The organism is Amycolatopsis dendrobii, assembly GCF_014145675.1.
In the GTDB taxonomy this organism is placed as follows: domain Bacteria; phylum Actinomycetota; class Actinomycetes; order Mycobacteriales; family Pseudonocardiaceae; genus Amycolatopsis; species Amycolatopsis dendrobii.
In genome coordinates this window covers 280505-391269 of record NZ_JACGZW010000009.1, presented here as the reverse complement: position 1 = coordinate 391269, position 110765 = coordinate 280505, and the positions used below count along the sequence as shown (strand labels likewise).

The 110765-nt window shown below is 68.7% G+C and carries 114 protein-coding genes and 2 tRNA genes (1 of these 116 cut by a window edge); 55 read left to right on the top strand and 61 right to left on the bottom strand.

Going from position 1 to position 110765, the window contains the following annotated elements; genetic code table 11:
• Positions 1-126: 126 nt before the first annotated feature.
• Positions 127-3237 (bottom strand): ATP-binding protein, encoded by a 3111-nt coding sequence (locus H4281_RS27630; protein WP_182893822.1) that lies wholly within the window; start codon positions 3235-3237, stop codon positions 127-129.
• 123 nt (positions 3238-3360) lie between these two features.
• On the opposite strand from H4281_RS27630, the gene H4281_RS27625 reads away from it, so the two are divergent.
• Both H4281_RS27625 and H4281_RS45230 read left to right on the top strand, forming a co-directional pair.
• A complete protein-coding gene (locus H4281_RS27625; RefSeq protein WP_182893821.1) occupies positions 3361-4842 on the top strand; it encodes an FAD-dependent oxidoreductase in 1482 nt (493 codons plus the stop codon).
• Positions 4824-5012: a hypothetical protein gene (locus H4281_RS45230; protein ID WP_220507875.1), complete on the top strand. Its 189-nt coding sequence runs from the start codon at positions 4824-4826 to the stop codon at positions 5010-5012. Before H4281_RS27625 ends, H4281_RS45230 begins: the two co-directional genes overlap by 19 nt.
• Here H4281_RS45230 and H4281_RS27615 read toward each other — a convergent pair whose 3' ends face one another.
• The 4 genes from H4281_RS27615 to H4281_RS27600 form a co-directional block, all read right to left on the bottom strand.
• Complete coding sequence (locus H4281_RS27615; RefSeq protein ID WP_182893820.1) at positions 5013-5852, bottom strand: SDR family oxidoreductase; 840 nt, start codon at positions 5850-5852, stop codon at positions 5013-5015.
• Positions 5849-6781, bottom strand: a complete 933-nt coding sequence (locus H4281_RS27610) for a patatin-like phospholipase family protein (protein WP_182893819.1) — start codon at positions 6779-6781, stop codon at positions 5849-5851. The genes H4281_RS27615 and H4281_RS27610 overlap by 4 nt, the downstream gene beginning before the upstream one ends.
• Positions 6782-7152: 371 nt before the next feature.
• Complete coding sequence (locus tag H4281_RS27605; RefSeq protein ID WP_182893818.1) at positions 7153-8751, bottom strand: carboxylesterase/lipase family protein; 1599 nt, start codon at positions 8749-8751, stop codon at positions 7153-7155.
• A 230-nt stretch (positions 8752-8981) separates the two neighbouring features.
• Positions 8982-9875, bottom strand: a complete 894-nt coding sequence (locus H4281_RS27600; protein ID WP_182893817.1) for a LysR family transcriptional regulator — start codon at positions 9873-9875, stop codon at positions 8982-8984.
• Between the two features lie 123 nt (positions 9876-9998).
• Here H4281_RS27600 and H4281_RS27595 point away from each other — a divergent pair, with 123 nt between their 5' ends.
• A complete protein-coding gene (locus tag H4281_RS27595) occupies positions 9999-10988 on the top strand; it encodes an NADP-dependent oxidoreductase (protein WP_182893816.1) in 990 nt (329 codons plus the stop codon).
• Between the two features lie 43 nt (positions 10989-11031).
• On the opposite strand, the gene H4281_RS27590 is transcribed toward H4281_RS27595, so the two are convergent.
• From H4281_RS27590 to H4281_RS27560, 7 genes are all read right to left on the bottom strand, one after another.
• Positions 11032-11436, bottom strand: coding sequence for a hypothetical protein (locus H4281_RS27590; RefSeq protein ID WP_182893815.1), 405 nt, complete (start codon positions 11434-11436; stop codon positions 11032-11034).
• A 9-nt stretch (positions 11437-11445) separates the two neighbouring features.
• Positions 11446-14697 (bottom strand): WXG100 family type VII secretion target, encoded by a 3252-nt coding sequence (locus tag H4281_RS27585; RefSeq protein WP_182893814.1) that lies wholly within the window; start codon positions 14695-14697, stop codon positions 11446-11448.
• On the bottom strand, positions 14697-15029 hold the full coding sequence (locus H4281_RS27580; RefSeq protein WP_037807383.1) for a hypothetical protein: 333 nt from the start codon (positions 15027-15029) through the stop codon (positions 14697-14699). The genes H4281_RS27585 and H4281_RS27580 overlap by 1 nt, the downstream gene beginning before the upstream one ends.
• Position 15030: 1 nt before the next feature.
• Entirely contained in the window at positions 15031-15288 is a 258-nt protein-coding gene (locus H4281_RS27575; protein WP_182893813.1) for an acyl carrier protein, read from the bottom strand.
• A complete protein-coding gene (locus H4281_RS27570; RefSeq protein ID WP_182893941.1) occupies positions 15281-16888 on the bottom strand; it encodes a fatty acyl-AMP ligase in 1608 nt (535 codons plus the stop codon). Before H4281_RS27570 ends, H4281_RS27575 begins: the two co-directional genes overlap by 8 nt.
• A gap of 90 nt (positions 16889-16978) precedes the next feature.
• Positions 16979-18178, bottom strand: coding sequence for an RNA polymerase sigma factor (locus H4281_RS27565; RefSeq protein WP_182893812.1), 1200 nt, complete (start codon positions 18176-18178; stop codon positions 16979-16981).
• Complete coding sequence (locus tag H4281_RS27560) at positions 18175-18546, bottom strand: YciI family protein (RefSeq protein ID WP_182893811.1); 372 nt, start codon at positions 18544-18546, stop codon at positions 18175-18177. Before H4281_RS27560 ends, H4281_RS27565 begins: the two co-directional genes overlap by 4 nt.
• Before the next feature lie 117 nt (positions 18547-18663).
• Here H4281_RS27560 and H4281_RS27555 point away from each other — a divergent pair, with 117 nt between their 5' ends.
• Entirely contained in the window at positions 18664-19431 is a 768-nt protein-coding gene (locus H4281_RS27555) for a methyltransferase (RefSeq protein WP_220507874.1), read from the top strand.
• A gap of 6 nt (positions 19432-19437) precedes the next feature.
• Here the strand turns inward: H4281_RS27555 and H4281_RS27550 are convergent, their stop codons facing one another.
• Positions 19438-20184: an alpha/beta fold hydrolase gene (locus H4281_RS27550; RefSeq protein ID WP_182893809.1), complete on the bottom strand. Its 747-nt coding sequence runs from the start codon at positions 20182-20184 to the stop codon at positions 19438-19440.
• A 79-nt stretch (positions 20185-20263) separates the two neighbouring features.
• On the opposite strand from H4281_RS27550, the gene H4281_RS27545 reads away from it, so the two are divergent.
• The 4 genes from H4281_RS27545 to H4281_RS27530 all read left to right on the top strand — a co-directional run bounded on the left by H4281_RS27545 (position 20264) and on the right by H4281_RS27530 (position 23520).
• Complete coding sequence (locus H4281_RS27545) at positions 20264-20860, top strand: TetR/AcrR family transcriptional regulator (RefSeq protein ID WP_182893808.1); 597 nt, start codon at positions 20264-20266, stop codon at positions 20858-20860.
• A 398-nt stretch (positions 20861-21258) separates the two neighbouring features.
• A complete protein-coding gene (locus H4281_RS27540; protein ID WP_182893807.1) occupies positions 21259-21669 on the top strand; it encodes a hypothetical protein in 411 nt (136 codons plus the stop codon).
• Positions 21666-22262, top strand: coding sequence for a DUF3558 domain-containing protein (locus tag H4281_RS27535; protein WP_182893806.1), 597 nt, complete (start codon positions 21666-21668; stop codon positions 22260-22262). The genes H4281_RS27540 and H4281_RS27535 overlap by 4 nt, the downstream gene beginning before the upstream one ends.
• 1 nt (position 22263) lies before the next feature.
• Positions 22264-23520 (top strand): hypothetical protein, encoded by a 1257-nt coding sequence (locus tag H4281_RS27530; protein WP_182893805.1) that lies wholly within the window; start codon positions 22264-22266, stop codon positions 23518-23520.
• Positions 23521-24421: 901 nt separating this feature from the next.
• Here H4281_RS27530 and H4281_RS27525 read toward each other — a convergent pair.
• Positions 24422-24955, bottom strand: a complete 534-nt coding sequence (locus tag H4281_RS27525; protein ID WP_182893804.1) for a hypothetical protein — start codon at positions 24953-24955, stop codon at positions 24422-24424.
• 183 nt (positions 24956-25138) lie between these two features.
• Here H4281_RS27525 and H4281_RS27520 point away from each other — a divergent pair, with 183 nt between their 5' ends.
• Complete coding sequence (locus H4281_RS27520; protein ID WP_182893803.1) at positions 25139-26185, top strand: LysR family transcriptional regulator; 1047 nt, start codon at positions 25139-25141, stop codon at positions 26183-26185.
• Positions 26186-26484: 299 nt separating this feature from the next.
• On the opposite strand, the gene H4281_RS27515 is transcribed toward H4281_RS27520, so the two are convergent.
• From H4281_RS27515 to H4281_RS27500, 4 genes are all read right to left on the bottom strand, one after another.
• Complete coding sequence (locus tag H4281_RS27515) at positions 26485-26850, bottom strand: DUF427 domain-containing protein (RefSeq protein ID WP_182893802.1); 366 nt, start codon at positions 26848-26850, stop codon at positions 26485-26487.
• Between the two features lie 82 nt (positions 26851-26932).
• Entirely contained in the window at positions 26933-27646 is a 714-nt protein-coding gene (locus H4281_RS27510; RefSeq protein ID WP_182893801.1) for a S1 family peptidase, read from the bottom strand.
• 168 nt (positions 27647-27814) lie between these two features.
• The gene (locus H4281_RS27505) at positions 27815-28174 is read right to left on the bottom strand and encodes a hypothetical protein (RefSeq protein WP_304504591.1); all 360 of its coding nucleotides are present in this window, start codon (positions 28172-28174) and stop codon (positions 27815-27817) included.
• A gap of 22 nt (positions 28175-28196) precedes the next feature.
• Complete coding sequence (locus H4281_RS27500; protein ID WP_182893799.1) at positions 28197-28562, bottom strand: hypothetical protein; 366 nt, start codon at positions 28560-28562, stop codon at positions 28197-28199.
• A 318-nt stretch (positions 28563-28880) separates the two neighbouring features.
• Between H4281_RS27500 and H4281_RS27495 the strand changes: the two genes are divergently transcribed.
• The 5 genes from H4281_RS27495 to H4281_RS27475 all read left to right on the top strand — a co-directional run bounded on the left by H4281_RS27495 (position 28881) and on the right by H4281_RS27475 (position 35418).
• A complete protein-coding gene (locus tag H4281_RS27495; RefSeq protein ID WP_182893798.1) occupies positions 28881-31265 on the top strand; it encodes a class III lanthionine synthetase LanKC N-terminal domain-containing protein in 2385 nt (794 codons plus the stop codon).
• Positions 31266-31653: 388 nt separating this feature from the next.
• Positions 31654-34020 carry a sensor histidine kinase gene (locus tag H4281_RS27490; protein ID WP_182893797.1) on the top strand — a complete coding sequence of 789 codons (2367 nt, stop codon included), beginning with the start codon at positions 31654-31656 and terminating at the stop codon, positions 34018-34020.
• A 42-nt stretch (positions 34021-34062) separates the two neighbouring features.
• A complete protein-coding gene (locus H4281_RS27485; protein WP_009071597.1) occupies positions 34063-34488 on the top strand; it encodes a roadblock/LC7 domain-containing protein in 426 nt (141 codons plus the stop codon).
• Positions 34485-34850: a DUF742 domain-containing protein gene (locus tag H4281_RS27480; protein ID WP_037807351.1), complete on the top strand. Its 366-nt coding sequence runs from the start codon at positions 34485-34487 to the stop codon at positions 34848-34850. The genes H4281_RS27485 and H4281_RS27480 overlap by 4 nt, the downstream gene beginning before the upstream one ends.
• On the top strand, positions 34831-35418 hold the full coding sequence (locus H4281_RS27475) for a GTP-binding protein (RefSeq protein WP_051166491.1): 588 nt from the start codon (positions 34831-34833) through the stop codon (positions 35416-35418). Before H4281_RS27480 ends, H4281_RS27475 begins: the two co-directional genes overlap by 20 nt.
• A 78-nt stretch (positions 35419-35496) precedes the next feature.
• On the opposite strand, the gene H4281_RS27470 is transcribed toward H4281_RS27475, so the two are convergent.
• On the bottom strand, positions 35497-36870 hold the full coding sequence (locus H4281_RS27470; protein ID WP_182893796.1) for a tryptophanase: 1374 nt from the start codon (positions 36868-36870) through the stop codon (positions 35497-35499).
• A 45-nt stretch (positions 36871-36915) separates the two neighbouring features.
• A complete protein-coding gene (locus H4281_RS27465) occupies positions 36916-38013 on the bottom strand; it encodes a tryptophan dimethylallyltransferase family protein (protein WP_246412349.1) in 1098 nt (365 codons plus the stop codon).
• A gap of 331 nt (positions 38014-38344) precedes the next feature.
• On the opposite strand from H4281_RS27465, the gene H4281_RS27460 reads away from it, so the two are divergent.
• Complete coding sequence (locus tag H4281_RS27460) at positions 38345-38884, top strand: DinB family protein (protein ID WP_182893795.1); 540 nt, start codon at positions 38345-38347, stop codon at positions 38882-38884.
• Between the two features lie 135 nt (positions 38885-39019).
• Here the strand turns inward: H4281_RS27460 and H4281_RS27455 are convergent, their stop codons facing one another.
• On the bottom strand, positions 39020-39247 hold the full coding sequence (locus tag H4281_RS27455) for a hypothetical protein (RefSeq protein ID WP_182893794.1): 228 nt from the start codon (positions 39245-39247) through the stop codon (positions 39020-39022).
• Positions 39248-39390: 143 nt separating this feature from the next.
• On the opposite strand from H4281_RS27455, the gene pcaB reads away from it, so the two are divergent.
• A complete protein-coding gene (pcaB, locus tag H4281_RS27450) occupies positions 39391-40746 on the top strand; it encodes a 3-carboxy-cis,cis-muconate cycloisomerase (RefSeq protein ID WP_182893793.1) in 1356 nt (451 codons plus the stop codon).
• A 69-nt stretch (positions 40747-40815) separates the two neighbouring features.
• On the opposite strand, the gene H4281_RS27445 is transcribed toward pcaB, so the two are convergent.
• On the bottom strand, positions 40816-41346 hold the full coding sequence (locus H4281_RS27445; protein WP_182893792.1) for a DUF4383 domain-containing protein: 531 nt from the start codon (positions 41344-41346) through the stop codon (positions 40816-40818).
• A 165-nt stretch (positions 41347-41511) separates the two neighbouring features.
• Positions 41512-41958 (bottom strand): anthrone oxygenase family protein, encoded by a 447-nt coding sequence (locus tag H4281_RS27440; RefSeq protein ID WP_182893791.1) that lies wholly within the window; start codon positions 41956-41958, stop codon positions 41512-41514.
• Positions 41959-42048: 90 nt separating this feature from the next.
• On the opposite strand from H4281_RS27440, the gene H4281_RS27435 reads away from it, so the two are divergent.
• Both H4281_RS27435 and H4281_RS27430 read left to right on the top strand, forming a co-directional pair.
• Positions 42049-42627 (top strand): TetR/AcrR family transcriptional regulator, encoded by a 579-nt coding sequence (locus H4281_RS27435; RefSeq protein WP_182893790.1) that lies wholly within the window; start codon positions 42049-42051, stop codon positions 42625-42627.
• A gap of 119 nt (positions 42628-42746) precedes the next feature.
• Positions 42747-43631 (top strand): serine hydrolase, encoded by an 885-nt coding sequence (locus H4281_RS27430; RefSeq protein WP_182893789.1) that lies wholly within the window; start codon positions 42747-42749, stop codon positions 43629-43631.
• 3 nt (positions 43632-43634) lie between these two features.
• Here H4281_RS27430 and H4281_RS27425 read toward each other — a convergent pair whose 3' ends face one another.
• Both H4281_RS27425 and H4281_RS27420 read right to left on the bottom strand, forming a co-directional pair.
• Positions 43635-44852: an alpha/beta hydrolase gene (locus H4281_RS27425; RefSeq protein ID WP_182893788.1), complete on the bottom strand. Its 1218-nt coding sequence runs from the start codon at positions 44850-44852 to the stop codon at positions 43635-43637.
• A 156-nt stretch (positions 44853-45008) separates the two neighbouring features.
• Positions 45009-45971, bottom strand: coding sequence for an alpha/beta hydrolase (locus H4281_RS27420; RefSeq protein ID WP_182893787.1), 963 nt, complete (start codon positions 45969-45971; stop codon positions 45009-45011).
• A 164-nt stretch (positions 45972-46135) separates the two neighbouring features.
• On the opposite strand from H4281_RS27420, the gene H4281_RS27415 reads away from it, so the two are divergent.
• The 3 genes from H4281_RS27415 (at position 46136) to H4281_RS27405 (ending at position 48062) form a co-directional block, all read left to right on the top strand.
• Positions 46136-46609, top strand: coding sequence for a MarR family winged helix-turn-helix transcriptional regulator (locus H4281_RS27415; RefSeq protein WP_182893786.1), 474 nt, complete (start codon positions 46136-46138; stop codon positions 46607-46609).
• Between the two features lie 49 nt (positions 46610-46658).
• Positions 46659-47507: an SAM-dependent methyltransferase gene (locus H4281_RS27410; RefSeq protein ID WP_182893785.1), complete on the top strand. Its 849-nt coding sequence runs from the start codon at positions 46659-46661 to the stop codon at positions 47505-47507.
• Positions 47508-47579: 72 nt separating this feature from the next.
• Positions 47580-48062 (top strand): hypothetical protein, encoded by a 483-nt coding sequence (locus tag H4281_RS27405; RefSeq protein WP_182893784.1) that lies wholly within the window; start codon positions 47580-47582, stop codon positions 48060-48062.
• Here the strand turns inward: H4281_RS27405 and H4281_RS27400 are convergent.
• Positions 48026-48955: a patatin-like phospholipase family protein gene (locus tag H4281_RS27400; protein WP_182893783.1), complete on the bottom strand. Its 930-nt coding sequence runs from the start codon at positions 48953-48955 to the stop codon at positions 48026-48028. The two genes, H4281_RS27405 and H4281_RS27400, sit on opposite strands and share 37 nt — an antisense overlap.
• Positions 48956-49157: 202 nt before the next feature.
• On the opposite strand from H4281_RS27400, the gene H4281_RS27395 reads away from it, so the two are divergent.
• From H4281_RS27395 to H4281_RS27355, 9 genes are all read left to right on the top strand, one after another.
• The gene (locus tag H4281_RS27395) at positions 49158-49637 is read left to right on the top strand and encodes a PE domain-containing protein (protein ID WP_182893782.1); all 480 of its coding nucleotides are present in this window, start codon (positions 49158-49160) and stop codon (positions 49635-49637) included.
• A 12-nt stretch (positions 49638-49649) separates the two neighbouring features.
• Positions 49650-50246, top strand: a complete 597-nt coding sequence (locus H4281_RS27390) for a DUF3558 domain-containing protein (protein WP_182893781.1) — start codon at positions 49650-49652, stop codon at positions 50244-50246.
• Positions 50246-50743 carry a hypothetical protein gene (locus H4281_RS27385; protein WP_182893780.1) on the top strand — a complete coding sequence of 166 codons (498 nt, stop codon included), beginning with the start codon at positions 50246-50248 and terminating at the stop codon, positions 50741-50743. The genes H4281_RS27390 and H4281_RS27385 overlap by 1 nt, the downstream gene beginning before the upstream one ends.
• A gap of 617 nt (positions 50744-51360) precedes the next feature.
• Positions 51361-51513 carry a hypothetical protein gene (locus H4281_RS27380; RefSeq protein ID WP_182893779.1) on the top strand — a complete coding sequence of 51 codons (153 nt, stop codon included), beginning with the start codon at positions 51361-51363 and terminating at the stop codon, positions 51511-51513.
• A gap of 2 nt (positions 51514-51515) precedes the next feature.
• Positions 51516-52238, top strand: a complete 723-nt coding sequence (locus H4281_RS27375) for an ESX secretion-associated protein EspG (RefSeq protein WP_182893778.1) — start codon at positions 51516-51518, stop codon at positions 52236-52238.
• 77 nt (positions 52239-52315) lie between these two features.
• A complete protein-coding gene (locus tag H4281_RS27370) occupies positions 52316-52867 on the top strand; it encodes a PadR family transcriptional regulator (protein WP_182893777.1) in 552 nt (183 codons plus the stop codon).
• A gap of 2 nt (positions 52868-52869) precedes the next feature.
• Positions 52870-54876, top strand: a complete 2007-nt coding sequence (locus H4281_RS27365) for an NADPH-dependent 2,4-dienoyl-CoA reductase (protein WP_182893776.1) — start codon at positions 52870-52872, stop codon at positions 54874-54876.
• Between the two features lie 29 nt (positions 54877-54905).
• Positions 54906-55874: a prephenate dehydrogenase gene (locus H4281_RS27360; RefSeq protein ID WP_182893775.1), complete on the top strand. Its 969-nt coding sequence runs from the start codon at positions 54906-54908 to the stop codon at positions 55872-55874.
• Positions 55875-55939: 65 nt separating this feature from the next.
• The gene (locus H4281_RS27355) at positions 55940-56179 is read left to right on the top strand and encodes an antitoxin (protein ID WP_182893774.1); all 240 of its coding nucleotides are present in this window, start codon (positions 55940-55942) and stop codon (positions 56177-56179) included.
• Between the two features lie 141 nt (positions 56180-56320).
• Here H4281_RS27355 and H4281_RS27350 read toward each other — a convergent pair whose 3' ends face one another.
• Complete coding sequence (locus H4281_RS27350; protein ID WP_182893773.1) at positions 56321-58279, bottom strand: FUSC family protein; 1959 nt, start codon at positions 58277-58279, stop codon at positions 56321-56323.
• A 74-nt stretch (positions 58280-58353) separates the two neighbouring features.
• Between H4281_RS27350 and H4281_RS27345 the strand changes: the two genes are divergently transcribed.
• Positions 58354-58800: an SRPBCC family protein gene (locus H4281_RS27345; RefSeq protein ID WP_182893772.1), complete on the top strand. Its 447-nt coding sequence runs from the start codon at positions 58354-58356 to the stop codon at positions 58798-58800.
• An 84-nt stretch (positions 58801-58884) separates the two neighbouring features.
• Positions 58885-59643: a polysaccharide deacetylase family protein gene (locus H4281_RS27340; protein WP_182893771.1), complete on the top strand. Its 759-nt coding sequence runs from the start codon at positions 58885-58887 to the stop codon at positions 59641-59643.
• Positions 59644-59716: 73 nt separating this feature from the next.
• On the opposite strand, the gene H4281_RS27335 is transcribed toward H4281_RS27340, so the two are convergent.
• The 6 genes from H4281_RS27335 to H4281_RS27310 all read right to left on the bottom strand — a co-directional run bounded on the left by H4281_RS27335 (position 59717) and on the right by H4281_RS27310 (position 67011).
• Positions 59717-62305 (bottom strand): CHAT domain-containing protein, encoded by a 2589-nt coding sequence (locus H4281_RS27335; RefSeq protein WP_182893770.1) that lies wholly within the window; start codon positions 62303-62305, stop codon positions 59717-59719.
• A 53-nt stretch (positions 62306-62358) separates the two neighbouring features.
• Positions 62359-62844: a carboxypeptidase regulatory-like domain-containing protein gene (locus H4281_RS27330; RefSeq protein ID WP_182893769.1), complete on the bottom strand. Its 486-nt coding sequence runs from the start codon at positions 62842-62844 to the stop codon at positions 62359-62361.
• Positions 62841-63446: an RNA polymerase sigma factor gene (locus H4281_RS27325; protein WP_009071544.1), complete on the bottom strand. Its 606-nt coding sequence runs from the start codon at positions 63444-63446 to the stop codon at positions 62841-62843. The genes H4281_RS27330 and H4281_RS27325 overlap by 4 nt, the downstream gene beginning before the upstream one ends.
• Positions 63447-64931: 1485 nt before the next feature.
• The gene (locus H4281_RS27320; RefSeq protein WP_158242475.1) at positions 64932-65072 is read right to left on the bottom strand and encodes a hypothetical protein; all 141 of its coding nucleotides are present in this window, start codon (positions 65070-65072) and stop codon (positions 64932-64934) included.
• A gap of 100 nt (positions 65073-65172) precedes the next feature.
• The gene (locus tag H4281_RS27315) at positions 65173-65922 is read right to left on the bottom strand and encodes an SGNH/GDSL hydrolase family protein (RefSeq protein ID WP_182893768.1); all 750 of its coding nucleotides are present in this window, start codon (positions 65920-65922) and stop codon (positions 65173-65175) included.
• Between the two features lie 459 nt (positions 65923-66381).
• The gene (locus H4281_RS27310) at positions 66382-67011 is read right to left on the bottom strand and encodes an NAD(P)-dependent oxidoreductase (RefSeq protein WP_182893767.1); all 630 of its coding nucleotides are present in this window, start codon (positions 67009-67011) and stop codon (positions 66382-66384) included.
• A 90-nt stretch (positions 67012-67101) separates the two neighbouring features.
• Between H4281_RS27310 and H4281_RS27305 the strand changes: the two genes are divergently transcribed.
• A complete protein-coding gene (locus tag H4281_RS27305; RefSeq protein ID WP_182893766.1) occupies positions 67102-67665 on the top strand; it encodes a TetR/AcrR family transcriptional regulator in 564 nt (187 codons plus the stop codon).
• Here the strand turns inward: H4281_RS27305 and H4281_RS27300 are convergent.
• Entirely contained in the window at positions 67662-68147 is a 486-nt protein-coding gene (locus H4281_RS27300; protein ID WP_182893765.1) for a GbsR/MarR family transcriptional regulator, read from the bottom strand. The genes H4281_RS27305 and H4281_RS27300 overlap by 4 nt on opposite strands.
• A 94-nt stretch (positions 68148-68241) precedes the next feature.
• On the opposite strand from H4281_RS27300, the gene H4281_RS27295 reads away from it, so the two are divergent.
• Together H4281_RS27295 and H4281_RS27290 are read left to right on the top strand one after the other, a co-directional pair.
• On the top strand, positions 68242-69141 hold the full coding sequence (locus H4281_RS27295; RefSeq protein WP_182893764.1) for an ABC transporter ATP-binding protein: 900 nt from the start codon (positions 68242-68244) through the stop codon (positions 69139-69141).
• Entirely contained in the window at positions 69138-70733 is a 1596-nt protein-coding gene (locus H4281_RS27290; protein WP_182893763.1) for an ABC transporter permease, read from the top strand. The genes H4281_RS27295 and H4281_RS27290 overlap by 4 nt, the downstream gene beginning before the upstream one ends.
• A gap of 2 nt (positions 70734-70735) precedes the next feature.
• On the opposite strand, the gene H4281_RS27285 is transcribed toward H4281_RS27290, so the two are convergent.
• Positions 70736-71077, bottom strand: a complete 342-nt coding sequence (locus H4281_RS27285) for a hypothetical protein (protein WP_182893762.1) — start codon at positions 71075-71077, stop codon at positions 70736-70738.
• A 118-nt stretch (positions 71078-71195) separates the two neighbouring features.
• On the opposite strand from H4281_RS27285, the gene H4281_RS27280 reads away from it, so the two are divergent.
• On the top strand, positions 71196-72458 hold the full coding sequence (locus H4281_RS27280) for an MFS transporter (RefSeq protein ID WP_182893761.1): 1263 nt from the start codon (positions 71196-71198) through the stop codon (positions 72456-72458).
• Here H4281_RS27280 and H4281_RS27275 read toward each other — a convergent pair.
• The gene (locus H4281_RS27275; protein ID WP_182893760.1) at positions 72408-73580 is read right to left on the bottom strand and encodes an MFS transporter; all 1173 of its coding nucleotides are present in this window, start codon (positions 73578-73580) and stop codon (positions 72408-72410) included. The genes H4281_RS27280 and H4281_RS27275 overlap by 51 nt on opposite strands.
• Positions 73581-73691: 111 nt before the next feature.
• Here H4281_RS27275 and H4281_RS27270 point away from each other — a divergent pair, with 111 nt between their 5' ends.
• Positions 73692-74270: a helix-turn-helix domain-containing protein gene (locus H4281_RS27270; protein ID WP_182893759.1), complete on the top strand. Its 579-nt coding sequence runs from the start codon at positions 73692-73694 to the stop codon at positions 74268-74270.
• Here the strand turns inward: H4281_RS27270 and H4281_RS27265 are convergent.
• The gene (locus tag H4281_RS27265; protein WP_182893758.1) at positions 74267-74812 is read right to left on the bottom strand and encodes a TetR/AcrR family transcriptional regulator; all 546 of its coding nucleotides are present in this window, start codon (positions 74810-74812) and stop codon (positions 74267-74269) included. The genes H4281_RS27270 and H4281_RS27265 overlap by 4 nt on opposite strands.
• 183 nt (positions 74813-74995) lie before the next feature.
• On the opposite strand from H4281_RS27265, the gene H4281_RS27260 reads away from it, so the two are divergent.
• On the top strand, positions 74996-75754 hold the full coding sequence (locus H4281_RS27260; RefSeq protein ID WP_182893757.1) for a nuclear transport factor 2 family protein: 759 nt from the start codon (positions 74996-74998) through the stop codon (positions 75752-75754).
• A 6-nt stretch (positions 75755-75760) separates the two neighbouring features.
• Here H4281_RS27260 and H4281_RS27255 read toward each other — a convergent pair whose 3' ends face one another.
• A complete protein-coding gene (locus H4281_RS27255) occupies positions 75761-76357 on the bottom strand; it encodes a TetR/AcrR family transcriptional regulator (protein ID WP_182893756.1) in 597 nt (198 codons plus the stop codon).
• A gap of 123 nt (positions 76358-76480) precedes the next feature.
• On the opposite strand from H4281_RS27255, the gene H4281_RS27250 reads away from it, so the two are divergent.
• The gene (locus tag H4281_RS27250) at positions 76481-77821 is read left to right on the top strand and encodes a flavin monoamine oxidase family protein (protein ID WP_182893755.1); all 1341 of its coding nucleotides are present in this window, start codon (positions 76481-76483) and stop codon (positions 77819-77821) included.
• Between the two features lie 7 nt (positions 77822-77828).
• Here the strand turns inward: H4281_RS27250 and H4281_RS27245 are convergent, their stop codons facing one another.
• The 3 genes from H4281_RS27245 to H4281_RS27235 form a co-directional block, all read right to left on the bottom strand.
• The gene (locus tag H4281_RS27245; protein WP_182893939.1) at positions 77829-78614 is read right to left on the bottom strand and encodes a metal-dependent hydrolase; all 786 of its coding nucleotides are present in this window, start codon (positions 78612-78614) and stop codon (positions 77829-77831) included.
• A gap of 54 nt (positions 78615-78668) precedes the next feature.
• On the bottom strand, positions 78669-79022 hold the full coding sequence (locus H4281_RS27240; RefSeq protein ID WP_009086015.1) for an STAS domain-containing protein: 354 nt from the start codon (positions 79020-79022) through the stop codon (positions 78669-78671).
• A gap of 219 nt (positions 79023-79241) precedes the next feature.
• Complete coding sequence (locus tag H4281_RS27235) at positions 79242-79547, bottom strand: WhiB family transcriptional regulator (RefSeq protein WP_009086013.1); 306 nt, start codon at positions 79545-79547, stop codon at positions 79242-79244.
• 151 nt (positions 79548-79698) lie between these two features.
• Between H4281_RS27235 and H4281_RS27230 the strand changes: the two genes are divergently transcribed.
• The 3 genes from H4281_RS27230 to H4281_RS27220 all read left to right on the top strand — a co-directional run bounded on the left by H4281_RS27230 (position 79699) and on the right by H4281_RS27220 (position 81372).
• Positions 79699-80115 (top strand): ATP-binding protein, encoded by a 417-nt coding sequence (locus tag H4281_RS27230; RefSeq protein WP_182893754.1) that lies wholly within the window; start codon positions 79699-79701, stop codon positions 80113-80115.
• Positions 80112-80888, top strand: a complete 777-nt coding sequence (locus H4281_RS27225) for a SigB/SigF/SigG family RNA polymerase sigma factor (protein WP_182893753.1) — start codon at positions 80112-80114, stop codon at positions 80886-80888. The genes H4281_RS27230 and H4281_RS27225 overlap by 4 nt, the downstream gene beginning before the upstream one ends.
• A 64-nt stretch (positions 80889-80952) precedes the next feature.
• The gene (locus H4281_RS27220; protein ID WP_182893752.1) at positions 80953-81372 is read left to right on the top strand and encodes an ATP-binding protein; all 420 of its coding nucleotides are present in this window, start codon (positions 80953-80955) and stop codon (positions 81370-81372) included.
• On the opposite strand, the gene H4281_RS27215 is transcribed toward H4281_RS27220, so the two are convergent.
• A complete protein-coding gene (locus H4281_RS27215) occupies positions 81318-81836 on the bottom strand; it encodes a hypothetical protein (protein ID WP_182893751.1) in 519 nt (172 codons plus the stop codon). The genes H4281_RS27220 and H4281_RS27215 overlap by 55 nt on opposite strands.
• Before the next feature lie 124 nt (positions 81837-81960).
• On the opposite strand from H4281_RS27215, the gene H4281_RS27210 reads away from it, so the two are divergent.
• Positions 81961-82962, top strand: a complete 1002-nt coding sequence (locus H4281_RS27210; protein WP_182893750.1) for a helix-turn-helix transcriptional regulator — start codon at positions 81961-81963, stop codon at positions 82960-82962.
• A gap of 29 nt (positions 82963-82991) precedes the next feature.
• On the opposite strand, the gene H4281_RS27205 is transcribed toward H4281_RS27210, so the two are convergent.
• The 3 genes from H4281_RS27205 to H4281_RS27195 form a co-directional block, all read right to left on the bottom strand.
• A complete protein-coding gene (locus tag H4281_RS27205) occupies positions 82992-86708 on the bottom strand; it encodes a S8 family peptidase (RefSeq protein ID WP_182893749.1) in 3717 nt (1238 codons plus the stop codon).
• An 86-nt stretch (positions 86709-86794) separates the two neighbouring features.
• The gene (locus tag H4281_RS27200; RefSeq protein WP_182893748.1) at positions 86795-87448 is read right to left on the bottom strand and encodes an alpha/beta fold hydrolase; all 654 of its coding nucleotides are present in this window, start codon (positions 87446-87448) and stop codon (positions 86795-86797) included.
• 58 nt (positions 87449-87506) lie between these two features.
• The gene (locus tag H4281_RS27195) at positions 87507-88169 is read right to left on the bottom strand and encodes an HNH endonuclease family protein (RefSeq protein WP_182893747.1); all 663 of its coding nucleotides are present in this window, start codon (positions 88167-88169) and stop codon (positions 87507-87509) included.
• 242 nt (positions 88170-88411) lie between these two features.
• Here H4281_RS27195 and H4281_RS27190 point away from each other — a divergent pair, with 242 nt between their 5' ends.
• The 5 genes from H4281_RS27190 (at position 88412) to H4281_RS27170 (ending at position 92190) form a co-directional block, all read left to right on the top strand.
• Complete coding sequence (locus tag H4281_RS27190) at positions 88412-89449, top strand: tetratricopeptide repeat protein (RefSeq protein WP_182893746.1); 1038 nt, start codon at positions 88412-88414, stop codon at positions 89447-89449.
• 81 nt (positions 89450-89530) lie between these two features.
• Positions 89531-90421, top strand: a complete 891-nt coding sequence (locus H4281_RS27185) for a hypothetical protein (protein WP_312872186.1) — start codon at positions 89531-89533, stop codon at positions 90419-90421.
• A 10-nt stretch (positions 90422-90431) separates the two neighbouring features.
• Positions 90432-90797: a VOC family protein gene (locus tag H4281_RS27180; protein ID WP_182893744.1), complete on the top strand. Its 366-nt coding sequence runs from the start codon at positions 90432-90434 to the stop codon at positions 90795-90797.
• Positions 90798-90815: 18 nt separating this feature from the next.
• The gene (locus tag H4281_RS27175; RefSeq protein ID WP_182893743.1) at positions 90816-91352 is read left to right on the top strand and encodes a helix-turn-helix domain-containing protein; all 537 of its coding nucleotides are present in this window, start codon (positions 90816-90818) and stop codon (positions 91350-91352) included.
• A gap of 58 nt (positions 91353-91410) precedes the next feature.
• The gene (locus H4281_RS27170; RefSeq protein WP_182893742.1) at positions 91411-92190 is read left to right on the top strand and encodes a class II aldolase/adducin family protein; all 780 of its coding nucleotides are present in this window, start codon (positions 91411-91413) and stop codon (positions 92188-92190) included.
• A gap of 6 nt (positions 92191-92196) precedes the next feature.
• Here the strand turns inward: H4281_RS27170 and ppk2 are convergent, their stop codons facing one another.
• The 4 genes from ppk2 to H4281_RS27150 form a co-directional block, all read right to left on the bottom strand.
• A complete protein-coding gene (ppk2, locus tag H4281_RS27165) occupies positions 92197-93087 on the bottom strand; it encodes a polyphosphate kinase 2 (RefSeq protein WP_182893741.1) in 891 nt (296 codons plus the stop codon).
• Between the two features lie 251 nt (positions 93088-93338).
• Positions 93339-94850, bottom strand: a complete 1512-nt coding sequence (locus H4281_RS27160; RefSeq protein ID WP_246412347.1) for a hypothetical protein — start codon at positions 94848-94850, stop codon at positions 93339-93341.
• Between the two features lie 47 nt (positions 94851-94897).
• A complete protein-coding gene (locus H4281_RS27155; RefSeq protein ID WP_182893740.1) occupies positions 94898-95650 on the bottom strand; it encodes a hypothetical protein in 753 nt (250 codons plus the stop codon).
• Positions 95650-96255 (bottom strand): RNA polymerase sigma factor, encoded by a 606-nt coding sequence (locus H4281_RS27150; protein ID WP_182893739.1) that lies wholly within the window; start codon positions 96253-96255, stop codon positions 95650-95652. The genes H4281_RS27155 and H4281_RS27150 overlap by 1 nt, the downstream gene beginning before the upstream one ends.
• Positions 96256-96436: 181 nt before the next feature.
• Between H4281_RS27150 and H4281_RS27145 the strand changes: the two genes are divergently transcribed.
• Positions 96437-97150: a flagellar basal body-associated FliL family protein gene (locus H4281_RS27145; protein WP_182893738.1), complete on the top strand. Its 714-nt coding sequence runs from the start codon at positions 96437-96439 to the stop codon at positions 97148-97150.
• A gap of 6 nt (positions 97151-97156) precedes the next feature.
• A complete protein-coding gene (locus H4281_RS27140; RefSeq protein WP_182893737.1) occupies positions 97157-97936 on the top strand; it encodes a hypothetical protein in 780 nt (259 codons plus the stop codon).
• A gap of 61 nt (positions 97937-97997) precedes the next feature.
• Here H4281_RS27140 and H4281_RS27135 read toward each other — a convergent pair.
• The 7 genes from H4281_RS27135 to H4281_RS27105 form a co-directional block, all read right to left on the bottom strand.
• Positions 97998-98071 (bottom strand) — tRNA-Arg (locus tag H4281_RS27135).
• Positions 98072-98113: 42 nt separating this feature from the next.
• Positions 98114-98203 (bottom strand) — tRNA-Ser (locus tag H4281_RS27130).
• Positions 98204-98269: 66 nt separating this feature from the next.
• A complete protein-coding gene (locus tag H4281_RS27125; RefSeq protein ID WP_182893736.1) occupies positions 98270-99979 on the bottom strand; it encodes a phosphatidylglycerol lysyltransferase domain-containing protein in 1710 nt (569 codons plus the stop codon).
• A 46-nt stretch (positions 99980-100025) separates the two neighbouring features.
• Positions 100026-102005, bottom strand: coding sequence for an acetoacetate--CoA ligase (locus tag H4281_RS27120; RefSeq protein ID WP_182893735.1), 1980 nt, complete (start codon positions 102003-102005; stop codon positions 100026-100028).
• Positions 102002-102610, bottom strand: coding sequence for a TetR/AcrR family transcriptional regulator (locus H4281_RS27115; RefSeq protein WP_182893734.1), 609 nt, complete (start codon positions 102608-102610; stop codon positions 102002-102004). The genes H4281_RS27120 and H4281_RS27115 overlap by 4 nt, the downstream gene beginning before the upstream one ends.
• A gap of 11 nt (positions 102611-102621) precedes the next feature.
• On the bottom strand, positions 102622-103512 hold the full coding sequence (locus tag H4281_RS27110) for a quinone oxidoreductase family protein (RefSeq protein WP_182893733.1): 891 nt from the start codon (positions 103510-103512) through the stop codon (positions 102622-102624).
• 85 nt (positions 103513-103597) lie between these two features.
• On the bottom strand, positions 103598-104230 hold the full coding sequence (locus tag H4281_RS27105; protein ID WP_182893732.1) for a dienelactone hydrolase family protein: 633 nt from the start codon (positions 104228-104230) through the stop codon (positions 103598-103600).
• Positions 104231-104334: 104 nt separating this feature from the next.
• Between H4281_RS27105 and hisC the strand changes: the two genes are divergently transcribed.
• Positions 104335-105393, top strand: coding sequence for a histidinol-phosphate transaminase (gene hisC, locus H4281_RS27100; RefSeq protein WP_182893731.1), 1059 nt, complete (start codon positions 104335-104337; stop codon positions 105391-105393).
• Here the strand turns inward: hisC and H4281_RS27095 are convergent.
• Positions 105386-106147: a sulfite exporter TauE/SafE family protein gene (locus tag H4281_RS27095; RefSeq protein WP_182893730.1), complete on the bottom strand. Its 762-nt coding sequence runs from the start codon at positions 106145-106147 to the stop codon at positions 105386-105388. The two genes, hisC and H4281_RS27095, sit on opposite strands and share 8 nt — an antisense overlap.
• 152 nt (positions 106148-106299) lie before the next feature.
• Here H4281_RS27095 and H4281_RS27090 point away from each other — a divergent pair, with 152 nt between their 5' ends.
• A complete protein-coding gene (locus tag H4281_RS27090) occupies positions 106300-106767 on the top strand; it encodes a hypothetical protein (RefSeq protein WP_220507871.1) in 468 nt (155 codons plus the stop codon).
• Between the two features lie 7 nt (positions 106768-106774).
• On the opposite strand, the gene H4281_RS27085 is transcribed toward H4281_RS27090, so the two are convergent.
• Positions 106775-107185, bottom strand: a complete 411-nt coding sequence (locus tag H4281_RS27085) for a helix-turn-helix domain-containing protein (protein ID WP_182893729.1) — start codon at positions 107183-107185, stop codon at positions 106775-106777.
• Positions 107186-107318: 133 nt separating this feature from the next.
• Entirely contained in the window at positions 107319-107663 is a 345-nt protein-coding gene (locus H4281_RS27080; RefSeq protein ID WP_182893728.1) for a VOC family protein, read from the bottom strand.
• A 77-nt stretch (positions 107664-107740) separates the two neighbouring features.
• On the opposite strand from H4281_RS27080, the gene H4281_RS27075 reads away from it, so the two are divergent.
• Both H4281_RS27075 and H4281_RS27070 read left to right on the top strand, forming a co-directional pair.
• The gene (locus tag H4281_RS27075) at positions 107741-108439 is read left to right on the top strand and encodes a FadR/GntR family transcriptional regulator (RefSeq protein ID WP_182893936.1); all 699 of its coding nucleotides are present in this window, start codon (positions 107741-107743) and stop codon (positions 108437-108439) included.
• Between the two features lie 81 nt (positions 108440-108520).
• Positions 108521-109324: a class I SAM-dependent methyltransferase gene (locus tag H4281_RS27070; RefSeq protein ID WP_182893727.1), complete on the top strand. Its 804-nt coding sequence runs from the start codon at positions 108521-108523 to the stop codon at positions 109322-109324.
• Positions 109325-109337: 13 nt separating this feature from the next.
• Here the strand turns inward: H4281_RS27070 and H4281_RS27065 are convergent, their stop codons facing one another.
• The gene (locus H4281_RS27065) at positions 109338-109760 is read right to left on the bottom strand and encodes an ATP-binding protein (protein WP_312872189.1); all 423 of its coding nucleotides are present in this window, start codon (positions 109758-109760) and stop codon (positions 109338-109340) included.
• A 17-nt stretch (positions 109761-109777) separates the two neighbouring features.
• Positions 109778-110266 (bottom strand): FBP domain-containing protein, encoded by a 489-nt coding sequence (locus tag H4281_RS27060; RefSeq protein WP_182893726.1) that lies wholly within the window; start codon positions 110264-110266, stop codon positions 109778-109780.
• Between the two features lie 89 nt (positions 110267-110355).
• On the opposite strand from H4281_RS27060, the gene H4281_RS27055 reads away from it, so the two are divergent.
• Positions 110356-110765, top strand: the beginning of a protein-coding gene (locus H4281_RS27055) for an adenylate/guanylate cyclase domain-containing protein (RefSeq protein WP_220507948.1). The gene runs 1063 nt beyond the window's last position; only the first 410 of its 1473 coding nucleotides appear in the window; its start codon is at positions 110356-110358; its stop codon lies off the right edge, out of view.

Sequence of the window (110765 nt, the reverse complement as noted above, 5' to 3'; positions counted from 1 at the left end):
CCGCGAAGGGAACGTTTCCCGCAGGCACCGCTGAACCTCCCGGCCTCCGGTCCGGAAGGAATTGGGGTTGTCTCCACCGTGCAGGGCTCGCTGGCGATGGTCTAGCCGCGTAACCGAACAGCTCGGCTATCCGGAAAACGAACCGTTCCGGCGCAGGCGGGCCGGATCGGTCCGGGCTATCGCTTCCGGAGCGGACAGTCGCCAGCCGCTTTCGTACGCCGCCGCGAAACGGGCCTCGCCCATGGCTAGCCGGCCGCGGCTGCTCAGGGTGCGTACTTGCAGGTCAGTCTGGTCGTGGGCGCCGCGCAGCCGGGCTGCCGCGCCGAGGATCACGGCACCGTCCTGGAACCGGTTGTACAGCTCGGCCAGGCCAGCGACCGTCACCGCGACGGTGGCCACGATCGGCAGGTCCTTGCTGTCGACCGCGGCCGCGTACGCCTGGTTCAGCGCGGTCTCGGCGCCGGGGCCGTCGCCGAGTTCCAGGCAGAGTTCGGCTCGTACCCCGCTGACCAGCGCCTGTCCGTGATCGCCGCCGAACGGGAGGTCGGCGGACAGCCCGGCCTCGGCCTCCTCGATCAGCTCGCGGGCCCGGGTCAGATCACCGGTTCGCAGGCGGAAGCTGGCCTCTCGCGCATCCAGCAGCACCACGGTCTCGGGCACGGTCGAGCGCAGCGTGCGGTCCCGGGTCACCTCGATCATCGCCGCGGCCTGGCCGGTTTCGCCCAGCCGGACGTGCAGGTCGATCAGGCGCAGGTCGATGAAGGTCTCGTCGCTGTGGTTGAGCGAGCCGAACTCCCTGGCCAGCCGTTTGGCCTCGGTCAGATCGGCCAGCGCGCCGGCCAGGTCGCCGTCGTATTGCCGCAGCAGGGCGCGCATCGGCAGGGCCATCGCGAGGCCCCAGCTGTCGCCCGCCTCGGTGAAACAGTCCAATGCGACGGCCACATCTTCACCGACCTCGGCTAAATGGCCGTCGTTTTCGGCTAGTTCGGCACGGGCGATCCGGGCCAATCCGGCCAGCCAGCGGTCCGGGCCGTCGGCTGTCCGCTGGATGAGCGGGGACGCGTCGGTTCCGGTGCGGGCGGCCAGTTCGACGGCGGTCAGCACTCCGAAGGCGGGCAGCTCCGGGTAGTTCAGCAGGCGGGAGACAGCCTCGTCCGCCGGGACGTCGGCGTCCAGCAGCAGCGCGGCCGCGGCGATGTCGTGGTTCACGCCCGGCTGGGCGGAGCGGGCGGCTTGGCCGAGCCAGTACGAGGATTCGGCGTGCCGGCCCAGCATGTGCCAGTACCAGGTCAGGTCGAGCGCGAGAGCGAGCCCGGCGTCCGACGTGTCGCAGAGGTGGCGCAGGGCAGCCAGCACGTTGTCGTATTCGGCGGTCACCAGGTGGAGCGCGTCGAGTTGCCTGGGACCGCGCAGAAGCGGGGCGTTGACGGCGGTCAGTTCGGCGAAGTATTCGGCGCTCAGGCTCCGTACGGCGGGCAGAATCCCTTGTTCGGCAAGGCATTCCAGCCCGTATTCGCGGATGGTCTCCAACATCCGGTACCGGCCGGGGACGAGTTGGAGCAGCGAGCGGTCGACGAGGTCGGCGAGCAGTTCCCGGGCTTGCTCGACGGGAAGAGCGCAGACCGCGGCGGCCGAGGCGGGGGTGACGCCGCCGGGCAGGACCGAGATCCGTTCCGCGACCGTCCGCGCGTCCTCGCTGAGCAGGTCCCAGCTCCAGGCGATCACGGCGCGCAGCGTGCGGTGTCTGGGGAAAGCCGTGCGGCTGCCGGTGGTGAGGAGGCGGAATCGGTCGGACAAGCCGGCCGCCAGGTCTGCCAAGGAAAGCGTCCGCAGGCGGGCCGCGGCCAGTTCCAGTGCCAGCGGCATGCCGTCCAGGCCGCGGACGATGCGCAGCACGTCGTCGAGATTGCGCTCATCCACCGTGAAACCGGGGCGCACGGCGGCTGCTCGCTCGCGAAACAGCCGCACGGACGCGGTGTCGCGGGCCTGCTCGACGGTCGCGTCCGGTTCGGGCAGCGGAAGCGGGCCGAGCGGGACCAGCGCCTCGCCGTCGATCGCGAGCGGCTCGCGGCTGGTGGCCAGGACCCGCAGACCGGCGCAGCGAGGCAGCAGCGCGGAAAGGAGGTGGGCTACGGCGTCGATCAGGTGCTCGCAGTTGTCCACCACCAGCAGGGTTTCCTTGCTGCCCAACTGATCCGCCAGCGCGTCCAGGTCGCCGACGGGTTTGGCCGAGGCCTCGAACAGCGCCGCGGCGCGGAGTCCGATCGCGGCCAGCATCGCGGCGGCGACCTTGGCCGGTTCGGCGACCGACGAGAGATCGATCAGCCAGCAGCCGTCGCGGTATTCCCGGCGGCGGGCGGCCTCCAGGGCGATCCGCGTCTTTCCGGCGCCGCCGGGGCCGAGCACGGTGACCAACCGGCCGGCGTCGAGCAAGGTGTCGATCCGGGACAGGTCGTCGACGCGGCCGACGAAGCTGGTCAGCGGCGCGGGCAAGGCGGCTGGTTTGGTCGCCTTGACTGGTTCGGCGCGCAGCAGGTTCAAGTGGCGTTCGCGCAGCGCGGTGCCCGGATCGGTACCGAGATCGTCGGCAAGGGCTTTCCGGATTTGTTCGTACTGGGCCAGGGCTTCCGCCTGACGGCCTTGCGCGGCGAGGGCGTCCATGAGCACTGCGGCAGCGCGTTCGTGGACAGGCTGGTCGGCGAGCAGGGCGGTCAGGCGGGCGATGGCGGAGTCGGGGCGGCCCTGGGAAAGCTCCGCTTCGGCAAGGTCGGTGACGGCTTCGATCGACAGGCGAGCCAACCTAGTCGCGGCGGCGGGATCGATCGCGGCGACCGCGGCGGGCTCGACGCCTGGACGGTCGCCCCACAACCGCACGGCTTCATCCAGAGAAGCCGCGCCGCCAGCGGTCGCGAGTTGTTCGAAGCGCAGTGCGTCCACGTCGGCGGGGTCGATGGTCAGCCGATAACCGCCTCCGACCTGCGTGACTTCGCTGGGCGAGCCGAGCGATCGGCGCAGCCGGGAGACCAGGGCTTGCAGGGCGTGCGCGGGGTCGGAGGGCAGGTCGGAGGCCCAGATCGCGTCGACCAGGGCGCTCTGCCCGACCGGACGTCCCCCGGCCAGCGCCAGCCGCGCGACCAGTCCCCGCAACCGGGCACCGGGCACCGCGAGGGCCTCGGCGCCCCGCGTCACCTGAAACGCCCCGAGCAGCGTGACTCGAAGCCGCGCGCTCCCGTCCATTCGACGATCTTCGCGCGAACACCGGTGGCAGCGCCACGTGCCCCCGCGTGAGCGCCGTGTGCGGGCGGTGTGAGCGGCGGTAGCCAAGGTGGCTTCAGCGAACGAGAACACAGGGGGTTTGCCATGTATGACGCAGTAGTCGTGGGTGCCGGGCCGGTCGGTCTGTTCCTGGCCTGCGAGCTCGGACTCGGCGGCAGTTCGGTCCTGGTGCTCGAACGGGAGCCCGAACCGGGTTCCCAGTGGCGGACGGCGCCGCTCGGCATGCGGGGACTGTCGGCCACGTCGATCGAGGCGTTCCACCGGCGCGGGATGTTGTCTCCGCTGATGGCGACATCGGACATCCACGCCCGGCCCAGCGAAGAGCGGCCGAGCGCAGCGGGCCACTTCGCCGGAATGATGCTCGATCCGGCGATGATCGACGTCGACGCACTGCCGTACTGGCTGCCCAACTCGCTGCCCGGCGGCATGATGACCAACCTCGACGCGATTGAAGCGGTGCTGTCCGAACGAGCGGCCAAGCTCGGCGTCGAAATCCGGCGCGGGGTCGAGGTTTCCGGCGTTGAGCAGCACGAAGACGGCGTGGTGGTGCGAGCGGGCGAGCAGGAGTACGCGGCGCGCTGGGGGGTCGGCTGCGACGGCGGGCGCAGTGTCGTGCGCGGGCTGGCGGGTTTCGAATTCGTCGGTACCGAACCGCAGTTCACCGGCTACACCATGCTCGTCGACCTCGCCGATCCCGAGAAGCTGAGCCCGGGATTCAGCCTGACTCCGAACGGGATGTACGTCCAGATGCCCACGCCGGGACACCTCGGCGTGCTGGACTTCGACCGCGGCGCGTTCGACCGCACACAGAAGCCGAGTCTCGAGCACCTGCAGGCCGTGTTGCGCCGGGTGTCCGGCACCGACGTCACGCTGACCGGCGTCCGTCTCGTTTCGACGTTCACCGATCGCGCGATGCAGACCACGACGTATCGGCGCGGCCGCGTGCTGCTCGCCGGCGACGCCGCGCACATCCACTCCCCGCTGGGCGGCCAGGGACTCAACACCGGTATCAGCGACGCCTTGAACCTCGGGTGGAAGCTCGCGGCGGTGATCCGCGCGGAGGCACCGGAAGCGCTTCTGGACAGCTACACCCGCGAACGCCATCCCGTCGGTGCCTGGGTGCTGGATTGGACGCGTGCGCAGGCGGCGGCGATGCGGCCGGACGCGCACGGTCAGGCAGTGCAGGGTGTGCTCCGCGACCTGCTCACCACTCGCGACGGCACGACCTATGTGTACGGGAAGATGTCTGGCGCGTCGCTCCGCTACGACCTCGGCGACGAGCATCCGCTGATCGGTCGTTACGCCCCGGATTTCCAGCTGGCAAACGGGATTCGCCTCGGGGACCTGATGCAGGACGGCGGTGGCGTCGTCCTCGACTTCACCGCTGACCAGCGTCTGCGCGAGGCAGCGGGCCAGTTGCATTACGCGGCCGGTGCGGCGCAGGAAGACTTCGGACTGGGCGCCGCACTCGTTCGTCCGGACGGCATCGTCGCATGGGCGGGAGACCGCGAATTTTCCCAGGAATCGTTCGCTCAGGCCAAAACTCAGTGGTTCGGTGCAAACTAAGAGCGGGCATACTGTTCACCGGCGATTCGATCACCGATTCCCAGCGAAACGAGCGAGTCGACCTGGACCCGAAAATCCAGGCAGTGCGCGAACATGCCCGCAAATACTACGCACATTTGCTCGCCGCGGACGGCATGTTCGCCGAAGCGTGGCTGCGCCTGGTCGCCTGACTATCGCCGAGTTCCTTGCTGTGCCTCGAGATTCGCCCGGTACGCAGATCGTTCCGGCTGGTCCGAGTGCAACGCGCGATCGTCTCGGACCAGCCGCCGGATGCGGTTGAGGACCGGCTCCGGGGTAACCCCCGCGGCCGCCGCGAGCAGGCCGACATAGCCAGGAACGGCGATTTCGCCGCGGCGGTTGCGCACCGAATCGACGACCGCGCTGGCGACGTCTTCCGGCTGCACCTTCGGGATCGGCCGCATGTCGAGGCCGGAGGCGAGTGCGGTGTCGACCGCCGAGGGCAGCACAGCGGTGAGGCTGACGCCCGCGTCCGCGAACTCCAAGCGGGTCGCGGCCGTCAGCCCCACCACGGCGAATTTGGTCGCGTTGTAGACGGCCAGTCCCTTGACCGGGAATTTGCCCGCCAGCGAAGCGACGTTGACGACGTGGCCGAAACCGCGTTCGACCATGCCGGGCAGCACCAGTTTCATCCCGTTGAGAACGCCGCCGAGGTTGACGTCGATCTGCAGCCGGTCGGTGGCGTCGGCGAGTTCGAGGAATCCGCCGTTCGGCATGAGGCCGGCGTTGTTCACCAGCACGTGCAACGGTCCGTGGGCCTTCTCGGCCGCGGCGACGAAGGACGCGAACGAGTCGCGGTCGGCGACGTCGAGACGGTGCGCGGTGCCGCCGACCAGCTCGGCGGTCTCCTCAGCGGCCGTCTGGTCGAGGTCGCCGATCGCGACGTGCGCGCCCTTGCTCGCGAACAACTTGGCGACCGCGCGGCCGATCCCGGCGCCTCCGCCGGTGATCGCGACCGACGCGCCGTCGAGGGCAATTTTCGGGTAGGTCATCGGATCGCTCCTTGGTCGATGGCGGCGCGCACGCGCGGCGGGGTCAGGGTGCGGCAGGCGCGGAGCACGTCGGCGCGGCGGCGCAGGTCCATGAAATTCGGGCCCATGACGTCGAGTTCGGCCTGGCCGGGTTCGATCCGGAGCACGCGGATTCCGGCGGCGCGGAGCTGCTTGACCTCTGCGTCAACACGCCGGGTCATCGCGCGCCGGGCGAGTCGTTCGACTCGCGCGAAGCCGCGGCCGGGCGCGCCGCCGGACGTGGACATCGGCGGGATCAGCACGACCTCCTCGACCCCGGCCGGGATGACGAGATCGGCGGACGTCGGCGAGACGGTGCCGCCGTCGACGTACGGGCGGCCGTTGACAGCGACCGGCGGGAACCAGCCCGGAATGGCCCAGGACGCGGCAATCGCGGTGCCGAGCTGGATCCGCCGCGAATCCCCGAACGCGACCCGTTCCCCCGTGCGGAGATCGGCTCCGACCAGCCAGGTCCGCGGGTGCTCGACCCAGCCTTCGGCATTGGCCAATGCGGCGCCGAGGTCGCGCAGCCATCCAGCGTCGCCACGTCCTCTCGGCAACGCTCCGGCCAGCCCGGCCAGCAGGTCCACCCGGCCGCGCAATGCCGCGGCGGTGAGTCCGAGACCAGGCCAAACCGGGGTCGGCAACGGCGGCAGCATGCCCGGATGCCGAGCGAGATGGTGCACGACGCGGTCGTCGGCGGGCTCGCCGTGCAGCGCGGCCATGATCTCGCCGACCCCGATGCCGGAGCCGAGGAACGCCGCCATCTCCGCGCCCGCCGAGGTGCCGACCAGGACGTCGGCTTCGCGCGCGTCCCATCCCAGCTGGGCCTCGACCGCAGCGAGGGCAACGGCGGTCCAGGCGAAGCCGAGCGTGCCGCCACATCCGAGCACCAGTGCGCGTTTGGTCATCGATCCACCTCTGCGGAATCGCGTGTCAGTGGCGGAACCGTATGTCATTTCTGCGGGCGGGGCAATACCGGTCAGACGAGGCCGGCGCTGCTGACGACCTTGTTGCGGCCGGTGTTCTTCGCGATGCACTTCCACGCCGAGCCGGGCGACGGATGACGAGCAGCGGCGGCAGGACCCAGAGAGCCAGCTCGGCCATGGTCGTCACGGCGAGCGCGGTCAGGACGCCGAGGCAGCGGGTCGCGGCTTCGAGTGCGAAGGCGAGAAGGTCACAGCCGTCCGCCCACCACTTGCCCGGCCAGCGCGTTTTACCTGACAGCTGTTTCGCCAGGCGATGAAGCTGACGCCGAAACAGCCCGACCGGGCAGGACTTGTCAGTGACTGAAGGGAGTCAACGGATCCCAGAGTTCCGCGCAGTGGTGCTGGCGCGGGATCTCCGTCGTGAGCTGGCTGTCGCCCGCTGCGTTGAGCGCCATCACCACCGGATTGTCCTTTGTGTACGGATCCCACTGCGGTGCACCGTCCACCGTGGGGTTTCCGGTGCGTGCGAAACCTGACCACTGGGTCAGCAGCTGGTCGGCGAGCGCCTGCTGGTTGGGCGTCAGCTGGACGCCGTTCGGGAACATCAGCAGCCATTCGGCGACGTGGTAGGCGCCGTTGGGTTTGGCAGGGTCGACGAAGAATTGCGGCGGGATATCCGTGTCGTCGACCTGGTAGGCGAAGACCGGGAGGCGCCGCGAGAGCCGTTCGTCGTTGATCAGTGCGGGGCAGACCGAGTTGGAGTCGGCGACGGCGGTCCGGTAGGCAAGGAACGGGGCCGGCGCGGGGTATCGTTTCAGCGGATAGGTCTTGCGGACCTCGTCGGCGTGCTTTCCGTACTGCTGCTTCATGAATTTGTCGTAATCGGCGGCGGTCTCAGCGAACGGCAGTTGAGTTTCGTCGCGATCGACGCCGTGCATCAGCGCTACGTGATTGACGTGTCCGGTGTCGAAAGCTTCGGCGGGCGACATCGGCAGCGTGACCCCGTCGACGATCGGTGCGACCGTGCCGTTGTCCGGGTTTCGCCCGTGATCGGCCTGTTTGAGCACAGCCGACGCGGACAGTGCGCGCAGACAAGCAGCGGTGGAACAACCCAGCGCCTTGGCGAATCGCTCGCCCTTGTGCCGCGCTTGTTTCTCGGTGGGCAATTGTGATTTGCAGTCCTGTGTTTGCCAGATGATGTCGGCGCCGAGCAGCGAGTTGTACTCTCCGCTTTGGCTGATCCCGCGCTGGAACAGCCCCGCCGAGCCCGGCGACGCGGTGTGGGCGCAAACGCTCGAACCGCCCGCGGAATCGCCGTAAATCGTGACGTTGTGCGGGTCGCCGCCGAACTTCGCGATGTTGCGTTGCACCCAACGGAGCGCGGCTTGCTGGTCCTGAAGACCGTAGTTCCCGGCGTGCGCACCGAAGGATTCATGCGCGAGGAAGCCGAAAATTCCGAGCCGGTAGTTGAACTCCACGCTGACGACGTGCCCCGCGGTCACGAGACGGCTCGCGTCCGTCGGCTTCCACAACAGGAATCCGCCGCCGTGGATATGCACCATCACCGGAAACGGACCGGGACCCGCGTTGGCCGGCGTGCGCACGGTCAGATTGAGGCAATCCTCGTTGTCCGACCCAGGACCAGTGCCGGGCGGCTGCGGACACTCGCTGCCCTCCGCGGTCGCGGCGAACGGCTCAGTCCAGTGCGCGGGCCGCTGCGGCGGCGCCCAGCGCAACTCGCCGACCGGCGGCGCACCATAGCGAATCCCTTGCCACGACTTGATCTCCGCGTTCGCGACCCCGCACACCGGGCCGTCGTCGGTGGTGACCGTCGTGTCCGGGGAACACGCTGGCGCGCCCACCTTGGCGGCCAGCGCCGCCGATCCGGCCACCGACATCACCACCCCGACGACAGCCGCCAGGACAGCGGGCACCTTCCCGTCGAATCTCATCCGTCCTCCTTCGCTCCCGCCTGGCCGGGGAGGCCGAACGAACGACGAGCAGCAACCACGCACGAACAGGCGGTTTACCGGCATGGGCTCGACCGATGACCGACTGCGGGCCATCGCCGCGGGAACGCGTCCCGGGTGCCTCCAGTCTGGCCGCCGCGCGAGGAGGCACAACCTCCGTTCGGGCGCGCGAAAGGTGTCAAATTCCCGGGGACGATGGTCTTTGTCAGGGATCAAGCCGCCCTGAGGAACTCCGCCTCGGCCACCGCGCGCAACTCCCGTACCAATTCGCGCACCGCAAGGGATTGCGCACCGGCGTAGGTGGCTACGTACCCGATTCGCCGAGTAGGCGGGTCGGAGATCGGGATAACGGCGACGCCCGGCGGAGTGGCGGCGAGGGTGAGTTTCGGCAGGATCGCCATGCCGATCCCTTGCGCCACCATGGAAAGGACCACGCCGTCGTCGGCGACCTCCATTTTCGCTGACGGCAACCAGTCCTGCCGGGCCCACCAGGATCGGGTGTAGGAGGAGCAGTTTTCCGGCCAGTCGAGCAGCGGCAGGCCGCGCGGATCGGGCTGATTGCCCGGGTTGACCAGGAAATACGGCTCCCGGAACAGTTCACCGGCGACCAATCCGGCGGGCGGGGTTTCGTCCTCGCCGAGGGTCGCGACGGCGACGTCCGCGCGTCCGTCGGCGACCTCGCCCGCGGTGCCGCGGCCCAGTTCGGGGACGATCAGCACCTGCGGGTGCAGGCCGGAATGCTTGGCGGTCAAGCGTTCCAGCGCCGCGGGCAAGAGATGTGCTGCGGCACTGCGGAAAGCGGCGATTCGCAGCGGACCGGCGAGGGATCCGGCGGCCGCACCCCGAGCTTCGGCGCGGAGAACGTCGAGTTGGCGCAGGATCAGCCGGGCGTGCACGAGTGCGCGGGCACCGGCCGCGGTGGGACGGGCGCCGGTTCGGCCGCGGTCGAAGAGGACGGCGCCGACCTTGCGTTCGCAGGTCCGGACTGCGTGCGAGACCGCGGACTGAGTCAGGCTCAGCTCGGCGGCAGCGGCGGTGAAGCTGCCGGTGCGCTCCACCGCGAGCAGCAGGCGCAACTCGCCCGGCGTGAGGTCGACAGCATCCATGCGGCCAGCCTAGCCGTAACCATGAGCAGGATTCATGGATTGGCGCGGTCCATCGATCCGGAGGTCTGCCCGAGCGGCTTCGGCGCACTTAAGTTGCTGGTCAGAGCCAACTAAGGAGATCACGTGTCCCTGACCGCCGTCCGCCAGGTCCGCCGCCCCGAGGGTGCGCCGAGCGCCGCCGACTTCGAGTTCGTCACCCAGCCGCTGCCGGACCTCGCCGACGGACAGGTGCTGGTCGAGAACCGCTACCTGTCCGTCGATCCGTACATGCGCGAGTTCATGGAATGGGGTGGCTGGGAACTCGGCGCGGGACTGGAGGGCCGCACGATCGGCGAGGTGGTCGAGTCGAAGGAGCCGAAGCTGCCGGTCGGCACGACGGTGTTCCATCGGCACGGCTGGGCAACCCACGCGGTCGTCACCACCGCCGATGTCCGGACGATCACGCCCGCGGATGGCGTTCCGCTGAGCGCCTACCTCGGCGTTCTTGGCGGGACCGGGCTCACCGCGTACGTCGGGCTCACTCGGATCGCGCAGGTCCGGCCCGGTGACGACGTGTTCATCTCCGCGGCGGCCGGTGCGGTGGGCAGCGCGGCCGGGCAGATCGCGCGACTGCTCGGCGCGGGACGGATCGTGGGCAGCGCCGGGTCAGCGGCGAAGGTCGAGCACCTGACTCGCGACCTCGGTTTCGACGCCGCCTTCAACTACCACGACGGTCCGGTCACCGATCTGCTCGCGAAAGCGGCTCCGGACGGAATCGACGTGTACTTCGACAACGTCGGCGGCGATCACCTGGCCGCCGCGATCGATGTCCTTCGCGAGCGCGGCCGGGTCGCCTGGTGCGGTTCAGTCGCGCAGTACAACAGCCTGCGCACACCGCCGAGCGCGCCGCGCAATCTGTTCGACGTGGTCGGGAAAAGCCTTCGGATCGAAGGGTTTCTGGTGCGCAATCACCTCGACGCGCGCGAAGAGTTCGAGGAGTTCCTGATCCCGCACGTCCGCAGCGGGCGGGTGCTCGTGAACGAGACTGTGGCAGAAGGGTTTTCCAGCATCGTGGACGCGTTCATCGGGATGCTGCGCGGGGCGAACGTCGGGAAAATGCTGGTCCGGATCTGACCGATGGGAGGGGGCTGAATGAGCCCCCTCCCGGGCCAGAATCTCAATCGCGCCAACGGTTGTTGAGGAAGGCGTCGTCGTCCTCGTCGTCTTCCACCGGACGCGGGCGGCGCGCCGGACGACGCGGCGCCTCGCTCCGCAGCGCGGGCTGATTCGGAGTCACCGCGAACGGGGACGCCGAACCGGGCTCGTTGCCGAACTCGTCGGAATCGAACGCCGAGGGCGGTTCGGTGCTCGGCCGGTCCGTGCTCCACCCGGACTTGGTCTTGCGCTTCCCCATCTCCCGCCGGTGCTGGACGTACCGTTCGGCCGCCTGCACCTGCTTGGTCATGTACTCCTGGGACTGCGCCTTGATCTCCTCGGCCTTCTGCTCGCGCAGTGCCCTGCGGTCGGCCTGCTCCCGGACCAGCGCGTCCAGTTCGGCCTTCATCGCGGCGGTTTCGCTCATGCGTGCCTCCTACCTGGTCCGGATGATCGGCGCGTCGTCGTCATCGTCGAGTGAACCAGTGATCCGGCTGGCAGGCTCCGCGAGGTTGTCGAAGACCGCGCCCTCCACGCGGTACGCCGCGCGCCGCTCGGTCTCGCCGCCTCCGCCACCGCCGCCGTGGCCGCCGCCCATCGCGCCCATGCCGGGCATCCCGGAGCCGCCGGACTGACCCGGTTGACCGGAGTGGTCACCCGCGGGCTGCGAGAACCCGCCGCCGGTGTGGGTGCCGGCTACGGGCGTGTTGTCGACGCCGACCATGGGCGCGCCGTGCAGCGGAGCACTCGGAGCGCCGGCGGGCACGCCCGGACCTCCGCTGTGCGACATCTCCGGACCGGGACCGCCCTCAATCGGATGCCCAGGAGCCCCGCTCGGTACGCCGTGGTGCAACGGCTGGGCCGGACCGCCCGCGTGGTGCCCTGGGGCGTCCGAACCCGAGGTCCCGGGGCCGCCTCCGGCCGGATCCCCTGCCGGGTGTCCGCCCAGCGGGTCGCCGGTGTGCGAGATCTCCGGACCCGGGCCGCCCTCGATCGGATGCCCGGGGTGGCTGCTGGGCGAGGCGCCGCCATGCCCGTTGCCGTCGGGTCCCTTGTGATCGCCGCCGGGACCGTCGCCCGCGTGCTGCCTGCCGGTGCCGTCGCCGGGCATCTCCGGACCGTGGTCGATCGGACGCGTGTGCTGCGGCTTGTCTTCCTCGCCGAGCGTGTACGTCGTCGGGTTGCCCTTGCCGTCGTCGACCGTGACGACAGTCGGCCCGTTCGGCCCGTCCGGACGCTCCGCGGTGATCTTCGTGTCGCCGTCGCGGAGGTGGATCTTTCCGTCCGGACCGGGGTGGTGGACCTGGTCGCCGTGCTGGCCGGCTCCGCCGTCGTGCGCGGACTTGTCGTCGGACCAGTCGATCTTGAAGTCCTTGACGTTCCCGGAGCCCTCGCCGATCTTGATGTCCATCTTGCCGTCGTGGTCCGGCTCGGACATTTCGAAGGTCTTGTCGCCCTGCTTGACCTTCAGGACATCGCGGCCGTCCTCGTCGGGCTTGCCGTCGTGGTTCTTGTCTTCACCCGGCTTGCCGTCGTGCCCCTTGCCGTCGTCGTCGGGCTTGCCGTCGTGATTCTTGTCCTCACCCGGCTTGCCGTCGTCGTCCGGCTTGCCGTCGTGGTTTTTGTCCTCGCCGGGCTTGCCGTCTTCGCCGCCGGGACCGCCGTCGGCGGGGTCGGTCTTGATCGGCGGGCCGTCCACCGGACCGCCGCCGCCGGAACCGCCGCCGCCCTTGTCGCCGGGGCTCTTGTCGTCGCCGGGAACCTTGTCGTCAGGGCCCTTCCCGTCCGGACCCTTCCCGTCTGGGCCTTTGCCGTCGCCGGTCGAACCGGGTTCGCCGCCGCCGGGTCCGCCGAGGGAGCCGCCGCCGTGGCTGCCCTGCGAGTCCTTCTTCAGCGCGTCCATCGCGGCCTCGGCCTTTTGCTTGGCCTCCGCCTGCGCCTTCTGCTTGGCCTCTTCCTCGGCCCGCTGCTTGGCCTCTTGCTCGGACTGGCCGTGGTCCCCGCCTCCGGAACCGCCGCCCGACGGGCCACCCGAACCCGACCCTCCGGAACCGGAACCGCCGGGATCGGTCTTGATCGGCGGGCCGTCCACCGGACCGCCGCCGCCAGTCCCGCCGCCGGGACCATCGCCCGAGCCGCCGCCGAGGGGGCCGCCACCAGGCGAATCCGACGGAACGTCGAGGTCGGGAACCTTCCCGCCGCCCCCGCCGGAACCACTGCCGGACCCGCCGCCCGAACCGGAACCGCCGCCGGTGCCGCCCCCAGTGCCGCCGCCGGAACCGCCGGGGTGGTCGCCCTGCGGCGTGTCCGAACCGGATCCGCCACCGGATCCGCCGCCATAACCGCCGCCGGGACCACCCTGGCCCCCGCCGTAGTTGCCGGAACCGCCCTGGCCACCGCCGTAGCCGCCGTTGCCGCCAGGCCCCTGACCGCCACCGCCAGGACCACCGCCGCCGGGCCCGCCAGGACCACCGGTGCCACCAGCCCCGCCGGCCCCGCCGTCCTTGGCGCCCTCGAACTTGTTCTTGATCTTGCCCATTTCCTTGTCAAGGGCGTCGTACGCCTTGTCGACGAGGTCCTTGGCGTCCTTGCAGGCCTTCTCGAACCCCTTGTAGATGGTGTCCCACATGTCGGGGTTGAACTGGTTCATGATCCACTGCTTGGCGAGGTCCTTGCCGTGGCTCTGGATCTCGTCGTCGTTGCAGCAGCCCTGGTCGTTGAGGGTGTCGACCAGGTTGGTGCCGAAGTTGTAGTCCATCCAGCCGGCGATCTGCGCCAGGTCGTCGACACTGCCGTGCTCGCCGTTGGCGACCGCGATGACCTTCTGCGCCATCGTGTAGTCGGCCTTGCCGACCTGGTCGCGGTACAGGGCGATGACCTGGTCGGCCTTCCCCTTGCACAGGTCGAACAGCGTCTTCGTGGTGTGCAGCGTCGCTTCGCTGGCGTGGCTGAGATCCTCGCCCAGCTTCGCGGCCTTCTTCTGGATGCTCTCGTTGTACCGGTCCGACGCCGCGTCGGCTCCCGCGCCGGTCCAGGTCCCGAAGAGGGTGCCCAGTTCGGTTCCGGTGTCGGTCAGCGTCGACTTCACGGTTTCCGAGCCGTGCTTGAAATGCATGGCGTCGTTGATGAAACCCTCGAAGCTGATCCCGCGCTGCTCGTCGAACGGACCGCGGATGTCCTTGTCGAGGTCGAGCTTGCGGGTGTTGCCCTTGCAGTCGTCGGGAAGCTTCTCGAGCAGCCCGCCGAAGGTCTCGAACACCCGCAGCGCGGCCGCCGCGGGGTCGAAGAGTTCATCGGAAGTCTTCGTGCCGGTGGCCGCGGCGTCCTTGCCCTCGCCGGGGGCGGGCGGCTGCTTCTTGTCGAGCTCGCCCTTGCCCTTGTCGACTTCCTTTTTCTTCTCGTCCTGGTTGTAGCTGGCCTGCTGGCCCTTCTGCCGGGCCTCTTCGTAGACCTGCTCGAGCGGCGGGGCGCCGCCCGGAGCCGCGAACGGGTCGTTCGGGATGGTGATGAACGTGCGCCCGTACGACTTGATGTACTTCGCGACGTCCTTGCCCTCGTCGCCCTCTGGATTCGGGTGTTCGTGGACCCACGCCCGAAGCAGGCCGTCCTTCAGCTCCGGCGGCACCGCCGAGTTGTCGAGGAGCTTCTTGACATCCGGCCACGTCTTCGGCTTGTTTTCGTCCGCCATCAGAGGATCCCGTCGACGCCGTTGCCGGTCTTGGTGATGGCGCCGGACTGGTTGTCCTCGTTCGTGCCGTAGGCAGACCCGGCGGTGCTGATGTTCGTGCCGAACGATTCGAGCGCCTTGCTGTAGCCGGAGAGCGCGCCCCACAGCTGTTTGGTTCCTTCGAGGTACTTGTCGGCGTGCGCCTGGTGCACCCGGCCGAACTTCTCCTTGGTCAGCTCGGAGGTTTCGAGGTCCGGATTGTCGTCAAGCAGCTTCTCCGCCAGGTCGCCGATCTTCTTCGACGCCTTCGACAACGCTTCGGTTGTCGCGGTGTACCCGCCCCCACCGCTCATTTCAGTGCTTCTCCTCAGCTCGGCAAGCTGTCAGTGCCTCCGCGAGCACAACCGCCACGGATTCCACGTCGGTAAACCGATCGAGCTCGTCCAGATCGATCGACACGTCGTAGTAGATCTCCAGCGCCGCGAGAAGCCGGATCCGGCCCTTCGAGTCGATGCCGAGCTCCTCCAGCGGAGCGTCGGGCACGACGAGGGCCGGGTCGAGCCGGAAGGTGTCGCTGACGACCTTCGTGACCTCGGCGCAGTGATCACCCACGGACGCCACCGTAACGCGCCTTGGCGGCGGAGCGGGCGACCTTTCCGCTGGAAGTGCGCGGAAGTCCGCCAGAAGGGACCAGGTGTACCGCACGGAGCGTGAGATCGTGCTCCCTCGACACCGCTCGCAGCACGGCCCTGGTCACGTCCTTGACCTCGGCTTCCGCTCCGCGAGCCCATTCCGCGACCACCATCGCGCCCTCGCCCTGTTCGTCGGCGACCCCGAACGCCGCGACCCGGTCACGCCGGATCGCCGGGTGTGCCTCGCCCGCCGCCGCCTCGAGGTCCTGCGGATGGAAGTTGCGGCCGTCGACGACGATCAGGTCCTTGAGCCTTCCGGTGACGTAGAGGTCGCCGCGGTGGAACACGCCGAGGTCGCCGGTGCGCAGCCAGCCGTCGAGCCCGTCGAGGACGCCGCCGAACGAGTCCGCGTCGCCGCGACCCCAGTAGCCGGACGCGACGTTCGGGCCGTGCACCCAGATCTCGCCGACCTCGCCTTCGGGCTGCTCGTGTCCGTCGTGGACGATCCGCACGAGCTGCCCGACCGGCCGTCCCACCGACATGACCGGCTGGCCATCCGGCGTTTCGACGGCGCGGCCCTGGGCAAGGGCTTCCCGGTCGAGCACCGCGCCGCGTGGGCCTTCCTCGCCCGCGCTCGCGACGTAAACCGTGGCCTCGGCCAGCCCGTACGACGGCCGATGCGCCTCGGCGCGGAACCCGCGCGGGCCGAACACCTCGTGGAACCGCTCGACCGTGCGCGGCCGGACCGGCTCGGCTCCGTTGAGCGCGACCCGGACGTCCGACAGGTCGAGGTCGTCCTCCGCGCCGACGTCAGCGGCCAGGTCGTAGGCGAAATTCGGGGCCGCGGTGAAGACGTCCGGATAGTCCGAAAGCTGGCGCAGCCACCGCTGCGGCCGGTGCACGAACTCCGCCGGCGACATGAACACCGACCGCCCGCCGACGTAAACCGGCAGGCACAGCAGCTGGATCAGGCCCATGTCGTGGAAGAACGGGATCCAGCCGGCACAGGTCGTCCGCTCGTCCGAGGCGTAGGCCTGGCTGGCCTGCCAGCAAGCCGCGACGATCGCCCGGTGCGGGATCACCGCGCCCGCCGGTTCGCGCGTCGATCCCGACGTGTACTGCAGGTAGGCGGGGCTTTCCGGATCTACGCGGACCGGGTCGGCGCCCGGTCCGGACAGTTCGTCGACCACCACGAGGTCGCCGGGATCGCTGAACTCGCGCACCTTCGCCGCGACGGCGGACGACGTCGCCCACACCCGCGCGCCGGAATCGGCGAGGACCCCGGAAAGCCGGTCGGACTGCGCGCGATTGCCGGGCAGCATCAGGGGAACGGCGACCATCCCGGCGGCGAGCGCACCGAAAAACGCCAGTGGATAAGCGAGTTCCTGTCCGGCGAGGATCGCGACGCGTTCGCCCGGTTCCGCGACCCGGCGCAATTCCCCGGCCACGATCCGGACCTTGGCGGCGAATTCCGTCCAGGTCAGGGTGTGCTCGACGCCGCGGTGGTGATCTTGGTGGGTGAACAGCGGCCGTTCGTCGTCCGCGCGGGCGAACAGCCGGTCCACGATCGAGTCGCGCATGACCTCGTCAGGCACGCTCGCAGACGTCCGGGACACGCAGCGCAACCTACTCGACTTCGCGACCGGCCCGCGAGCCCGGGCACGGAGAATTCACTCGCGTACCTTGGCGGCTCGGGATTCCAGATAGCGTCGCTCCGCGATACTCGCCGTCGCCTTCGCGGCCAGCCGGTAGTTCTCGTACGCGCCAGGCAGATCCCCGGCTTTCTCCAGCAAATGCGCCCGCACCGACAGCAGCCGGTGATGCCGCGCTATCCGTTCCTCACCGTCCAATGTGGACAACAGCGTGAGCCCGGCCCGCGGCCCCTCCGTTTCGGCGAGCGCGATCGCCCGGTTCAACGTCACCACCGGATTGGGCGCGATCCGTTCCAGGATCAGGTAAAGCGCGTGCACCTGCCGCCAGTTGGTCTCGTCCGCGGTGGCCGCGTCGGCATGCGTCGCGGCAATCGCCGCCTGCAGCTGATACGGGCCGAGCGCCGGACCGGCCAGCGACGCTTTCGCCAGCTCAGTGCCCTCCTCCAGCATCGCGCGATCCCACGTCGTGCGGTCCTGATCGGCCAGCGGAACCAGGTCGCCGGACGGCGTCGTTCGGGCCGTGCGGCGGGCATGGGTCAGCAGCATCAACGCGAGCAGACCGGTCACCTCGCTGTCGTCCGGCAGTCGCGCGTGCACCATCCTGGCCAGCCGAATCGCCTCGTGCGCCAGGTCTGCGCGGTGCAGATCGCTGCCCGACGACGCGGTGTAGCCCTCGTTGAAAATCAGGTAGAGCACCTGCAGCACGACGTTCAGCCGCTCCGGTTCCGCCGAACCCGGGAACGAGCTGCCCGCCGCCTTGATCCGCTGTTTGGCACGGCTGATCCGGGCAGCCATCGTGCCCTCCGGCACCAAAAACGCGCGGGCGATCTCAGCCGTCGTCAGACCGCCGACCGCGCGCAGGGTCAACGCGGTCTGCGACGCCGGGGTCAGCGCCGGATGGCAGCAGAGGAACAGCAAGAGCAGCGTGTCGTCGGTGTCGGGCACCTCGGGCGCGGCCTCGGCGGCGTTCGCCAGCTCGCGCTCGCGGCGCGCCTGGTCGCTGCGCAACTGGTCGACATAGCGCCGGGACGCGACCGTCGACAGCCAGCCGCGCGGATTGTTCGGCACGCCTTCGACCGGCCATTGCCGAGAAGCCGCGAGGACCGCCTCTTGCACGGCGTCCTCGCAGCCCTCGAACTGGCCGTACCGGCGCACCAGCACGCCAAGGACCTGCGGCACGAGCTCGCGCAGCAGGTCCTCGACGGAGGGGGCGGTCACGCGTCCAATTGTCCTTCCGAGAACATCACCTGGCGCACCTCGACGCCGAGCCCCTCGATCGCGGCGTCCGGGACCTGCGCGGCCAGCTCGATCGCCCGTTCCTTGCTCTCGACGTCGATCAGGTAGTAGCCGCCGAGGAACTCCTTGGACTCGAGAAACGGCCCGTCGGTCACCACCGGCTGCCCGTTGCGCACCGACACGACCGCGGCCTGCGACGGGTCAGCGAGCGCCTGTGCGGCGATCAGCTCGCCGGACTTCTTGGTCGACTCCATGAACGCGGTGACGCCGTTGCCGAGGGCTTCCTTCTCCTCGTCGGTCAGCGCGTCGAGAACGGACTGGTTGATGTGCAGGCTGATCAGGAACTTCATCGTCGTGCTCCTCGTGGTTTCGGGGTCTTTCGCGGAGTGGTCGGAGGCGCGGGCGGGTTCTGGACATGGACCTTATGTGACGCGCGTCACCATGATTCCGGGCGCACTATGAACGGCATGGAGACCGACGCCTGGGCCGCGCTGGCGAGTCCGTTCGTGGAAGGCGCGTACGCGACCGTCAAGGGCCGAGTCCGCACGTACGTCCTGCATCAGCAGCTCCTGACGCACCTGCCTCCGCCGCCGGCGACGGTACTCGACGTCGGCGGCGGGGCCGGACATCAGTCGTTTCCGTTGGCACGCCTGGGTTACGACGTCGTGCTGCTGGACTCGTCGGACGCGATGCTGTCGAAGGCGGAACAGCGCCTCGCTTCGGAATCAGCTGAGGTTCGCGAGCGCGTCCAGCTGGTGCGCAGCCGCGGCGAGGACGCGGTCGCGGCGGTCGCGGGCCAGAAATTCGACGCGGTGCTGTGCCACGGCGTGCTGATGTATGTGGACGATCCTGTGCCGATGATCGACGCGTTGTGCGCCTGCTCGGCACCGGGCGGGATCGTCTCGGTGATGGCGCTCAACGCCGAGACCTTGGCCGTCCTCCCCGCGCTGGAAGGGCGGTGGAGCGACGCGCTGACGGCGTTCGACGCGCAGGGCGAGCGAGGCGTCCTCGGCGTGGACACGCGCGCCGACACGGTCGCCGGGTTGTCGCAGCTGCTCATCGGACAGGGAGCCGAACCTCTTGCCTGGTACGGGGTTTGGCTGTTCGCCGACTGGATGGACCTGGATGTAGACGAGAGCCGGATCGGCGAGATCGCGGAGGTCGAACTGGAGGCCGCGCGACGAGATCCGTACCGGCGGCTCAGCCGCGTGTTCCATCTCGTCGCGCGGGCCTGATCTGTCCTATTTGGACGAGTCCCAGAACTCCGCGAGGACGCGCGCGCCCTGGACCGGGTCCTGCGTCATCCACCAGTGCCCGAGCCCCTCCAGCACCGCGACCTTCGCCCCGGCCCGCGCGGCCGCGCGGCGGCGTTGCTCGTCCGTGCCGACGAAGTGGTCCCCGGTCGCCAGCACGACGAGCCCCGGACGCTCGGCCGCGCGTTCGAGATCACGGCCGGCCTCCGCGAGCGCCGGCTGCGCCGCGGACCGGTAGAGCGGCAGCACCGCGCGGGCCATGTCGTCGTTCATTCCTTCGGCGACCTTGGCGGCCACCGCTTCGTGCATTCCGCCGCCGACCAGGCGCGCGGCCCGGGCTTCCACCGGCGCACCGAACATCGCCGCGACGGATTCCTCGCCGACGCCGGGTTGCTGCCACCCCTGGGCGAGGTCGTGCCAGACGTAGTCCTGGTCGAACGCGCCGGCCGCGTCGCTGACCCAGGTGCGCACCAATTCCGGACGGGCCATGACTGCGTTGACCACGTGCGCGCCGCCCCAGTCGTGGCCGACCAGGTCGACCGGTTCGGGGAACTTCTCCAGCTCGGCGATCAGCCAGTCGCGATACTCGACGGCCGTCGCGCCGAACCCCTCCGGCCACGGCGCGCCGAACCCGGGCGGCGACAGGCACACGGTCGGCCGATCGCCCAGCTCGGCAAGCAGGCGCTCCCACACCGCGGCGGTTTCCGGATTGCCGTGAACGAAAACTGCGGTCATCGGACTTCCTCCCTCTCGTCACTCCCACTCTACGCATACTTGCTTGTCAGCTGGCAAGTATGTTGTAGAGTTACTTCCCGTGACCACGCCCCGCCGCACTCAACAGCAACGCCGCGACCAGGCCTCGGCCGCTTTGCTGGAAGCCGCCGCCGAACTGGTCGTCGAGGAAGGCGTACGCGCCGTGACCTTGGCGCGCGTCGGCGAGCGGGCCGGATACAGCCGCGGCCTGGTCACCCACCACTTCGGCGGAAAACAGGCGTTGCTGGAACAACTCGCCCGCACCACGCAGACCGGTTTCGTCCCCGGTCTCGACACCCAGCCACCCGGCCTTGACCGGCTGCTGCGGCTGATCGACGGCTACCTCGCCCGGCTCAGCGAACCCGACGTGCTGAGCCGCGCTTTCCTCGTGCTGTGGGCGGAATCGATGACCGCACCGGAACTCGCCCCGATCTTCCGCGAACGCGACACCGCCTTCCGCGACGACCTGCGTCAGGAGATCGCCGCGGGTATCGCTGAAGGCACCATCCGCGCCGACATCGATCCGGAGCAGATCGCCGTCGCCATCGTCGGGCAACTCCGCGGCATCGCACTGCAATGCCTGCTCGACCCGGCCGCGGTGGAGCCGACCGAGCTGTGCCGCTGCGCCGTTGAAGTGTGGAAACGGGCACTGTCCTAGAGCTGCGTCGCGCCGCCAATTCCGTACCCGTGGTGCAGGTGGCGCCGAAGGCCAGGAACAACATCGCCGCCGCGACCTCCTCCGGCGCACCGAAGCGGGACATCGGATTGTCCGCGGCCATCTGGGCTTTCGTCGATCGCGAACAGGGATCGCCCTTGCCAGATCGTGGTCGCCGGCCGAGCAGGCGACGAGAACCCCTTGCTGCCGGACGTTCACCGGGCAGCGATCCGGCATTTTTCGGCTTGAACTGCGCATTCTTGGGTTTTATAGTAATTGCGTCTAGAGCATTAATGTCTAGTCGGCTTCCGCATTTCGGAGAACGTCACACAGACAGTGAGTGATCAGCTACTTTGTTAGCTGTCTGCATTTGATGACACCGAACATGGGGAGGGCTTCGCGTGTGGGAGGACGTCGAGTTCTCGATCTTTCATCCGTGGGAATCCCAGCCCCGCCAGGGCGGGTTCTCGCTGGATGTCGGCGCGGCGAAGGAGATCCTCCGGGACCTGCTGGAGTACCAGGACCGGCTTCTTTCCATGAAGCGCAAAGTCACCGCCCTGTGCGCGATGAAGCCGCCGTCGAAGGACCCGTCGACCACAGCGATGCACGTGGCGATGGTCGGCGACGGCAGCGGAAAGCTGGGCGCGTTCTCCTATGGAGGCGGGCACATCGACCTGCAATTGCGCTACGTCAAGGAGCTCGCCGACCGGATCCAGAAAGCACTCGCCGCGATCAACCAGAACGAACAGGGCCAGACCAAGTCCATCCAGAACGTCGACCCCGGCGCTCACTCCTCAGGAAAAATCGGATGAACCTGCGCACGACAGTCGCGGTGCTCGGCGTCGCCGTTCTCGCCGCCGGCTGCTCCACCCCCAAGGACGGCACCGCGACAACTTCGCCGCCGTCGACGCAGAGTCTGCCCTACGGCGGTGCACCCAAGGTCGAAAACCCGCTGCCGGACGACGTGCTCTCCGGCGATCCGTGCCAGGCGCTCACCCCGCAGCAGCTGACTGACCAGCTCGGTTCCGCGGTGCCGGGGAAGCCCGACACCTCCCCAGTCCGCGCCTGCGAATGGATCAGTCCCGGTACTCATGGATTCATCGGCCTGTCGTTCTTCGACAAGAACAACGACGGCCTCAGCAACGTCTACGTGAACGTCCGTCCGCAGATGAAGCGCTTCGATGCACTCCAGCCCATCCAAGGCTTCCCCGCCGTCGCCTACAGCACCCAGCCCGGCCCGAATTCCCCCACCTGTGACGTCAACGTCGGTGTCACCGACCGGCTGTCCTTCGCCGTCGAGGTCACCCCGGGTTCCAGCAAATATGGGAATGTCGATCCGTGCCCGCTCGCCGCGGATGTGGCCAACGACGTCATCACCACGTTGAAGCGGAAGTCCGGGCGGTGACATGAAATTCTGGGAGCCGATCAAGCAATATCTCGACCAGCACCAAGAACTGACGGTGCCGATCGAGGTCATCGTCGAGCAAGTGCAGGCGTCCGAACCCAGCGGCTGGGGCGAAGGCGCGACCATGGCGCGTGAACTGGCCACCGAGCAGGAAACGCTGAGCCAGGACCTCTCCGGAACGTTGACGAAGCTCGAATCCTCCTGGACCGGCCAAGGCGCGGATCTCGTCGCCGAACGGCTGCGTAAAGTGCGCGCCTCGGCGGTCGATGCGCAACAAGCCTTCGCGGCCAACGAAAACACGCACGCCACCGGCATCGCCATGCACGAAAACCTGCGGAATCAGCTGACGTCGATCCCGCCCGCGCCCACCGCCAGCCCGACGCCCGCGATCGGGCTGATGAACGCGGACGTCATGTCCAAGCTCATCGAGCACGACAGCGCGCAGCAGAAAAACCTTGACACGTACGAGAAATTCACCTCGGACAGCCAGGGCAACACCCAGCAGCTGAAGGTCGACTACGGCACGATCGGCGCTTACGACGGCGGCGACGTCACCATCCAGCAGCATCCCTCCACCGAGCCGAAGCCCCAGCCCGGACCGGCCGCTCCCGGCGATCAGCCTCACGCACCGGGCGGCGTCGGCACGACATTCAGTCCTGGAACTGCCCACACCAGCACTTCACCGCACAGCAGCTCAGCCGGGAACACACTGCCTGGCAGCGGAAACGACCACACCAGCACCTCCGGCTACACGCCGCCTGCCTCGGGTTCGGACGTGGACACCCCGTGGCGCGGCGGAACAAGAACCCCTCCGGTACCGGGCGCGGGGAACGAATTCGGTGTCACGCCCATCAGCGGACCCGGCGACGGACGTCTCGGCGGCATCTCAGAACGCCTCGGCGGTGGTTCCGGACGGCCTGGCAGCGGCTCCGGACGGTCCGGCGCCGAGGGCGGCCCCGGACGCCAAGGAGCCGGCAAACCCGGCGGCAGTTCGGGACGGCTGGGTGGTGAGGCAGGCCCGCGCTCCGGAGCGGGCGCGAGCGAAGGCGCGGCTTCCCGGGTCGCCGGGGAACGCGGTGCACCCGGCAGAAAGGGCCTGTCCGGCGCGGCGGCGCCCGGGGCCCAACGTGGCAAGAAAGAAGAAGACGAGGAGCATGAACGCAAGTACGTTCTTGATGTAGACCTCTTCGCCGACGAGGGCACCGCCGTCGACCCCGAAACCGGCATGCGTCCGACCCCGCCGACGCTCGGGGCGTAAGGACCGCTGCCACAGCGACCCGTCGGTCAGCCAGATCCCGGCAGCGGTCACCGGGAGCGACGACAGCCGCGGTCCCCGTGCCCCGGTTCCGCCTCGCCGCCGTCGACAAACACGTCCCGGCAAGCGGATTCCGCCTCGCTGCTGTCAACAAACACTTCCCCGCGAGCAGGTTCCACCCCGCAGCCATCAACAAACGCCGTCCCCACGACCCGGATCCACCCCGCAGCCATCAACAAACGCCGACCCCACGACCCGGATCCACCCCGCAGCCATCAACAAACGCCGACCCCACGACCCGGATCCACCCCGCAGCCATCAACAAACGCCGACCCCACGACCCGGATCGGCCCTGCGGCCGTCAGCAAATGCCGTATCCGCGACCCAGCCCGCCCGCGCCGCCAACAGACACCGACCCCACGGACCCGGTTCCGCCCCGCCGCGGTCAAGCGGCGAGGCGGAACTCCCCCTCGCGTGGCACTCCCCTCCCAGCAGCGCTTCCGCAGAAGCGCTGCCCCGACGGCTCGGCCCCTCGAACGTCACCCCTCCAGCGCCGTTCCCCAACGGACCCGCCTCATTCGGCCGCCCTCGCAGGGTGTTGGCCTCAGCCAGGATCCGCGCCCGGCTCAAGCGGCCATTCCTCCGAGGGCGTGACGCACCAGCATCCGTCCCCTCAAACGGATCTGCTGGAGCAACCGGTCATGCACCACCCGCGAAACGCCGCCCCTCCAACGACGCCCTCACAGACGGCCCCTCACCAACACTGCTCTCGAAACAGGGTTACCGCCCTCGACGGCTGCCCCCGACACAGCCGCCCTCCGGCAATCCTTCACACAGCTCGGCTTCCCGAGCGGCACGACCCCTCAGACGTGCCGCCCGCAAATACCGCGTTCACTCAGAAACGTCAGACCGCGTACGCCGCGGCCTTCCGCGCGAGCACCGCGTTCTTGCGCGCCCGAACGGCCCGGTTGGCCCCGGGCAGCCACTGCACCACGAGCACCGCCAGCAGGCTCAGCACCGCGATCACGTCGAAGGCGTTCAGCAAAGCCGGGTTCAGGTCGATCAGGTCACGCAGGCCGAGACCGATGCCGAAGACCGCGAACACCGTCAGCACCACCCGGGCCCAGTTGTGCGCGGCGAGCACCATCGCGGCCGACACCAGCGTCACCAGGCCGATGACCAGCCAGATCGCCGCGCGGCTGGTGAAAGACGGCATGGCGATTCCGGTCAGGTCGTCGACCGTGAGCAGGCCGCGCGAGGCCAGATCGTGGCCTTCGCTCTGCGGGTATTCCTGCACTGCGGGCCGGATCAGGCCCTCGCCCTGCACCAGCACCATCGCACCCCACAGCAGCCCGCTGAGCGCGCCGAGCAACCCCAGCCCCCCGCCGATGGTCAGGGTGCGGGAGCGTCGCGCGCCGGTGGAACTGTACGAACTCACTTCTGTCGAACTCCTTGGATCAGCATATCGAATCAAGCGTCACGGAGTTTCCCGCCGACCGCTTGCGCCGTCCACTGGTTCGGCGATATTATCTTCAGATTTTTTTAACTGGCCGCGAGATCAGGAACGCCGGGTTAGGCTCGCGGGCGTCCGCGAAGAGAATGAGAAGGCGAGTCCTGCCCGATGTCCGCACCCAGCCCGTTCCGGTCGCCGTCGTTCAACGTGCTCAGCAGGCTCCTGCGGTCGTCACCTGCACTGCTCGACACGACGTTCGACCAGTTGCGCACGCTGATCACGGTCGCGGAAACCGGAACCGCCCTCGCCGCGGCCCGTACGCTCGGCCGCGACCAATCCAGTGTGCAAAAACAACTCGACACTCTCAACCGCAATTTCTCGGAATTGTGCGGCGAACCATTGTTGCACCGCCAAGGGCGCGGTCGTGACGTCCTTTTTACCGACACCGGGCGCGCCGTCGCACAGCAAGCTCGCCGCACTCTCACCGAATGGCTGGACACCATTCACGAATGCCGGCGCGAACTCGGCGGAACGCTCACCGTCGGCGCGACTCGCTACACCCTCGGCAGCCTCGCGCACGCCGGCGATCTCGTGGCCGAGCAGTTCCGTGCCCGCGACATCGAGCTCAACGTGGTGCACGTGCGCACCAAAGACCTCATCGACCGGCTGCTGGCCAAGGACGTGGACCTGGTGTGCGGCAGCGTCGTCACGACCAGCGCGCTCGACTCGGTCGACGTGCTCGAATGGCGGCGCAGCGGACTCGGCATCGTGACCAATATGGACACTCCGAAGCCCGGGGAGTCCGTCGCCACCAGCCAATTGCCGACGCTTCCGCTCGTCGTGCCCAGCGGCGGCGTGATCAACGACTTTATGCGCGGCTGGTTCGGCTCCGACTACCGCAACCGGCTCGACATCGTAGCCGAGATCGACTCCGCGCAATACGGATTCGAACTGCTCCGTTCGGGTCTCATCCGCGGCTGCATGCTCGTCACCCAAGGACTCGGCGAGGCCGCGGGAGAAAACCGCCTGCACGCCGCCTCCGGATTGCGCACAATCGGCCTCGTCGACGACATCGAGCCGAAACTCGAACTGCTCGTCGGTGTGTTCGCCCGGCGCGGCGAACGATCCTCGTACCCGGACAGCCATCCGCTCAACCTGCTCTGGAACGCACTGCAGCAAGCAGGAGAGGCGTCCTGGCTCGAAGACGACCGCTGAACCGCACCGAAGCGCCGACCAGGCCCGAACCGCCGAGCCACACCGAGGAGCTGATCGGCACCGAACCACCGAGCCGCACCACACCGCGAGCAACGCCGAGCCCGAACCAGCTCCGAACCGCCTAGCCGCACCACACGCCGAACACCGCCGAGTCCGAATCAGCCTCGAACCGCTGTGCCGCACCACTCCGCGAACACCGCCGATCCCGGATCAACAGCGCACCGGGCAGCAGCACACCGGATCAGCAACGCCCTGAGCCAGCACCGAAGCAGGATCAGCCCGGGCCACAGCAACCGCCCTCAGCCGACCTCCTCGATCTCCACCCGGTCCGGATAAAACGCGACGTGCCCCTTGATCGGAGCCACCGCGTCGTACGGGTCCTCGTACACCCACACCGCGTTCTCGCCGTCCGGCACCGCGGCGAGGCTGTAGTAGGAAGCGTCGCCCTTGTACGGGCAGTGCGTGCGGTGCTCGGTGGGCGACAGCATCGCCAGGTCGACGTCCTCCAGCGGGATGTACTGCACCGGCGGATAGCTGGCCTCGCGCAGCACCTGCGCGCGGGTGGTGTCGGCGATGGTCTTCTCGCCTGCCTTGACCACCACCCGCGCGGGGTTGGGCTCAACGGTGATCGGGTGGTCCGGCCCCGGGATCAGCTTGTCGGGCATGGTTCTCCTCCTCCGCGCAACGGAAGCGGTGCGCACTCCCAACACTAGGCCGGACCACCGACAAAATCAGGCGTCGGCGAGGTCAGACGCCCGCGACCTGCGAGATCCAGCTGCGGTACCGCGTGATGTTGGTGTACGCGGTGCTGCTCTGCCGGTCGCTGGTCGACGCGACGCCGACCTGGCGTCCGGACGCGAACATCGGGCCGCCCGAGTCGCCGCCTGCGGTGATGCCGTCGCCGTAGGTCGCGCACACCGCGACGCCGCCTTCGTAGTCGCTGCACGACGGCGTCGTGACGCGCACGTTGGCCACCTTCAGGTACCGCGACTGGCAGTTGATCTCCGAACCGCATCGGCTCGTCGCGCCCCAGCCGTACACCTGCACCGTCTGCCCGGCGCGGACGTCGGTCGAGGTGCCCAGCGGCGAGTACGTCGCGTTCACCGAGCTGGACAGCCGGACGATGGCCAGGTCAGCCGCGCCCGGGTAGCGCGTGATCGCGGCACCGGTCGCCATCGTGCCGCCGCTGCTCTGGTCGAGGCTGCCGATACGGAAGGTGTAGGTCCCGCTGGAGGCGACGCAGTGCTTCGCGGTGAGGATGTACTGCGGCGCGATGATCGTGGCCGTGCAGTTCTGCTGCCCGTTCACGAACAGCCGCGCGGCCCACGGGGCGTTGGAGGCGTAACCGCCGCCGATGATCGCCGGGGTCGAGGTCGGCCCGCTCGAAGCGGCGGCCTGACCGGCGAATCCGGCTAGGCCAAGCGCGGTAGCGAGCACGAGCAAACAGGTGCGCAAACGCATGGTCTCTCGTTTCTGCGGCTTCGTCGCCGCGGTTCCGGTGGGGACGGGCCCTCGATCATCAAGCCCGCGCCCACGAACCAGAACCGGCGAAAGTAGCCGGGGACCACCTGTTCTTCTGCCGCCACCGCCGCTACGGACAGTTCCGCGTACTGTTCCTCGACCAGCGGCTCAAGCGACCCTGGTCCGGCGCAGCCAGTACAGGCCGATCACCGGAAGCACCAGCGGGATGAACAGGTACCCCTGTCCGTACACCGACCAGACCGTGGCGTCCGGGAACGCCTGCCGGTCGAAAATGCTCAGGGTGCCGACGGTCAGCACGCCCAGCAGCTCGACCGTGCACGCGGCGAGCGCGATCCGCCACCACGTCCGGCCGCCGCGGGCGAGCGCGATCGTGGCCAGGATGTAGACCAGCGCGGCGAAGGCCGACAGCACGTACGCCAGCGGCGCCTCGTGGAATTTCGTGCCGATCTGCACGCCCGCCCGCGACGTCGCGGCGAGCGCGAAGATGGCGTACACCGCGACCAGGATCCGGCCGGGGCCGGTGGCCGTCTTACGCGCTTGCTCCACTCCACACCTCGTTCAGTCGCAGCACCATCACCGGAATGGCCAGGCAGGCGATGCCGAGCACGACCGTGCTCGACCGGCTCTGCTCGGCGAGCGCCCACGCCGCGCCGACCGGCAGCACGACGAGGCAGCCGATCAGATAGGCCAGATAGGTCGCGAGGCTGCCCGGGTGGTGCCCGCCGACGAGCAGCACGATCCCGATCACGAGCTGGGCTACCAGCAGCGCCTCGATCACCGCGAGCGCGACGAGCAGCGGGGTGTCCGGGAGCTTCTTGCGCGCCGCCTGGACGAAACTCCACAGCGCGACGAGCGCGGCGCATCCAGCGACCGCTATCGCGAACCCGACGATCACCCGTTCCTCCTTCTGCCCGCCGGCCTCAACGTACCCGCCTCGCTTGCCGACCCGGACGGGCGAGGGGCCGACGGCGTGGCCGGGGCCACGTTCACCGGAACGGGTCGCTGGCATTCCGTCAATTCCCGAATGCCACGGAAATCCCGCTCGACCGGGCGACGGTAACTCACTCTCGGTTCGCCGGTGCCGGATTTATCCTCGCCCCGCCCGGGTCCGCCGAACGCTGAAATGGCGGATTGGCGCGACGCCGAAGCTGTGCGGGAATGGTTTCCGTCGCCGGAGAACCGGAGAAGCGCACACGCGGAAGGATCCACTTTTATGAACGTCCGGCACGAGGCATTCTGCCTCGCCGATCCGTGGTTCTTCGACCGCCGACGGGAAATATCCGCCGACGACCTGGTCGCGCCACCTTACGGTCCACAGTGGACAGAAGAGGAGCGCGACCATTGGCGCTACCTCCATCCATTCGACACTATATTGCCGGAACAAGGCTGGGCCGTAGAGATTTCCGCTGCCCCCGGCAACGCCGACCGAGTACTGGACCGCGTTCGCGAGTACTGCCGGAGCGCCCGGCTGCACCACCGGCACCTGCGTTCCCGTTCGATTTTCCTCGATCGCAATGCCGAATATCCGACCACCGGCGGAACCGGTGCGCTGGCCACTATTTATCCTCCGGACAATAGCGCGCTCGAGCGGATCCTCGACGATCTTTCCGAACTTCTCACCGGCGAGCCCGGACCGGATATCGACGGCGCGCTCCGCTGCGGAGAATGCCCGATTCACGTGCGTTACGGCGGATTCACGCCACTGTGGACCGAGCACGGCGGCGCCCGCGTACCCGCGCTGCGCAGGCCGAGCAGCGCTCTCGAACCCGCGCCGCCAGGCCCGGACTTCTCGGTGCCGAACTGGGTCCGGATTCCCGACTGCGTCGCGGAGTACACCGATGCGCCGCTGCCGCCGCACCGGGTCGCCGAGGTACTCCGCCAAGCCCACGGCACCGCCGTCTACCTGGCCGAACGCGGTGGCGAGCAGGTGCTCGTCGAAGAAGCCTGGCCCTACACCGGACTGGACAGCGACGGCGTCGACGCGGTCGCGCGACTGGAGCGCAAACACGACCTCCTCAAGCGGCTCGCCGGAATCCCCGGCATCCCGAAGACCCACGCCTACCTCGCCGGACAGCGGCACTACCTGGTGCGGGAGTACCGGCAGGGCCTGCCGCTGGACGTCTGGCTCACCCGGCATTACCCGCTCACCCGCCGCGACTGCCCCGAAGCCGACCTCGCCGCCTACCGCAAACAGGCGCTGTCCGTGCTGGCGCAAGTCGACCGGATCGTCTCCGAAGCCGCCGAACGCGGCGTCGTGCTCGAAAACCCGCACAACATCCTGGTCGACAGCTCCGGCACGGTGTCGCTGACCGGCTTCGACCGCGACGAGACCGCACTGCGGCTGCGCCTCTTCCTGCCGCTGGCCCCGCTTTACCACCTGGTTCCGGAACGCCTCCGCTGGGCCGCGGAGCTCACCGAACGCCGGTTCTCGCTGCCCGCCGGATACGCCGACAGCATCGCGCCGCACACCGAACCCGCGCACACCGAACTCGACGAACCACGTCCCGATTGGGCCCTGGTGCGCAAGCAGATCGCCGAAGCCCTGCTCGCCTGCGCGACCCCGGAGCGCGAGGATCGGCTGTTCCCCGGCGACATCGAGCAGTTCCGCGTCGGCGGCGCGACCTTCGGCACCGGAGCGGCGGGCGTGCTGCACTCGCTGCACGTCGCGGGCGTCGGCCGCTTCCCCGAGCACGAGCAGTGGCTGCTCGACGCGATCGAGGGGGAACAGCCCAGCCGCGCGGGTTTCTACGACGGCAGCCACGGAATCGCTTACGTGCTGGAGGAGTTCGGCTACCGGAAGGCCGCCGCCAATCTCCTCGCCGCCTCGCGCGCGCTGGTGGACCAGACCGTCGGCCACGATCTCGCGAGCGGGCTGGCCGGCATCGGCCTGACCCAGCTGCACTTCGCGGCGACCCGCGGCGACAACGAATTCGGCAGGCAGGCGCTGAACATCGGCATCCGGCTCGCCGAGGCATTGGACACCGCGGAACCGCCGGGAGCGACCGCGCAGGCCGGGCTGTTGTACGGCTGGTCCGGCCCGGCGCTGCTGTTCCTGCGGCTCTACGAACGCACCGGCGAACCGGCCTGGCTGTCGTTCGCCGACCAGGCGCTGGAACGCGATCTGGAGGAATGCGTCCCGGCGCTGGACGGCTCACTGCCGGTCCGCGACGGCAACCGCGGTTCGCGGCGCGGGGCGGGCATCGGCAGCGCCGGAATCCTGATCGTCACCGAACAGCTGGCGCGATACCGCTTCGACGCGAAGGCCGCCCGCAGCCTGCCCGCGCTGCGCGTCGCGTGCCGCGGGGAGTTCGCGCTCCATCCCGGCCTGCTGAACGGACGCTGCGGGCTTGCCGCCGGACTGGCCTTCAGCAGCACGCCGGACCGGCGCACGCAGGACGCGATCGACCGGCACCTGACGCGGCTTTCCTGGTACGCGGTCCCGTTCCGCGGCGGCCTTGCCTTCCCCGGCACTCGCCTGCTACGACTGTCCGCTGACGTCGCCACCGGCGGCGCCGGAGTCCTGCGCACCCTCGCCGCGCTTCAGGACGGCATCGAACTGCTCCCGTTCCTCGGCCCGACGCCGCGGATCAGCCATTAGTCCACTGTGGACAGTTACTGTCGACAAGTCAATTCGCCGACAGTTCCACCACGCGGAACCTTGACTGAGTGTCCGGACACTTTTTGAATCACTCATTCAGCCCAGCCCGTTGGTCCGAAATCCGCAGCCAGGGCCAGGGCCTCGGAAAACGCCGGGGAAACCCGCCGCTACGTTCGGTAACCGCCGTCAAGACGGCGTCCGGCTGCTCGTTCAGCGGCACCACGAGGCCCCCGTTCGTGATAGAAACCGGGGCTGTTCCGTTCGGTGGGCCTACGAAGGGTGTATCCGAGATTTCCGTGACGAGTACCACTCGCACCCACTGGCGTGTCCGCTTCCCCGGCCGTGTCCGCACTCTCGCCGAGGGTGACCCAGGAGTTCGTGAATCATCGTGGAGAACAAGGACGATCCCGGCAAGGCGTACGACAAGTCGATCCGGAAGAGGCTGACCCGGACGGTCCTGATCCCGAGCATCACCCTGCTCGTGCTGTGGGCGGTGCTGGCGACGGCCTTCTTCATCAACGGCTTGTACGTGCGGCTCGTCGCGGGCTCGGTGCGTGACGTTTCGATCCCCGCGCTCACCGCGCTGTCGTCGCTGCAGCAGGAACGCCAGCTCGCCCTGCAGTACCTCGACAGCCCCAGCTCCGGCCCGCAGCAACTGCAGCAACAAGAGCAGGACAGCGACGGCAAGCTGAAGGGCCTGCAAGAAGCCTTCGCCGCCACCATTTCCAGCGCGCCGGACGAGATCGCCACCAAGGTCACCGCGCTGAAGGCGCAGCTCGACCAGCTGCCGGTGCTGCGTTCGCAGGTCAACTTCCGCAGCATCAACCGCGCACAGGTGAACGCTTACTACAACGGCGTTCTCGACTCCGCGGCGACGCTGTTCGACACCCAGGCACGCATCGTCCCCGACGCGACCGCGGTGCAGGGCGCGATCTCGGCGACCTCGCTGTTCCGCGCGGGCGACCTGATGTCGCGCGAGACGTCGCTGGTGTCGGCCGCTTTCTCCGGCAACACCTTCGCGCCGGACGACTTCGTCCAGTTCTCCCAGCTGGTCGGCTACTACCGCACACAGCTGGCGCAGATCTCGCCGTTCCTCGAACCGGCCGTGCGCCAGCACTACCAGCAGCTTTCGACGAGCGACGCGTGGAAACGGCTCAACGCGGCCGAAGACTCGCTGATCAAGCACGGTCCGTGGACCAGCGGCGACCAGAACAACGTCCCGGTCTCGTCGGGCGACTGGCACGCGCTGACCGCACAGGTCGCCCAAGGTCTGAACCAGCTCACCATCGAACAGGCCGACCAGGTTTCCGCCGCCGCGATCGACTCCGGGAACGCGCAGCTGCGCAACGCGATCATCGGCAGCATCGTGGCCCTGCTCGCCTCGCTGGCCGCGATCATCGTCGCGGTCCGGGTGTCGCGCTCGCTGGTCGACCGGACCCTGATGACGCGCCTGGAGCGGCTGCGCAACGACTCGCTCGACCTGGCGCGCAACCGGCTCCCGAACATCGTCGGCAGGCTCAAGAGCGGCGATCCGGTCGACATCGAGGCCGAACTGCCGAAGCTGGACCACGGCCGGGACGAGATCGGCCAGGTGGCCGAGGCGTTCAACACCGCGCAGCTGACCGCGGTCAACGCGGCGGCGAGCGAGGCGAAAGCGCGCAGCGGTGTGCACAACGTGTTCCTCGGCATCGCCCACCGCAACCAGGTGCTGGTGCACCGGCAGCTGCAGATCTTGGACGAAATGGAAAGCCGCGAAGAGAACTCGACCCAGCTGGCTTCGCTGTTCCAGCTCGACCACCTCGCCGCACGCGCCCGGCGGACCACCGAGAACCTGATCATCCTCGGCGGCAAGCAGCCCGGCCGGCGCTGGCGCAAACCGGTTTCGCTGATGGAGGTGCTGCGCGCGGCCGTCTCGGAAACCGAGCAGTACTCGCGGGTGCAGGTCGAGCAGGTGCCGGACGTCGCGATCGTCGGCACCGCGGTCGCCGACACCATTCACCTCGTCGCCGAGCTGGTCGACAACGCGACGTCGTTCTCCCCGCCCGGTTCGCAGGTCGAGGTGACCAGCCGGATGGTCGCGCGCGGCGTCGTGGTCGACGTGTCCGACCAGGGGCTCGGCATGAAGGAAGGCGTGCGCGAGTGGGCTAACGCGATGATGGCCGACGCGCCGGAATTCGACGCGATGGCATTGCGCGCGGACTCCAGCCTCGGCCTGTTCGTGGTCGCGCGGCTGGCTTCGCGGCTGGGCATCACGGTCACCTTCGACCCGTCGCGGTACGGCGGCACCCGGGCGACCGTGCTGATCCCGTCGAACCACCTGGCCGACGCGAACGCGCCCGAACCCGCGGACGAGGCCCCGGCGCTCGCCCAGGTCGGCGCGCCCGCGCAGGAAAGCGCGGCCGCACCGCGACCGGCTCCGGAAGCACCGCAGCCGACGCCGCGGCCGTATCCCGCTCGTCCGCTTCCGACGCCGAGTCCGCGGGCCGCGGAGCCGTATCCCCCGTCCGCGGGCCAGATCCCGGACGTCCCGGCCGCGCCGCGCGCCGCGGAGCCCGACCTCAGCAGGCTGCAGGGCGACGACCGGCCCCGGCTCCCGCGCAGGCAGCCGCAGCAGAACCTCGTCGCCCAGCTGCACGACGATCCGGACGCCGCCGCCGAGGCGGACGTGACCAACGCGGGCGAGACCACCGCGCGGACGCTGATGGCGTTCCACAAGGGCACCCGCCGGGCGCGAGGCGGGCAAAATGACTCATAACGACCGAACACCTCACCACACCGAAAGTCAGGGTCTGTCCGCATGAACGAGTACGGGAATTCCACCCCTGATCTCAACTGGCTGCTCGACGACGTCGTCAACCGCGTCGTCGGCGCGCAGAACGCCATCGTGCTGTCCGCCGACGGCCTGCTGCTCGGCAAGTCGTCCGGGATGAGCAAGGACGACTCGGACCAGCTCTCGGCCATCGCGTCGAGCCTGCAGAGCCTCGCCAAAGGGGTGAGCAGGCAGTTCAACCGCGGGCCGGTGCTGCAGAACATGATCGAGATGGAACGCGGGTACCTCTTCGTCTCGGCCGCGGGGCAGGGCGCGTGCCTCGCCGTGCTCGCCGGTGCGGACATCGATGTCGAAATGATCGCGTACGAGATGAACCGGCTGGTCAAGCGCGTCGGCGACTACCTGGCGTCGGCGCCGCGCGAGGCCGCGAACCTGCTGCGGGAGGCGACATGAGCGACGACGGCTGGTACGACGAGGCCGCCGGACCCCTGGTCCGGCCGTACACGATCACCAGCGGACGGACCCCGTCCGAACACCAGCTCGACCTTTCCACCCAGGTGATGACCCTGCAGCAGGGATCGGACCCGGTCGGGCTCGGCCCGGAGCACCTGGCGATCACGCAACTGTGCCGCAGACCCTTGTCGGTGGCCGAGATCGCGGTGTACGTGAAGCTGCCGCTCGGCGTCGTGCGCGTGCTGTGCGGGGATCTGATCGACCGCGGTCTCGTCATCACCCGCGCCCCGTCCCGTCAGCCGGCCCAGGTGCCGGACCACGAAACACTCCAGGCGGTTCTCGATGGCCTCATCAAGCTCTGAAGACGCCGCGGCGTCGGTGCCGACCCCGGTCAAGATCATCGTCGCGGGCGGGTTCGGCGCCGGGAAGACCACCATGGTCGCCTCGGTCAGCGAAATCCCGCCGCTGTCCACCGAGGAGGTGCTCACCGAGGCGAGCACCGGCGTCGACGACCTTTCCGGCGTGGAGCACAAGAAGACCACCACGGTCGCGCTCGACTTCGGCCGCATCACCATCTCGCCGCGGCACGTGCTGTACCTGTTCGGCACCCCTGGCCAGGAACGGTTCTGGTTCATGTGGGACGACCTGGCGCGCGGTGCGATCGGCACCGTGGTGCTGGTCGACACTCGCAGGCTCGAGACCAGCTTCGCGGCGGTCGATTTCTTCGAGCGGCGGAAGATCCCGTTCATCGTGGCGGTGAACTGCTTCGACAACGCGCCGCGCTACACCGCCGACGAGATCCGCGAGGCGCTCGTGGTGCCCGACGGCGTGCCGATCGTGATGTGCGACGCGCGGCAGCGGGATTCGAGCAAGATCGCGCTGATCCGGCTGGTGAAGCACGCGATGACGGTGGTTCCGCAACCCGCCTGAGCCGGGTTTCCAGACCAGCGAGGGGGTTCCCGGCGCGGGGAGCCCCCTCGTTCGCTTTGCGCTGTCCTTGATGGACCCTCAGTGGACGGGTGCCATCCGGAGATTGAAGTGCCGCAGGATCTTCGGCGCTTCCACGATCCGGTAGCCGGGCACCCGCTCCGGGTTTTTCGCGATGTCGCCGAGGATTTCGGCCACGTAGTCGTAGTGCCCCTGGCTGTACACCCGCCGCGGCAGCGCCATCCGGACCAGTTCGAACGGGGCCGGGGTGATCAGCTCGTTCTGCTCGTCGAGCGTGCCGAGGTAGAGCGAACCAAGTTCCACGCAACGGATTCCGCCCGCCAGGTACAGCTCGCAGGCCAGCGAGTGGCCAGGGAACCGCGAGGCGGACAGATGCGGCAGCAGGCGGCCGGCGTTGAGGTAGAGCGCGTGGATGCCCGGCGGCTGCACGATGTCCACCCCGGCCTCGTTGGCCTGCTTCGCGAGCCGGGCCGCCTCGCCGGCGCGTGCGGCGAGGTAATGCGGGTCGACGACTTCCTGAAGCCCCTTGGCGACGCGGTCGAGGTCGTGTGCCGCGAGCCCGCCGTACGTGCGGAAGCCCTCGGTGGCGATCAGGTTGGTTTCGCAGGTCTGGGCGAGTTCCGGGTCGGTCAGGCCGATGAACGCGCCCATCGGCGAGATGCCGTCCTTCTTCAGGCTCGCGACACATCCGTCGACCAGGCCGAAAGCCTCTCGGGCGACCTCGCGCGGCGTCTTGTCCGCGTAGCCCGGCTCGCGCTGAATGACCAGCCACGCGTTCTCCGCGAACCGTGCGGCGTCAAGGAAAACCGGCACCCCGTGCGTACGCGCGAGCTTCGCCGCCGCGGCCAGATTCGCCATCGAGACCGGCTGTCCGCCGCCGCCGTTGTTGGTGATGGTGAGCAGCACCTGGCCGACGCGGGGGCCCTCCGGGCCGGTGAGCAGGCGTTCGAGGGCGTCGAGGTCGATGTTGCCCTTGAACGGTTCGAGGCTGTCGAGGTCGCCGAACTCCGCGCAGGGCAGGTCGATCGCCTCGGCGCCGAGCAGTTCGACGTTCGCGCGGGTGGTGTCGAAATGCGTGTTGCTGACCGAGATCCGGCCGCTTTCCAGCACGCTGGAGAACAGCACGCGCTCGGCCGCGCGGCCCTGGTGCACCGGCAGGAGGTGCGGGTAGCCGGTGAGCTCGCGCAGCGCGTCGCGGAAGCGGTAGAACGAGTCCGACCCGGCGTACGAGCGGTCCGCGGCGGCCGCGGCGGCCTCCTGCGCGGTAGAGACCGCGCCGGTGCCGGAGTCGGTGAGCAGGTCGATGCTGACCTTGTTCGCCGGCAGGTTGAACGCGTTGTAGCCCGCCGCGGCGAGTGCTTGTTCCCGCTCGGCACGCGTAGTGACCGGAATTTCGGCGACGACTTGGGAGCGGTACGGCGGGAAGGTCCGCATCAGGGTTTTTCCTCCAGTTGTGGGTGACAGCCGAAAACTACCGCGTCAGGTCATCCGGCCGAGCACCGGCCGTTTTCTCGGCGGTGCTACCGCATACGCTTCGGAGGACAGGTAGACCGTGATTCCGGAACCGAACTCGCCCATTCTCAGCGATACGTGCGCGATCAGTCCGACGCCGTCGCGCAGCGGCCTTTCCGAAACCGCTGCCAGCGCTTTGTCCAGTTGTGTCGGGTCGAAGTCGTACTGCGCGAGAATGGCGTGCACGCGGGCGCGGGCCACCTCGTCGTCGGGCACGTAACTCCGAATAGGAAGATAAAGACTGTAGTTTCCCGGAGTGCCGCCCATGCCCTCGACAAATGAATAACTGGAAACCAGCGGGCGACCTTCGAACGGACCTTTTCCGCCGCCGAGCACGGCGAGGAACTCCCGGATCAGCATCGGGTCCGTGCCCGGCACCAGCTCCGCCGCGCGCACCGCGTCCTCGGCCTCGGCGGCACCGTGCGAGACGTAGACCTTGACCCGGGACAGCGGGTCGTCGTCGAGGTCGAGCGCGAAGAAGGTGAAGTTGTCGCGCTCGCCGCGGCGCAGCGCGTGCTCGACCACCGGGTCGAACGCCTCGCCGAGATTCAGTCGCCGGAACCCTTCGCTGACCAGGGAATCGGCCATGGTCGGCCCACTGATCTGCGGATTCAGGTACACCTTGATCTTCGGCGCGGAACCGTTGCGGAAGATCAACGAGTACCACAGCGTGAACGGCCCGCGGCGCTCCTCGTGCGGGAGGAAGAGGTCGGCGACCGCGTCGAGCCGGTCGGTGACCAGGCCGTACTCGCCGGCCACCTGAGCGAGGAACCCGCGCGGGTCCGGGGCCCCGACGGTCTCGCCGAGAACCCGTACCACACATTCGCCATTGGCGTCGAATGCGACCGAGAATTCAACGGGCGTAGTGTCGTCCGCCACATTGCACGGGAACTGCGCCGGAGCGTCGACGGTCATTTCCCCGGACTCGCCGAGCAACAACCGGAGAAGATCCAGGTGACGGCGTTCTTCGGGATCAAATCCCACTGCCCGGCACAGCCGGTCGAGTTGACCACCGGCGTGGCTGTACATCGACAACTCGACCATCGGCACACTCGCTCCGACCATGGCGCTGTATTCACCGTTTCATTCGTGCGTTCGGCCCCGCGAAGCATCCGCTGTTCGGCGGAGCGGGCGTTCACGGGCCGCCGAGAAGATTAATCCCCGGAATGCCGATCACGATACCTCTGACGGAGCGACAACACCGTCCGGAAACCGTGCCTGAGTGTGCTGATCAACACCGGAATTCACCTGAATTCCGCATCGACAGGAACGGATTCTGCAGCTACCCGCCCCTGCCATGTGGTCTAGCCCACTGCTGCGCGCGGCCGGTGTCCCGTGCACCCGATGCCGTGCCTCGGCGCCGAAAATTGTCGGTGGCGGGTGAGACGCTCGTCTCATGAGCCAGATCCCGAAGCATCTGTCCAAGGTCGCCGAGAGCGACCGCCCGCCGATTCCCCGCGTCGCCGACGAACGCGAGACCCTGCTCGCTTACCTGGAGTGGCACCGGGAAACCCTCGCGCTGAAGTGTGCGGGGTTGAGCCAGGAAGCCGCGTCGACACGCGCGGTGCCACCGTCCACAATGTCGCTCCACGGCCTGGTCAGGCACCTGGCGAGCGTCGAACGATGGTGGTTCCGCATCCAGTTCGCCGGCGAGGACGTCCCGCTGCTGCACTACTCGGACGACGACCCGGACCAGGACTTCGACCGCCTGGACGGGGATTTCGGCGAGGCACTGGCTTTGTGGCGCGCGGAGTGCGACCGGAGCCGGGAGATCGTCGCGGCAGCGGCTTCGCTGGACGCGCAGGGGGTTGGGAAGACCACGGGAGAGCCGTTCTCGCTGCGGTGGATGCTGCTGTCGATGATCGCGGAGTATGCCCGGCACAACGGGCATGCGGATTTGCTGCGGGAGGTGACGGACGGGGCTACTGGACGGTGAGGGTGCTGCTTGGTGTTTCGGCCGCGGGCTTGAACGGAGGGTGATGCGGTGGCTAGTGGTGACTGGCGGCGGCTGCGTCCGGTGAGGAGTGAGGCGATGGCATGGGCTGGGCTCGAGTACTGAGTGGCGATCTGGCTAGATGAAGGCTTGCTCGCGGGAGATCGGCGACCGTTCCGATCGTGCATTTGCTGACAGCTTTGGCTGAGTCGTGCTTGCGGCATCCGGCTGCCCGAGCGCCGCCAGTTGCGGCTGGGTCGCGCCGTTCGCATCTGGCCGTTCGCACATCACCAGCTGCGGCTGGGGCGCGCCGCCGTCGCCCAGCCGTTCGCGCAGCCAGCTGCGGACGAGTCGCGCTGCCTGCATCCAGCCGCCTGTGCACTGCGGGCAGTCAGCAGCATCGGCATCGGAGCTGGCCAGCGAAGCTCGCGCCCCGGTCAACCCACCGTCACCGGGTTGCGAGCGGTCGCGGCCGTCCGAAAAGCACCCGCCGTGCGATGCTGGACGACATGACCGCCGATCCTGACTCCGGCCTGCTCTCCCCGGTGCGCGCCGGAACCCCGGCCGAAGCGGTGACCGGTGACCGGGCGTTCGCCGCCGCCATGCTGAACGCGGAGGCCGCACTCGCACGCGCGCAGGCTCGGCTCGGCACCGTCCCGTCCGAGGCAGCCGAGCGCATCACCGCGGCCGCTCGGGTGTTGGGCGAGGGAGAACTCGACGTCGTCCAGCTGGCCCGCGACGCGCGCGCGACCGGGAACCCGGTGGTCAGCCTCGTAGGCACGCTGTCGGCCAAGGTTCCGGACGTCGCCGATTACGTGCATCGTGGCTCGACGAGTCAGGACATCGTCGACACAGCCTTGATGTCCGTCGCGCGTGACGCTCTGCGGCTGATCACCGCGGACCTGACTGCGATCGCGGACACCCTCGCCGAGTTGGCGCGCGCCCATCGCGACACGGTCATGCCCGGACGCACCCTTACCGCACACGCGGTTCCGACGACGTTCGGTCTGAAGGCGGCGATCTGGCGGCAAGGCGTCCAGGAATCCGCCCGCCGGATCGCGAAGCTGCGGCTGCCGGTGTCGCTCGGCGGTGCGGCGGGGACGTTGGCGGCGTATGTCCAGTACGGCAACGGCACCTCCGACTACGCGGAACGGTTAGTCGCCGCCTTCGCCGAGGAAACCGGGTTGAGCGCGCCGATTCTGCCCTGGCACGCGGATCGCACTCCGGTGGCCGAACTGGCTTCCGCGTTGGCTGGGGCGACGACGGCGGTGGGCAAAATCGCGGTCGACGTTCAAGTCCTCGCCCGCACCGAAATCGGTGAAGCGACCGAGGCGACCGGCGGCGGGTCCTCGGCAATGCCACACAAGCAAAACCCGGTGCAGTCGGCGTTGATCCGGTCCGCGGCGCTGCAAGTACCGGTGCTGGCAGCAGGAGTCACCCAGTCCGGTTTGGCGGAGGACGAGCGTTCGGCTGGGGTCTGGCAGGCCGAGTGGCAGTTGCTGCGCGAATGTCTGCGACTGGCCGGCGGAGCGACGCATACCGCCGTGGATTTAGTGCGGGGGCTGGACATTCACGCGAACCGGATGCAGGAGAATCTCACCCTGACCAACGGGTTGATCGTCTCGGAACGGCTGTCGGCAGCGCTAGCGCCCGAGGTGGGCAAGGCGACCGCGAAAGACTTGCTGGGTACCGCCTCCCGGCGCGCCATCGAGGAAAACCGGCCGCTGTCGGAAATTCTGGCGGATACACCGGAGATCACCAGCGTCGTCGACTCCGCAACCCTCGCCGGTCTCCTTGACCCGGCGCAGTACGTCGGGGCGGCGCGGCGGTTGGTGGACCGGGCGCTCGAAGAATCCGCAGAATGAGCGGGATCGCCGCCGGGCAAAGGGTAGCCCCGGCAGTGCGATCCCGCTCTGCGGTCACTCCACTGTGGACTAGTGGGCCAAGCCATGCCCGCCGGTCTCGGGCCGACGGGGCTGGGCAGCCGGGTCGACCTCGACAGGTTCCTCGTCCTCCGGAAGCAGAACCCCGTGCCGCGCCGGGAGAACCGCGGTCAGCAGACCCAGGACGGCGATGCCGAGGTGCAGCCAGTTGTCCGCGTCGGCGAGGTTGAGCGGGTTGCCGAGCCCGGACACCGGATTGACCGAGATCGTCCCGGACAGCATCAGGCCCCAGACGAACAGCGCGCCGTAGCCGATGAAGAGCAGCCAGCCGAACGTCCGGGCGCGGCCGGAACCCAGTGCGAGCAGCAGGCCGATCACACCGGTCACCACGTGGACGACGTTGTTCAGCGGATTGGCGGAGAACCGCCACAAAGTGACACCGTGTCCGGTGAAATCCCCGAACCCGGACTTCACGAGCCCGATGATGCCGTAGGCGAGAAACAGGACTCCGAGCAGAACGGCCAGCACCTGGGCGGGCTGCAGCCCCTCCACCCGAACGCGGGCTCGATGCGCACGAACCATGACTCCAGTCCTTCCCGTACCGAGATGACGGTGGGTCAACCCTGAAGGAATACCCCCGCCCAAACCGGGCCGAAACCCGAATCCGGCCGTCCCGGACGCGCCCGCCGGGCAAGATCGAGGCTGCTGGGACTGCTGAGCAAGAAGGTGGCCCAGTGGGGCACCGGCTCAGACGAGTGCGGTGACCAGCAGAGCGAAAGCAGCGATGATCACCGCGACCCGCGCGTAGTGGTAGCGGTCCCACCGGCCCATCTGCTCCTTCCAGTCCGCGGGCCGGTTCTCCGGCGTCCACGTCTTGCCGCGGTTGTTGATCGGGACAAGCAGCAGGATCGACATCACCACGCTCACCACCAGCAGTCCGGCCCCGAGCACGATCAGACTGGCGCCCGGACGGCCCCACGCGGCGATCGCCCAGATCGTGCTCAAGACGAGCGAACCGATGTACCAGAACGGCATGAGGGCGCCGAGCATCCGGCCGCCGTGGGAGCGGCCTTGCTGATTGCTGTCGTCCGGAAGCCCGTTGAGGATCGCGTTGATGACGAAGGCGACGGAAAACTCGACCCCCACCATCACGCCGACAACCACGATGGTGCAGACCGCGAGTGCGCTGAGCATGATGACCTTCCCGAAATCTAGCGTTGCTAGCTGATGAGGCGATGCTAGTACTACTGCCGCTCGGTTGTCTAGCAGTGCTAGACTCGCCTCATGTCGGTACACACACGCAAACAGCGCGAACAGGCGGAACGCGAACGCCTCATCGTCGCGACGGCCCGTGAACTCGCCGAACAGCAGGGCTGGGACGCGGTCACCACCCGCAGGCTCGCCGAGCGCATCGAGTACAGCCAGCCCGTTTTGTACAGCCACTTCCGCGGCAAACGCGAGATCATCGGCGCTGTCGCTCTCCAAGGAGCCACCGAACTGGCGGCTGCGATACGGGCCGCGACCCTCGATGTGGACGGTCCGCGCCCCCGGGTCACCGCCCTCGCCCGCGCGTACCTCGACTTCGCCGAGCACCACCCGGCGGTCTACGACGCCATTTTCCAGCTCGACGGCGGCCTCGCGTTCGCGCAGGACGACACCCCGGAACCGTTGAAAGACGCCTTCGCCGCACTGCTGGAGACCCTCGGCGAGGTCGCCGGGGACGGCGTCGCACCGGGTCTGTTCACCGAGTTGTTCTGGGCATCCCTGCACGGGATCGCGACGCTGACCCGAGCGGGACGGCAGCCGCGGGAATTCGCCGAGCAGCGCATCGGCCTGCTGGTGGAACGCCTCGTCGTGGTCTGATCCACCGCTGCTTGCCCGCAGCCCGGCCAGGCGTCACGCGTACTGGCCGGTACCGAGACCCATCCCACAAAACCGCCCCATTCGGCGAACCCTGCGCACCCGATCGGGGAAGTCGGGGCATGCGCAGGGCGAACGCGTTCCTTTTGCTTGGCCTCGTTCTCGGTGCGGTCATCGCGTTTCTGGCCACCGAGGCCGAGCCGTACCGGCAGGTGGTCACCGCCGCCGGGCCGACGGACGGTCCGGGCGTCCTCCCCCCGGCGACCGACTCGAGCCCACCCGGCCCCACCCCGAAACTGAGCACCGGCGGCGCCGCGCCCCAGCAAGGGCCCGAACTCAGCGCCGAACTCCCCGCGCTCGTCCCGCAAGGGCACGTCAGCGTGGTCGTCTTCGACCGCGCCAAAGGGACGACCCCGGTCTCCCTCGACCCGCATCGGCACTACACCTCCGCGTCCCTCGTGAAGCTGCTCATCGCCCTCGACGCCCTCGATCGGGACAGCAATCCGGGAACCGTGCAGGAAATGCTGTCCCGCAGCGACGACGACACCGCCAGCAAACTGTGGGTCGAGGGCGGCGAAACGAAGATCGTCCGAGACGCGGTCACCGAAATGGGCCTCGCCGAAACCAGGCCGCCCGACAATCCGGGACGCTGGGGTGACACGAAAATCACCGCCGCCGACATCACGCGCGTCTACCGCTACCTGATGGACCAGGCACCTGCCCGGCACCGCACGACGATTCTCACCGCGCTCGGCCGCGCCACCGAAAACGGCGCGGACGGATTCCGCCAGTACTTCGGCATCCCGGACGCTCTCGGCGACGTTCGCTGGGCGGTCAAACAAGGCTGGTCCTGCTGCAACCCCGGGCGCATCCTGCACACCTCGGGCCTGGTCAAGGACAACCGGTACATCGTCACGGTCCTCACCGAGAACCCCCGCTCGGTCAGCTACGACGACGCCGAAGCTCAGGTCACCGAGGTGGTCAGGCACCTTCCCGGGATCCGCTGAGTGTCACTGCTCCACCGCGGTCAGCCCGCCCCGCGCGCCCGTGCTCGGCAACGGCCACGGCTTCACGCCGCCGGTCACGTCCGCCCGCTGCCCCGGAGCCGACGGGCCTGGGATCCGCTGCCCGATCCACGTCAGCACGTCCGGCAGTTGTGCCTTGAACGTGTTCATGTTGTGCCCCGCGTCCGGAATCCGCCACGTCGTGAACTGCACCGGAGCCTGCGCGGCGGCCCGCATTTGGTCGACCGCGCGGCTTTCGTTCTGTTCCTTCTCCCCGGAGATCGCGAGGAGTTCCAGCGGGGCCGGGTGCTGCCGGAGGGTGATCTTGACGTTGTTCGCGTCCTCGATGTCCTTGCGGCCGCGGAAAAGGTTTTCGGTTTCGCCGTCCACTTGCGCCTTTTCGTAGCCGCTCACGCTCGCCGCCTGCGCGTACCACTGCGGATGCCGCGTCACGAGGTTCAGCGCGCAATAGCCGCCGGACGACCAGCCCGCGATCGTCCACGCCCTGCGGTCCGGATTGAGCCCGAGGCGCTGGATTCCCCATTCCCGGACGTCCGCGGACAGATAGGTGTCGTTGGGGCTTCCGTTGACCTCGTCGACGCATTCGGTGTCGTGACCGATTTTCGGCGTTCCGGTCGGGTCCGGGATCAGCACGATCACCGGCGGCAGGAGGTGCTTCGAGATCGCCGCGTCAAGCTGTTCGGGCAGGTGGTACCCGATCGGGGCGGTGGTGACCTCGGGGCCGGACGGGTAGTTCGGGATCCAGACGATCGCCGGGAACCGCATCGACTTGTACTGGTGCTGGAAGTATTGCGGCGGAAGGTAAACCGTCACGTCGCGAGTCAGGCCGGTGCGCCGTCCGGTCACCGTCACGTGCGCGATGGTCCCCTTGCCGACCCGCGCGTGTGCCACGCCGAGGTCGCGCGCCTTGGCGAGGTCGACGCCGTTGTCGCCGCCTTCGACATCGATGCCCTCGGCGGCGAACGCGCCGGTCCCGAGGAGCGAGCCGAGCGTCGGGAAGAATCCGCCGATCATATTGCCGGTCAGTCCGAGAGTGACGATTACGAGACACAGCGCGACAAGCACCGTGACACTGCGGCCCATTTGCTTGCGCTTGCGCCATTTGTCCCAGAACCACGGGACCGACACGACCGCGAGGAGCGCGAGCACGCCGATCACCGCGAGCATGACGGGCGAATCCAACCTGATTGCACTCAGGTGCACGGGAAACCTCCAGGACCGATCGCGCGCCCGGAAGGCGGGACCCGCTGCTCTAGATACGTTTGAGGGGCCATCCTCGTTGTGATCACGTGACGTCGATCACGCCGGAATGGCCCCGGCAAACTCAGCGGAATCTCAGGATTGCCCGTTAGTCCCTGATTACTTGCCGAATGCGCCGCGCAACACCGTGATCGCTTGGGTGATCGCCGCTTCCGCCGCGTGCGTTTCACGAAGCGCGTTCACCATCACGAAGTCGTGGATCACCCCCTGGTACCGAACCGCCGTCACCGGCACGCCCGCCTGACGCAGCTTCGCGGCGTACGCCTCGCCTTCGTCGCGAAGCACGTCCGCCTCGCCGGTGATCACGAGCGCCGGCGGCAGCCCGGCGAGCTGCTCCACAGTGGCGCGAAGCGGCGAAGCAGTGATCTCGGCACGCTGCGCTTCGTCGGTCGTGTACTGGTCCCAGAACCACTTCATGCCTTCGCGGCTAAGGAAGTAGCCGTCGGCGAACTTGGCGTAGGACTCGGTGTCGAACGAAGCGTCGGTGACCGGGTAGAACAGCACCTGCTGCAGGAACTGCACGTCACCGCGCTCCTTTGCCATGAGCGTCAGCGCCGCGGTCATGTTTCCGCCGACGGAGTCGCCCGCGATCGCGATTCGCGTGGTGTCGAGCCCCTTCTCGGCGCCATGCTGGACGATCCACTTCACGGCGGCGTAGTTCTCTTCGATCGCGACGGGATAGCGAACCTCGGGCGAACGGCTGTATTCCGGAAAGACGACTGCCGCGCCGGTTCCGGCGGCGAGTTCGCGGACGAGCCGCTCATGGGTGTGGAAATCGCCGAAGACCCAGCCGGCGCCGTGGATGTAGACGAGCACCGGCAGCGACCCGGTGACACCCTGCGGCTTCACGATCCGGACCTCGACGTCGCCGTTCGGTCCACCCGGGACGGTCAGCGTCTCGATGTCGGCGGGGGCGAGTTCGACGTCGCCGTCCTGGACGCCGTCGACCGCCTTGCGGCCCTCGGCGGGCGGGAGCTGGAAAAGATACGGAGGCTGATCGGTGGCCTCGGCGAACGCCTGGGCGGCCGGCTCGAGGACGAGGTTCTGCGGGTTCGCGGTCATGGCTTCCTCCGGTAGCGGATCGGTCGGACCAGACAAACATAGCTCGCAACTCAGTTGTACACAACTTAATGTTGCTCAATGAGATCTAGAGCACTTGAGTTGCCCTTCCCGCTCAGCCGAGAGAGGATGGGGAGCTGGCAGAAGAAACTCGCGGGAGGCCACCGATGACCAGCCCAGACACCGGAGAAACCGGCTCGCTGCTCCTGGACGACCAGCTGTGCTTCGGCCTGTACTCGGCTTCCCGGGCGGTCACCGCGCTCTACCGCGCGCTGCTCGAACCGCTCGACCTCACGTATCCGCAGTACCTGGTGATGCTCGCGCTGTGGCAGCAGGACGAACAGCAGGTCAAGGAACTCGGCTCGGCGCTGAACCTCGACTCCGGCACGCTGTCGCCGCTGCTCAAGCGGCTGGAGAAGGCCGGGCTGATCAAGCGCGAACGCCAATCCGACGACGAACGTTCGGTCCGCATCCGGCTGACCGACGAGGGAACCGCGTTGCGCGCCAAGGCGGAACGGATCCCGCCGCACGTCGGAGCGGCGATGAACCTGGACAACGCCGAACTGGGCCGGATGCGCGCCGCGATGGATCAGCTGACCGCGTCGGTCAACGCCTACCGGGAGTCCTACCGGCCGAGCTGAGCAGGACGCCATGGTTAGCATGAGCGCCAGGGCGAGCGGGAGGACGGCGATGAGCACACAGGACGAAGCACTGCGCGCGGTGGAAGCCAGTCTGGACCGGCCGTCGGCGGCCCGCGTCTACGACTACTTCATCGGCGGCACCACCAACTACGCGATCGACCGGATCTTCGCCGAGAAGGTACGCGAACGGCTGCCGCTGATCGGCGAGTACTGCCGCACCAGCAGGCAGTTCCTCGGCCGCGCGGTGCGCCAGAGCGTGCGCGAGGGCATCCGGCAGTTCGTCGACATCGGCTCCGGCCTGCCCACCGCGGGCAACGTGCACGAGGTCGCCGACGACGAACGCCCGGAACACGACACTTCCGTGCTGTACCTGGACAACGAGCCGGTGGCGCTCGCGCATTCGCAGGTGCTGCTCGCCGACACCGCGGACGAGGACCGACACCAGGCGATGGCCGCCGATCTCCTGCAGCCCGGCGAATTGTGGGACCGGGTCGCCGAATCGCACGTGATCGACGTCCGCGAGCCGGTGGCGCTGATCGTCAACGCGGTGCTGCACTTCATCAAGGACGAACAGGACCCGGACGGCATCCTCGAGTTCTACCGCAAACAGCTCGCGCCGGGTTCGCTGCTCATCCTTTCCCAGATGACCAACGAAAACCCGGTGGACGACAACGAACGCCAGGCGCTAGTCGACATCATCAAGTACTACGAGTCGACCACGAACCCGGGCATCCTGCGCACGAAGGCGGAGTTCGAACGGTTCTTCGGCGGCTGGCCGTTGCTCGAACCGGGCCTGGTGTACGCGCCGGCGTGGCATCCGGACGCCGACACGGTGTTCGCGAAGGCACCGTCGGAGTCGCGGGTGATCGGCGGCGTGGCCCGCAAACCGCAGGCCTGACAGGGTTTTCCCACCCGGCCTCCACCTCCGGGTGGAGGCGCGGCGCGGTCCCGGCCGGGCACTGTGGTCTCCGTGCCGAACACCTTCGACAACATCCTGATCGGCCTGGTCGTCCTGACCTGGTTGATGTGGCGACAACTGCAGCCCCGCCGCGCCGACCGGCCGCCGGTAGTCCTGCTCGCCATCAGTGCGCTGGGCGCCGCCTCACTCGGCTTCGCGATCGCGAAAACCACTCCGACCTCAGCGGCGATCCTTTTGCTCACCGCCAGTTTCGTAATCGCTGGCGGCTTCGGCGTAGCGCGCGGCTACACCATGCGAACCTGGCGCGCCGAAGGAACCTGGTGGCGGCAAGGGAATTGGCTGACCGCCGCACTGTGGCTCATTTCCTTCGGCATCCACTTAGGACTCGATTTCGCCGTCGACGCGGTCAACTCCACGCGAGGCCTCGGCAGCGCGTCGATCCTGCTCTACCTCGCGGTTTCGCTTATTGCCCAACGAATAACGGTCCGCCACCGTAGTCAAGACGCCCTGCGCAAGCCTTCCAACGCCGCGTAAACCGCTCCCCGCCCCAACTCCACCGCACGTCGCAGCACAGCCGGATCCCTTTCCAGCGCAACAACATCCGGCGCACCGGCAGGCGGGCGCACACTCGCCAACCGCGGATCTTCGCGCAACTGGCGCTCATCCTCCAGATCACGGTGATACTGCGTCCGCCAAGCGTCGATCGTGCCCGGCGCGTGGCGGCGGAGAAACCGCGGCACAACCACATCCTGCACACGCGGCGGCGGCACCGGATGTTCGTCCTCGCGCCGGGTCCGCAACACCAGCACGTCCGTCGCCCCCTGCTTGAGCGCGGTACGGAACGGCAGCGGCTCGGCGATCCCCGCGTCCACGAACCGCCGCCCACCCATCGCGATCGGCGGCCCGGCAAGCACCGGCATGCACGACGACGCGGCGAGCGCCGTTTTGATCCCGTCGACATCCTCGATGAACGGATGCAGATCGGTCGACTCGCCGGTGTCGGCGTCGGTGGCGAGCGGGTGGAAACCGACCGGATTCGCGAGTATCGCGGGGAAATCCATCGGTTCGAGCACCGAGTACACCTGGTGCACGAGATACTCGAGATCGATCACCGCCCGCCCGCGCAAGGTGTGCAGCGGATTGATGATCCGCCGCATGACGGCCGGGTTCCACCAGGTCCGCACACCGGTCCGCGAGCGCCCGCACAACAGCCACGCCGCGTTGAGCGCACCGGCAGAGGCACCGTAGACGTCGTCGAACGCGCTTGGGGCCCCGAGTTCTTCAAGCGCGAGCACCATCCCACTCGAGTACGTACCGCGACTGCTGCCGCCTTCAACCGCGAGCGCGAGCCGTCGGCCGTCCGTCCGCTCCCCAGGCACGCTGCCTTCGGCGATACGCGCGGCGAGCAGTTCCAGAACCGGATCCACCCCTCCATCTTGATCCTTTCCGCGAAAAGGATCGACCCGTTTTGCCCCCTCCGCGGGTGACCCGGCTTGCGCCGCGCCCCTCCAGCGCTCTTTCGAACCGGCACCATCGAACGGTGATCATCAAGACCGGCGATTCTGTCACCCTCTGCAGACAGTCGTGATACCGTCCGTGTTGTTCGGTGAGAAAGCTGGGGAGGCTTTCATGGCTGATGACGGCGTCGAGCGCGTCAGGCACCTGCCTGCGAATATGCAGGGTCCGCTGGTGCCGGGGTACAAGTACGTCCGGGACAAAACCCCGGAGCAGGTGGCGAAGGAAGCCGCCGAGGCGCAGGCGAAGGCCAACGAAGGCATGTCCAGCGGTGGTGGCGGGTATCGGCTTACCCCGGAACTGCTGAAGGAGATCACCGGAGAACTCGGCGACATCCTCGACTGGATTCGCGCGGAACCTCGGCGTCATGCCCGCACACTCACCTCGTTCACGCCAATGGGTGACGAAGTCGCCAGCATCGCCTATGTGCAGGACGCGAATGCGGCAGGTTCTTCCTACAACAACTTCCTCAACAGCGTGGTTGCAGAACTCGAACGACAGCGAGACGCGTTCCAACAGGCCCTGGATACTTACCAAAAGCAAGAGCACCAGGCCGCCGACCATATGAAAGGTCTCCGCCCCCACGATGACTAGCGCAACGCTGCCGTGCTCAGCCTCGCCGCAGCCGCCGTCCTGCTCAGCAGTTGCTCCGCCGAACCCGGGAAAGCCGCTCCCACAACGGCTCCGCCATCCACCTCGGCTGGCCCCCGATTCGGCGCGCCACCGGTACCCGTGCCGTTGGATGCCTCGTCGCTGGAGAAGGAGCCGTGCGCCGCACTTACTCCAGACCAAGTCGCTAGCCTCGGCGCCCCGTTCAAGGGCAACGATCCCAAGCCAGACGATGCCACCGGGCCGTCCTGCAATTGGAAGTTCGCCACCACGCCAGCGTCGTCCGTGGGGGGCACCCTCACCACCAAAGACCCTGGCCACGGAGGAATCAGCGGCATCTACAGCAAGAAGCAGTTCGGCGGAGTCACCAAATTCGAGCCTTTCACCGTAAATAGCTATCCAGGCGTTGTTTACGACCCGGCGGACAACTCTCCCGCCGGACTCTGCACGATGGTCATCGGCCTGCGGGACGATCTCGGCTACGTCATCGACGTCAGTCTCGACGGCCTCAAAAATCCCTTCGCCGACAGCTGCGAACTCGGCAAGAAGGTAGCCGGATACGTGATCCAATACCTCAAGAAGGGAGGCCATTGATGCCGGACGGCTACACCGGCGCGGATGTCTACGCCCGGATGCACCGCTACGGCGGCAACACCGCCTCCCTCGATTCCGGTCAGCAGGCGGCCGAAGCGCTCAAATCCGCGCACGAAGAGCTCGTGACACGGATCGCCCGGCTGCAAGGAAAAATGGATGCTTCCTGGGAGGGCGACGCGGCCGGCAAAGCCAAAGCCGGGCTGACGCCGCTGCTGGAAACCTCTCAGCAGGCCTCCGAGGACCTCGGTCGCAGCGCTCAGTCCCTCACCGCGCAGAACGGCGGCTTTCACAGCACGCTCAACAAGCTCACTCCGATGGACGCCAACCGTCCTGATACCAATGATTTGGCCAGCTACAGCCCGTTCGGCGCGAGCGTTTCGGAAAAATCGGCGGCGCGGTGGGACGACGCGGACAAGAACAATAAGGAAGCCTACGGTTCTTACGTAGCCACCACGGACGGAAACCGTAATTCGTCGCCAAGGATTATCCGGTTTTGAATGCCGCTCCGGCCGGGATCGCGGTCGGTTCCGCGCCGAGCACCGGCGGAACGTCCGGTCCGCTTGGGGGTACTGGCGGAACCGGAAGCACTGGCGGAATTGGCAGCAGCGGCGGACACAGCGCGGGCGTTCACAGCGGCGGGTACACGCCCAACCCCGGCAGCGCCCTCGGCTCCAGCCCGACCAGCAGTTCCGCGCCACCGCCCGGCACCGGGGCCTCTCACCTTCCTGGCGGCGGGAGCTCCCCCGCGGAGCACGCCTCAGCACCAGATTCCACGACGACGGCGGGGTACACGCCTAAAGCGCCGGTCAGCGACGCTCCTGGGTTCGGGTCCGGACGGCTGCCGACTTTCGGGCCGAACACCAGCGGTACGGATGCGACAGGCGGCGGTTTCGGCCTCCCGACGGGTGGATTCGGCACTCCCGGCGGCAGCGGGGAGAGCGGTCTCGGCGGCCGGATGGGCAGTGGCGGCAGCGCGGGTTCGCGCATCGGAGCCGGTGGCGGCGGACCACAGCTCGGTGCGGGTGCGGGAACCGGTAGCGGGACCCCGGCGAGCGGCCAGAGCGGCGCGCGCCCCGGCACCGCGGGCGGAACTGGTGCCAAGGGATCGCCGGGCATGGGCGGCATGGGTGCCGGAGCCGGAAAGGGCAAGGGCACCGAGGACGAGGAGCATCAGCGGAAAGTCACCTACCTCGACGACGACGTCGACGAGTTGTTCGGCGGCTACCCCGACGGCATGCGTCCCATCCCGCCCACCATCGGAGCCTGACGTTGCTCCGAGGCCCCCTACGGTTTTCCCGCGCCGGTTACCAGAACCTGGTCCGCCGTCTCGACCGCTCCGACCCGCATCCGACCCTGATCGGCGGCGAGAAGTGGTACCCGCCGGACGAGCAGATCCAGCAGGACGCGAAAGCGGACGCCGAACTCGCCGCGACTGGCTGGCCGGCCCGCGACTTCGCCGACGTCATCGGGCTCCTGCAACGACCCTCCGTCGACCGTTACTGCTGGGCTCGCATCAACGGCCGCGACCTGACCCTCCAGGCCGCGGCCGCCGGACGGGACGCGATCCTCGCCATCGCTGACCACGACACGATCACCCTGTTCCCCAGCTCCGCGGAATCCGCTGCCCGCGAACTGGTCTCCGCGCTGCCGGGCACTCCGCCGGCGTCGAACCTGCATTCGCTGTCCTGCTCGGAAGCCGACTACAGCGCGGTGCTCGCCGGAGAGCCGCCGCCGACCCGCACCAACAGCGCCCGCGACGCACGTCGCGCCGTCGAGTGGATGCAAGCTCCCCGGATCCACGTAGGACGGTTGTACGTCGCGATCCGCCGCGGCGCCGAACGCATCCGCAACGAACACCCGCCCTACTGGATCGACACCGAACAAGGCCGGTTCACCGCGGTGGTCACCAACGGCTGGCTCAGCATCAGCCCTGCCGGCGCCGACGACCTCGCCCGGATGCTGCACGCCATCGAAGCCGGCCTGCGCGCCTGAACCTCGCCATGCAGCCGAGGCGTGACCTGGATTGCACTCAGTTGCACTGCACCTAGTTGCATATGACACTGTCCGGCATGGCACTGGAGCACGCGATCCTCGTCTCGCTGTCGGAACGTTCCGGCTCGGGCTACGAGCTGGCGCGCCGGTTCGAGAAGTCCATCGGGCTGTTCTGGAGCGCCTCTCACCAGCAGATTTACCGCGTGCTGAAGCGGATGGAAGAGGCCGGTCAGGTCGCGGTCGACGTAGTGGTCCAGGACGGGCGGCCGGACAAGAAGGTCTACACCGTCGCCGAACCGGGCCGGATCGAGCTGCGTCGCTGGCTCGCCGAACCGGCGCCACAAGCCGGGCCGCAAGAGTTGGCGGTGAAGCTCCGCGGAGCATCGTTCGGCGATGCGAAAGCGGTCGCCGAAGAGATCGTCCGGCATCGCGACGCGCACGCTGAACGGCTCGATCTGTACCGGCAGATCGAGAAGCGCGACTTTCCCGCCCCGGACCGGCTCCGCGGCCGTTCGCTGCATCAGTATCTCGTGCTGCGCGGCGGAATCCGGGTCGAAGAAGGCCAGGTCGAGTGGCTGGAAGAAATCCTGACCGCATTGCGCGCCGACAAGGCCGACGAGAGGGACTGACGATGACCGAGTACCCGAACCTGCTGTCCCCGCTCGATCTCGGCTTCACGACGCTGCGCAACCGCGTCCTGATGGGCTCGATGCACACCGGCCTGGAGGACCGCGCGTCCCGCTTCCCGCAGCTGGCCGAGTACTACGCCGAACGCGCGCGCGGCGGCGTCGGCCTGATCGTCACCGGCGGGTTCGCGCCGAACCGCACCGGGTGGCTGTTGCCGTTGGCCTCGAAGCTGTCCACGCCCGCCGAGGCGAAACAGCACCAGTTGCTCACCAGCGCGGTGCACGCGGAGGGCGGCAAGATCGCGCTGCAAATTCTGCACGCCGGCCGCTACGCCTATCACCCGTTGAGCGTTTCGGCATCGAGCCGCAAGGCACCGATCAACCCGTTCCGGCCGCGCGCGCTCACCGCGTACGGCGTGCATCGCACCATTCGCGCGTTCGCCGATTGCGCCGCGCTGGCCCGCGACGCCGGGTACGACGGCGTCGAGATCATGGGTTCCGAGGGCTATCTGATCAACCAGTTCCTCGCCGAACGCACCAACCGGCGCACCGACGCGTGGGGCGGCACCGCGGAGAAGCGCCGCCGGTTCGCGGTCGAGATCGTTCGCCGCACCAGGGAAAAGGTCGGCCCGGACTTCATCATCATCTACCGGCTGTCCATGCTCGATCTCGTCGAAGGCGGGCAGAGCTGGGACGACGTCGTCGCGCTCGCCCGCGACGTCGAGGCGGCCGGGGCCACGATCATCAACACCGGCATCGGCTGGCACGAGGCGCGGGTGCCGACGATCGTCACCTCCGTGCCGCGCGGCGCGTTCACCTGGGTCACCGGCAAGCTGAAGCCGCACGTCTCGGTCCCGGTGGTGACCTCCAACCGGATCAACCTGCCGCACGTCGCGGAACAAGCACTCGCCGACGGTGCCGCCGATCTGGTCTCGATGGCCCGTCCGCTGCTCGCCGACCCGGACTGGATCCGCAAAGCCGAAACCGGCCGCACGGACGAGATCAACACCTGCATCGCCTGCAACCAGGCCTGCCTCGACCACGCGTTCAGCCGGAAACCGGTGTCCTGCATGGTGAATCCCCGTGCCGGGCACGAGACGACGCTGAACCTGCTCCCGACCCGGCGCGTCAAGCGGATCGCCGTCGTCGGCGCCGGACCGGCCGGGCTCGCCACCGCGACCGCGCTCGGCGAACGCGGCCACGACGTCGAACTGTTCGAGGCCGACGACGAGATCGGCGGTCAGTTCGGGATCGCGCAACGGATTCCGGGCAAGGAGGAATTCGCCGAGACCATCCGCTACTACACGCGGCGGCTGGAGGTCACCGGCGTGAAGGTGCGGCTCGGCACCCGGGCGACCGCCGCCGACCTGGCCGGTTTCGACGAGGTCGTACTGGCCACCGGCGTCACGCCGCGGGTCCCCTCGCTGCCCGGGATCGACCATCCGAAGGTCCTCTCGTACGTCGACGTCGTGCGGCACGGCAAGCCCGTCGGCGAGCGGGTCGCGGTGATCGGCGCGGGCGGCATCGGCGTGGACGTCAGCGAATTCCTCACGCACAGTTCGTCGCCCGCGTTGGATCGCGCCGCGTGGATGGCCGAATGGGGCGTCACCGACCCCGCGCTCGCGCCCGGCGGACTGGCCAAGCCGAAACCGGAGCCCTCGCCGCGGCAGGTCTACCTGCTGCAGCGCAAGAAGTCGCCGATCGGGGCCGGGCTCGGCAAGACGTCCGGCTGGGTGCACCGCGCGGCTCTGCGCGCCAAGGGCGTGGAAAAGATCAGCGGAGTTTCCTACGACCGGATCGACGACGCCGGTCTGCACGTCACGGTCGACGGGAAACCGCGACTGCTCGAGGTCGACACCGTGGTGGTCTGCGCTGGCCAGGAATCCGTGCGGGAACTCGCCGGCGCACTCGGCGACGTCCCGGTGCACCTCGTCGGCGGGGCTGACGAAGCACGGGAACTGGACGCCAAACGGGCGATCGACCAGGGCACCCGGCTGGCCGCCGTCCTGTAGCCGCTTGCGCGCACTGGCAGGATGGCCCCGTGCGAGACGTATGCGTAATCGGGCTCGGGCTCATCGGCGGTTCGCTGCTGCGAGCCGCCGCGGCGAGCGGCAGGACGGTCTGGGGAACCACAGTGTCCGAAGTGGACGCTGACGCGGCGAGCCGCGGCGGCTACGACGTCACCACCGACGCCGAAGCCGCCTTGCAGCGAGCCGCGGCCGCGGACGCGATCGTGGTCATCGCGGTGCCGCTGCCCGCGGTGGAGAACCTGCTGCGGCAGGTCGCGCAGCACGCGTCGCACTGCATCCTCACCGACGTGGTCAGCGTGAAGGGCCCGATGCTCGACGCGGTCCGCAGGCGTGCGCCGTACACGCGTTACGTCGGCGGGCACCCGATGGCGGGCACGTCGCACTCCGGCTGGCTCGCAGGCAACGCCATGCTCTTCCGCGACGCGGCGTGGGTCGTCGGCGTCGAAGAGGAAACCGACCTCACAGCGTGGGCCGAGGTCACCCGGCTTGTCCTGGACGTCGGCGCGCACGCCGTGCCGCTGCCCGCGGATTCGCACGACGAAACGGTCGCCCGGATCTCGCACTTGCCGCACCTGTTCGCCGCGATCCTCGCCTCGGTCGGCGCACAGGGCGGCCCGCTCGCGATGTCGCTTGCCGCTGGATCGTTCCGCGACGGCACCCGCGTCGCCGGCTCGTCGCCGGACTTGGTGCGCGCGATGACCGAAGGCAATCGCGACGCCCTGCTCCCGATCGTCGACGACGCACTCGGCCGCCTCGGCGCGGCCCGCGGTTCGCTCGCCTCCACCGGCGGCCTCGCCGCGACCATCAACGCAGGTCACGAGGGCGCGTTGGCGTTGGAAGCGGCCCGCGACGCGGCACTGTCGGGCGTCCGCATCGACCTCACCGCCGCCGACGCCCGCGAAGGACTCGTCGCACTCGGCGAACGCGGCGGCCGGATCACCGGACTGGACGGAGCCGTCGCACTCGGCGAAGTGTCTTGACTTGCCTGGAACGCCTGGTGTGTGACGATTGAAGCCTCTCAATCCCAACCCCGGGGAGGCATTCGATGGGCATCAATTTCGACGAGCTCAAGAACAAGGCGACCGAGGCGCTGCGCGAGAACAGCGGCAAGCTCGAGCAGGGTCTCGAGAAGGCCGCTGAATTCGCGAAGTCCAAGGTCAGCGGGCATGACTCGCAGATCGACGGCGGCGTCGACAAGGCCAAGGACCTGCTCGGCAAGGTCACCGGCAAGAACGAAGAAGGCGGCGAGAAGCCCGAGGGCGGCCAGCCCGGCGGACAGCAGTAAACCCTCCGCCTCCAGGGTGGGCCAAGGTGCGCCCCAAAGTGGCATTGGGTGCATCCCACGCACCCAATGTGGCATTCGGTGCGTCCAGCGCACCCAATGTGGCATTGGGGCGCTCTCGGCACCGGTGCGCGGCTCAGGTGCTCAGGTGCGCCGGTGATAAGGCAGGAACCGGCGCACCAGCCGCAGCGGCGACCGTTCCACCAGGTCCGGGCCGCGTACCGCGTCGAACGTCGAGCCGAGTTGGTCGACCACCCCGGCGAGCCGCGGGTTGTCCGGCATCGGCACCGAATCCGGGTCCCGCTGCTCGCGGACCGCGGAAGCCAGCTCCGCCAACGCGTCTGTGAGCAGTTCGATGTCCGCGGGCGACGGAGCGGGCGCACCCTCGCCGATGGTCACGCCGACCTCGGTCACCGCGTCGGTCACCCGCTCCAGCCCCGCGATCACCGGCCACCACGCCACCGCCTGCCGTCCCGCGGGCGACGGCTCCACGATCACCTGCTGAAACGCCGTCCGCAGGTCCGCGAGCGCGCGGTACGCCCCGCGCCGGGCCCGCGACCGGGCGAGCCGCGATTCGCTGGTCGAGTTCAGCACCATCGCGGTGCGGACGTACTTGGCGACCGTGTCGAAACTGTCCGCCAGCCGCCCCCCGACGGTCGGTCGTCGCGAACCCGGCCACAGCAGATAGCCGACGACGAGCACGATCACACAGCCGATCACGGTGTCGACCAGCCGTGCCAGCACGACGGTCCAGCTGCCGGTGTTGGCGAGGTCCATCTGCAGGATGATCAGCGGCGTCACGAACGTGCCGAGCATCCCGTAGTTGCGCACCTTCCCCACCGCGGCCCCGCCGGCGAACACCGCGATCAGGACCACCAGCACCCAGCCGCGCGCGCCGAACGCGAGCACCACCGCGCCGATCCCGACGCCGGCGACCGTGCCCATCCCGCGCAGCACCGCGCGGCCGAACACCGAGCCGAAGTCCGGTTTCAGCACCACGCCGACGGTGAGCGTGATCCAGTACGACCGTTCGAACGGCACCATCAGCGCCACCACTTCGGCCACCGCGACGCATACCGTGAGCCGCAGCGTCGCCAGCCAGGTCAGCGGTCCGGAAAGCCCGCTCGCCCACTCGCGCAGGCGGCGCAGCAGCGAGACTTTCTTGCGGCGCTTGCGATCGTCGAGCTTCCCGATCCGCGCCAGTCCGGCGTAAAGCGCGCTGACGACCGCGTCGGCGTTCTCGTCCGGCAACTCGGGCGCGGGCGGCAGCGGCTGGCTCGCCAGCACTGATGCGGCGACGCGGGTCAGGTAGTCGATCACCTCGTCCGGCGGGCGCTGTCCGGCGTTGACCATCGCGACCGACGCTTCGACCGCAGGCGTCGTCGCGGACAGGCGGTTCAGCAGCCGGCGATACGCCGCGTCTCGCCCGGACAGCCACGAGCGCGCGACCAGCAACCGGTCGTACGCCGTGCTCATCGCGGTGGTCAGCTGATGGCGCGCGACCCGCGAAGTCGGTTCGTCCTCGGCCGACAGCATCGCCGCGAGTTCGATGTAGACCTGTGCGACGGCGGTGCGTTCGGGGCTCGTGGCGCGGAGCGTCCAGGTGCCGAGCGCGACCAGCAAGCCCCAGCCAGCCCCCGCGCAGAAGTAGCCGAAGAGCACTTCGGTGCGTACGCCGGTCGCGTGCTGCGCGGTGCCGAGCACGCAGAAGACGAACATCTGCAGCCCGGCCACCGAAGCGTTGCTGCCCGCGGCGCTGATGAGCGCGGAAATCGCCGCTATGACCACGATCGCCGGGATCGACCAGGCGGGCATACCGCCGGTCAGCAGCCCGACTAGGTAGCCCATCCCGGCCGCGAACGTCGCGCCGCCCAGCCGGCGTGCGCGGTAGCGGTAGGCCCCGGCGGCTTCGGACAGCACGGTCGGCAGCGCGCCGGTGGAGATCAGCGCGCCCACCGCGATGTCGCCCGCCGCGTAGGCGACCGCCAGCGGAGTAGCCAACGCGACCACCGCGCGAGCGACCATGTTCCACGGAATGGGAACCGGTTTGGAACGCAGAAGCTGCGTCAGCCAGTGCGGCGCGGCGAAGTCGGGGCGGCTCACCGCACCATCTTGACCTACCGGGGCCGTCCGGGATTGATTTGTCGCTCGGCCAACAACGTGTTCGAGGAGGTTTCATGCCGGATCGCAGGTACTCGTTCGAGGTGAACAAGGTGAGCAGCGCGCCGCCTCCGGTGCTGTTCCGGCTGGAAAGCGACGGGACTCAGTGGTCGACGTGGGCGCGACCGCTCGTGTGGCAGTCCCGCTGGGCGGCGCTCGGCGACGACGGGCGGGTCGGCGCTGTCCGGGAAGTCGGATTGTGGCCGGTTCGGATCCGCGAACGGACTCTCGAATACGTACCGGATCGGCGGCACGTCTACACATTCGACGGTTTCAGCCCCGTCCACGACTATCGTGCGGAGGTGGCGTTCACCCCGAACGCCGACGGCGGCACGGACCTCAGGTGGTCGGGTTCGTTCGCCGAACGCATCCCCGGAACGGGTCCGGCAGCCCTCGCAGCGTTGCGCGGCGTGATCGGATTTTTGGCCACCCAGCTGGCCAAAGCGGGCAATCATGCTGCCTGACCGGGTGCGCTGCACCACAACGATCAACTAATGCCGGAGCACAGACGTCATCCCCTCGGGTGACCCCGAGGGAAAGGAAGCGGCATGGCGAAACGGTGGCTGGCGGCGGCATTGGCCGGTTTGCTGGTGCTGTCGGCGTGCTCCAGCCCGGACTCGAGTCAACCCCCGGAACAGGCGAACCCCGCGCCGGGCGCGCAGAAACCGGGTCCGCCGCCCGGGCCGTACCCGTTCGGCACCGTGCAGCAGAAGGTCGCGCCGATCCAGGACGGCAAGGTCCCCGTGGTCCGCCGCATCCAGACCGACAAACCGTACGTCTTCATCACGATGGACGACGGCGCGGTGAAGGACCCGTCGGCGCAGAGCCTGATCCAGCAGTCCGGCGGGCATCCGGTGCTGTTCCTGAACAACCGGTACGTGAAGGGCCACGAGGCGTACTTCAAGGCCATCCTCGACTCGACCGGCGCGGTGCTCGGCGACCACACCGTCAACCACCCGAACCTCAAGGGCAAACCGCTGGACTTCCAGAAAAAGGAAATCTGCGACGACGCCGACGACTTCCAGGCCTCGCTCGGCATCCGGCCCACGCTGTTCCGCCCGCCGTTCGGCAACTTCGACCAGAACACGCTGAAGGCCGCCGCGGAGTGCGGGATGCGCGCTTCGGTGCTGTGGACCGCCTCGGTCAACGACGGTGTCGTCCAGTTCCAGACCGGCGACAAGCTCCGTCCCGGCGACATCGTGCTGATGCACTTCCGCAAGACGTTCAAGGAAGACTACGAAGCGTTTATCGCCCAGGCCAAGAAGGACGGCCTGACGCCGGTTCCGCTGGCCGACTTCCTCGGCTGAGCCTCGTGAGTGTTTATGCCGGTTCTAACCGGCATAAACACTCACGACGTCGCTGCTTCGCCAGCCCCCGCGCTCAGCCGGCCCCGAGGCACACGAACGGCCGCCGCATCGGGTCCACCGCCACCGCCTCAGCCAGTGCCAACGCCGGCGAGGTCCCCTCGGCGAGCCGCCGGTGCAGGTCCGCCATCGTGTCCGCCGCCGCCCGGTCGCCGACGCGCGCCACCGCGCCGATGACCGTCTTCGAACCGCTCGCCAGCAGCGTTCCGGCGAAGCCCAGCGCTTCCTCGCCCGGCCGGATGTGGCTCATCGCCAGCTCGCACGCGGCCAGCACCACCCGCTCCGGCGGGTTCGCGAGCCGGGTCGTCTCGTGCGCGAACAGCGGGCCGTCCACCAGTTCGACGCGGGAGAACAGCGCGTTCGCCGGCTCGTGCGCGCCGTGCGCGACCAGGTGCGCCAAGCGGGTGCCGTCCAACGCGGTCAGGACCGTCGCGCTCGTCGCGGCTTCGCCCTCGACCAGTTGCGCGTCCGGGTACACCGAGCGCAGCTTGCTCACCTCGCCGACCGCACCCGGCACGCCAGGACCGCCCGCGAGCAGCACCGGACCGTCCTCCGCCGGGCGCTTCGCGGTGATCCACGCGGTCGCCGACGGCGCGATCGACACCGGGTGCCCGCGCAGCGACGGCAACGCGCCCCACGGCATCGCGTACAGCTGGCCGATCGGGATGATCACCAGCTCGCGGTCGTCGAGCGTTTTGACCAGCGACGCGGAAATCAGCGCGTCGAGCTTCTCCGCCCGGCGGCGCGCGGACGCGGACACCGTCTCGGCCAGCATCGGCGGCAGATGGTCCGGCGCGAGCGCGTCGAGGTCGGCGTGCAGCTGGGTCGCGGTCTCCACGATGTCGTCGAGCGGACCCAGTTTGAGCAGCCGGAACGTCCCGCGGTCGACGACCACCGAGTACAGCTGATTGTTGTAGGGCACCAAACTCACCAGCACGCGATCGCCGAGCGCGGCGACGACCTCGTCCGGCGTCGCGACCGGCCGCGGACGGCCCCACTGGCTCGTGTACCAGCCGAGCCTGCTCGCCTCGCGCTGCAGTTCGGTGTACCGCTGCTCCAGCGCCTTCACCGGCTCGCCCTCCAGCCGGGCGCGCTGGATGGTGCGCTGGACGTGCCGCATTTCGTTGATGTGCTTGGCCAGCACCGGATCCTCGATCACCGGCAGCGGTTCGTACCGGTAGACCTGTGCCCGGGTGCGTTCGAGCCAGGCGAACATCCGCCGCGCGCCCGCCGCGTTCCGCCGCGCGCGCCGCAGCACGAGGCGCATCGCCAGCCTGCCGAGTTCCTCGCCGTGCACGGCCGTGCCGCACAGCAGGTCGAGCCCGCCCATCCGGTCGCGGATCGTGCCGAGTTCACGCAGTCCGGCGCGAGCCTGCGCGAGCGCCGCGCGCGGCCGGTCTTCGGCCACGGCCAGCTCCGCCCGGCAGAGCCGGAAGAGCATCCGATGGTCGACCGGCGACGTCGCACGCGGAGCAGGCACGTGCGTGAGAACGAGCGAGGCTTCGGCGATTTCCTTGCGGCGGATCAGCAATCGCACCGCGAAGAGCCGCGCGACCGCCGCCTCGTCACGCAGTCCGAGCGCCGCCAGCCGTTCGGCGATCGAGACGAGTTCGGCAGGCAATCGCGAGGTAGAGCGCCCCTTGCGGTCCGACAAGACCTGCTGCGCTTCCGCCCGGAACCGGGCCAGACCGGCGATCTCGGCCCACGTTCGATTGCCGCGACGGAGAAATCGGCGCCGCGCGTCCGACGCGGACTTTCGCGCCAACGCGAAATCGCCCTCCAGCAACGCGGCCGCGGCCCGGGCCACCTCGGCTTCCGCGATGTGCTGGCCGGATCCGTTGGCGCGCAACTCCGGCAGCGCCTCGTCGAGATGCCTGCCCGCCTCGTCGGCGAGGCCCGCGGTGAGCAGCGCGCGGGCCTGGTCGAGCCGGATCAACGGGATCGAACCGGGCGATTCGGTGACGAGGATCCGCGCGGCTTGTTCGTAGCTGGACAAGGCTTTCGGGACGTCGCCGATGAGCTGCGCGTGGTCGCCGAGGTTTTGCCGGATCTTGCCTTCGAGCAAGGTATGCCCGTTTTCGCGGGCGAAGTCGAGCGCCCGCTCGAGGTCGGCTCGCGCAGCGTCCGGCTGGTTCAGCGCCATGTGCACGAGCGCGCGGTTCAGGAGCATGACGACCAGCGTCCGGCGGCCGTCGTCGAACTCGGCCTCGATGCCGGGGATGACGGCGTCGTACACCGAAAGCGATTCGCTGAACCGGCCGCCGCGCATCAGCACCACCGCGCGCTGGCCGGTGACCAGCAAGCCCAGTTCGCGGGCGACCTTGCTCTCCGGAAGCTGGTCGCGAAGCTGCCGCGCGGTTTCGAGATGCACGAGACCGGCGTCGGTGGACGCGACCTCGGCTTCGGCCGCGCCGAGGCTCACCAGGACGCGGACCTGCAGTTCCCGGTGTTCGGGCAGCGGTTCGGCGACGCGCGCCAGCCGCGTGAGCGCGCTGCGGAACAACCGCACCGCGATGCCGGGCCGCTGGTCGGACGCGGCGGCCCGGCCGCGCGCGTACAGATCGGACGCCGCCGCGATCGTTCGATCATGGACGGGCGCGGACACGGACTCTATGGGAGCACACCTCCGCCACTCTCCATAACGCCCGTCCGGGTTTCTCAGAGCACGACGGTCGGCGTGACGACGGTGCGGCGGTGCGGGCCGGCGCCGAGGTGCACGAGGATCTGCGTGGTTCCGCAGGGGACGCGTTCGAGCACGAACCGGCCGCCCTCGTCGGTCGCCGTCGCGAACGTGCCGTGATCGGCGACCCGGACCTCCACGTCGTACTCGCCCGCGGGCGCGAGCCAGCCGTCGATCCGGTGCACCTTCCCGATTTTGGTCAGGTTGATCATCACGGTCAGGTCGCTGACGGTGAACGTGATCGTGCCGGTCGCCGTGCTGCGCACGCCCGACAGTTCGTCGAGCCGTTCCCACCGCGCGACCTCGACGTCGAGGTTCTCGAGCTCGAGCGCGAACTGGACCCGCTGCACCAGATCGTCCGGCGGCGGGTCGAGTTCGTCGAGGAACCGGCCGATGTCGGCCAGGATGGCCTCGTCGTCCGGAACCGCGTGGCCGTGTCCCGGCCTGCCGATGTTGTCGCTCACCGGGCACCCCCTTCTCCTGCGAGCAGATCGCGCATCGAGTCGAGGCAGCGGCCCCTGGTGGGCCCGACGCTGCCGCGCGGCATCTGCATAGCCTCGGCCACCGCCCGGTACTCGGCGCGGCCGGCGAGAACGGTCAGCCGCAGCAGCTCCTGGCAGCGTGCGGGCAGCCGGAGGAAGGCGCGCCAGACCCGGCGGTCGCGGTCGGCGCGGACGGCCTCCTCCTCAGGTGCGGGATGATCGCTTTCCAGCGTCGCGGCGACCTCGTCCGACAGCGGCACCGGCTGGGCGCGCCTGCCATAGGGACGGGTCGCCTCCCGGCGAGTCGTGGTGATCAGCCAGGCGGCGAGCGCGCGGGGATCGCGCAGCTTCGCGAGCTGGCTGAACAGAGCGAGCCACACGGTCTGGACCACATCCTCGGCCACTTGCCGATCGAGCCCGTTGGCGCGCGCGACGTGCCACACGAGCGGTGTCAGCTCGTCGACGAGTTTCGCCATGGCGCGCCGATCGCCGCCCCGCGCCGCTTCCATGCACGCGGCGTGCAGGTCGGCGCCGGTCAAGCCTTCCCAGGGCGGGTCTACCTCGGTGGTGTGCACGTCGGTCACCGTAGCTGCCTCACTCCGGAGGTGGGCCGACCTGGGCGAGCAAGCCTCCGGTCGTGTCGGCACGTCCGGGCCCGTCGCGGGTCGCCTCTCCGGTCGGGTACCGGATCGATCGTGAATGATGCGCGCTCTTTCAGTGGTGTCGATGATGCGGATGGTGTCCAGGGGCACGGTGTGTGCCCCGTGGGTGGGCTCTTGGTTGAGGAGCAAACAACTGGCTCTGGGATACATCAATCTCTGACTTTTTCCGGGTGAGTTTTTTTCACGAGCCGGTCGGGGCGGCCGCTGGTGCGGTCTTCGGTGCGGTTTTCGTGCCTTTCGGTTGCGTGTTTGTGCAGGTCAAGCAGGTTCGGAGCCGCCAGGACGCCGGGACACGACCGGCTGGGCTCCCCCTCCAGCACGGCCGTGTCCCGGCAGCTCCACCGGACCCGATGAGTCCCCCAACGACCCATCGCGCCCCGCCGGACCGGTTCGGCCGGACGGATCCCTCCCCTGAATCCGCCCGTCCGCACCAGCCCGGAAGCTGATTCGCCTGTCCCGCCGGATCGATCCCTCCCCTGGATCCCCCGGCTGACCTGATCAGGTCAGCTCACGCGCTCGGTCCGGTCAGGCGGATTCCTCCCCGAACCCGCCTGACCGGACCGAGCCGCGAGCCGACCCCCAGCCGGACCAGCCCGCACAACCCGCCGCCCGCGCGAACCCCTCCCCGAGGTCCGTTCGGCCGGATGGGCTTGGCAAGCCAATCCGTCAGTCCGGCTGGACCGGCCCGCGAAGCCGGCCAGCCCGGGCAAATCCCTCCCCGGATCTGTTCCGCCGCGCCAGCCCCGCGTGACCCGCCAGTTCCGCGAACCCCTCGCGAGATCCGCTCAGCCGAACAAGCCCTCCCCGGACCTGTCCCGCCGCGCCAGCCCGCAAGGCGATCCGCCACTTCCGCCGGACCGATCCGCCAAGCCCGCCAGCCGAACAAGCCCTCCCCGGCCTGTCCCGCCGCGCTGATCCGCCGCGCTGATCCGCCAAGTCCCGCCGAACCAGATCGCGAACTCCGCCAGCCAGACAGGCCGCTCCCCGAACCTGTCCTGCCGCGCCAGCCCGCGAGCCGGTTCGCCTGGGGCTGGCCGTTGCCGCTGTCCGGTGGGCTCGGCGGCCGGCCGGGTCCCCTCCGAACCCGTCCGGCCGGGCCGGGTCCCCCAGACCCGGGCCGAGCGGAACCGGACCGGCGGTGTGGCCAGTCCCTGTCGTCACGTGCGTCGGTCGCTTCGCACTGGCCGGCGGCCTGCTCGCCCCCTTGTGCCGAGCAGGTCGCCGGTCGCGTGCGTTCGTGCGGGTGCGCACCGGCCGGCGTGAACTGTTCGTCCGTGCCGGCCGGTGCTTCCCGCCCCCAGGGGAGCCCGCTCCCCTTTCGGGCTCCGCCGGAAGGGATTCCTCCCCGAACCCCTCCGGCTGACGACGTCCGGCAGCCCCCTCGGCTCCCGGGCGCCGCCCGTCTCGCTACTTGGCAGTACCGGTGTCGTCGAGCGGCTCGTGGTTGCCGTCCGGCTGCACTCCCCGGTTCGCCCCAGGCGCGGGGCTCGTCTTGACGGGCGGAACGGTGGTTCCCGGCTGCCGCTCGTCCTTCTGATCCGCAGGCATGTGGCCCTCCCTTTTCCTTGGTTCGCCCCATAGGACGCATCCAGGGTGCGCCTAGATACACGGAGCGCCAAAGATTTTGGGGATTTTGTGAACCTGCCGGTCAGGATGGCCGCGCGACCTCCCCCGGATGCCAACCGTCAGTGACGATCGGTAACCCCTCCGAGAGCGCGGCGGCCCAGGCGCGGTAACCGATGGGGCCAGGGTGAAAACGGTCAGCAGCGAACATTCCCGGACGGAGCAATCCCGGAGCCAACGGGATGTGCGTGACCCCGGGAAGCCGGGTCAGCCCTCGCGCCGCCTGGTCGAGCGCGACCGATCGCGCGCCAAGCAAGTCCCGGAGCGGCCGGGGCAAGGACGGGAAACTCGCCAGCGGAGGCACGCCCGCGAGAACGACCGGGACGTCGCCGGCCCTTCGCCGCACCTCGACGACGATCGCCAGCAGGTCCCGCCGGTACCGCGCGGCAGAGTGCAGTTCCAGGGTGTCGTTCACGCCGAGGACGACGACCACGACGTCCGCCTCCCGGACTCGCGGAACCAACTCGTCGAGGACCACCCGCGCCGACGCGCCGGTGATGCCCAGCGCGTGCCACTGCACTTCCCGGTCCGGGTACGCGCGGGCGAGCCCCAGCGCGAGCTGCCCGGTGAGCGCGTCCATGTGGGTGAGTGCGCCGACGCCGTCCACCGTCGACTCGCCGATGACGGTGAGCCGCAGCGGTCGCCCGGTGCCGAGAGTGCCCTCGATCGGCCCCGTGGCCCCGGGAAGCCGCGGAGTCGTCCGACGCACCCGGACTGCCTGCGCGACGAGCACGGGTGCCATGAGGAAGAGGAGGAACAGCCGAAGAACTGCCATGCCTCCGACAGTAACGAGGGGCTACGACAGATCCGGGGCATCGAGGGGAGTTGTCCACAGGGAATGTGAGTTGTGGACAACCTTGGGGATAGTTGAGGGAAGACCGCTGCCAGCAGCGTGTCTGCAACTGCCGACAGAACCACTAGTCATGGGCGGCCGGGGCTGCGGGCAGTCCCAGCCCAACCGCCCGGCGTCGCGATCGGCCTCGGCGAGGACGGGTTGTGCGATTCGCCGATGAGTTCGCATTCTCAGGCAATCCCGCCGCAGGCGGCAGAGTCCACGGCTAGGTGGCAGGGTCCGCAGGCGGTCCCGCCGCGGGCGGCAGCCCGCGAGCAATCACGCCACGGGCGGCAAAGCCCGCGGCCAACCCCACCGCACGCGGCAAGGTCCGCAAGCACCGCCGCACGTCCGCACCAGCGGCAACCCAGCCACGGCCGTCTGCAACCGCAGACAGCCCGCTCACTGTGCGATCGACACCGTCTTCCCGATCAGCGCATCGTCCTCGGCCGCGTCCAGCAAGAACCGCGCCACGTTCGCCCGCGGGATCTGGAACCTCCGCCGCACATCCCGGCCCACCTCGCTGCGCACGTGGTCCCGTGCGGGTTTGTCCGTCAGCCTCGTCGGGCGCACGATCGTCCACCGCACGTCCGGGGCCTCGTGCAGGATCGACTCCATCCGCTGCAGGTCGGCGTATCCGTTGCGCAACACCACGCCCAGCAACGGCTTCAGCACCAGCTTCGAGAACAGGCTGTCCCCCTTCGCGGGCAGGCCGGATGCGCTCACCACCACGAAGCGCGTCTGGGAGCCATGCAGGGCGGAGACCACGGAGCGGGTGCCGTCGGAGTTGACCGTCGTCGGCTTGAGGTCCGCGGGGCCGAGGGCCAGTACGACCGCGTCACGGCCGGTCACCGCGTCGGCCAGGCCGGGGTCGGTCAGGGAGTGAACCGCAACGTCCAATCGGGGGTGCGCGGGGACGGTCAATCGCGCGGGGTCGCGGACCACGGCGGTGACATGCCATCCGCGGGCCAGCGCGTCACGCACCGCCAGGCCGCCGATCCGGCCGCTCGCACCCAGGACGGTGATCTTCATGAGAGGCCTCCAAAGAGGGGGTGAGTGTTCACTTACCAGCTAGGGTAAGTGAACACTCACCACACTGAGAAGACCCTCAGGGAGCACAGCATGGGAAGCCGCGAGGAGATCGTCGCCGCGGCGGCGGCGGTCATGCGGGAGCAGGGGTACGCGCACGCCACGACCAAGGCGATCGCGCAAGCCTCGGGGTACTCGGAAGCCTTGCTGTACAAGCACTTTCGCGACAAGACCGCGCTCTTCCTCGCGGTGCTGAAAGAGGAGCTGCCCGACCTTGCCGCCACGGCGGCGAGGCTCACCGAACACCCGGAGAAGGCCGGACTCGGCGACAATCTCGCCGAGCTGGCCACCACGGCGCTGGCCTTCTACTGCGCGAGCTTCCCGATCTCCGTCTCGATCTTCTCCTCGCGCGAGCTGCTCCGCACCCACCGGGACACCCTCGAAAACGGCCCCGACCTGCCGATCCAGCACGTCGCCGGTTATCTGGCCGCGGAGGTCAAGCTGGGCAGGCTGCGCGCCGATCTCGACGTCGAAGCCGCGGCCCGGCTGCTGCTCGGCGCGTGTTTCCAGGAGGCGTTCCTCGCGTCTTTCGAGGAACGCCCGCCCCGGCCAGGCCTTGCTCAACAGCTCGTCGAGACGCTGGAAAAACTCGGCTAGTCGCGGTTTTTCCGCAGTTCGTGCCACCGGTCGTACAGGTTGTTGACCTCGACCAGCATGAATGCCAGGAAGTCCCGCATCTCGGCGAGCCGTTTCCCGGCGGGAGTGTCCGGGCCGAGCGCGTCGATGCCCTCGGTGGCCGCGTCGCGCCACATGATCAGGAAACGGTCGCGCTTGAGGAAAGTCGCGTACCAGAGGTCGTCGTAGAGCTGGTAGTGGTCGCGGCGTTCGCCGGGTTCGCGAACTTTCCGCACCAGGCCGACCTGGTCGAGATACCGCACCGCGCCGGAGATCGCGGCCGGGCTCACCGACAGCTGCTCCGCCAGTTCGGCAGCCGTGAGCTGCCCCGAGTCGGTCGTCATCAGCGCCGCGAACACCCGCGCTGACATGCGCTGCATGCCGATTTGAGCCATCACCAGGCCCAGGCTCTCCACGTATCGGCGGACGGCGTCCTCGTCTCTCTTCGTCTCAGGCGTCGTCATCCGTCCATCCTCTCCCACGCGCGCCTGGAAGATCACTCGGTCCAGACGTTTTCTTAACTTCACAACTTCATGAAAAGAGTGTAGCTTCCGAACTATGGGAAACGCCATCGCGATCTCCGGCCTGCACAAAGCATTCGGCCGGGTGAAGGCCCTCGACGGCCTTGATCTTCAGGTTCCCGCGGGGGAAGTACACGGATTCCTCGGCCCGAACGGCGCCGGGAAGTCCACCACGATCCGGGTCCTGCTCGGACTGCTGCGCGCCGACGCCGGCGAAGTCCGGCTGCTCGGCGGCGATCCGTGGCGCGACGCGGCGAGCCTGCACCAGCGGCTCGCCTACGTGCCCGGCGACGTCAACCTCTGGCCCAACCTGTCCGGCGGCGAGGTCATCGACCTTCTCGGCAGGCTGCGCGGCGGGCTCGACCAGAAGCGCCGCGAGGAACTCGTCGAGCGCTTCGACCTCGACCCGCGCAAGAAGGGCCGCACGTACTCGAAGGGCAACCGGCAGAAGGTCGCCATCGTCGCCGCACTCGCGTCCACTGTGGACCTGCTGCTGCTCGACGAGCCGACCTCGGGCCTCGACCCGTTGATGGAGGCCACCTTCCAGGAGGTCATCCAGGAAGAACGCGCGCAGGGCCGCACCGTGCTGCTGTCCAGCCACATCCTCGCCGAGGTGGAAGCCTTGTGCGACAAGGTGAGCATCATCCGGAACGGCCGCGCGGTCGAGTCGGGCACGCTCGCCGAACTGCGCCATCTGACCCGCACGTCGATCACCGCGGAGCTGGCCGGACCGCCGAACGGCCTCGCCAAACTCCCCGACGTCCACGACCTCAAGATGGACGGCAACCGCGTCCGCTTCGACGTGGAAACGCGCTCGCTCGAGGACGCACTGCGCCAGCTGACCCAGATCGGCGTGCGCAGCCTGGAGAGCAGGCCGCCGACGCTCGAGGAACTCTTCCTGCGCCACTACGCCGACGAACTCGAGGCCGGGAAATGAGCGGCGCGCTCAACGGCACCGGGCCGCTGATCCGGCTGGCGCTGCGCCGCGACCGGATCATCCTGCCGATCTGGATCGTCCTGCTCAGCCTCATCCCGGTAGCCACGATCAGCAGTTACGACCAGTTCTATCCGACCGCCGCGAGCCGGGCCGGGCTCGTCGCGTCGGCCGCCGCGAACCCGTCGTTCGCGCTGCTCTACGGCCCGGCGTTCAACCTCGGCACGGCGGGCGGGTTCATCGCCTGGCGAATGGGCGGGTTCCTGGCGCTGCTGACCGGCCTGATGGCCGTCTTCACGCTCACCCGGCACACCCGCGCGGAGGAGGACACCGGCCGCGCCGAACTGCTGGCGTCCACTGTGGTCGGTCGATACGCACCGCTCACCGCCGCGCTCGCGGTGACCGGCGGAGCGAGCGTGCTGATCGGGGTGCTGCAAGCGATCACGCTGGCGGCGAAGGTTCCCGCGGCGGGTTCCGTCGCGCTCGGCGCGAGCACCGCGCTCGCCGGGCTGGTTTTCACCGGCGTCGCCGCGGTCGCCGCGCAGCTCGGCGAGTACTCACGGACTGCGAACGGCATCGGCACGGCCGTGCTCGGCGTCGCGTTTCTGTTGCGTGGCGCGGGTGATTCGACCACCGACGCGCATTGGCTGTCGTGGCTGTCGCCGCTCGGCTGGGCGCAGCAGATCCGGCCGTTCGCCGAAGAACGTTGGTGGGTCCTGATTTTGCCCGTCGCGACCACGCTCGTGCTGTTTGTCGTGGCCTACGCGCTGCTGCCGCGTCGCGACGTCGGCGTCGGCCTGCTTCCGCCGCGACTGGGACCCAGCGAAGCCGCGCCGTCGCTGCGATCGCCGTTTTCGCTGGCCTGGCGGCTGCAGCGGGGTCCGTTGTTCGGCTGGCTCATCGGACTCGCGGTCGGCGGCGCGTTGTTCGGGACGATCGCGCAGGGCATTTCCGGCCTGGTCGGCGGCACCGAGCAGAGCAGGCAGATCTTCGAGCGGCTCGGCGGTTCGCACGGACTGGTCGACGCCTTCCTCGCCACGATGGTCAGCCTGTTCGCGATGCTCGCCTCGCTCTACGGCGTGCAGGCGGCGCTGCGAATGCGCACGGAGGAAACCTCGATCCGGCTCGAACCGCTGCTGGCCACGCGGGTCGGACGGCTGCGCTGGGCCGCGAGCCACCTCGTGTTCGCGTTCCTCGGCAGCGCGTTGCTCGTGCTCGTCGGAGGCGTGCTGCTCGGGCTGTCGAACGGGCTGCGCAGCGGAGACGTCGGCCGCTCGGTCGGGAACATGGTCGCGGCCGTCGCGGTGCAGGTGCCCGCGGCGTGGGTGATCGTCGCGGTGGCCGCGCTGATCTTCGGCCTGCTGCCGAAACTGGCGACCGCCGCCTGGGGCGTGGCGGCGCTGGCGTTGCTGATCAGCATGTTCGGGCCGGTCGTCAACGCACCGCAGGTGCTACTGGACGTCTCGCCGTTCCAGCATCCGCCGAAGGTGCCCGGCGCGGTGTTCACCGCGGTGCCGCTGGTGGTGTTGCTGGCGGTTTCGGCAGTCGTGCTGGCGGTGGGCCTGACCGGCTGGCGGCGGCGCGACGTCGGCTGACGTCAGCGTTCGTCGCGGATGAATCCGCTGGTCGGGCCCAGTGTGGTCGGCGGGGGTGCCGACGGGCTCGACTGAGTCGGGGTGACCGACACCGTGGCCGTGGTCGTGCGCGGCGGCGGGGCCGGAGGTGCGGGCGGGCGATGGGTCACGGTGATCGGCGGCAGAGGGAGGCCGGTCACCGTTACCGTCACCTGCTGCACAGGCGGCGGGGTGGGCGGCGAAGACTCTCCGGCCGGACGCGGAGTGCGACCGGCGACCAGCAGCGCGGCGACCAGCAGCCCGCCCGCCAGCCCGGCGAGACCGGTCACGACGACATAACCCCAGGTGGGAGCGGTGTCCGACATCCGGCACCTCCTCGCCGCACGGTCACTCGGCTACGAGGGTTCGTCGCGTTGATCATAGGCGTCGTTACGCACTGTGCAACTTGATATCTACCGACTCAACTTATATAACACTAACCCTATGAGGGGGATTCTTCGCTCGCCGGACTTCCGGCGGCTTTGGCTCGCCGACGGCCTCAGCCAGGTCGGCAATCGCATCGACTTCCTGGTGATCCCGCTGCTGGCGACCACGACGCTCGCCGCGTCCGTGGCCGAGGTTTCGCTGCTGCGGACGCTGAGCACGCTCCCGTATTTGCTGCTCGGACTGCAGGTGGGCGCGTGGTGCGACCGGATGCGCAACCGGCCGGTGCTGATCACCGCCGACCTCGGCCGCGCGCTGCTCATCGGCTCGGTGCCGCTCGCCGCGGTGTTCGGATCGCTGACGCTGGGCCATCTGTACGTCGTCGTGCTGCTGGCCGGGGTGTTCACCGTCTTCTTCAACGTCGCGCACCAGACCTACCTGCCGAACCTCGTCGAACGCGGCGAACTGCCCGACGCGAACGCCCGGTTGCAGACCAACCTGTCCGTCGCCGCGATCGCCGGGCCGGGGCTCGGCGGGATGATCGTGCAGTTCATCGGCGGCGCGGGCGCGATGGCTGTCGACGCGTTGACTTACCTGTGGTCGGCCGCCTGGCTGCGCCGGATTCGCACGCCGGATGTGCGGCCTGAGCCCGCGGAGCGGAACCTTCGCCGCGAGATCGGCGAGGGACTGCGGACTGTTACGCACAATCCGCTCCTGCGGGCGATCGCCCTGCACGGTGCCGCGTCGAGCCTGTTCCAGTCGATGTTCATGGCGGTGTCGATGGTGTTCATGGTCCGCGATCTGCACGTCGCACCGTTCATGATCGGTTTGCTCGGCACGATCTCGCTGTTCGGCGCCTTGCTCGCGAGTGGAGTCGCGCAACGGCTCGGCACTCGTTTCGGTGCTGCCCGGGCGTTGTACTTCGGTGCCGCCGTGTACAGCGTTTCGTTCCTGCTCAACGCTTTCGCGACACAAGGCTGGGGGCTCGCCTGGTGGGTCGCGGGCGGCTTCGGGTCAAGTTTCGGGATCATTGTGCTTGGCGTGTTCGAAACCAGCTTCCGGCAAGCGGTCACCCCGCACGAATTGCTCGGCCGTGTCTCCTCGGTGTCGCAGACGGTCATTTTCGGCATTGCCCCGCTCGGCAGTCTGCTCGGCGGCTTGATCGCGGAACTCACCACAACCCGGGTCACGCTGTACGTATGCGGCATCGGAATCCTTGCCGCGTCGGCGATTCTCATCGCTTCGCCGCTTCGCAAGATGCGAGACCTGCCGCTAGCCGAGGGAACGGTCGAGAACGATCAGGGGGATCGCGAGCGTGGCTAGGACCGCTCCGATGAGGCTGACCCAGCTGAGGGCTTGGGCGAGCACGGCCGCCGCGAGGACGGGAGTAGCGCTGATTCCCAGCTGGAAAGCCGAAACCGTGGTCGCCCCGGCGAGCGTCGGGGCGTCGGCGGCGATGGCGAAGACCCGGCCGTAGATCGCGGGATTCAGTACGAAGGCAGCGATCCCGAGCAGGAACACCGTAGGAAGCATCGCCCACGAACTGCGGATCGCGCCGACCAGGACAACCGAAAGAAGCACGATCGCGACGGCTCCGCCCAGGAGCGCGGCGTGGGGTCGCCGGTCGGAAATACGGCCGCCGATGGACAGGCCCACGAAGGCGCCGATTCCGAAAAGCGCGAGGACCGCGGGAATCCATCCGGTGGGGACGCCGGTGATCTCGGCGAGCATGGCGGAGAGGTAGTTGAACGTGATCATGTACGCCGCCGTGGTCAGGATCGTGCTGCCGTAAACGGCCCAAAGCCGGGGTTTGCGGATCGTGGCGAGTTCCCGCGACACACTCGGCCGCGCCGCCGACCGGGTCGTCGCGGGTATCCCGAGCGAGCAGGCGACGGTCCCGGCGAGCGTCAGTGCGACCACGGCCCAGAATCCGCCTCGCCACTGGGTGAAATGGCTGAGCAAGGTGCCTGCCGGTCCGCCGGCGACCATGGCGACGCTCAGGCCGCTGACCACGACCCCGGAAGCGCGGGCGATGCGGTCCGGGGCGACCAGGCTGATCGCGGTCACGGACGCGACGGCGAAGAAGCCGGCGTAGGCGACGCCCGAGACGACCCGGCTCACCAGCAAGACCGGGTAGTTGCCCAGCAGCCCGGCGGCGACGCTGGCGGCGAACACTCCTTGGGTGACCATCAGCGCGGTGCGGCGGGGCCAGCGCAGGCTGAACACGGCGAACGGCGGCCCGCCGATGACGACCCCGAGCGCGAACGCGGTGATGAGAAACCCGGCGGAGGACAGCGAAACCTGGAGATCGTCGGCCACCGCGGGCAGCACGCCCGCCAGAAGGAATTCCGCGCTGCCCATTGCGAACAGGCTGAAGGCGAGCAGGTACACGCCGACGGGCAAGCGCGCGGAACTCCGTGGCTTTTCGACGGTTTCGCTGGTCATCAACGCTTCGCCTCCGTGGTTTTGGGGACCCCTGCGACCAGCATCGGAAGCCGCACGCGAAAGCGGCAAGAAACGTTGCCGTTTCCGGGACGCATTGGTTGACTGCGCCGCATGAGCGACCACCCCACCGTCGACAGCGTGCTCGAGCAGATCGCGCCCCGGCTTCGGCAGGCGCGAGACAAGCAGGGCGTCAGCCTCGCCGACCTCGCGCGGGCCACCGGCATCTCGACCAGCACGTTGTCCCGGCTGGAATCCGGGCAGCGCAAGCCGAGTCTCGAACTGCTGCTGCCGATCACCGCGGCGCTGGGCGTCCCGTTCGACGAGATCGTCGCCGCGCCGCGGATCGTCGACCCGCGCGTGCCCCAGCAGCCCGCCAAGAAGGACGGGCGCGTGCTGATCGCGTTGTCCCGGCACCAGGGGGAAATCCGCGCCTACAAACAGGTCATCCCGGCGCACGACGAAGAGCCTCACCTGCGTACCCACGACGGGCACGAATGGCTCTACGTTCTTCGCGGACGCCTACGCGTTCGCCTGAGCGAGCACGACTTCATCATGGGAAACGGCGAAGCGGCCGAGTTCGACTGTCACATCCCGCACTGGTTCGGCGCCGCGGGCAAGGGCGACGTCGAAATCCTCAGCCTCTTCAGCAAGTCCGGCGAACGCATCCACCTGCGCACCGGTCGCCGCTAGACCTTGCGCAGACCGTCCAGCAGTACGCGCACCAGGTGCCGGCTGTCCGGCGTAAACCGCTCTACCGCGAGCGCGCCGACAATGAGCGCGCGCAGGTCTTCGCCGTCGATGTCTGTGCGTACAGTGCCCGCGGCTTGCGCGCGTTCCAGAAGCGCCGTGAGGTTCACGCGAAACCGCTCCGCCGCTTCGGCCTTGTACGCAGAACCGCTTGTCTCACCGAGCGCTTCGCAGATCGCACGGTTACGCGACGCCTGCTCGATGACGCGCGTGAAGTAGTCGTAGAACGCTTCGCCTGGCGCGTCGGAGTCGATCAGCTCCTGCGCCTCAACGCCGTACTGCTCCAGCCGCTCCACGACGACGGCCTGGAACAGCGCTTCCTTGCTGGGGAAATGACGATAGACAGTGCCCGCGCCGACGCCAGCCAGCCGCGCGATGTCGTCGAGGGGCACCGAGAGCCCGTCGACGGCGAACGCTGCTTCGGCGGCAGCCAGCACACGGGCGCGGTTCCGGCGCGCGTCCGCGCGGAGCGCAGGCTTCTCCACCGGCTATCTCCTCTGATCTCAAAGTGGTGCGGTCGTCCGATTCTTCCTTGGAACGATCTCCGCCGCTTCTGACCGTGTCTCAGATCTCCAGGCCGTCGTTGACAACCGGAGTGACAACTCCGTATCTTCGTAAGCGGGTGCCCCGTTCCGATTATCCCCCTCTCTTCCCTAATGAGGTTTCTGATGCCCCGCACCGTGTCCGAAGTAGCCGAGATCGTCGCGAACGCACTGCGCGCCTTCGACGCCGCGCAGCTCGCCGGCGTTCTCGCCGAGGACGCCGTCTACGAAATCCCGTTCACCGGCCACCGCTCCGCCGGCCGGGACGCGGTACTGGCCACACTCGGCGCGGGCAGCGCCGTCGCGGCCCGGATCGGCCTGGAGAAAGTCGAGGTCACCACGACGGAAACCGCGGACGGATTCGCTGTCGAACTCGTCGCCGAGGGCCGCAACCCGCACACCGGGCACAGCTACCGGCTCCCGTCGTCCGCCGGACTGCTGACCGTGCGGGACGGCCAGGTCGCCCGGTACCGCGACTACCCGAACAACGGCGCAGCAACCGCACTGCACGGGACGAAGGAGGTCTTCCAGCGCTTCCTCGACGCGGCTGTCGACAACCGCTGGGACGATCTCGCCGACCTGTACTCCGACGACGTCGTGATCGAAATCCCGTTCGCGCCGGCCGGAGTGCCGAAGGTGACGCGCGACCGGGAGGAGTTGCGCAAACGCTTTCACGAGGCCGGAGAGCGCCGCCGGATCACCAAGGCGGATCGGGTCGTGGTGCACGAGACCAGCGATCCGGAGGTGCTGGTGGCGGAGTACGACCTGCACGGGGAGTACGAGGGCAAGCCGTATGTGTCGACGTACGCGATGGTCATGACGGCGCGGGACGGTCGGATCGTGCACTCCCGCGACTACTCGGGCGCACCTACGTTCGAGGAGTAATCGGCGTCAGCCCCTCGCCAGCCCGATCGCCATGTCCGCCAACGCCTCGCGCCCCTCCCTCGCCCGCGCGTCGTCGGGGTCGCAGACGTACTGCAGGATCAGCCCGTCCACTCCGGCGACGATCATGCGCGCGAGGTGGTCGAAGGAAACGGCGGCAGTCTCGCCCGCCTGCTCAGCGGCTTCCCGGCACCACTGAGCGACGACGTCGGCATAGCGCCGGTACTGGAGCCGAGCGAGTTCTTCGTGGCCAGAGGTGCGCAGGGCGTACATGGTGAGTTCGTACTGCAGCAACTGCAGTTCGCGCCCGCCCTCGACGAGCTTGCCCCAGAAGGTGTCGAGTCCTTGCCGGATCGCGTTCGCCAGGCCTTGGCCGGTGGCAGCCGAGACCTGGAGAACGCCGGCGATCTCGTCGACGACGTCCTCGATCACGGCCCGGAGCAGCTTCTCCTTGGACGGGAAGACGTACTGCATGGTGGCCAGCGGGACGTCCGCCTGCGCGGCCACGACGCGCAGCGAAGTCTTGGCGACGCCGTGCGCGGCCAGCGCGGTGCGGGCGGCCGCGATGAACTGGGTCCGGCGTACCGCGGCCTCGACGTACGGCATGGCCACCCCTTTCGGTCAGTCGACCGAAATCTTGCCACGAATCCTTGCCAGCCGCGGCGGCGCTCCTTAGGCTGCACCGAATCGGTCAGTTGACCGAATCTCCGGAACGCGAGGGAGCAAGCCATGCAGGTCGTGGTCGTCGGCGCGGGACTGGCGGGACTCTCCGCCGCACGGGAACTCAAGGCGGCGGGAGCCGAGACAGTCGTCCTCGAAGCTCGTGACCGGGTCGGCGGGCGGACCGAGGGCGGCGAAATCGAGGGACACCCGATCGAACTCGGCGGCACCTGGATCGGCGAGGGCCACACCAGGATGCACGGGCTCGTCGGCGAACTCGGCCTGGCGACTTTCCGCACCTGGAACGACGAAGGCAAAACGCTCGTCCAGCTCGGCGGCAGGCGCACCCTCGTCGACGGAGCCAAGGGCGCCGTGCCACGGCTCAATCCGGTCGCGCTCGCCGACCTCGCCCAGGGCTTGACCCGCTTCGGCAGGCTCGCCCGCGGCATCGACCCGAAGCAGCCGTGGGCGCATCCGAAGGCGCGCCTGCTCGACAGCCAAACCTTCGAGACCTGGGTCCGGCGCAATCTGCACACCCCGAGCGGACGCGCCTACTTCCGGGTCGCGACCGAAGCCGTCTTCGCCGCCGACGCCAGCGATCTTTCCCTGCTGCATGCGCTGTTCTACGCAGTCAGCAACGCGGACCTGGAAACCCTCCTCGCCGTCGACCGCGGCGCGCAGCAGGACCGCGTCGTCGGCGGCTCCGTCCTGGTGGCACAACGACTCTCCGACGGGCTCGACGTCAGGCTGTCGACACCAGTCGCGTCGGTGGCCCACGACCAGGCCGGGATCACGGTCACCACCCGCGCTGGGCAAACCTTCACCGGCGACCGGGTCGTCATCGCCCTCCCGCCGACGCTCGCCGGACGGCTGCGGTACGACCCGGTACTGCCCGCCTGGCGCGACCAGCTGACGCAGAAGCTGCCAGCCGGGACGGTCACCAAGACGTTCGCCTCGTACCCCACGCCCTTCTGGCGCGAACAGGGACTCAACGGGCAGGTCGCCTCCGACAACGGTCCGGTCAAGGTCACCTTCGACGTTTCCCCGCCGGGCGGCGAAATCGGCGTCCTCCTGGGCTTCGTCGAGGGCGGCGAGGCACGCCGCTGGCAGCGTCTTCCGCCCGACCGGCGCCGCCAGGCCGTGCTCGATTCCTTCGTCCGCTACCTAGGGCCGCGGGCCGCCGAACCGACTGCGTACGTCGAGAAGGACTGGAGCGCCGAGGAGTTCACCCGAGGCTGTTACGGCGCCCACTTCGCCCCTGGAGTGTGGACCAGTTACGGCGACGTGCTGCGGCCACCAGTCGGCCGTATCCACTGGGCGGGTGCGGAGTACGCGGTGGAGTGGAACGGCTATATGGAGGGCGCCGTGCGGTCCGGCAGCGCTGTCGCGGAGGAGATCCTGCGGCGTTGAGCGAGGCTCACTGAGTCGCGGTCTGCGAAGCCGGTGGCGTGAACAAATGCTCCACCGTGGCCACCGCCCAGTCCCATACTCCCGGCACCAGCAAGATCCCCACCAGCACGAACACCGGGAACACCAGTCGCGTCTCCACCTTTTTCCCGGTGTGCAGCCGCAGCGGCTTCGGCGGGCGGAGTTCGTACCAGGTCTCCCCCGCGATCGGCAGCGGGAACAGGAACGGGCAGCCCGACTCGGTGAGCGAATCGCCGAGGCAGTGCACGAAACAGCCGGCCGCGACCGCCACGCCGAGCCAGCCGGAGATGTCCGCCAGCTGGGCTACCCGGTCGTCCGGCGCGGTGAAGTACCACCAGGCCACCGCGCCGCCATAGGGCAGCAGCAGCCAATCGCCCAGAGCCGCGACGGCGAGCAGGAGTCCGAACAACAACACGCCCAGCACAGCCCAAGCTCCACCGGCGGTACAGCCAGCGGAGGTAGCCGCGCCGAGGGCGACTGCGAACAAGAGGGTGTGCGACAGGTGCCGGTGCGTGCCGGTCACCTTCTCGTCGCGGGGGCCCTTCGTCAGGGCGTATACAGCTGCAGACACCCGGCGCAGCAGCCACGACAGCGCGCCGGTCAGCCAGCCGAACAGGCGGGTCGCACTGGCGCTGGGATGGTCAAGGTCCGGCAGCAGCGCGAACCCGGCCGTGGTGGCCGCGAAGACCACCGCCTGATGCACCGAGCCGACGCCGACCGCGGGCGCGAGGGCGAGGCCCGCGCACCAGCCGGTCAGGGCGTGCGTGCGCCCCATCATGATGGTTATCCCCCAGGTCGCGGGCCATTTTTCAGCGACCGTAGCGGGAGATCAGGCCGGAGGTTCCTCCGACACGCTCAGGTGTTCGGCCACGCCGGTGAGCTCGATCACCCGGCTGACCGCCGGGCTCGGCACGACCTCGAGTTCGACGTCCTGTTCCCCGGCCTGCCGCTGGGCGTGCAGGACGACGTTCAGCGCCGATGAGTCGAAGAAGGTCACCCCGGTGAGGTCGGCCACCACGCGACGGGAATTCTTGTCCGCGATCAATCCGGCAAGAGCTTCCTGCAGCTGCGGGCTGGTGAGCAGATCGAGCTCACCCGTGACCACGACCCTCGGCTCGGCGGCCGCGGTGTCCAGCGTGATGCCGAATCCGGGCGGAGTGGCGTTCTGGTCGGCTGCGGGCATGCAGTTTCTCCTCGTCAGGCGCTGCTCCTGCGCCGGTACGCGCCTGTTGTCTCAAGAGGCAACCGTGTCACGGTCCCAAGCATCTGGAGACTCAACCCTAACCCAGTGGGTGACTGAGTCCGCGTCGGCACATGGCTACACCTTGGCGCGCTCTCGACCGGCGGACGCACAGCACCCCGCGCACCGCAGGTGGGCGCGCGGGTCGCGGGGTCGGTCGGCTCAGGCGGACACCGTCTTGCGCTTCGCTCGCCGTTCGCGCATGAACAGCTCGCGGCGCTCGATCTCGCCGAGCCCGCCCCAGATTCCGTACGGCTCTTCGACGGTCATCGCGTGCTTGCGGCACTGGGCCAGCACCGGGCAGGTGTGGCAGATCGCCTTGGCCCGGGACTCGCGGCGCTCGCGCGCGGAACCGCGCTCATTGTCGGTATGGAAGAACAGGCTGCTGTCCGCGCCGCGGCACGAGCCTTGAAGCTGCCACTCCCACTCCTCGGCCACCACGTTCGGCAGTCGGCTCACGTCAGCCATGTCGTCCCCACCTTTCCCGGGATCAGCACACTCGACGGCTACATGCCCGCCGGTCGCGGCGGTCAAACCCGGGTTTGGTTTGCTCACCCCCCGGGCATGTGGCAGATCGGGCACGAAAGACTGGCGTGGCACGCCGGAGAGAGGACAGCACGTGGAGGAGAACGCCCCGCTCGAGCGCGAGGACGCACAGCTCATCGAGGTGCGGACGGCGGCTATCCCGCACGTGGTGCCCACCCTGCGCACCATCGTCGCCGACATCGCCATGCGCCAGGACTTCGACCTGGACGCGGTCGAGGATCTGCGGATGGCCGTGGACGAGGCCTGTTCGATGCTGCTGCCCTCGGCCGCCGACGGCAAGCTGACCTGCGTGTTCTCCTGGCTGGAGGGCCGGATCGAGGTCACTGTGTCGGTGGTCTCCGACCGCGCCGACCACGGCGACGAGACCGGTCTGTCCTGGCAGCTGCTGACCGCGCTCGCGACCTCCGCGCGGCGCACCGTGACCCCGGCCAACGGCCGGTACCTCTCCCGGGTGCAACTGGTCCGGGAGAGTGAGGCGGCCAGCTCGTGACGAACCCCGCCGGCGGCGACAAGCCCACCGACGTGGCAGCACTGTTCCACGAGCTGACGCAGCTGCCCGAGCACGCGCCCCGCCGCGAGGAGATCCGGGACCGGCTGGTGCGCGAGCATCTCGAACTGGCGCGCAACCTCGCCCGGAAGTTCCGCAACCGCGACGAGGCGATGGACGACCTCGTGCAGATCGCGACCGTCGGCCTGATCCACGCGGTGGACCGCTACGACCCCGAGCAGGGCACCGATTTCCTGGCCTTCGCGGTGCCGACGATCTCCGGCGAACTGCGCCACCACTTCCGCGACAACAGCTGGTCGGTCCGGGTGCCGAGGCGGCTCAAGGAACTCAACGCGACGATCTCGGCCGCCCGCGAGGAACTGACCGTGCGGCTTTCGCGCGCGCCGAAGCCCAGTGAGATCGCGCGGCATCTCGGCGTGCCGATCGAGGACGTCTACGAGGGCCTGCGGGCCGGTCAAGGGCGGTACGGGGCCTCGCTGGACAACCTGCTGGAGAACTCCGCGCACACGCGCTTCGGCGCGCCGGACGCCAACCTCGGCCAGGCGGAACTGCGCGAGGCGCTGCGGCCGATGCTGGACAGTTTGCCCGAGCGCGAACGCAAGATCGTGGCGCTGCGGTTCGGATCCGGGATGAGCCAGTCGGACATCGCGCGCCGCGTCGGGGTTTCCCAGATGCAGGTGTCGCGGCTGCTCGCGGCGACGCTGAAAAAGCTCCGTACCGGACTGGCCGAGACTGACATCACCGAGGGCACCTGATTCGCTTTCGGCCGGGTTGGGTAAACACCACATGCGAGCACAGCGGCCGGGAGGTGCAGAAGCCATGACGACGTCGAGGATGCCGACCAGGAGCACCGGGGCGACTGCCGCCACCGTGCTGCTGGAGCTTCCGGACGACGTCACCGCGCCCGCCATCGCGCGAGCCCAGGTTCGCGCCGCGCTCGCCCAGCTCGACGTTCCCGCCCAGGTGCGCGACGACGTGCTGCTGGCGACCTCCGAGCTGGTCACCAACGCCTTCGAGCACGGCGACCGGCCGGACCGGCTGGAGCTCCGGCTCGAGCACGGCGAACTGATGGTGCGGGTCTTCGACACCTCTGCCTCCATTCCGCAGCTGAAAGAACCGGTCGCCCCGTCCGCGGCGCGCAGCCGGGGGCTTCAGCTGGTGCGTGCGCTTTCCCGCCGCTGGGGCTACGACCCGGCCGAAAACGGGAAGTGCGTCTGGGCGGCGTTCGGCCTCGGCTGACGGCGGCCGCCCACCACGAGCCCGGCCGCGCCGAGCATCCCCAGTCCCACGCCGAGCCAGCCGATGATCATGCGTGGCCGCTCGGCCGCCGAGCAGCCTTCCGCTCCGTGTGCCTCGGTGATCAGCCAGCTTTCCGGAGTGCTGAGCGCCGTGCCGCAGCCGATCCGGACGCTCGTGGTGTCCGTCGGCGGGTCGCCCCGGCCGAACATATTCGCGGGGAGTCCCAGCATCTGATCGCTTCGGGTGCCGTAGATCGCCCGGACGTCGGTCGGGTTCCCGGCGTCGTCGAGGTAATAAAGGGCAGTCACCGGCAGCAGGAAGAACACGATCCCGGTGACGAAGAAGGCGGCGGACGCCAACCCGATCCACCACGCCGGACGGCGGGCCAGCGGCTTGCGCGATCTTGCCGGGAAAGCCTGGTCATCCGGGCCGGGGAACGGGTCGGGGCGGGGATCGCCGGTCATCGTCGAGCCTCCTGATCGGGGGTGCGAGGCCCGGTTGTAGTCCGGTTCGCCGGGACTGGTCCCCGGCGGGCGCTGTCCGGTTTTGTCTCGTTCGCTCCCGTTGCCGGTGCCTTACGCTCGCCGGATGCTGGACGCAATCGGGGTGACTGGGGACGAGGAGCGGGTCTACCGGCTCCTCGTGGGGATGTTCGACGCCGGACCGCGGCAGGTGGCCGAGCAGCTGGGGCTGAGCGCGGCGCAGGTGTCGGCGATCCTGCGTTCGCTGCACGCCAAGGGGCTGGTCAGCCTGGTCGCCGGGGACGAGCCGAAGTACGCGCCGTCGCCACCGGACGTCGCGTTCGGGCCGTTGCTGATGCGCGGGCAGGAATCGCTGGAATGGGCGCGCACCGCGGTGAGCCGGATGGCCGAGGAGTACCGCGGCGGCGCGCGACGGCGGGACGCGACACAGCTGGTCGAGGTGATCACCGGCAGTGCGGCGATCCGGCAGCAGCTGACCAACATCCAGGTCGGCGCCCGGCACGAGTTGCTGTGGTTCTGCCGGGCCGGGCACATCGCGATGGCGTCCGGCGAGAACGCCGACGAGTACGACGCGCTCGCCCGCGGCGTGCGGTACCGGGTCGTCTACGAGCGGGCGATGCTGGAAGAGCCCGGCATGATCGAGAACGTCGCGCACGGGATCCGGCACGGCGAGGAGGCGCGGTCGTCGACCGTGGTTCCGGTGCGGCTGGCGATCGCCGACGGCACCATCGCGTTGTGCCCGTTGGTGCAGAATCTCGACGGCTCCGGCGAGCCGACCGCCGCGTTGATCCGCGAGAGCAGCCTGCTGGCCGCGTTGATCGCGTTGTTCGAAAGCTATTGGGAACGCGCCTGGCCGCTGCGCGCGGACGGGACCCCGCAGGACGCTCCCGGCGGCGCCGGTCCGGACCGGGACGAGCTGCACCTGTTGTCGCTGCTGGTCGCGGGGGTCACCGACAAGGCGATCGCGACGCGGCTCGCGGTGAGCCAGCGGACCGTGCAGCGGCGGATCCACGACCTGATGTCCCGGATGAACGTGCAGACCCGGATGCAGCTGGCGTGGGAGGTCAGCAGGCAGGGCTGGCTCGACGAGCCCGCGGCAGCCGGATAACCGCGAGGGGTTATCCGGCTGCCTCTTTCTCAGGAGAGCCCGTAGGCGCGGAGCACGGTCTGCTGCACCGCGTTCCCGTCACCATCGGAGCCGTGCACGCGCAGTGCGACGAATCCGTTGGTGCGGTCCAGCCGCGGCTGGTCGACCACGGCGCGGAAGCGGCCGCCGCCGATGCCGTCCATCCGCTTGACCTTCGTCCATGTGCGACCGTCGTCATAGGACACTTCGACGGTCAGCTGCGGATTCTTCGGCGCGGCCATGCCGTCCTGGTTGCGGACGGTGAACTCGACCGGAAGCGAACGCCCGGCGCGCGCCTTCTGCGTCAGGTCGGTCTGCACGCCGTAATCCACCTGCAGCAACGGAAGCAGGTCAGTTTTGCCTTCGGCGGGCCGCTTCGACCCGAAGGTCCACGACGTTTCGGTGTGCGTACCGTAGGCCCAGTCCGGAGTGGACTTGGTCAGCGACAGGTCGAGCCGGTACTTCGCCGGGCCCGCCGAAGCGGGGAACTTGCCCCACGCCACCGGGCCTTCCTTGACGAGTTTTCCGTCCTGGTAAAGCTTCGCGCTCACCTGGTCCGGTTGATCGTCGCCCAATTCCGCTTCCGAGAACGCGTAGTGCGAGGTTTCCGGGTCGGCGAACTCCGGGATGCGGAAGGCGAACGTGTCGCCGGTGCGCGAGTTTTCCAGTCCGGCTCCGCGCGGGATCGCCGGGCGGACCACTGGGGCGTACCAGTTCTCCGTCGCTCGCTGGCCAGGGCTGAACGTGTGCGGCTGTTCGAGCATGCCGACCGCCAGCGGCTGGAACGTGTCCCAGCTGAGTTTGTTGTTCACCCGGTGCTGCCAGATCGTCTCGTCGGTCGAAACGATTTCCTCGCGGGCCGTTCCGGTGTGCGCGTACCGCTGATACTGGTTGATCGCGGTCTTTTCCCACGGCCGCCAGCCGAACCGCTGTTCGGAAAGCCATTCGTCCTTGCCGGTCGCGTGGTAATTCGCGGTGACCGTCGCGCTGTTGCGTTCGCTGACCTGGTAGACGATCTTCTGCGGGATCTGGTCGTGCGTCACCTGCATGATGTCGTACAGGTACGGGCTCACCGGCGTGCCCTGGAGGAACAGGCTCGTGAAACCGAATTTGGCGCGGTCAGCCAGTTTCATGCCCTGTTCGTTCGTGATCCGCACGGTGGGAATCGGCAGGCGGTTTCCGCGCGGCTGCCAGTGTGCGTACGTGTGCTCGTCGGGAAGGCTGACGACCATCGCCATCGCGGCGCCCGCGGCGGCCGCCTGCTTGGCCGCGGCATCCGGATTGGTGCCGTCCTTCGCGGGGGTCACCAGTGCGATTTTCCCGCGCGCCTTGGCGAATTGCTCTGGTTTGTCGCCGTCGACCGGGACGACGCCGAGCCACTTGAACCCGGAAATCGCCGGAGACAACGCATAGTAGAACAGTTCGGTCTTGACCCCGACCCACGGCAACGTGGTCGCGGTCAGCATCGGCGCGGTGAGCTGCCACCGGGTGCCGAATTCGAACGTTCCGTTCTTCACCTTCTGCGTCGGCGTCACGTAGATGTGCCGCACGCCGGGGAATTCCATGACGTAGTTCGAGATCTTGCGCGAGCCGAATTCGCGGTGCGCGTAGCTGCTGATGATGTTTTCCAGCGTCGACGGCCGCGGCGTCTTGATCTGCACCGGGATCGCGTTCCGCGCGTCCAGCACCAGGTTCGTGTCCTTGGTGATGGAGAACTCGGGGTTGAGCACGATCGCGAGTTCCTCGTCCGGCGCGAGTCCGGTGTGGAACATCCCGCGTGCGTAGTAGGTGCCCTCGGGAAGTTCGGTGACGAACGGATGGTCGCTCTGGATGGTCCGGACGATGTCGTACCGCATGTCGTCGCCGAAGAGTTGGAGATCCATCGGGTACGCCTTGCCGTCGCGCCCGATGCCGCTGATGGACACCTTGTGCTTCGGCGGCTCCTTCACCAGGCCGACCGTCGTGTGCACCGCGCCGACGAGAACGCTGCCGGTGTAGTTGCCGGGCACCAGCGCGGCCGAATCGACGGTGATCACCACCGTCGCGGTCCCGTTGGCCGGAACCTCCACAGTGGACTTGTCGAGCCTCACCGCGTCGCCCGGCGTGCCACCGTCACCACGGCGCAGGTCAAGCTTCGGGGTGATGGTGACCGGCGCGGAAGTCGTGTTGGTGTAGGTGATTTCCTTGCGCACCGGACCGCTGTCGTTGGTGACCGGGCCGAGGTTCAGCGTACCGGTCGCGAAGACACCGGGGTGCACCGCCGCGGCCGCGACGTCCACTCGTCCGCCGCCCTGCTGGAACGCGTTCAGTCCCGCCGAAGGCTTCGACGTACTGGCCAAACCGTCCTTGAGCTGCTGAGCAGTCCATTGTGGATACCGCTGCGCCAGGATCGCCGCCGCACCAGCGACATGCGGAGTAGCCATCGACGTGCCGGACGCCGCGGTGTAGTACTGGTCCACCACCTCGCCGAGCGAAGTGCCTGCCGCACGCGCCGCGACGATTCCCACGCCAGGCGCGGTGATGTCCGGCTTCACGGCCTGGTCTCCGAGACGCGGCCCCATGCTGGAGAACGGTGCCAGTTCGTCCTTGCGGTCCACCGCGCCGACAGTCAGCGCGGAGTCCGCGGTGCCCGGCGTGCCGATGGTCGACGCGCCGTTCTGGCCGTCGTTGCCCGCGGCGACCACGAACAGCGCGCCCGTGCGGGCGGTGAGTTCGTTGAGGCCGACGCTGAGGTCGTCGGTGCCGTCGGTCGCGCCGCCGCCGAGGCTCATGTTGATGACCTTGGCACCGGAGTTCGCGGCCCACTCCATCCCTTGCAGGACTTCGGAAGACGAGGCCGTGCCGTCGTCGCCGAGCACCTTGCCGACGTACAGCTTCGCGCCGGGAGCCGCGCCCTTGCGCGTGCCGCCCGCAGCCGCGCCGCTGCCCGCGATGGTCGCCGCGACGTGCGTGCCGTGGCCGAACCGGTCGACGACGTCCGGGCTGGTCGAGAAGTTGGCCGACTTGGCGACCTTGCCCGCGAGGTCCGGGTGGTTGGGGTCGTAGCCGGTGTCGAGCACGGCCACCGCGACACCGGATCCGTCGAATCCGGCCGCCCACGCCTCCGGCGCCCCGATCTGCGGGACACTGCGGTCGAGCGACGCGTGCACCTTGCGGTCCAGCGTAATCCGTTCCACCGCACCGGAAGCCGCGTGCGGACCGGTGAAGGACTGCCAGAACTCGCCAGCGCGCTTCTTGTCCTCCCGCACCGCGCGGCCGTTCACGCTGGGCAGTTCAGCGCCCTGCGTGGTGGCGGCGAGCGCCGGCGCGGACGCGATCGAGACACCCTTCGCGTAGTGCGCGATCATCGGCACCGTGGGGCTCGACTCGTCGGCGTAGCCCTGCGCGATCAGGTCGGTGACGTTGAACAGGGCTTTGTCGAGGCGGTCATCCGCCACGAGCGACACCGCGTCGGCCGGGATGACCTGCAGCTTTCCGTCCACTTCGGACTGGGTGAAGCGGATGTTCTCCCGCCCCTTGCCCGGCCGGACCGTCGCGATCTGCCTGCCGCCTTGGACGCTTTCGACTTGCACGACGTCACCGGTGAGCAAGGTGACCGTGTGCCGCTCACCGGGACCAGGCGCCGGTGAACCGCTCGCGGGCTCGGCGGCCGCGGGTGCCGCGTGGCCGAGTGCCGCGACCAGTGCGCCCGTGCAGCCGAGAGTGATGGCTCGTGATCTCCACGTCATCGCACAAGATTCGGGGCGAGCCGGGGTTCACGTCACTAGCTCGCGGTGTCGCGGTTGTGACATGTCGCAACTGGGACAGCGCCTGGTCAGCCAGCCACCGTCGCGTAATACGCCATTAGGCGGTCAGCCAATTCGTCCGGACGGCTCAGCAGCGCGAGATGCGACCCGGCCATCTCGTCCGCGTCCACCCCCAGCCGCTCCCGCGCGACCCGGCGCAGCAGATCCGCGGCGAAGAACCGGTCGTCCCGGAACAGCAGGACCTTCGTCGGCATGTCCGGCAACCGCTCACCCGGCCACGGCACGCTGTACTCGGCGCTGTTCGGTTCGCGGCCACGGCGCTCGTTCTCCTCAGCCAGCTCAGCCGGAACGTCCGCCATGAACTGCTCGGTGGCACTCAGCCCCTCGGCCGATTCGAAGCCGACGTTGCCCCACCACTCCCCTGGAGCCTCCCCGGGCGCGGGCACCATCCCGGCGACGAACACGAGCAGCCGCGCGCCGACCCGCTCCGCCACGAGCGGCGCGGTGAACCCGCCGTAGGAATGGCCGACCACGACGACGTCCTGTGCGTCGCCGATCGCCGCCACCACGGTGTCGGTGAACTCGGCCAACGTGGCCCGCGGGTTCTCGATCGGCAGGTCCGGGGCCACGGCCTCGTGGCCGGCCGCCTTGAGCCGCGCGGCGACCAGGTGCCAGTCCCAGCCGCTGCCGCCGCCCCCGTGGATCAGTGCGAAAGTCGCCATGCGGCCCAGCTTGTCATGGGTCGTGAGTGTTTGTGCCGGTTAGAACCGGCACAAACACTCACGACGCCGGGCAGCGCTTCAGCATGTCCTGCAGCGCGTTCTTCTCCAGGTCGGTGATCGTCAGCCCGTAGTAGTGCTTCACCGTGACCCAGTCGGTCGCGTAGGTGCACCAGAACGACACCAGCGGCGGCTTCCACTCGTCCGGAGCCTTGTCGCTCTTCTGCCGGTTCACACTCGCCGTCACCGCGAACAACTGCGGCCGGGTGAGGTCGTTCGCGAACTGCTCGCGCTTCTCCTGGGTCCAGTCGCGCGCGCCGCTCACCCAGGCCTGGCCGAGCGGGACCATGTGGTCGATGTCGAGCTGGGTCGCCTTGGTCCAGGTCTGACCGTCGTACACGCTGAGCCAGGTGCCCGAGGTCGGCTTGCAGTCGCTGCCCGCCTTGACGTCCTTGCCCGCGCGCTTGAGGACGGCCTCGCGGGTGTCGCAGTTGTCGCCCTGGCTGTCCCAGTGCTTGAACTTGTCGCGCGAATAGCCGGTCATGGTGCCGCGTGCGCCGATCTTCAGCTCGGACAACTGCTTGGTCGCGTCCGCGGCGGACGCGGGCGCCGCCTCGGACTGGGTGTCGCCGACTTCGCGCTGGCCGTACCAAAACCCGACGACAGCGATGAGCAGCACGACCGCGAGCAGCACGGTGCGCTTGGTGGGGAACGGCCGGGCCATGGTGCGCGGGATCCTCTCGAGCGGGGACTTCGGGGAGCCGGAGTATGCCTGTCACCGGGCCGGTAATCGCGCAGACACTCTCGGCAGCGCTCGAGCCGTGGCAAGGACCACGTCGGGCCAGTTGTTGCCCGCCAACGAAAAAGCCCAGATCAGCGGGGGTGGATAACGCTCGCGAAGGTGTCACGCGCGCGCCTTGCGAAACGATTGACTTCAGTGGGGAGCCGGAAAGGAGCGGGTGCGAGATGCCCGGGCGGCTGCGGAAGTGGAACACACGCGTCGACGACTACCTGCGCCGGAAAGCGGCGGAGGGCGGCAACGTCGTAGCGATGACGCGGGTCGCTGCTGACCTGCGCGAACGCGGCGACTCGACGGAGGCCGAGGAGTGGTACCGGCGGGCCGCCTCCGGCGGCGACCGGATCGCCATGACCGCGCTGGCCCACCTGCTGGCCGAACGCGGGGCCGACGACGAGGCCGCCCGCTGGTACCACGAAGCCGCGCAGGCCGGCGAGCCGCACGGGATGCTCGGATACGCCCGTACCTGCGAAAACCAGGGCCGCCTCGGCGACGCCGAACACTGGTACGCCGCCGCGTTCCAAGCCGGCGCGACGGAGGCGGCTGGACTGCTGGGCCATCTGCTGGTCCAAGACGGCCGGTACTCCGACGCCGAGGGCTGGTGCCGCGCCGCCGCCGAGGACGGCGACACGACCGCGATGCTGGATCTCGGCGCCGTCCTGCGCGAACTCGGCGCGCCCGAGGAAATGGCGCACTGGTGGCGAGCCGCGGCGGACGCGGGCGAACTCTCCGCGACCTGCTTGCTGGGCCGGGAAGCGGAACGGGCCAACCGGGAGGGCGACGCCGAGCGATGGTTCCGGCGCGGCGCGAAGGGCGGGCACGTCGAGGCGAAGGTGCGGCTGGGACTGCTGCTGCATCGCCGGGGCGATCTCGAAGAGGCGGAGGCCTGGTACCTCGAAGCCGCCGAGGCGGGCGACGCGGCGGCGATGACGAACCTCGGCGTCCTCGCCCGCAATCGCCGCGACGACGGCGAGGCCGCGGCCTGGTACCGCAAGGCCGCCGAGCACGGCAGCATCCCCGCGCTCACCAATCTGGGACATCTCGCCGAGGCCCGCAGCGACCTGGCACAGGCCGAACGCTGCTTCCGGGTCGCCGCGGAAACCGGCGACGTCCAGGGCATGCTGAGCCTGACCCGGATGCTGCGCGCCCGCGGCGCGACCGCCGAGGCCGACCACTGGCAGGCCCTCGCCGCCGACCGTCCACAGTAGACGATCCGCGGCGGGTCTCGGGGTCGATCTCCGGGATCATCCCGGATGTTGCCGCGCTCCGGCACGGCTAGCGTCGATCGAGTGTTCCGACGCGTGCTTCTCGCCATCCTCGCCGGTATCGCGGTGTTCCTGGTGCCGTGGACCGTCTACCTCGGGCTGACCCTGCCCGAGCATTTCGACACGAGCCAGTGGCGAGTCGCCTGGGTCGGCTTCGACGTCGTCCTGCTGCTGTGTTTCGCCGCGTCCGTGCTGCTCGGGATGCGCCGCAGCCGCGCCTCGGTGCCGATGCTGGCCGCGACCGCCGCGCTGCTGTGCTGCGACGCCTGGTTCGACGTCGTCCTCGACTGGGGCGGTCCCGACCAGTGGGCCAGTCTCGGCACCGCACTGCTCGCGGAAGTGCCGATCGCGGTGTTCCTGATGCTGCGGGCACGCGCTCTGCTCGCCGGCAACGCGCGACCGCGGCCGCTGACCATGAACGACATCACGGTGCGCACGAACCCGAACTACCAGCGGTTGCTCCGCCTGCTGCCCGCCACCTCGGCCGAACTGCGCGCGCAGCTCCCCTCGATCGACGTTCCGGCCGCTCTGCTCACCCTGACCCACGCCGGATACACCCGACGCACCCGCGACGGTCGCTGGCGCTCCGTCCCGCAGAGCACGAACGAGGCGAAGCTGGAGGACTACCCCGAAGAAGACCGGCCGAAGCTGGCCGCCTACCTCGACGCGAAGTACGACCACGAAGTGCGCTTGGTGGCCTGGGCGGCCGAGCGCCGCGACACCTTCGACGGCTGGACCGCCGGGAGCCGCGCCGGCATCCGGCTGAGCTACAAGGACCTGAAGGAGTTCGAAGCGGAGTACCTGGAACTGATACACCGCTACGCCGCCCGCAAACCCGGACCGTCCGACGAGGCGCGCGATCTGGCCGTGCGGTTCTACGCCTTCCCGGAGCCGAAACCCGCTGAGCTGGCGTAGGTTTCGAGGCATGATTCACCACGTGCAGGTCGCCTGCCCAGCGGGAGCGGAGGACGACGAACGCGCGTTCTACACCGGCGTGCTCGGCTGGCCCGAACTGCCGAAACCGCCGCTGCTGGCCGCCCGCGGCGGTTGCTGGTTCCAGGTGCCCGGCGTCGGCGGGCCGGACGGCGAACTGCACATCGGCGTCGAGGCCGATTTCCGTCCGGCGCTCAAGGCACACCCGGCTTTCGTGGTCGACGTGGACGCCACTGCCGCCGCGATCGAAGCCTCCGGTCGGTCTGTGACGTGGGCCGACCCCGCGGAAATCCCCGGCAGGCGGCGGTTCCATGCCTTCGACCCGGTCGGCAACCGGCTGGAGTTCCTCGAGGGCTGAGCCGCTTACAGTGTGGGGATGAGCCAGGAGGCGGAAGAAGCCGAGCAACGGATCACGCGACGATTGCGTGAGCTTCGCCTGGAACGCGGCCTCACCTTGGACAAGGTCGCCGCCGCCGCGGACCTCACGCCGGGCTATCTGTCCCGGGTCGAAAGCGGACAGCGCGTGCCCAGCCTCGGCACGCTGGTGGTTCTCGCGCGGGCGCTGGACGTCAGCATCGCCGATCTCGTCGCTGCCGAGGAACGCCGCTCGCCGATCGTCAAGCGCGAGGACGCCGTCACGTACGGCACTCGCGGCGCTTCCATGACCCACTTGTCCCCGCCGTCGTCCGCTCTTGAGGCGACGCTCGTGACGCTGCGGGGCAAGTCCGTCCCGCCGCGGCCGACCCGGCACCGCGGCGAAGAGTGGCTGCACGTCGTCAGCGGTCACCTCGAACTGACCCTGGCCGGCGAAACCCACCTCCTGGCCGCCGGCGACTCCGCGCAGTTCCCCGGCAGCACCGACCACACCCTGCGCGGCGCGCCGGACGCGGAAGTCCTCGTCGTCATCGCTTGACTCCCATTGTGCCTCCGAGGCACTCTGTTTGCCACACAGGCAACATTGGGAGATGCTGATGACCGACGCCCCGGTAGCCGAACTCGACCTCGACACCCTGCCCGAACGCCTGGATTCCGTCGCCGCCGAACGCGCGCACCGCAAACGTCAGCTCGCCGTCGCCTTCCGGCTGTTCGCCCGGTACGGCTACGACGAGGGGATCGCCGGGCACCTCACCGCGCGCGACCCGGAATTCCCGAACCGGTTCTGGGTCAATCCCTACGCGGTGCACTTCTCCCGGATCAAGGTCAGCGACCTGCTTCTCCTTGACGAGAACGGGAAAGTGGTCGACGGAACGCGGCGCACGAACAAGGCCGCGTTCGCCATCCACTCGACCATCCATGAGGCACGCGAGGACGTCGTCGCCGTCGCGCACGCACACACGATCCACGGCCGCGCCTGGTCGGCGCTGAACCGTCCGCTGGACCCGATTGTCCAGGAATCCTGTGCCTTCTACGAAAATCACGTGCTTTTCGACGAGTACAAAGGCCTGGTCCTGGAACGCGACGAAGGCGTGCGCATCGCCGCGCGACTCGGGTCGAAACGCGCCGCGATCCTTCGCCACCACGGATTGCTGACCGTCGGACGGAGCGTCGGCGAGGCAGCGTGGTGGTTCATCACGATGGAACGCGCCTGCCAGATGCAACTCCTCGCCGAAGCCGCGGGCACGCCTCGCGTCATGACCGCCGAGGAAGCCGCGCTCGCCGCCCGCCAGTTCGGCAGCGCGAACATGGCACGCAACAACTTCCGTTTGCTGGAGGACCTGATCGTCGAACAGGAACCGGACGTGCTGGACTGACCGGGTTCAGTCGCCGACCGCGTCCCGCCCGCGCTTCACGATCAGCGGATCCGGTTGCCCGACCATGATTTCGTCCTTGCCCTCGTACTCGAAGCGGGACAGGAAGTAGCGCATCGCGTTGATCCGGGCACGCTTCTTGTCGTTGCTCTTGATCGTGATCCACGGCGCGAGATCATTGTCCGTGCGAAGGAACATCGCTTCCTTGGCCGCGGTGTAGTCGTCCCATTTGTCGAGCGACTGCAGGTCCATCGGGGACGGTTTCCACTGCCGCACCGGATCGACCTGCCGGATGATGAACCGGGTCCGCTGTTCGGCCTGGGTCACCGAGAACCAGAATTTCGTGACCGTGATCCCGCTCTCCACCAGCATTTCCTCGAACAGCGGCACCTGGTGCATGAACTGCTCGTACTGCTCAGGCGAGCAAAACCCCATCACCTGCTCGACCCCGGCCCGGTTGTACCAGGACCGGTCGAACAACACCATCTCGCCCGCGGTCGGCAAATGCTGGACGTAGCGCTGGAAATACCACTGGTGCGCTTCCCGGTCGCTGGGCTTGGCGAGCGCGACCGTGCGAGCGTGGCGCGGGTTGAGGTGCTCCATGAACCGCTTGATGGTGCCGCCCTTGCCCGCGGCGTCGCGGCCCTCGAAGAGAATGACATGCCTGCTGCCGGTCTCGCTGATCCAGTTCTGCAGCTTGAGCAGTTCGACCTGCAGCAGATACTTGGTCTCGTCGTACTCCTCGCGCGGCATGCGCTCGTCGTACGGATAGTTCTCCCGCCAGGTGTCGACAGCCTTGCCGAACGCGTCGATCAACACCGGATCGTCGTCGTGATCCTCGCCGACCGAATGCCCGTCGATCTCGAGCCGATCGATGTACTCCCGCACGTCCCGCAACATGCCGCCGACCTTAAGCAGGGCAGGTGAACGGGAGGTGTCTCAGCACTTTCGCAGGTCCTCGTGCGCTCTCCCGGGCCGCGGCAGCTGTCAGACCGGCAACTGATGCAACTGCGCGACCGTCAACGGCGCGGTGAAGTCCACTCCGTACTCTTCGCCGCTGATACCGTGGTGTTCCGCACAGCCCATCGCGCTAGCGGCCAGTGCTGCCTGCCGAGGTGTCGCCGACTGTCGCGATCCATTGCTGCCAGCGTCTACTGTGCATTGACCAGGTACAACTCAGCACGCCCGTAGAGCGGCGCGGAAATCGTCCAGTGGGCAAGGTAATCCCGCGGCGGCGGTCCCCAAACCCGCTGCAACGCGAGGTCGAGTTTGCGCGGCCGCACGGTGTAGTCGAAGAACGCGAAGTTCACCCGCAGCAATCCACGCGACAGACGTCCGGCCCGGGTCTCCAGTTCGTCGATCGCCTCGGGCATGCGGCCGCGGTCGGAGAAGACGTCGATGATCGCGCAGTCACAGGCGTAGGCCAGCACACCGATCTCGTCGGCGCTCGCCACCGTTCTCCCGGCCGCCAGCCTGCCCACTTCACGGCCGATCTCGGCGTACTGCGCGCTCGTGGTGTAGTTCGACGTGAACGGGGCGAAGTCGCGCGGCAGACCGTCCCCGGCATAGCCGACCACACTGGCACCGACCAACGCAACGACGACAGCCGTCCCGGCCGCGCGCTCGATCCGGTTGGCGGAGCCAGCCACGACCGCGCAGACGAACAGTGTCGCCGCGACGATTCCGGGGCCGTAATACCAGTGGTATGGCGGCACTTTCAGCTGAACGTACGCCAGACTGTGCCCCGCTCCGGCCAGCGCGAGCGCCGCGAACGGGAGCAGCCTGCGGCTGGCCGCGTTGCCGCGCAACGCCAGGGCCAGCCAGCGCACCCCGGCCAACGCCGCCAATCCGACGCACAAGAACGCGAGCACCGTCTGCCCCGGCATGTTCAGCCAGTACAGTCCGACGCCGTTGCCGAATTCCCATTTCCCCCAGGCCTGTCGCGCGCCCTGCAAGGTCTTGATGACGAGAGTGTCCGGAACGGCAGCTCCCAAAACGACCCAGCTGAATGCGAACCACGGCACCGCGATCAGCGCCGCGCCTTGCACAGTGCGCAGGCCGTCGGCCCAGAATCGCCGCCGGACCAGGAAAATCACGACGGCGAAGAGCACCAGATCGACCCGGACCAACGTCAGCGCACCGGCCACCAGACCGAACGCGAACGGCCGCCGTTCCACCGAAAACACCAGCAGCCAGGCGAGTCCGGCCGCACCGAGTTCGACTTCCATCCCGATCGACGACACCAGCAGCGGGTTCACCGTCAACGCGGCGGTCGCGAGGCACGGAAACCAGCGAGGCAGTCCGGCGGCCACGCCCATCCTCCGCAGCGCCAGCACCAGCAGCACCTGACAGGCCACGTACAACACGCCCGCGGCGAGCACCGCGTCCCGCAGCATGAACGTCAGCGCTGCCAGGGAAAGCACGTTCAATGGCGAGGTCGCCGTATTCGAGGTGCTGTCGGCCAGCAATCCCCAATTTCCGTGGAACGCGAGATTGCGCGCGTAACTCAAGGTGATATAGGTGTCGTCGATCAGCTGACCGTGCGCTACGACAAAGAACAATGCCGACGCGGCCGCCACTCCGAGCAGGAGCCAATCCACCCGTCTTCGGACGGAAAGCGGCTGCTCCTGACCGGATCTAGGCGTCGTCAAACCCAGTGCCATTATTACGTTTCCCCTGCAGCAGTCTTAGTGAGACGATCTATCCGGTGCTATCTCCCCGGAAAGTCGTGAACTTGCCCATCGCGCATGGTCACGCGGAATTTCCGGCTGTAATCATCGCGCGGAGAACTGCCCTCCACGAATTTCACGACGAAAGTGCCGTCGTTCAGAAGGGCGGGAATCAATAAATCGTCCGGCCCGTACAGCTCCACTTTGGCCACGTCGGGGCTGGCGACCCCGAACACGACGCTCGGCTCGTAGGGATTGACGATGCTGGTGAAACCGCAGATCGGGCGGGTGGCGCTGAGCGAGGCGTAACCCTCTCGCCCGTGGGTCCAGTTCCTGGTGTCGGTGACCATCAGGCCGGAGTTCCGGTCGTAACCGACGGAAGCCTGGCTGCGGTAGAGAATGCAGACCGCCGCTAGCGAGGCGTTGCGGATGACGAGGTAACCCCGCTGCGCGTCCTGATCGACCTTGAGCGTCGCGCGCCAAGTGTCCCGATCAGGCAGCGTGACTCCGAACGAAGGAGCACTGTCGAGACAGGACTTGAACAGTCGCGCGTCCCCGGCGTCCGGCTTGGCACCGGCCGGAAGCCGCGTCAAGTCCGAACTGGCGTCGTGCACCGGCGAGAACACCAGCGTCGCGCCCAAGGCCAGCGCGCCGACTCCCGCGGCGACCGCCAGCGGCAGGCCCGGCCTCCGGCGCCGCCGGCCGCGCAGTTCCGGAACGAGCCGGTTCCACATGGATTCCTTCAGGAGATCAGGCATCTGCCGGTCGGGCGGCAGGTTGAGATCGTCGGCCATCAGAACTCCTCTCCCACCCGTGCGTCGGTATCCCGCAGCAGCTCGCGCAACCGGCCGCGAGCCCGGGAAATCCGCGCCCGCACGCTCGGTTCGGCGATCCCGAGCACCGCGGACGCCTCCGCGGTCGACAAACCGCCCAGCAGACAAAGCTCGACAGCCCGCCGTTCGGCCCGAGGCAGCTTCGCTACCGCATTCAGCACGACCTTCAGCTGTCGATCCGCGTCGATCTGACCGGCCACGTCCTCAGCGTGATCGCGCACGACGTTGTTGCGCGGCAACCGCGTCAGCACGGCCGCGAACCGGCCGAGGCGGCGCTGTTCCCGGCGGGCCAGGTTGGCGGTCACGGTGTACAGCCACGGCCGCGCGCTGTCGTTGACCAACGTCACCTCGCCGAGCCGCCGCCACGCGGTCAGGAAGGTCAGCGAGGCCAGGTCCTCGGCGGTGGCCCAGGAGCCCGTCAATCGGTAGGCGTAGTTCCACACCGCGCCGGCATGCCGGTCGAACAGCGCCCCGAACGCCGCGACGTCGCCCGCCGCGGCTCGCGACCACAGCTCCTGGTCGCCGCCGGGGACGTCCGGGACGTCGGCACCGTGCTCGGCCGGCATCCCCCACCCCCGCCCCTGATCCGAAACTGTCGTCACAACCCCATGTCCCCGGTCGCCTCGACAGCGTTGCATCAGGCCCCGGACCAGCGTGATCAGCGGCTCGTCTCGGCGGAAGCGGAAGGATATAGTCGGGCGGAGCCAGGTCCCGGTGCCCGGTTCGCCGGGTGGAGGGCTGCGGGGGATGACCGACTACAGGCGCGACGAGCCGCCGACGAATCCGTTCCCCGCTGCCGGTTACGGACACCCGCCTCCTGCGAAACCCCGCCGGACCGGCTGGATCATCGGCGGAGTCGCCGCGCTGGTGGTCGTGCTGGGGGCCGGGATCGCCGTCGGCGTCGTGGCCGGGCAGCCGTCCGATCCGCCGCCGAAGCCGGTCGCCGCGCCGGGCTATTCGATGGATCACGTCGGCAACGCCTGCGATCTCGTCGATCCCGCTCCGCTGCAGAAGTGGTCGCCCACGCCGAAGGGCCCGCCCAAGCACGAGGAAGTCCGCCCGAGCGAGCACGACGCCGGCAGCCTGAACTGCGAGATGCGCTATACCGGCAGCGACACCCTGAACACCGCCGAAATCCTCCTCGACGTCGATTTCACCGAGGGCACCGCGCCGTCCTCCTATTCGAACTGGAAACGCGGCACCCTCGCGAAAACCGGCGAGGGCAAAGCTTCCGGTTCCATCACCGGAGTCGGCACCGAGGGCTTCTGGCACTCCGAGGTCTACGGCGATCTGGTCGCGAACACGCGCTACGTCCTCTGCGCGGTGGACGCCAACGTCTCGGTCCGCGTCCGGCTCAATTTCAGCCGTACCCGGGAGGTCGCGCAGATGCACCGCACCGAGGTCCAGCCGATCGCCGAAGCACAGGCCCGGAAGGTGTTGAACGGGTTGAAAGGGAACTAGCCGCAGATGACCGATCCGCAGGGCGCGCGCCCCGATCCCGTTGCCGGGCAACCGTTCCCGGGATGGAACCCGCCCCGGCCGCCCGGACCCCCTGGCCCCAAGACCGGATGGATCGTGGCCGGCGTGCTCGGCCTGGTCGTGGTTCTCGGCGCCGGAATCGCGATCGGCCTGTCCCTCAGCGGCGGTTCGTCCCAAGCCGACCCCGCCCCCGTTCCCGTCCCGGCCGCCTCGAGCGCGGCCCCGTCCACCAGCGCCTCTCCCGCCGCGCCACCGGGCAAGTACTCGATGAGCGGGATCTCCGACGCCTGCGCCCTGCTGGACCCGAAACCGCTGGCGAAATGGTCCACCACCCCGATCCCGCCGGTCCACCGGGAAGGCCAGCCAAGCGAGGGCTACGGCGGCGACCTGAGCTGCAGCCTCCGCTACACGAGCACCTCCGCGACCGACGGCGTCGCTACCAACGAGGCGGGAATCGCCGTCCGCGCCGAGTTCGCCTCGGCGGACCGGCCACCGGCGTACGAGCAGTGGAACACCAAGCCGGCACAAGGCTGGACCTCCGGCACGATCGCTGGACTCGGCACGCGGAACTACTGGCGCGCGGGCAGCACCACGGAACCGGGCCCGGGCGCGAGTTACATCGTGGGAGTGGAGGACAGCAACGTGACGGTGGAGATCCAGGTCGCGGTCCACCGGGCGCCTGGCGAGGCGCCGCTGAAGATGGACGACCTGTCGTCGATCGCACAAGTGCAGACCCGCGCGGTGCTGGATCGGCTCAAGAAGCCGTAACTGCACAACGGGCCGGGTGCGAAAAGCACCCGGCCCGTTGTTTACTGTCTCGACCAGACAGTGCGCCCGAAGGGATTCGAACCCCTGACCTTCTGATCCGTAGTCAGATGCTCTATCCAGCTGAGCTACGGGCGCGTGTTCAGTTGTTAACCTAGCACCTGCCGAAACAGGCACCAGCGGAGGCTCCGGGATTTGAACCCGGGAGGGGGGGTTACCCCCAACCGCATTAGCAGTGCGGCGCCATAGACCAGACTAGGCGAAGCCTCCTGGGTCCTAACGACCACTGCTCAGATAGGTTACACACCCTTCCAGCCCCTCCGGAAGGCACCCCCCTCAACGGTGCAGCACCCGGCGCAACCAGGGAGAACGGCCGCCTAGGCCTTCGGCTTCGAAGGTCGCTATGCCGACGCGCGGGAGCGACCCGACGCCCGGGTAGACGAGATATCGCGGGACCCACCGGGGCTGGAACTTGGCGTTGAACCGGTAGAGGCTTTCGATCTGGATCCAGCGCGAGAAGAAGTGCAGGACTTTCGCCGAAAGCCGCGCGACCGGGCCCGCGCCGATGCGCTGGCCCTGTTCCATCAGGGCGCGGAAGGCGGCGAAGTTCAGCGACACGTGGTCGATGTCGTGCTCCCGGGAGTACAGCAGCAGCTCCGAGATCATCAGCTCGTTCACGCCGTTGTCGACGGTGCGGTCCCGGCGCATCACATCGAGCGACAAGCCTCGCTCGCCCCACGGCACGAACTGCAGCACGCCACGGACGCGGCCGCCTTGTTCTGCGGTGACGATCACTGAACCCGGGTCGCCCATGCGGCCCAGCGCCATCGAGAAGCCGCGTTCGGTTTCGGTGCCGCGCCAGGCAGCGGCCAGGTGCACCAGCTCGGGCAGCTCGCCAGGACGCAAGTCTTCGGCTCGGCGCACCAGGACCTTGTAGCCGGCCCGCTTCGTCCGCGACGCTGCCTGCCGTACGCCGCGCATCACGCGGCCTTCCAGCGTGAACGTCTTGGTGTCGACGACCGCCTCGTCGCCGATTTCCAGTACCTCCAGGCCGAACCGGGCCCACACGGTCGCGCCCAGCTCGGACGCGCCCATCGCGGCGGGCACCCAGGCGTTGCGCTGGCAGATGTCCAGGTACTCCTCGATCGCGCCGGGCCACGCCTCGTGGTCGCCGAGCGGGTCGGCCGAGGTCAACGCGACGCCGGCGATCACGCGGAACGTGACGGCCGCCTTGCCGGTCTTGGAGAAGACCGCGAACTTGTCGCGGCGCAGCGCGAAGTAGCCGAGCGAATCCCGGTCCCCGTGCTGCTTCAGCAACTCGTGCAGCCGCGCGAGTTCGTCGTCAGACAGCTCTGGCGCGGGTTCGGCCGAACGCAGCAGGAAGTACGCCGACACCAGCACGCCGGTGATGCTGAAGAGCAGCCCGATCGACGCGGACAGGTCCTCGAACCACATCTCGTGGAACACCGCGGGCCCGCTGACGCCGGTGAGCGCGAGCGCGGACTGGGACAGCCGGTCGGCGAAGCTCAGCGGGTCGAGCATCCGGGCGGGCGCGACCGACAGCAGCGCGAAGTTGAGCACGAACCCGGCCAGCACCAACTGCAGCAGCACCCGCAACGCGCGCCAGCGGCCGACGGTCGGGTCCGGGCGGGCGATGAAGTACCGCCGCGTGCCGATGAGCCCGGCCAGCAGCACCATCGACACCACTCCGGCACCGAAAACATGCCGCAGCCCGAGGTGGGACAACGCCAGCAGCGCGGCGAAGCCGACCGCCAGTTGCCAAGCGCGGCGTTTGCGGCGGCGGAGCCCGGCGGCGAGCATGATCAGCAACACACCGGTGACCAGCGCCACAGCGGCCGCCGCAGTGGTCGCTTCGCTCGGCAGCTCCAGCCATTTGGCCACATGCCCGCGCACGTCGCGGCCCACCGGTACGACCGTGGACACGATCGCCACCAGCCCGGCCAGCCTGGTCACCCACGTGATCGCGACGACCGACGTGACGCCTGCCGCCTGCCAAGTGTGCTGCGCGCGTGTCCCCGTCACCACGCGTGCAACACGTACGGCCCTGCCATGCTTCCCCCCGCTTGCGCGTTCAGTCCGCGGCGAGCTCCACAAAGGGGGCCAGCGCGGCCGGGTTGGCCAGCGCGTCCCTGCTCACCGCCCTCTCCGGCGCGACTCCGGAGAGGATCCGCTTCACTGGTACTTCGCACTTCTTACCGTTCAACGTACGGGGAATCTCGGAAACGACCATGAACCGATCGGGTACGTGTCGTGGCGACAGCGCGTTGCGAAGCTCTTTCCGCAGGTCAGGCTCTACTTCTTCGAGTTTCGCGCCTGCTGTGAGTACGAGAAAACACAGCAGCTGCCCGTCGTCGTTGCCCGCCGCCGACGTGTCGATGACCAGCGAGTCGGCGACCTCGGCGAACCCTTCCGCGACCCGGTAGAACTCGGCGGTGCCCATCCGGACGCCGCCGCGGTTGAGCGTCGAATCGCTGCGGCCGTAGACCACCGCCGAACCGCGGCGCGTGATCTTGACCCAGTCGCCGTGCCTCCAGATACCCGGGTAAGTGTCGAAGTACGCCTCGCGCAGCCGGGAACCGTCCGGGTCGTTCCAGAACGAGACCGGCATCGACGGCATCGGCTCGGTGATCACCAGCTCGCCGACCTCCTCGACCACCGGCTCGCCGTGGTCGTCGAACGCCGCCGCGGCCACTCCGAGCGCGCGGCAGGACAGTTCGCCGAGCCACACCGGGACGTCCGGCGCGGCCGCGACGATCGCCGCGCACAGGTCGGTGCCGCCGGAGACCGAGCAGATCTGCACGTCCCGGCCGATCGCGTCGGCGATCCACCGGAAACCCTCGGAAGACAACGGCGAACCGGTCGAGCCGACCACGCGCAGCGCGCTGAGGTCGTAGCGTTCGGCCGGGGCGAGGCCCGCTTTGAGGCAGCTCTGGATGAACGGCGCGGACGTGCCGAAGTAGGTGACGCGGTGCTGTTCGGCCAGATGCCACAGCGCGTTGAGATCCGGATGGCCGGGACTGCCGTCGTACAGCACGATCGTCGCGCCGACGAGGAGCCCGGAGGCGATGAAATTCCACATCATCCAGCCGGTGGTGGTGAACCAGAAGAACCGGTCCCCTGGCTCGAGCCCGCTCTGCAGGCCCAGCGCCTTGAAGTGTTCGACGACGATGCCGCCGTGGCCCTGCACGATTCCCTTCGGCAGGCCGGTCGTGCCCGAGGAGTACAGGATCCACAACGGATGCGCGAAGTCCACCGGCTCGTACGCCAGCTCGCCGCCCGCGTGTTCGGCGAGCATCGCGTTCCAGTCGATGACGCCGTCCAGCGTCCCGTCTCCCAGGTATTTCACCAAAACGGTGGCTTCCAGCGACGGAATCTGGTGGCGCAGCTGCTGAACGGTGTCGCGGATGTCGAATTTCCGGCCGTTGTAAGCGTATCCGTTCACCGCGATGAGCACCTTCGGCTCGATCTGGGTGAACCGGTCGGCGATCGCGCGGATCCCGAAGTCCGGGGAACACGACGACCAGATCGCGCCGAGGCTGGCGGTGGCCAGGAAAGCGATGAGCGTCTGCGGGCAGTTCGGCGCGAGCGCGACGACGCGATCTCCTTTGCCGACGCCGAAAGCCCGCAACGCGGCCCGTGCGGCGGCGACGTGCGCACGGAGGTCGCCGTAGGTGAATTGCTCGGCGAGCCCGTCCTCGCGGTGGAAAACCACTGCGAGTTCGTCGTCGGCCTTCGTGGCGCCGCCGGTATCCGGGCTCAGCGAGTGTTCGGCGTAGTTGAGCGTGCCGCCGTCGAACCATTTCGCGTCCGGCATCGCGCCGGACAGGACTTCCCGCGGCCGCTCGTGCCAGCGGACGCCGAAGAACTCCGCCACCGCGGTCCAGAACTCCGGAACTTGCTCGACCGAGTAGTGCCACAGGTCGTCGTAATCGGCGAGGTCGACGCCGCGCCGCTCGCGCAGCCATCGGCGGAAGGCCTCGATCTTCGTGTCAGCGACCCGGTTCGGGTCGGGTCGCCATAGCACCTCGGGAACAGCGGCGTTCTCGGTCACTCGCCGATGCTAACCCCGGTGTGCTCGCAAAGTCCTTTTTCGACCGTGCCCACCCCGGACAGCAGCGCGCGGACGACGTCCAGGACGAACTCGCGGGTCAATTCCCGGTGCCCGAACAGCGAGCGGAAGACGACCGGGGCGGCGAACAGGTCCAGCAGCAGGTCGACGTCCTGGCCGGACGGGAGGTCCCCGCGCTCCTCGGCCTTGCGCAGGGAGACGGTGCAGGCCTCCCGGCGCGGGGCCCAGAACGAGGTCAGGAAGTCTTCCCGCAGCTCCGGATCGTCCGCCAGATCGACGGCGAGCGCCGGGAGGACGCGGCCGAAAACCGGGTCCTCGAGGCCGGTCCGGAGGGCGTCGAGGTGACCGACGAGATCGCAGCAGGTGCATCCCGTGTCGATCTCCGCGACCCCGGTGCGCGCCTCCGCCAGCGCGGCGACCACGACGTGCTGCCGGCTTTTCCACCGGCGCCGGATGGCGGGTTTGGTGGTGCCCGCGCGCTGGGCGATGGCCTCCATGGTCAGCGCCGAATAGCCGGATTCCCGGACCAGTTCGCACACCGCGACCAGCACGGCGTGGTCGATCCGCTCGTCCCGCTGGCGCGCCATGAATTCTCCCGCTATCCGTTGAGCAGCACGACCTTACCGAACGATTTCCCGTGCTCCACGTGCTGGAGGGCGGCCACGGCCTCGGCGAGCGGGAATGTTCGATCGCGCACGGCGGAGAGCTGACCGTCTTCGACGAGCTTGAGAACGCGGTCCCACGACTTCCGGCGCTCTTCCGGCGGCACCGAGGTGAGGCTGAACGTGAACAGCGTCGACGAGTTGTGGAAGTTGGCCATCAACGGGGCGAAGGCTTCCATCTCCGGGACGCCCGCCGTTCCTCCACAAAGGACATAGCGACCGTTGGGGCGCAACAGTTCCAAGTGCTCACGTACCTGCGGGCCAGCTGCGGTGTCGATGATGACGTCGTAGGTCTCCCCGGGACGCTCGCGGGTGCGGTCGACGATTTTCGCGGCGCCGAGGGTTCGAAGCCGTTCGCCGTACTCCGCCGAGGACGTCACTGCGGTGACCTCGGCACCGCGGGCGTGGGCGATCTGGGTTGCGAGCACGCCGATCCCGCCGCTCGCACCGCGGACGAGCACCCGTTCGCCCGGGACGACTGCGGCTCGGCGTACTGCGCCTTCCGCGACCAAGGCGTTGACGCCCAAAGCGACGGCGTCGGCCGAGTCGAGGTTCTGGGGCACCGGGTAGAGCTGATCCGGGTCAGCCACGGCCTGCTCGGCGTAGCCGCCGGAAAGGATGAGCGCCAGCACGCGCTGGCCGGATTCGACCCGGCCGACGACCTCGACGCCAGGCACTGAGGTGGCGCCGTCCCGCAGGTACATGATGTCGACGTAGCCCACGCCGATCGCCTCGACCTCGACGACGGCTTGCCCTGGGCCAGGAGCCGGGTCGGGTGTTTCGGACAGGACGAGCCGCTGCTGGGGTTCGACAAGCACCGCTTTCACCGGGTGATTCCTCTCACTTAACGTTTCGATCCGGATCGGAACGTTAAGTGAGTACGCAGCGGCCCGTCAAGGGCGCTGCCGGAGATCAGCGGAGGTGGGCGTCAAACCAGTCGAGAGTGCGCTGCCAAGCTTCTTCAGCCGCGCTGGGATCCGCGTCGAAGCGGTGGTTCGCGCCCGGATAGCGCACGACGTTCGTCGCGACTTTCGCCGACGCCGCGGCCTCGCGCAGCTGCTCCACCTCGGCCTCGCCCGCTTCGTCGCCGTTGTCGCCGTACATGCCGAGCCACGGGCTGGTCACGCGTCCGGCGATTTCCAGCAGCTTCGGCAGTTCCGCCACCGCCTGGCCGCCGACGCTCACTGCCGCGCCGAACTTGCGGTGCGAGGCGACTACCAATGCCGCCGTGCCGCCGAGGTCGAACCCGACGACGCCGCGCAGGTCGGCCTCGACGCCGCGGTCGGTGAGCCATTCGAGCGTGCGGTCGGTGGCGTCGAGCAGGTCGCGCTGGGTGAGCTGCTCGCCGGACTCGATGTGCGGGGTGACGGTGAGCCAGCCTTCGCCGGCAAGGCTTTTGACCAGCAGCAGAACGCCGTCGGTGACCCCGTCGCCCTCGTGCAGGACCACCAGGCCGCCGCGAAGCGCGCCGTCGGGTTCGGCGAAGGTGAGGCGCAGCGTGCTGCCGTCGGTACGCTGGTGATCCACGGTGGTCGTCGACGTCATCGCCTCATGCAATCACCTCTGGGTGAACATTGGGAACCTTTCCGGATCCGCCGGGGCGAGATACGGTGACCCCGTCGTCCCGTGAAAACCGAGGAGTTCCGACGATGCCGTCCCTCGCCCCCCGCCCTGACCTCGATTCGTTGCCGAAGTACGTCCCTGGCCGGACGATCGAAGGGGCCGTCAAGCTCGCGAGCAATGAGGTGCCCGGCGGTCCGCTGCCGAGCGTCCAGGCGGCGATCACGGCTGCGGTAACCGGAGTGAACCGCTACCCGGACAACGGATCCCAGGCTTTGCGCGAACGGCTTTCGCGGCGGCTGGACGTCCCGGCCGAACGCCTCGCGATCGGCTGCGGCTCGGTTTCGCTGTGCCAGCAGATGATCCAGGCGCTGTGCGGTCCCGGCGACGAGGTGCTGTTCGGCTGGCGGTCGTTCGAGGCCTATCCGATCGTGGTCCAGGTGGCGCTCGCGACGGGCGTGAAGGTTCCGCTGACCCCGGAGCACGGGCTGGACCTCGACGCGATGCTGGCGCGGATCACCGACCGCACCAAGCTGGTGTTCGTCTGCAACCCCAACAACCCGACCGGCACCGTGCTGCACCGGGACGAGATTGAGCGGTTCCTCGAAGCGGTGCCGCCGCACGTGCTCGTGGTCCTGGACGAGGCGTACAAGGAATTCGTCACCGACCCCGAGGTGCCGGACGGCGTCGAGTTCACGCGGACGCACAGCAATGTCGCGGTGCTGCGCACGTTCTCGAAGGCGTACGGGCTCGCCGGGCTGCGCGTCGGGTACGCGGTGGCGCCGGAGCCGATCGCGCAGGCGCTGCAACAGGTGTACGTGGCGTTCTCGGTGAACAGCATCGCGCAGGTGGCCGCGATCGCATCGCTCGACGCGGAGGACGAACTGCTCGCCCGGTGCCGGGAAATCATCTCCGAGCGCACCCGCGTGCGGGACGCGTTGCTGGAGATGGGCTACGAGATCCCGCCGACCCAGGCGAACTTCGTGTGGTTCCCGCTCGGCGAGCGCACTGCGGCTTTCGCGGAGCACATGCTGGACCGCAAGCTGATCGTGCGCCCGTTCCCCGGCGAGGGCGCGCGCGTGACGATCGGGACGCCGGAGGAGAACGACCTGATGCTGGCTGCGGCCAAGGAATTCCAGGCTATTTGAGCACCAGCTGCACGACCGCGGCGAGCCCGATCACGACGATCACGCCGCGCAACACGGTGGGCGGCAGCTTGCGGCCGATCTTGGCCCCGAGCTGCCCGCCGATCGTGGACCCGAGCGCGAGCAGCCCGATCACCGGCCAGCTCACCGGAGCGACGAACGCGTAAATAGTGCCCGCGACGATGTTCACGACCGCGGACAGCACGTTTTTCACGCCGTTGAGCCGCTGCAGCGGTTCGGACAGCAGCATGCCCATGACGGCCATCATCATCACGCCCTGCGCGGCGGTGAAGTAGCCGCCGTAGATGCCGATGACGAACAGCAGCCCGAACAGCAACGGCCCGGCGTGATGCTCGCGCCCGTTGGCCTCGCGGCGCTTCTGCACCCACTTCGACACCTTCGGCTGAACGATCACGAGCACGACGGCGAGCCCGACGAGCACCGGAACGATCTTCTCGAAGGCGTCCTTGGGCAACGTCAGGAGGAGAACGGTGCCGCCGATGGCCCCGAAGAACGAGGCGATCGCGAACCGCACCACCTGCGGCCAGTAGCCGACCAGCTCATGCCGGTACCCGTACGCCCCGCTGATCGTCCCCGGCGCGAGCCCGACCGCGTTCGACGTCGTAGCGGTCACCGGCGGATACCCCAGCGCGACGAGCACCGGGAACGTCACGAGCGTCCCGGAACCGACGACGGTGTTGATCGTCCCGGCCCACATCCCGGCAATGAAGATGACGACGGCATGCCACCAGGTCATAAAGCACTCACCCGCTGACCCTAAGCAGGACCCTCACCACCCGGCGACGCGATGTGTCCGGTCAGACACTTGACGGCATCTTCGCGACTGGCCCGCCGACGCAACAGCTCACCGAATTCTGTCGTACCCCGCACATACAGTCACCAACTGTGATGGCGAGAAAGAAGGCTCCATCGCCGATACGTACGGGGCCGTCCTCAGATGACGCACACGAGATCGTCTACTTCAGACGTCACCGTGTCGACGATCCTGGCGAAAGCGCGCCGGGCCGAGACTTCCTGCGCAAAGTTTGCCCCGCCAAGGTCAGGGTGAAGATGGAGGCCGTTCTGATCGCGGTCGCCGCCGCTCCCCCGAAGCGTTTCGCCGGCGGCGGGCAGTGGGAAGCGATGCACGGTGCCATGACCGGCTGGTTCGAGGTCCGCTGCAACGGTCCCCGCAGGCACCACTATCGCCTGTTTTGCTTGTTGGACTACGACGCTCAAGGCGTGGACAAGCCGTTGCTCGTCATCGTCGACGGACGCGACAAACCCTTTCAGACCGAACTCAGGGAACAGGACTACGCGGCGGTGCGGGCGATGGGCGACGAATACCGCCGACGCAACCCGCGGTCCCTCTTCTAACCGACAGTCACCGGGCAGCGGCGAGTTCGCGCTTGGCGAGGATGTCCCGAGCCAGCTGTTCCGGATTGCCTGTCGATCCCGTTCGCAAGGACTCCGTCACCGTCGCTTGCTCTTCCGGCGGCAAGGGTTCGAGGGTGACCCGCATTCCCAGCGCAGCAGCGACCTCGGCGAGAGTGCCGATCGTCGGATTGCGGTGGCTGGGAGACAAAAGCCGACGCACCACGGACGGCTCCTCGCTGATCGCGCGAGCCAGGTCCGCTTTGCTCAGATTGCTGGCCAGCCGGGCCTCGTCGAGGCTGTTTACCAGTCGGTCGATCGTTTCGATGCGGACGCTTTCGACGAGGTAGGCGCGGAGCAGCTCCGGGTCGCCCAGGTCCTCGACAAGATCATCCCAGAACTGGGAGCGCGTGGCGTTCATAGCGAGATCACCTCCAAGTTAGCGTGGCATTTATGCTACGCCTGATAGGTGCGCGGCGACAAGGCCCCGGCGAACCACCCGGCGCTTCTCGGCCAGGCGGGCGGTTCCGCGACCGCCAGCCAGCGCTCCGCACTCACCGCTCAAAAACGCAAAACTCATTCCCCTCCGGATCCGCCATCACATGCCACTCCCGGCCCTCGCCCCGCTCCGCCACCAGCCGCGCCCCGGCGGCAGCCAGCTCAGCCGGATCTCCCCAGACGTCCAGGTGCATCCGGTTCTTCACCGTCTTGCCCTCCGGCACCGGGTTCAGCCAGATCAACGGCCCCTCGCCGGCCGGGTCCACGATGGCGACCGGCCAGTCCGGCGGGCTCTCCGCGCGCGGGCTCCGGCGGACGTAGCCGAGCGTCGTGCACCACCAGTCGGCTTGTGCCTGGTGGTCGAGTGCGTCCAGTGCCAGATCCTTGAACTTCGCGGTCATGATCCCTCCCTTTCCCGCCCATGATCGTGACACCCGCCACCGACAATTTCGCGCGTCCCGGGTCGTCAGCTGCCAGGATGGGCGGCGTGGCCCACGAATCCGACCAGGTCTGGAGCGCCACGGTCGACCATCTGCGCGCGATGATCGACTCGGGCGAGCTCCCGCCGGGGTCGCGCCTGCCCGCGGAACGCGCGCTGTGCGAGCAGCTCGGCATCAGCCGCGGGTCGCTGCGGCAGGCGTTGCGCGTCCTGGATTCGATCGGGTACGTCCAGATCCGCGCCGGGTCAGGGACATACGTCCGCGAGCAGGACACTGCGGAAAGCCCGCTGAGCAGCTGGTTTTCCGAGCACGAGCAGCTGGTGGAGAAGCTGTTCGACCTCCGCGCGACCGTCGAGCCGACCCTCGCCGAGCGGCTCGCGACGCAGCACACGCCGCGCGTCGTGCAGCGGCTCGCGGACAACGTCGCGGAGATGGAGGCGGCCGCGGCGGCGGGTGACATGTTGCGTGTCATCGCGACGGACGCCGAGTTCCATCGGGTGATCGCGGGCAACGCGGGCAATGACGACGTCGCTGACCTGCTCCGTTCAGTCCTCGCCCTGGTCGGCGAGGAACGCCGGGCCGCGCTGCGGCTGCCTGGGCAGATCCGCAAGGCCGTCGCCGAGCACCGCGCGATCCTCGACGCCATCAGCCGGTCGGACGCGGCCGCGGCTCGCGAGATCACGCTCAAGCACCTGCTGGACGCGAAAACCTACGCCCACGACTACGCGTCTTCCTGAACAAGGAGGATGCCTCCCCCGGCAATCAGCGCTACAGTCTTCACAAGTTTGTGAAAACTGTGATAACAAGGGGGCTCAACCGTGGAGAAAGTGCACTTCACCGAGGAAAAAGCGACCAACCTGGGCACGCTGTACGGCCGAGCGCTCGACGCCCGCCGCAAAGAACCGATTCTCGGTGACACCGCCGCCGACGAAGCAGTCAAGAAGATCGACTACGACTTCCGCAAGCTAGGCGTGAACGAGAACTCCGCGGTCTCCGTCGCGATCCGGGCGCGCGCGATCGACGAGATGGCCGCCAAGTGGCTCGCCGAGCACCCCGACGCGATCGTCGTGCACCTCGGCTGCGGGATGGACACCCGGGTGTACCGGCTCGACCCGCCGCCCTCGGTCGCTTGGTTCGATGTGGACTATCCCGAGGTCGTGGACGTCCGCGGCCGGATTTACCCGGAGCGGCCCGGATACACGATGATCGGCTCGTCCGTCACCGATTTCGGCTGGCTCGACCAGGTTCCCGGCGACCGCGAGGCGCTGATCGTGGCCGAGGGGCTCACCATGTACCTCACCGCGGAGTCCGGAACCGAACTGGTCCGCAGGCTCGTCGGCAAGTTCCCGTCCGGCCGGATCGTGGCCGATTTCTTCAGTTCGCTCGGCGTCAAGGCGCAGATGATCAACCCGGTGGTCCGCCGCTCGGGCGCGACTTTGCATTGGGGCATCGACGATCCGCACGAACTCGAACGCTACGGCCTGCGCCTGGTGTCCTGTTTGGACGCGACCGACTGGGCGAACGGCGCGACCCTCGCGAAGCTCCCGACCGCGTCCCGGCTGGCTTTGCGCGCGTCGGCACTGTTCCCGATGATCCGCAAGATGGGCCGGATCGCCGAATGAGATTTCTGAACCGCTAACCAACTCGGCGCAGCACCGCGTCGGCGACCTCGGCCACCGGCGCCGTGGTCACCACCTCGAACGTCGCCGACGCGCGCAGCAACGGCTCCACCTCGTCCAGATACCGCAACGTTTCGGCAAGTTCGTCCGGATGCTTCCCGTATGGATTCCCGGTCCGCGTCGCCAGCCGCTCGATCAGCACCTCGCGCGGCGCGCTGAGCAACACGACGTCGGTGAACCGCGGATAGAACCGCACCTGGTTCGAGACCGTGCCGGACACGAACAACGGGCCCGGCGTCGACAGCAACGCGGCGATCCGGTCTTCGCGCCAGAGCCCGTCGCGGGTGTAGCCGCCGTAATCGGTGTCGACCGTGCGGTACCCGCGCCGGGAAAGTTCCGTGAGCAAGCTGCTTTTGCCCACTCCGGACATCCCGGTCACCAGCACCCGCACGGCGGTTACCGGGTTTCCAGCACCCGCGCCACGAACCGGCCGATCTTCTCGTTCATCCGCTCGACGCGCTCCTCCTCCGAGAGCGACTCCTTCGGCTGTGGCACCGCGGGCTTGAGTTCGCCGCGCAGATACGCGCTGCACGCCAGGTCAGCGCACAAATACGTGCCCACCGTGTTGCCGTCGCGGCCAGCTTTTCCGGCCAGCCGAGCAGCGAACAGCGTGATGTCGGCGAGCGGATGCGTCGTGCCGCAAAACGCGCACATGTTGCTGCGCAGCCGGGATTTCGGCGGCGGAGCGGCGCGCAGCGACAGGCCGATCAGCTCGTCGCCGTGCGACACGACCAGGTACGCCCGGCCGGGAGCCTTCACATCGCGCCAGCCGAGGAAATCGCGCTTCTCCCACGGGACGTCCGCGGGCAGCGTGACGGACTTGGCTTCCCCGCGGGAACAGTTGACGAACGAGGCACGGATCTCGGCGGGGTCGAGCGGTTGCATACAGCCACGCTAACCATCGCCGCGCCGCGACGGCGACAGCTTTTTTCGCTCCCGGACCCGCCACCCCATACGATCTGCGAGTGCGCAAGATGATCGCGGGGAGGTTCCGGCTGGTTCTGCGCACCAGTCTGGGCTTCGCCGCGCTCGGCGTCGGGTCGAGTGTCGCCGGAGCGGGCGTCGTCGCGTTGCTGCTGCTCCTGCAAGGTTTGCCGGAGGACGTCGACGACCGCGGCTGGGTGCTCGGCGTCACCGCGGCCGGGGTGGTCGCGCTCGCTCTGGTCGTCGGCACGCTCTGGACCGCCTACCTGCAGCGCCGCACCGTGGTGTGGTTCACGATCGGCCGCCCGCCGTCCGCGGACGAGGCGAAACGCGCGCTGCGGCTGCCGTTCGACATGGCCGTGGTGAGCGGCACGCTTTGGCTGATCGGCGCGCTCGCGCTGGGCATTCTCGCCGGCGTTCTCGGTTCTCTCGGTGACGCGGCGGGCATCGCGCTCACCAT

Excerpts from the sequence above, each read along its gene's own strand:
- H4281_RS27630 (WP_182893822.1), bottom strand. The coding sequence starts at position 3,237 with ATGGACGGGAGCGCGCGGCTTCGAGTCACGCTGCTCGGGGCGTTTCAG.
- H4281_RS27625 (WP_182893821.1), top strand. The coding sequence starts at position 3,361 with ATGTATGACGCAGTAGTCGTGGGTGCCGGGCCGGTCGGTCTGTTCCTG.
- H4281_RS27615 (WP_182893820.1), bottom strand. The coding sequence starts at position 5,852 with ATGACCTACCCGAAAATTGCCCTCGACGGCGCGTCGGTCGCGATCACC.
- H4281_RS27610 (WP_182893819.1), bottom strand. The coding sequence starts at position 6,781 with ATGACCAAACGCGCACTGGTGCTCGGATGTGGCGGCACGCTCGGCTTC.
- H4281_RS27605 (WP_182893818.1), bottom strand. The coding sequence starts at position 8,751 with ATGAGATTCGACGGGAAGGTGCCCGCTGTCCTGGCGGCTGTCGTCGGG.
- H4281_RS27600 (WP_182893817.1), bottom strand. The coding sequence starts at position 9,875 with ATGGATGCTGTCGACCTCACGCCGGGCGAGTTGCGCCTGCTGCTCGCG.
- H4281_RS27590 (WP_182893815.1), bottom strand. The coding sequence starts at position 11,436 with ATGAGCGAAACCGCCGCGATGAAGGCCGAACTGGACGCGCTGGTCCGG.
- H4281_RS27585 (WP_182893814.1), bottom strand. The coding sequence starts at position 14,697 with ATGGCGGACGAAAACAAGCCGAAGACGTGGCCGGATGTCAAGAAGCTC.
- H4281_RS27580 (WP_037807383.1), bottom strand. The coding sequence starts at position 15,029 with ATGAGCGGTGGGGGCGGGTACACCGCGACAACCGAAGCGTTGTCGAAG.
- H4281_RS27570 (WP_182893941.1), bottom strand. The coding sequence starts at position 16,888 with ATGCGCGACTCGATCGTGGACCGGCTGTTCGCCCGCGCGGACGACGAA.
- H4281_RS27560 (WP_182893811.1), bottom strand. The coding sequence starts at position 18,546 with ATGAAGTTCCTGATCAGCCTGCACATCAACCAGTCCGTTCTCGACGCG.
- H4281_RS27555 (WP_220507874.1), top strand. The coding sequence starts at position 18,664 with ATGGAGACCGACGCCTGGGCCGCGCTGGCGAGTCCGTTCGTGGAAGGC.
- H4281_RS27550 (WP_182893809.1), bottom strand. The coding sequence starts at position 20,184 with ATGACCGCAGTTTTCGTTCACGGCAATCCGGAAACCGCCGCGGTGTGG.
- H4281_RS27535 (WP_182893806.1), top strand. The coding sequence starts at position 21,666 with ATGAACCTGCGCACGACAGTCGCGGTGCTCGGCGTCGCCGTTCTCGCC.
- H4281_RS27530 (WP_182893805.1), top strand. The coding sequence starts at position 22,264 with ATGAAATTCTGGGAGCCGATCAAGCAATATCTCGACCAGCACCAAGAA.
- H4281_RS27520 (WP_182893803.1), top strand. The coding sequence starts at position 25,139 with ATGTCCGCACCCAGCCCGTTCCGGTCGCCGTCGTTCAACGTGCTCAGC.
- H4281_RS27515 (WP_182893802.1), bottom strand. The coding sequence starts at position 26,850 with ATGCCCGACAAGCTGATCCCGGGGCCGGACCACCCGATCACCGTTGAG.
- H4281_RS27510 (WP_182893801.1), bottom strand. The coding sequence starts at position 27,646 with ATGCGTTTGCGCACCTGTTTGCTCGTGCTCGCTACCGCGCTTGGCCTA.
- H4281_RS27495 (WP_182893798.1), top strand. The coding sequence starts at position 28,881 with ATGAACGTCCGGCACGAGGCATTCTGCCTCGCCGATCCGTGGTTCTTC.
- H4281_RS27485 (WP_009071597.1), top strand. The coding sequence starts at position 34,063 with ATGAACGAGTACGGGAATTCCACCCCTGATCTCAACTGGCTGCTCGAC.
- H4281_RS27480 (WP_037807351.1), top strand. The coding sequence starts at position 34,485 with ATGAGCGACGACGGCTGGTACGACGAGGCCGCCGGACCCCTGGTCCGG.
- H4281_RS27475 (WP_051166491.1), top strand. The coding sequence starts at position 34,831 with ATGGCCTCATCAAGCTCTGAAGACGCCGCGGCGTCGGTGCCGACCCCG.
- H4281_RS27470 (WP_182893796.1), bottom strand. The coding sequence starts at position 36,870 with ATGCGGACCTTCCCGCCGTACCGCTCCCAAGTCGTCGCCGAAATTCCG.
- H4281_RS27465 (WP_246412349.1), bottom strand. The coding sequence starts at position 38,013 with ATGGTCGGAGCGAGTGTGCCGATGGTCGAGTTGTCGATGTACAGCCAC.
- H4281_RS27460 (WP_182893795.1), top strand. The coding sequence starts at position 38,345 with ATGAGCCAGATCCCGAAGCATCTGTCCAAGGTCGCCGAGAGCGACCGC.
- H4281_RS27455 (WP_182893794.1), bottom strand. The coding sequence starts at position 39,247 with ATGCAGGCAGCGCGACTCGTCCGCAGCTGGCTGCGCGAACGGCTGGGC.
- pcaB (WP_182893793.1), top strand. The coding sequence starts at position 39,391 with ATGACCGCCGATCCTGACTCCGGCCTGCTCTCCCCGGTGCGCGCCGGA.
- H4281_RS27445 (WP_182893792.1), bottom strand. The coding sequence starts at position 41,346 with ATGGTTCGTGCGCATCGAGCCCGCGTTCGGGTGGAGGGGCTGCAGCCC.
- H4281_RS27440 (WP_182893791.1), bottom strand. The coding sequence starts at position 41,958 with ATGCTCAGCGCACTCGCGGTCTGCACCATCGTGGTTGTCGGCGTGATG.
- H4281_RS27435 (WP_182893790.1), top strand. The coding sequence starts at position 42,049 with ATGTCGGTACACACACGCAAACAGCGCGAACAGGCGGAACGCGAACGC.
- H4281_RS27430 (WP_182893789.1), top strand. The coding sequence starts at position 42,747 with ATGCGCAGGGCGAACGCGTTCCTTTTGCTTGGCCTCGTTCTCGGTGCG.
- H4281_RS27420 (WP_182893787.1), bottom strand. The coding sequence starts at position 45,971 with ATGACCGCGAACCCGCAGAACCTCGTCCTCGAGCCGGCCGCCCAGGCG.
- H4281_RS27415 (WP_182893786.1), top strand. The coding sequence starts at position 46,136 with ATGACCAGCCCAGACACCGGAGAAACCGGCTCGCTGCTCCTGGACGAC.
- H4281_RS27410 (WP_182893785.1), top strand. The coding sequence starts at position 46,659 with ATGAGCACACAGGACGAAGCACTGCGCGCGGTGGAAGCCAGTCTGGAC.
- H4281_RS27395 (WP_182893782.1), top strand. The coding sequence starts at position 49,158 with ATGGCTGATGACGGCGTCGAGCGCGTCAGGCACCTGCCTGCGAATATG.
- H4281_RS27385 (WP_182893780.1), top strand. The coding sequence starts at position 50,246 with ATGCCGGACGGCTACACCGGCGCGGATGTCTACGCCCGGATGCACCGC.
- H4281_RS27380 (WP_182893779.1), top strand. The coding sequence starts at position 51,361 with ATGGGCGGCATGGGTGCCGGAGCCGGAAAGGGCAAGGGCACCGAGGAC.
- H4281_RS27370 (WP_182893777.1), top strand. The coding sequence starts at position 52,316 with ATGGCACTGGAGCACGCGATCCTCGTCTCGCTGTCGGAACGTTCCGGC.
- H4281_RS27365 (WP_182893776.1), top strand. The coding sequence starts at position 52,870 with ATGACCGAGTACCCGAACCTGCTGTCCCCGCTCGATCTCGGCTTCACG.
- H4281_RS27355 (WP_182893774.1), top strand. The coding sequence starts at position 55,940 with ATGGGCATCAATTTCGACGAGCTCAAGAACAAGGCGACCGAGGCGCTG.
- H4281_RS27345 (WP_182893772.1), top strand. The coding sequence starts at position 58,354 with ATGCCGGATCGCAGGTACTCGTTCGAGGTGAACAAGGTGAGCAGCGCG.
- H4281_RS27340 (WP_182893771.1), top strand. The coding sequence starts at position 58,885 with ATGGCGAAACGGTGGCTGGCGGCGGCATTGGCCGGTTTGCTGGTGCTG.
- H4281_RS27320 (WP_158242475.1), bottom strand. The coding sequence starts at position 65,072 with ATGCCTGCGGATCAGAAGGACGAGCGGCAGCCGGGAACCACCGTTCCG.
- H4281_RS27315 (WP_182893768.1), bottom strand. The coding sequence starts at position 65,922 with ATGGCAGTTCTTCGGCTGTTCCTCCTCTTCCTCATGGCACCCGTGCTC.
- H4281_RS27310 (WP_182893767.1), bottom strand. The coding sequence starts at position 67,011 with ATGAAGATCACCGTCCTGGGTGCGAGCGGCCGGATCGGCGGCCTGGCG.
- H4281_RS27305 (WP_182893766.1), top strand. The coding sequence starts at position 67,102 with ATGGGAAGCCGCGAGGAGATCGTCGCCGCGGCGGCGGCGGTCATGCGG.
- H4281_RS27300 (WP_182893765.1), bottom strand. The coding sequence starts at position 68,147 with ATGACGACGCCTGAGACGAAGAGAGACGAGGACGCCGTCCGCCGATAC.
- H4281_RS27295 (WP_182893764.1), top strand. The coding sequence starts at position 68,242 with ATGGGAAACGCCATCGCGATCTCCGGCCTGCACAAAGCATTCGGCCGG.
- H4281_RS27290 (WP_182893763.1), top strand. The coding sequence starts at position 69,138 with ATGAGCGGCGCGCTCAACGGCACCGGGCCGCTGATCCGGCTGGCGCTG.
- H4281_RS27285 (WP_182893762.1), bottom strand. The coding sequence starts at position 71,077 with ATGTCGGACACCGCTCCCACCTGGGGTTATGTCGTCGTGACCGGTCTC.
- H4281_RS27280 (WP_182893761.1), top strand. The coding sequence starts at position 71,196 with ATGAGGGGGATTCTTCGCTCGCCGGACTTCCGGCGGCTTTGGCTCGCC.
- H4281_RS27275 (WP_182893760.1), bottom strand. The coding sequence starts at position 73,580 with ATGACCAGCGAAACCGTCGAAAAGCCACGGAGTTCCGCGCGCTTGCCC.
- H4281_RS27270 (WP_182893759.1), top strand. The coding sequence starts at position 73,692 with ATGAGCGACCACCCCACCGTCGACAGCGTGCTCGAGCAGATCGCGCCC.
- H4281_RS27260 (WP_182893757.1), top strand. The coding sequence starts at position 74,996 with ATGCCCCGCACCGTGTCCGAAGTAGCCGAGATCGTCGCGAACGCACTG.
- H4281_RS27255 (WP_182893756.1), bottom strand. The coding sequence starts at position 76,357 with ATGCCGTACGTCGAGGCCGCGGTACGCCGGACCCAGTTCATCGCGGCC.
- H4281_RS27250 (WP_182893755.1), top strand. The coding sequence starts at position 76,481 with ATGCAGGTCGTGGTCGTCGGCGCGGGACTGGCGGGACTCTCCGCCGCA.
- H4281_RS27245 (WP_182893939.1), bottom strand. The coding sequence starts at position 78,614 with ATGGGGCGCACGCACGCCCTGACCGGCTGGTGCGCGGGCCTCGCCCTC.
- H4281_RS27240 (WP_009086015.1), bottom strand. The coding sequence starts at position 79,022 with ATGCCCGCAGCCGACCAGAACGCCACTCCGCCCGGATTCGGCATCACG.
- H4281_RS27235 (WP_009086013.1), bottom strand. The coding sequence starts at position 79,547 with ATGGCTGACGTGAGCCGACTGCCGAACGTGGTGGCCGAGGAGTGGGAG.
- H4281_RS27220 (WP_182893752.1), top strand. The coding sequence starts at position 80,953 with ATGACGACGTCGAGGATGCCGACCAGGAGCACCGGGGCGACTGCCGCC.
- H4281_RS27215 (WP_182893751.1), bottom strand. The coding sequence starts at position 81,836 with ATGACCGGCGATCCCCGCCCCGACCCGTTCCCCGGCCCGGATGACCAG.
- H4281_RS27210 (WP_182893750.1), top strand. The coding sequence starts at position 81,961 with ATGCTGGACGCAATCGGGGTGACTGGGGACGAGGAGCGGGTCTACCGG.
- H4281_RS27205 (WP_182893749.1), bottom strand. The coding sequence starts at position 86,708 with ATGACGTGGAGATCACGAGCCATCACTCTCGGCTGCACGGGCGCACTG.
- H4281_RS27200 (WP_182893748.1), bottom strand. The coding sequence starts at position 87,448 with ATGGCGACTTTCGCACTGATCCACGGGGGCGGCGGCAGCGGCTGGGAC.
- H4281_RS27195 (WP_182893747.1), bottom strand. The coding sequence starts at position 88,169 with ATGGCCCGGCCGTTCCCCACCAAGCGCACCGTGCTGCTCGCGGTCGTG.
- H4281_RS27190 (WP_182893746.1), top strand. The coding sequence starts at position 88,412 with ATGCCCGGGCGGCTGCGGAAGTGGAACACACGCGTCGACGACTACCTG.
- H4281_RS27180 (WP_182893744.1), top strand. The coding sequence starts at position 90,432 with ATGATTCACCACGTGCAGGTCGCCTGCCCAGCGGGAGCGGAGGACGAC.
- H4281_RS27175 (WP_182893743.1), top strand. The coding sequence starts at position 90,816 with ATGAGCCAGGAGGCGGAAGAAGCCGAGCAACGGATCACGCGACGATTG.
- H4281_RS27170 (WP_182893742.1), top strand. The coding sequence starts at position 91,411 with ATGACCGACGCCCCGGTAGCCGAACTCGACCTCGACACCCTGCCCGAA.
- ppk2 (WP_182893741.1), bottom strand. The coding sequence starts at position 93,087 with ATGTTGCGGGACGTGCGGGAGTACATCGATCGGCTCGAGATCGACGGG.
- H4281_RS27160 (WP_246412347.1), bottom strand. The coding sequence starts at position 94,850 with ATGGCACTGGGTTTGACGACGCCTAGATCCGGTCAGGAGCAGCCGCTT.
- H4281_RS27155 (WP_182893740.1), bottom strand. The coding sequence starts at position 95,650 with ATGGCCGACGATCTCAACCTGCCGCCCGACCGGCAGATGCCTGATCTC.
- H4281_RS27150 (WP_182893739.1), bottom strand. The coding sequence starts at position 96,255 with ATGCCGGCCGAGCACGGTGCCGACGTCCCGGACGTCCCCGGCGGCGAC.
- H4281_RS27145 (WP_182893738.1), top strand. The coding sequence starts at position 96,437 with ATGACCGACTACAGGCGCGACGAGCCGCCGACGAATCCGTTCCCCGCT.
- H4281_RS27140 (WP_182893737.1), top strand. The coding sequence starts at position 97,157 with ATGACCGATCCGCAGGGCGCGCGCCCCGATCCCGTTGCCGGGCAACCG.
- H4281_RS27115 (WP_182893734.1), bottom strand. The coding sequence starts at position 102,610 with ATGGCGCGCCAGCGGGACGAGCGGATCGACCACGCCGTGCTGGTCGCG.
- H4281_RS27105 (WP_182893732.1), bottom strand. The coding sequence starts at position 104,230 with ATGACGTCGACGACCACCGTGGATCACCAGCGTACCGACGGCAGCACG.
- hisC (WP_182893731.1), top strand. The coding sequence starts at position 104,335 with ATGCCGTCCCTCGCCCCCCGCCCTGACCTCGATTCGTTGCCGAAGTAC.
- H4281_RS27095 (WP_182893730.1), bottom strand. The coding sequence starts at position 106,147 with ATGACCTGGTGGCATGCCGTCGTCATCTTCATTGCCGGGATGTGGGCC.
- H4281_RS27090 (WP_220507871.1), top strand. The coding sequence starts at position 106,300 with ATGGCGAGAAAGAAGGCTCCATCGCCGATACGTACGGGGCCGTCCTCA.
- H4281_RS27085 (WP_182893729.1), bottom strand. The coding sequence starts at position 107,185 with ATGAACGCCACGCGCTCCCAGTTCTGGGATGATCTTGTCGAGGACCTG.
- H4281_RS27080 (WP_182893728.1), bottom strand. The coding sequence starts at position 107,663 with ATGACCGCGAAGTTCAAGGATCTGGCACTGGACGCACTCGACCACCAG.
- H4281_RS27075 (WP_182893936.1), top strand. The coding sequence starts at position 107,741 with ATGGGCGGCGTGGCCCACGAATCCGACCAGGTCTGGAGCGCCACGGTC.
- H4281_RS27060 (WP_182893726.1), bottom strand. The coding sequence starts at position 110,266 with ATGCAACCGCTCGACCCCGCCGAGATCCGTGCCTCGTTCGTCAACTGT.